Annotated in this window: 105 protein-coding genes and 1 tRNA gene (2 of these 106 running past the window's edge); 54 read left to right on the forward strand and 52 right to left on the reverse strand. The window is 64.6% G+C overall.

Translation table 11 applies throughout. From position 1 onward, the window contains the following. Window positions 1-681 carry the 5' portion of a glucokinase gene (locus C0606_06995; GenBank protein ID PLX37987.1) on the reverse strand. It extends 354 nt beyond the left edge of the window, so 681 of the gene's 1,035 nt are visible here — the first part of the coding sequence; it begins with the start codon at window positions 679-681; the stop codon falls past the left edge of the window. A 257-nt stretch (window positions 682-938) separates the two neighbouring features. On the opposite strand from C0606_06995, the gene C0606_07000 reads away from it, so the two are divergent. The 7 genes from C0606_07000 to deoC all read left to right on the forward strand — a co-directional run bounded on the left by C0606_07000 (window position 939) and on the right by deoC (window position 7,708). Then, window positions 939-1,934 (forward strand): BMP family ABC transporter substrate-binding protein, encoded by a 996-nt coding sequence (locus C0606_07000; protein ID PLX37988.1) that lies wholly within the window; start codon window positions 939-941, stop codon window positions 1,932-1,934. Between the two features lie 158 nt (window positions 1,935-2,092). Next, window positions 2,093-3,655 carry a heme ABC transporter ATP-binding protein gene (locus C0606_07005; GenBank protein ID PLX37989.1) on the forward strand — a complete coding sequence of 521 codons (1,563 nt, stop codon included), beginning with the start codon at window positions 2,093-2,095 and terminating at the stop codon, window positions 3,653-3,655. After that, complete coding sequence (locus tag C0606_07010; GenBank protein PLX37990.1) at window positions 3,652-4,764, forward strand: sugar ABC transporter permease; 1,113 nt, start codon at window positions 3,652-3,654, stop codon at window positions 4,762-4,764. The genes C0606_07005 and C0606_07010 overlap by 4 nt, the downstream gene beginning before the upstream one ends. Before the next feature lie 14 nt (window positions 4,765-4,778). Beyond that, window positions 4,779-5,750 carry a sugar ABC transporter permease gene (locus C0606_07015; protein PLX37991.1) on the forward strand — a complete coding sequence of 324 codons (972 nt, stop codon included), beginning with the start codon at window positions 4,779-4,781 and terminating at the stop codon, window positions 5,748-5,750. 2 nt (window positions 5,751-5,752) lie between these two features. Continuing rightward, entirely contained in the window at window positions 5,753-6,148 is a 396-nt protein-coding gene (gene cdd, locus C0606_07020) for a cytidine deaminase (protein PLX37992.1), read from the forward strand. Continuing rightward, window positions 6,145-6,981 carry a purine-nucleoside phosphorylase gene (locus tag C0606_07025; GenBank protein ID PLX37993.1) on the forward strand — a complete coding sequence of 279 codons (837 nt, stop codon included), beginning with the start codon at window positions 6,145-6,147 and terminating at the stop codon, window positions 6,979-6,981. The genes cdd and C0606_07025 overlap by 4 nt, the downstream gene beginning before the upstream one ends. Then, window positions 6,971-7,708, forward strand: a complete 738-nt coding sequence (gene deoC / locus C0606_07030) for a deoxyribose-phosphate aldolase (GenBank protein PLX37994.1) — start codon at window positions 6,971-6,973, stop codon at window positions 7,706-7,708. Before C0606_07025 ends, deoC begins: the two co-directional genes overlap by 11 nt. Before the next feature lie 311 nt (window positions 7,709-8,019). Here deoC and C0606_07035 read toward each other — a convergent pair whose 3' ends face one another. The 5 genes from C0606_07035 to C0606_07055 all read right to left on the reverse strand — a co-directional run bounded on the left by C0606_07035 (window position 8,020) and on the right by C0606_07055 (window position 13,160). Beyond that, on the reverse strand, window positions 8,020-8,781 hold the full coding sequence (locus tag C0606_07035; protein PLX37995.1) for an enoyl-CoA hydratase/isomerase family protein: 762 nt from the start codon (window positions 8,779-8,781) through the stop codon (window positions 8,020-8,022). Then, window positions 8,778-10,091 (reverse strand): CoF synthetase, encoded by a 1,314-nt coding sequence (locus C0606_07040; protein ID PLX37996.1) that lies wholly within the window; start codon window positions 10,089-10,091, stop codon window positions 8,778-8,780. The genes C0606_07035 and C0606_07040 overlap by 4 nt, the downstream gene beginning before the upstream one ends. 122 nt (window positions 10,092-10,213) lie before the next feature. After that, window positions 10,214-10,777, reverse strand: a complete 564-nt coding sequence (locus C0606_07045; protein ID PLX38727.1) for a hypothetical protein — start codon at window positions 10,775-10,777, stop codon at window positions 10,214-10,216. 146 nt (window positions 10,778-10,923) lie between these two features. Next, window positions 10,924-12,357, reverse strand: a complete 1,434-nt coding sequence (locus C0606_07050) for a deoxyribodipyrimidine photolyase (GenBank protein PLX37997.1) — start codon at window positions 12,355-12,357, stop codon at window positions 10,924-10,926. A gap of 95 nt (window positions 12,358-12,452) precedes the next feature. Next, a complete protein-coding gene (locus C0606_07055) occupies window positions 12,453-13,160 on the reverse strand; it encodes an orotidine-5'-phosphate decarboxylase (GenBank protein ID PLX37998.1) in 708 nt (235 codons plus the stop codon). A gap of 437 nt (window positions 13,161-13,597) precedes the next feature. Between C0606_07055 and C0606_07060 the strand changes: the two genes are divergently transcribed. Beyond that, window positions 13,598-14,746, forward strand: a complete 1,149-nt coding sequence (locus tag C0606_07060) for an MFS transporter (GenBank protein ID PLX37999.1) — start codon at window positions 13,598-13,600, stop codon at window positions 14,744-14,746. A gap of 25 nt (window positions 14,747-14,771) precedes the next feature. Here the strand turns inward: C0606_07060 and C0606_07065 are convergent, their stop codons facing one another. Further along, entirely contained in the window at window positions 14,772-17,090 is a 2,319-nt protein-coding gene (locus C0606_07065) for a hypothetical protein (protein PLX38000.1), read from the reverse strand. A 248-nt stretch (window positions 17,091-17,338) separates the two neighbouring features. Between C0606_07065 and C0606_07070 the strand changes: the two genes are divergently transcribed. Genes C0606_07070 through C0606_07080 form a run of 3 tightly spaced genes read left to right on the forward strand, consistent with a single transcriptional unit; the run spans window position 17,339 to window position 19,065 of the window. After that, complete coding sequence (locus tag C0606_07070; GenBank protein ID PLX38001.1) at window positions 17,339-17,932, forward strand: imidazoleglycerol-phosphate dehydratase HisB; 594 nt, start codon at window positions 17,339-17,341, stop codon at window positions 17,930-17,932. Window positions 17,933-17,938: 6 nt separating this feature from the next. Beyond that, the gene (locus tag C0606_07075; GenBank protein PLX38002.1) at window positions 17,939-18,418 is read left to right on the forward strand and encodes a hypothetical protein; all 480 of its coding nucleotides are present in this window, start codon (window positions 17,939-17,941) and stop codon (window positions 18,416-18,418) included. After that, window positions 18,415-19,065 carry an imidazole glycerol phosphate synthase subunit HisH gene (locus tag C0606_07080; protein PLX38003.1) on the forward strand — a complete coding sequence of 217 codons (651 nt, stop codon included), beginning with the start codon at window positions 18,415-18,417 and terminating at the stop codon, window positions 19,063-19,065. The genes C0606_07075 and C0606_07080 overlap by 4 nt, the downstream gene beginning before the upstream one ends. A 20-nt stretch (window positions 19,066-19,085) precedes the next feature. On the opposite strand, the gene C0606_07085 is transcribed toward C0606_07080, so the two are convergent. The 4 genes from C0606_07085 to C0606_07100 are packed head-to-tail and all read right to left on the reverse strand — an operon-like array spanning window position 19,086 to window position 21,451. Then, the gene (locus C0606_07085; GenBank protein PLX38004.1) at window positions 19,086-19,340 is read right to left on the reverse strand and encodes a hypothetical protein; all 255 of its coding nucleotides are present in this window, start codon (window positions 19,338-19,340) and stop codon (window positions 19,086-19,088) included. Beyond that, window positions 19,325-19,723 carry a transcriptional repressor gene (locus C0606_07090; GenBank protein ID PLX38005.1) on the reverse strand — a complete coding sequence of 133 codons (399 nt, stop codon included), beginning with the start codon at window positions 19,721-19,723 and terminating at the stop codon, window positions 19,325-19,327. Before C0606_07090 ends, C0606_07085 begins: the two co-directional genes overlap by 16 nt. Continuing rightward, window positions 19,720-20,547, reverse strand: coding sequence for a zinc ABC transporter permease (locus C0606_07095; GenBank protein PLX38728.1), 828 nt, complete (start codon window positions 20,545-20,547; stop codon window positions 19,720-19,722). Before C0606_07095 ends, C0606_07090 begins: the two co-directional genes overlap by 4 nt. Next, window positions 20,540-21,451 carry a zinc ABC transporter ATP-binding protein gene (locus C0606_07100; GenBank protein ID PLX38006.1) on the reverse strand — a complete coding sequence of 304 codons (912 nt, stop codon included), beginning with the start codon at window positions 21,449-21,451 and terminating at the stop codon, window positions 20,540-20,542. Before C0606_07100 ends, C0606_07095 begins: the two co-directional genes overlap by 8 nt. Window positions 21,452-21,784: 333 nt before the next feature. On the opposite strand from C0606_07100, the gene C0606_07105 reads away from it, so the two are divergent. After that, complete coding sequence (locus C0606_07105; protein PLX38007.1) at window positions 21,785-22,897, forward strand: zinc ABC transporter substrate-binding protein; 1,113 nt, start codon at window positions 21,785-21,787, stop codon at window positions 22,895-22,897. A gap of 171 nt (window positions 22,898-23,068) precedes the next feature. Here C0606_07105 and C0606_07110 read toward each other — a convergent pair whose 3' ends face one another. Continuing rightward, complete coding sequence (locus tag C0606_07110; protein ID PLX38729.1) at window positions 23,069-25,963, reverse strand: DNA polymerase I; 2,895 nt, start codon at window positions 25,961-25,963, stop codon at window positions 23,069-23,071. Window positions 25,964-26,036: 73 nt separating this feature from the next. Further along, window positions 26,037-27,074 (reverse strand): acyltransferase, encoded by a 1,038-nt coding sequence (locus C0606_07115; GenBank protein ID PLX38008.1) that lies wholly within the window; start codon window positions 27,072-27,074, stop codon window positions 26,037-26,039. Window positions 27,075-27,296: 222 nt separating this feature from the next. Here C0606_07115 and C0606_07120 point away from each other — a divergent pair, with 222 nt between their 5' ends. Then, window positions 27,297-29,480, forward strand: coding sequence for a penicillin-binding protein (locus tag C0606_07120; GenBank protein ID PLX38009.1), 2,184 nt, complete (start codon window positions 27,297-27,299; stop codon window positions 29,478-29,480). A 33-nt stretch (window positions 29,481-29,513) separates the two neighbouring features. Here C0606_07120 and C0606_07125 read toward each other — a convergent pair whose 3' ends face one another. The 4 genes from C0606_07125 to C0606_07140 all read right to left on the reverse strand — a co-directional run bounded on the left by C0606_07125 (window position 29,514) and on the right by C0606_07140 (window position 34,107). Next, window positions 29,514-30,731 (reverse strand): multidrug transporter, encoded by a 1,218-nt coding sequence (locus tag C0606_07125; GenBank protein ID PLX38730.1) that lies wholly within the window; start codon window positions 30,729-30,731, stop codon window positions 29,514-29,516. A 136-nt stretch (window positions 30,732-30,867) separates the two neighbouring features. After that, window positions 30,868-31,716: a hypothetical protein gene (locus C0606_07130; GenBank protein PLX38010.1), complete on the reverse strand. Its 849-nt coding sequence runs from the start codon at window positions 31,714-31,716 to the stop codon at window positions 30,868-30,870. A 250-nt stretch (window positions 31,717-31,966) separates the two neighbouring features. Continuing rightward, complete coding sequence (locus tag C0606_07135; GenBank protein ID PLX38011.1) at window positions 31,967-32,368, reverse strand: hypothetical protein; 402 nt, start codon at window positions 32,366-32,368, stop codon at window positions 31,967-31,969. A gap of 116 nt (window positions 32,369-32,484) precedes the next feature. Continuing rightward, window positions 32,485-34,107 (reverse strand): polyhydroxyalkanoate depolymerase, encoded by a 1,623-nt coding sequence (locus C0606_07140; protein PLX38012.1) that lies wholly within the window; start codon window positions 34,105-34,107, stop codon window positions 32,485-32,487. Window positions 34,108-34,350: 243 nt separating this feature from the next. Here C0606_07140 and C0606_07145 point away from each other — a divergent pair, with 243 nt between their 5' ends. Together C0606_07145 and C0606_07150 are read left to right on the forward strand one after the other, a co-directional pair. Continuing rightward, window positions 34,351-35,685: a two-component sensor histidine kinase gene (locus tag C0606_07145; protein ID PLX38013.1), complete on the forward strand. Its 1,335-nt coding sequence runs from the start codon at window positions 34,351-34,353 to the stop codon at window positions 35,683-35,685. A gap of 245 nt (window positions 35,686-35,930) precedes the next feature. Continuing rightward, window positions 35,931-36,488: a two-component system response regulator gene (locus C0606_07150; GenBank protein PLX38014.1), complete on the forward strand. Its 558-nt coding sequence runs from the start codon at window positions 35,931-35,933 to the stop codon at window positions 36,486-36,488. Between the two features lie 41 nt (window positions 36,489-36,529). Here C0606_07150 and C0606_07155 read toward each other — a convergent pair whose 3' ends face one another. Continuing rightward, window positions 36,530-37,018 (reverse strand): DNA repair protein MmcB-related protein, encoded by a 489-nt coding sequence (locus C0606_07155; GenBank protein ID PLX38015.1) that lies wholly within the window; start codon window positions 37,016-37,018, stop codon window positions 36,530-36,532. A 119-nt stretch (window positions 37,019-37,137) separates the two neighbouring features. On the opposite strand from C0606_07155, the gene C0606_07160 reads away from it, so the two are divergent. Together C0606_07160 and C0606_07165 are read left to right on the forward strand one after the other, a co-directional pair. After that, window positions 37,138-38,316, forward strand: a complete 1,179-nt coding sequence (locus tag C0606_07160) for an aminoacetone oxidase family FAD-binding enzyme (protein PLX38731.1) — start codon at window positions 37,138-37,140, stop codon at window positions 38,314-38,316. A 13-nt stretch (window positions 38,317-38,329) separates the two neighbouring features. Next, window positions 38,330-39,187, forward strand: coding sequence for an S-adenosylmethionine-dependent methyltransferase (locus C0606_07165; protein ID PLX38016.1), 858 nt, complete (start codon window positions 38,330-38,332; stop codon window positions 39,185-39,187). Window positions 39,188-39,235: 48 nt separating this feature from the next. Here C0606_07165 and C0606_07170 read toward each other — a convergent pair whose 3' ends face one another. Next, entirely contained in the window at window positions 39,236-39,799 is a 564-nt protein-coding gene (locus C0606_07170) for a class I SAM-dependent methyltransferase (GenBank protein PLX38017.1), read from the reverse strand. 134 nt (window positions 39,800-39,933) lie between these two features. Further along, the gene (locus C0606_07175) at window positions 39,934-41,067 is read right to left on the reverse strand and encodes an ammonia monooxygenase (GenBank protein ID PLX38018.1); all 1,134 of its coding nucleotides are present in this window, start codon (window positions 41,065-41,067) and stop codon (window positions 39,934-39,936) included. A gap of 77 nt (window positions 41,068-41,144) precedes the next feature. Here C0606_07175 and C0606_07180 point away from each other — a divergent pair, with 77 nt between their 5' ends. Continuing rightward, entirely contained in the window at window positions 41,145-41,843 is a 699-nt protein-coding gene (locus tag C0606_07180) for an NnrU family protein (GenBank protein ID PLX38019.1), read from the forward strand. Window positions 41,844-42,011: 168 nt separating this feature from the next. Here the strand turns inward: C0606_07180 and C0606_07185 are convergent, their stop codons facing one another. The 5 genes from C0606_07185 to sppA form a co-directional block, all read right to left on the reverse strand. Beyond that, complete coding sequence (locus C0606_07185; GenBank protein ID PLX38020.1) at window positions 42,012-43,811, reverse strand: hypothetical protein; 1,800 nt, start codon at window positions 43,809-43,811, stop codon at window positions 42,012-42,014. Window positions 43,812-43,987: 176 nt separating this feature from the next. Further along, the gene (locus tag C0606_07190) at window positions 43,988-44,791 is read right to left on the reverse strand and encodes a pentapeptide repeat-containing protein (GenBank protein PLX38021.1); all 804 of its coding nucleotides are present in this window, start codon (window positions 44,789-44,791) and stop codon (window positions 43,988-43,990) included. A gap of 81 nt (window positions 44,792-44,872) precedes the next feature. Then, entirely contained in the window at window positions 44,873-45,217 is a 345-nt protein-coding gene (locus tag C0606_07195) for a DUF1049 domain-containing protein (GenBank protein ID PLX38022.1), read from the reverse strand. A 147-nt stretch (window positions 45,218-45,364) separates the two neighbouring features. Then, window positions 45,365-45,670 carry an integration host factor subunit beta gene (locus C0606_07200; GenBank protein PLX38023.1) on the reverse strand — a complete coding sequence of 102 codons (306 nt, stop codon included), beginning with the start codon at window positions 45,668-45,670 and terminating at the stop codon, window positions 45,365-45,367. Window positions 45,671-45,682: 12 nt separating this feature from the next. After that, entirely contained in the window at window positions 45,683-46,675 is a 993-nt protein-coding gene (gene sppA / locus C0606_07205) for a signal peptide peptidase SppA (GenBank protein ID PLX38024.1), read from the reverse strand. Window positions 46,676-47,046: 371 nt separating this feature from the next. Between sppA and C0606_07210 the strand changes: the two genes are divergently transcribed. Both C0606_07210 and C0606_07215 read left to right on the forward strand, forming a co-directional pair. Continuing rightward, window positions 47,047-48,537, forward strand: coding sequence for a sodium-independent anion transporter (locus C0606_07210; protein PLX38025.1), 1,491 nt, complete (start codon window positions 47,047-47,049; stop codon window positions 48,535-48,537). Window positions 48,538-48,609: 72 nt separating this feature from the next. Then, window positions 48,610-49,464: a universal stress protein UspA gene (locus C0606_07215; GenBank protein PLX38026.1), complete on the forward strand. Its 855-nt coding sequence runs from the start codon at window positions 48,610-48,612 to the stop codon at window positions 49,462-49,464. Between the two features lie 63 nt (window positions 49,465-49,527). On the opposite strand, the gene C0606_07220 is transcribed toward C0606_07215, so the two are convergent. The 5 genes from C0606_07220 to aroA all read right to left on the reverse strand — a co-directional run bounded on the left by C0606_07220 (window position 49,528) and on the right by aroA (window position 54,559). Beyond that, window positions 49,528-49,896 carry a hypothetical protein gene (locus tag C0606_07220; protein ID PLX38027.1) on the reverse strand — a complete coding sequence of 123 codons (369 nt, stop codon included), beginning with the start codon at window positions 49,894-49,896 and terminating at the stop codon, window positions 49,528-49,530. A 91-nt stretch (window positions 49,897-49,987) separates the two neighbouring features. Then, entirely contained in the window at window positions 49,988-50,368 is a 381-nt protein-coding gene (locus C0606_07225; GenBank protein ID PLX38028.1) for a hypothetical protein, read from the reverse strand. A gap of 202 nt (window positions 50,369-50,570) precedes the next feature. After that, window positions 50,571-52,268, reverse strand: coding sequence for a 30S ribosomal protein S1 (locus C0606_07230; GenBank protein ID PLX38029.1), 1,698 nt, complete (start codon window positions 52,266-52,268; stop codon window positions 50,571-50,573). A 300-nt stretch (window positions 52,269-52,568) separates the two neighbouring features. Next, window positions 52,569-53,198, reverse strand: coding sequence for a (d)CMP kinase (locus tag C0606_07235; GenBank protein ID PLX38030.1), 630 nt, complete (start codon window positions 53,196-53,198; stop codon window positions 52,569-52,571). Next, the gene (gene aroA, locus C0606_07240) at window positions 53,195-54,559 is read right to left on the reverse strand and encodes a 3-phosphoshikimate 1-carboxyvinyltransferase (GenBank protein PLX38031.1); all 1,365 of its coding nucleotides are present in this window, start codon (window positions 54,557-54,559) and stop codon (window positions 53,195-53,197) included. Before aroA ends, C0606_07235 begins: the two co-directional genes overlap by 4 nt. Window positions 54,560-54,765: 206 nt before the next feature. Between aroA and C0606_07245 the strand changes: the two genes are divergently transcribed. From C0606_07245 to C0606_07255, 3 genes are all read left to right on the forward strand, one after another. Further along, on the forward strand, window positions 54,766-55,185 hold the full coding sequence (locus C0606_07245) for a TIGR02300 family protein (protein PLX38032.1): 420 nt from the start codon (window positions 54,766-54,768) through the stop codon (window positions 55,183-55,185). A gap of 106 nt (window positions 55,186-55,291) precedes the next feature. After that, window positions 55,292-55,367: transfer RNA gene (locus tag C0606_07250), tRNA-Ala, on the forward strand. A 327-nt stretch (window positions 55,368-55,694) separates the two neighbouring features. Further along, window positions 55,695-56,870: a hypothetical protein gene (locus tag C0606_07255; protein ID PLX38033.1), complete on the forward strand. Its 1,176-nt coding sequence runs from the start codon at window positions 55,695-55,697 to the stop codon at window positions 56,868-56,870. Window positions 56,871-56,948: 78 nt separating this feature from the next. Here the strand turns inward: C0606_07255 and C0606_07260 are convergent, their stop codons facing one another. The 4 genes from C0606_07260 to gyrB all read right to left on the reverse strand — a co-directional run bounded on the left by C0606_07260 (window position 56,949) and on the right by gyrB (window position 61,769). Further along, the gene (locus C0606_07260) at window positions 56,949-57,350 is read right to left on the reverse strand and encodes an alkylhydroperoxidase (GenBank protein ID PLX38034.1); all 402 of its coding nucleotides are present in this window, start codon (window positions 57,348-57,350) and stop codon (window positions 56,949-56,951) included. Between the two features lie 125 nt (window positions 57,351-57,475). Continuing rightward, window positions 57,476-58,231 carry a hypothetical protein gene (locus C0606_07265; protein PLX38035.1) on the reverse strand — a complete coding sequence of 252 codons (756 nt, stop codon included), beginning with the start codon at window positions 58,229-58,231 and terminating at the stop codon, window positions 57,476-57,478. A 329-nt stretch (window positions 58,232-58,560) separates the two neighbouring features. Next, window positions 58,561-59,115, reverse strand: a complete 555-nt coding sequence (locus C0606_07270) for a hypothetical protein (protein ID PLX38036.1) — start codon at window positions 59,113-59,115, stop codon at window positions 58,561-58,563. A 215-nt stretch (window positions 59,116-59,330) separates the two neighbouring features. Next, on the reverse strand, window positions 59,331-61,769 hold the full coding sequence (gyrB, locus tag C0606_07275; GenBank protein ID PLX38037.1) for a DNA topoisomerase (ATP-hydrolyzing) subunit B: 2,439 nt from the start codon (window positions 61,767-61,769) through the stop codon (window positions 59,331-59,333). Between the two features lie 256 nt (window positions 61,770-62,025). On the opposite strand from gyrB, the gene C0606_07280 reads away from it, so the two are divergent. Further along, entirely contained in the window at window positions 62,026-63,006 is a 981-nt protein-coding gene (locus tag C0606_07280; GenBank protein PLX38038.1) for a D-cysteine desulfhydrase family protein, read from the forward strand. After that, a complete protein-coding gene (locus tag C0606_07285) occupies window positions 62,987-63,577 on the forward strand; it encodes an NAD(P)H-dependent oxidoreductase (GenBank protein PLX38039.1) in 591 nt (196 codons plus the stop codon). Before C0606_07280 ends, C0606_07285 begins: the two co-directional genes overlap by 20 nt. Window position 63,578: 1 nt before the next feature. Here C0606_07285 and C0606_07290 read toward each other — a convergent pair whose 3' ends face one another. From C0606_07290 to C0606_07300, 3 genes are all read right to left on the reverse strand, one after another. Next, window positions 63,579-64,472, reverse strand: a complete 894-nt coding sequence (locus C0606_07290; GenBank protein ID PLX38732.1) for an EamA family transporter — start codon at window positions 64,470-64,472, stop codon at window positions 63,579-63,581. Window positions 64,473-64,601: 129 nt separating this feature from the next. After that, window positions 64,602-65,768 carry a DNA replication/repair protein RecF gene (locus C0606_07295; protein PLX38040.1) on the reverse strand — a complete coding sequence of 389 codons (1,167 nt, stop codon included), beginning with the start codon at window positions 65,766-65,768 and terminating at the stop codon, window positions 64,602-64,604. A 22-nt stretch (window positions 65,769-65,790) separates the two neighbouring features. Continuing rightward, the gene (locus C0606_07300) at window positions 65,791-66,903 is read right to left on the reverse strand and encodes a DNA polymerase III subunit beta (GenBank protein PLX38041.1); all 1,113 of its coding nucleotides are present in this window, start codon (window positions 66,901-66,903) and stop codon (window positions 65,791-65,793) included. A 644-nt stretch (window positions 66,904-67,547) separates the two neighbouring features. On the opposite strand from C0606_07300, the gene C0606_07305 reads away from it, so the two are divergent. After that, entirely contained in the window at window positions 67,548-69,158 is a 1,611-nt protein-coding gene (locus C0606_07305; protein PLX38042.1) for an RNA helicase, read from the forward strand. A 100-nt stretch (window positions 69,159-69,258) separates the two neighbouring features. On the opposite strand, the gene C0606_07310 is transcribed toward C0606_07305, so the two are convergent. The 4 genes from C0606_07310 to C0606_07325 all read right to left on the reverse strand — a co-directional run bounded on the left by C0606_07310 (window position 69,259) and on the right by C0606_07325 (window position 74,115). After that, the gene (locus C0606_07310) at window positions 69,259-70,713 is read right to left on the reverse strand and encodes a chromosomal replication initiator protein DnaA (GenBank protein PLX38043.1); all 1,455 of its coding nucleotides are present in this window, start codon (window positions 70,711-70,713) and stop codon (window positions 69,259-69,261) included. Window positions 70,714-71,687: 974 nt separating this feature from the next. Continuing rightward, window positions 71,688-71,954, reverse strand: coding sequence for a 30S ribosomal protein S20 (locus tag C0606_07315; GenBank protein ID PLX38044.1), 267 nt, complete (start codon window positions 71,952-71,954; stop codon window positions 71,688-71,690). Between the two features lie 294 nt (window positions 71,955-72,248). Continuing rightward, a complete protein-coding gene (locus C0606_07320; protein PLX38045.1) occupies window positions 72,249-73,022 on the reverse strand; it encodes an enoyl-CoA hydratase in 774 nt (257 codons plus the stop codon). Window positions 73,023-73,131: 109 nt separating this feature from the next. Next, window positions 73,132-74,115: a bifunctional DNA-formamidopyrimidine glycosylase/DNA-(apurinic or apyrimidinic site) lyase gene (locus C0606_07325; protein ID PLX38733.1), complete on the reverse strand. Its 984-nt coding sequence runs from the start codon at window positions 74,113-74,115 to the stop codon at window positions 73,132-73,134. Between the two features lie 172 nt (window positions 74,116-74,287). Here C0606_07325 and C0606_07330 point away from each other — a divergent pair, with 172 nt between their 5' ends. From C0606_07330 to C0606_07345, 4 genes are all read left to right on the forward strand, one after another. Then, the gene (locus C0606_07330) at window positions 74,288-75,100 is read left to right on the forward strand and encodes a bifunctional demethylmenaquinone methyltransferase/2-methoxy-6-polyprenyl-1,4-benzoquinol methylase UbiE (GenBank protein PLX38046.1); all 813 of its coding nucleotides are present in this window, start codon (window positions 74,288-74,290) and stop codon (window positions 75,098-75,100) included. Between the two features lie 125 nt (window positions 75,101-75,225). Next, window positions 75,226-76,803: a 2-polyprenylphenol 6-hydroxylase gene (gene ubiB / locus C0606_07335; protein ID PLX38047.1), complete on the forward strand. Its 1,578-nt coding sequence runs from the start codon at window positions 75,226-75,228 to the stop codon at window positions 76,801-76,803. A 55-nt stretch (window positions 76,804-76,858) separates the two neighbouring features. Beyond that, a complete protein-coding gene (locus C0606_07340) occupies window positions 76,859-77,443 on the forward strand; it encodes an orotate phosphoribosyltransferase (GenBank protein ID PLX38048.1) in 585 nt (194 codons plus the stop codon). Between the two features lie 117 nt (window positions 77,444-77,560). Then, the gene (locus C0606_07345) at window positions 77,561-80,002 is read left to right on the forward strand and encodes a hypothetical protein (GenBank protein ID PLX38049.1); all 2,442 of its coding nucleotides are present in this window, start codon (window positions 77,561-77,563) and stop codon (window positions 80,000-80,002) included. 737 nt (window positions 80,003-80,739) lie between these two features. Here C0606_07345 and C0606_07350 read toward each other — a convergent pair. After that, entirely contained in the window at window positions 80,740-81,003 is a 264-nt protein-coding gene (locus C0606_07350) for a hypothetical protein (protein ID PLX38050.1), read from the reverse strand. A gap of 168 nt (window positions 81,004-81,171) precedes the next feature. On the opposite strand from C0606_07350, the gene C0606_07355 reads away from it, so the two are divergent. Further along, window positions 81,172-81,480: a hypothetical protein gene (locus C0606_07355; GenBank protein ID PLX38051.1), complete on the forward strand. Its 309-nt coding sequence runs from the start codon at window positions 81,172-81,174 to the stop codon at window positions 81,478-81,480. Window positions 81,481-81,510: 30 nt separating this feature from the next. Here C0606_07355 and C0606_07360 read toward each other — a convergent pair whose 3' ends face one another. Then, window positions 81,511-82,158, reverse strand: a complete 648-nt coding sequence (locus tag C0606_07360; GenBank protein ID PLX38052.1) for an alkylated DNA repair dioxygenase — start codon at window positions 82,156-82,158, stop codon at window positions 81,511-81,513. A 227-nt stretch (window positions 82,159-82,385) separates the two neighbouring features. Between C0606_07360 and C0606_07365 the strand changes: the two genes are divergently transcribed. The 4 genes from C0606_07365 (at window position 82,386) to C0606_07380 (ending at window position 86,878) form a co-directional block, all read left to right on the forward strand. Further along, window positions 82,386-84,296, forward strand: a complete 1,911-nt coding sequence (locus C0606_07365) for a molecular chaperone DnaK (GenBank protein ID PLX38053.1) — start codon at window positions 82,386-82,388, stop codon at window positions 84,294-84,296. Between the two features lie 117 nt (window positions 84,297-84,413). After that, a complete protein-coding gene (locus C0606_07370) occupies window positions 84,414-85,007 on the forward strand; it encodes a hypothetical protein (protein PLX38054.1) in 594 nt (197 codons plus the stop codon). A gap of 11 nt (window positions 85,008-85,018) precedes the next feature. Beyond that, entirely contained in the window at window positions 85,019-86,140 is a 1,122-nt protein-coding gene (gene dnaJ, locus C0606_07375; protein ID PLX38734.1) for a molecular chaperone DnaJ, read from the forward strand. Between the two features lie 171 nt (window positions 86,141-86,311). Then, on the forward strand, window positions 86,312-86,878 hold the full coding sequence (locus tag C0606_07380) for a phospholipid methyltransferase (GenBank protein PLX38735.1): 567 nt from the start codon (window positions 86,312-86,314) through the stop codon (window positions 86,876-86,878). Here C0606_07380 and C0606_07385 read toward each other — a convergent pair. Next, window positions 86,817-87,509 carry a hypothetical protein gene (locus tag C0606_07385; GenBank protein ID PLX38055.1) on the reverse strand — a complete coding sequence of 231 codons (693 nt, stop codon included), beginning with the start codon at window positions 87,507-87,509 and terminating at the stop codon, window positions 86,817-86,819. The two genes, C0606_07380 and C0606_07385, sit on opposite strands and share 62 nt — an antisense overlap. 39 nt (window positions 87,510-87,548) lie before the next feature. On the opposite strand from C0606_07385, the gene C0606_07390 reads away from it, so the two are divergent. The 17 genes from C0606_07390 (at window position 87,549) to C0606_07470 (ending at window position 101,823) form a co-directional block, all read left to right on the forward strand. Further along, a complete protein-coding gene (locus C0606_07390) occupies window positions 87,549-88,133 on the forward strand; it encodes an NADPH-dependent FMN reductase (protein PLX38056.1) in 585 nt (194 codons plus the stop codon). Between the two features lie 99 nt (window positions 88,134-88,232). Then, window positions 88,233-88,412: a hypothetical protein gene (locus C0606_07395; GenBank protein PLX38057.1), complete on the forward strand. Its 180-nt coding sequence runs from the start codon at window positions 88,233-88,235 to the stop codon at window positions 88,410-88,412. Then, window positions 88,409-88,975 carry an HslU--HslV peptidase proteolytic subunit gene (locus tag C0606_07400; protein PLX38058.1) on the forward strand — a complete coding sequence of 189 codons (567 nt, stop codon included), beginning with the start codon at window positions 88,409-88,411 and terminating at the stop codon, window positions 88,973-88,975. Before C0606_07395 ends, C0606_07400 begins: the two co-directional genes overlap by 4 nt. A 106-nt stretch (window positions 88,976-89,081) precedes the next feature. Further along, the gene (locus C0606_07405) at window positions 89,082-90,068 is read left to right on the forward strand and encodes a hypothetical protein (GenBank protein PLX38059.1); all 987 of its coding nucleotides are present in this window, start codon (window positions 89,082-89,084) and stop codon (window positions 90,066-90,068) included. Window positions 90,069-90,085: 17 nt separating this feature from the next. Further along, the gene (locus tag C0606_07410) at window positions 90,086-91,390 is read left to right on the forward strand and encodes an HslU--HslV peptidase ATPase subunit (GenBank protein ID PLX38060.1); all 1,305 of its coding nucleotides are present in this window, start codon (window positions 90,086-90,088) and stop codon (window positions 91,388-91,390) included. Between the two features lie 423 nt (window positions 91,391-91,813). Continuing rightward, entirely contained in the window at window positions 91,814-92,839 is a 1,026-nt protein-coding gene (locus tag C0606_07415; protein ID PLX38061.1) for a hypothetical protein, read from the forward strand. A gap of 78 nt (window positions 92,840-92,917) precedes the next feature. After that, complete coding sequence (locus tag C0606_07420) at window positions 92,918-93,412, forward strand: universal stress protein UspA (GenBank protein PLX38062.1); 495 nt, start codon at window positions 92,918-92,920, stop codon at window positions 93,410-93,412. Window positions 93,413-93,540: 128 nt separating this feature from the next. Further along, window positions 93,541-94,095 (forward strand): NifU family protein, encoded by a 555-nt coding sequence (locus C0606_07425; protein PLX38063.1) that lies wholly within the window; start codon window positions 93,541-93,543, stop codon window positions 94,093-94,095. Between the two features lie 120 nt (window positions 94,096-94,215). Beyond that, window positions 94,216-94,824: a malonic semialdehyde reductase gene (locus C0606_07430; protein ID PLX38064.1), complete on the forward strand. Its 609-nt coding sequence runs from the start codon at window positions 94,216-94,218 to the stop codon at window positions 94,822-94,824. 96 nt (window positions 94,825-94,920) lie between these two features. Next, the gene (gene tsaB / locus C0606_07435) at window positions 94,921-95,601 is read left to right on the forward strand and encodes a tRNA (adenosine(37)-N6)-threonylcarbamoyltransferase complex dimerization subunit type 1 TsaB (GenBank protein PLX38065.1); all 681 of its coding nucleotides are present in this window, start codon (window positions 94,921-94,923) and stop codon (window positions 95,599-95,601) included. 4 nt (window positions 95,602-95,605) lie between these two features. Further along, a complete protein-coding gene (locus C0606_07440) occupies window positions 95,606-96,088 on the forward strand; it encodes a ribosomal-protein-alanine N-acetyltransferase (GenBank protein ID PLX38066.1) in 483 nt (160 codons plus the stop codon). Between the two features lie 96 nt (window positions 96,089-96,184). Continuing rightward, entirely contained in the window at window positions 96,185-96,568 is a 384-nt protein-coding gene (locus C0606_07445; GenBank protein PLX38736.1) for a transcriptional repressor, read from the forward strand. A gap of 13 nt (window positions 96,569-96,581) precedes the next feature. Then, complete coding sequence (locus C0606_07450) at window positions 96,582-97,397, forward strand: 1-acyl-sn-glycerol-3-phosphate acyltransferase (GenBank protein ID PLX38737.1); 816 nt, start codon at window positions 96,582-96,584, stop codon at window positions 97,395-97,397. Between the two features lie 249 nt (window positions 97,398-97,646). Further along, window positions 97,647-99,011, forward strand: a complete 1,365-nt coding sequence (locus C0606_07455; protein PLX38738.1) for a tRNA (N6-isopentenyl adenosine(37)-C2)-methylthiotransferase MiaB — start codon at window positions 97,647-97,649, stop codon at window positions 99,009-99,011. A 53-nt stretch (window positions 99,012-99,064) separates the two neighbouring features. Beyond that, window positions 99,065-100,048, forward strand: coding sequence for a phosphate starvation-inducible protein PhoH (locus C0606_07460; protein PLX38739.1), 984 nt, complete (start codon window positions 99,065-99,067; stop codon window positions 100,046-100,048). Continuing rightward, window positions 100,045-100,560, forward strand: coding sequence for an rRNA maturation RNase YbeY (ybeY, locus tag C0606_07465; protein ID PLX38067.1), 516 nt, complete (start codon window positions 100,045-100,047; stop codon window positions 100,558-100,560). Before C0606_07460 ends, ybeY begins: the two co-directional genes overlap by 4 nt. A gap of 105 nt (window positions 100,561-100,665) precedes the next feature. Next, on the forward strand, window positions 100,666-101,823 hold the full coding sequence (locus C0606_07470) for a hypothetical protein (GenBank protein PLX38068.1): 1,158 nt from the start codon (window positions 100,666-100,668) through the stop codon (window positions 101,821-101,823). Between the two features lie 42 nt (window positions 101,824-101,865). Here C0606_07470 and C0606_07475 read toward each other — a convergent pair whose 3' ends face one another. From C0606_07475 to C0606_07505, 7 genes are all read right to left on the reverse strand, one after another. Continuing rightward, the gene (locus tag C0606_07475) at window positions 101,866-102,474 is read right to left on the reverse strand and encodes a cysteine hydrolase (GenBank protein PLX38069.1); all 609 of its coding nucleotides are present in this window, start codon (window positions 102,472-102,474) and stop codon (window positions 101,866-101,868) included. A gap of 62 nt (window positions 102,475-102,536) precedes the next feature. Next, a complete protein-coding gene (locus C0606_07480; protein PLX38070.1) occupies window positions 102,537-104,183 on the reverse strand; it encodes a microcin ABC transporter ATP-binding protein in 1,647 nt (548 codons plus the stop codon). A gap of 11 nt (window positions 104,184-104,194) precedes the next feature. Further along, on the reverse strand, window positions 104,195-105,352 hold the full coding sequence (locus C0606_07485) for a peptide ABC transporter permease (GenBank protein PLX38071.1): 1,158 nt from the start codon (window positions 105,350-105,352) through the stop codon (window positions 104,195-104,197). A 1-nt stretch (window position 105,353) separates the two neighbouring features. Next, window positions 105,354-106,469 carry a microcin ABC transporter permease gene (locus C0606_07490; GenBank protein PLX38072.1) on the reverse strand — a complete coding sequence of 372 codons (1,116 nt, stop codon included), beginning with the start codon at window positions 106,467-106,469 and terminating at the stop codon, window positions 105,354-105,356. A 51-nt stretch (window positions 106,470-106,520) separates the two neighbouring features. Further along, window positions 106,521-108,386, reverse strand: coding sequence for a hypothetical protein (locus tag C0606_07495; protein PLX38740.1), 1,866 nt, complete (start codon window positions 108,384-108,386; stop codon window positions 106,521-106,523). A 29-nt stretch (window positions 108,387-108,415) separates the two neighbouring features. Further along, complete coding sequence (locus C0606_07500; GenBank protein PLX38741.1) at window positions 108,416-110,257, reverse strand: hypothetical protein; 1,842 nt, start codon at window positions 110,255-110,257, stop codon at window positions 108,416-108,418. Window positions 110,258-110,480: 223 nt separating this feature from the next. Further along, a complete protein-coding gene (locus C0606_07505) occupies window positions 110,481-111,212 on the reverse strand; it encodes a cytochrome c family protein (GenBank protein ID PLX38073.1) in 732 nt (243 codons plus the stop codon). 196 nt (window positions 111,213-111,408) lie between these two features. Here C0606_07505 and C0606_07510 point away from each other — a divergent pair, with 196 nt between their 5' ends. Next, complete coding sequence (locus tag C0606_07510; GenBank protein ID PLX38074.1) at window positions 111,409-112,146, forward strand: 3-deoxy-manno-octulosonate cytidylyltransferase; 738 nt, start codon at window positions 111,409-111,411, stop codon at window positions 112,144-112,146. Window positions 112,147-112,287: 141 nt separating this feature from the next. Continuing rightward, complete coding sequence (locus tag C0606_07515; protein ID PLX38742.1) at window positions 112,288-113,142, forward strand: prephenate dehydratase; 855 nt, start codon at window positions 112,288-112,290, stop codon at window positions 113,140-113,142. Between the two features lie 174 nt (window positions 113,143-113,316). On the opposite strand, the gene pnp is transcribed toward C0606_07515, so the two are convergent. Beyond that, window positions 113,317-115,343: the 3' portion of a polyribonucleotide nucleotidyltransferase gene (gene pnp / locus C0606_07520; protein ID PLX38075.1), read on the reverse strand. 97 nt of this gene lie beyond the right edge of the window; 2,027 of the gene's 2,124 nt are visible here — the last part of the coding sequence; its start codon lies beyond the right edge, outside the window; its stop codon occupies window positions 113,317-113,319.

Raw genomic sequence — 115,343 nt, forward strand, 5'->3', positions numbered from 1 at the left:
GAGAACCGGATCGACGCCGTTGAGCGATGCGAACGCGCGGTAGAGCCGCATCACGCCGGAGCCGCTCAGCACGTTCTCGACGCTGAGCCGCCCGTCCGGGACCTCGATATGCGGCCAGAGCGCGAGTTCTTCCTCACCGATCGGGCCGAGGCTCATATGGCCGGCCTCGCCGGCAACCGGACACCAGCCGCAGCAGGTGCGCACGAGTCCGGCGGCGCCGAGGCCCGTGCCGGGGCCGAGGATGAGCCGCGCCGTGTCAGGCACCGGCTGGCCGTCGCCGATCACCTGCAGGTCTTCGGGCGCGAGACCCGGCAGCGCCAGCGCGTCGGCCTCGAAGTCGTTCACCACCATCACTTCGCGCAGGTCGAACGCGCGTCGCAAAGCCGCAGGATCAATGGTCCAGCTGCTGTTGGTGATGCGGAAAGTGACGCCGTCAACAGGGCCAGCGAGCGCCAGCATCGCGCTTTGCACCTTCGGCCGGGACGAATCAGTCAGGATGTCGCTGACCGCCGATTCGAGCCCGTCATAATCGGCGCAACGCCGCACCGGCAGGAATTCCGGCTGGGCCTGCGGCCCTTCGAGCACCGCCAGCCGCAGATTCGTGCCGCCGATATCCGCCAAAAGCATGGGAAAACAGAACGGTTCGGAGAATTCGGGCGCTGGCGTCATGGATCCACTCATTGGTCAGGTGGCAACGGCCTGCCGATCCACCGTTCGGTCGGCGCGTGAGCCGGCTGGGTGTCCGGCCCGTTCCGTTGCCGGCACTGTGGGCGAAATCCACAGTGCCGGTCAAGGACACCGATCGTGACGAGAATTTACGCCTTTCGTCGCATGAAAGAGCATGCAAATCACGCCAGCCCGTGCCAATCTGCCTTCCGCGCGCCGCCCGACGCCGTTTTGCGGCGGCGCCACGTTCTTTCATTCCAAGGGGAACTCCGATGATTGGAAAGATTTTCGCGGCCGCTGCCGCCCTCGCTCTGACCGTGGCGCCGGTCATGGCAGAGGATATCAAGCCGGCCGTCGTCTACGATCTCGGCGGCAAATTCGACAAGTCGTTCAATGAGGCTGCCTATATCGGCGCAGAAGAATTCAAGAGCGCGACCGGTATCGATTTCCGTGACTTCGAAATCCAGAACGATTCCCAGCGCGAGCAGGCGCTGCGCAACTTCGCGCGCAAGGGGTATTCGCCGATCGTGGCGATCGGCTTCAGCCACGGCGCTGCGGTGGAAAAGGTTGCCGACGAGTTCCCGGACATCAAGTTCGCCATCATCGACATGGTCGTAGACAAGCCGAATGTGCGCTCGGTCGTGTTCAAGGAGCATGAAGGCTCGTATCTGGTCGGCATGCTGGCCGCGATGGCCTCGAAAACCGGCAAGGTCGGTTTTGTCGGCGGCATGGACATCCCGCTGATCCGCAAGTTCGCCTGCGGCTACGTGCAGGGCGCCAAGGCGGCCAATGCGGACGTCACGGTATTCCAGAACATGACCGGCACCACGGGTGCCGCCTGGTCCGATCCGGTCAAGGGCGGCGAGCTTGCCAAGTCGCAGTTCGACCAGGGCGCGGACGTGGTCTATCAGGCCGCCGGCGGCACCGGCATCGGCGTGCTGCAGGCTGCAGCCGACGCCGGCAAGCTCGGCATCGGCGTCGACTCCAATCAGAACCACCTGCACCCGGGCGCGGTTCTCACCTCGATGCTGAAGCGCGTCGACGTTGCCGTCTTCAACGCGTTCAACGACGCCAAGGAAGGCAAGTGGTCGACCGGCGTGCAGGCGCTTGGTCTGGCCGAGGACGGTGTCGGCTGGGCGCTCGATGAAAACAACCAGGCGCTGATCACCGACGACATGAAGGCGGCGGTCGAAAAAGCCAGCGCCGGCATCATCGACGGCTCGATCAAGGTGCACGACTACATGTCGGACAACACCTGCCCGTTCTAAGACCGAGACGACAGAGCGGCCCCGCGTAATCTTCCCGCGGGGCCGAAATTTTTCGTACCCGGAGCGCCCACGATTGCGGCCCCGCGAGAAGCGCCTGGCATGGCGGCGTTTCGCGCGCTGACATCATCAGGCCGGGTGAAGTTGCCGAAAGGTCCGCAATGACCGACGCCGAAACCAGAACGCTGCCGCCGGCAATCGAACTTGTCGGCATCGACAAGCGCTTCGGCGCGGTGCACGCCAACCGCGACATCAACCTGACCGTGGAGAAGGGCTCGATCCACGGCATCGTCGGCGAAAACGGCGCCGGCAAATCGACGCTGATGTCGATCCTCTACGGCTTCTACCACGCGGATGCAGGCGAAATCCGTATCGACGGCGTCGCGTGGACAATCGCCGACAGCCAGCAGGCGATCGCCCTCGGCATCGGCATGGTGCATCAGCACTTCATGCTGGTGGACACCTTCACGGTGCTGGAAAACGTCATGCTCGGCGTCGAAGGCGGCGCCCGGCTCGCCGGGGGGCGTGCAGCGGCACGCGCCGAACTGAAACGGCTTGCCGCCGACTACGGTCTGGAAGTCGACCCGGATGCAGTCGTCGAGACGCTGCCGGTCGGACTTCAGCAGCGCGTGGAAATCCTGAAAGCCCTGTTCCGCGGCGCCGAAACGCTGATCCTCGACGAGCCGACCGGCGTGCTGACCCCGTCCGAAGCCGATCACCTGTTCCGCATCCTGAAAGTGCTGAAGGAACAGGGCAAGACGATCATCCTGATCACCCACAAGCTGCGTGAGATCATGGCGGTGACCGACAATGTCTCGGTGATGCGGCGCGGCGAGATGGTGGCGACCTTCAAGACCGCCGAGACCACGGTCGAAGACCTCGCCGAGACGATGGTCGGGCGGCGGGTTCTCCTGCGCGTCGAAAAAGGTCCGGCGAAGCCGGGCGCGACGGTGCTGTCGGTCGAGAATCTTTCGCTGACCGACAAGCGCGGTGTGCGGCTGTTGCAGGACATCTCGTTCGAGGTGCGCGCCGGCGAGATCGTCGGCATCGCCGGCGTCGCCGGCAACGGTCAGTCGATGCTTCTCGAAGTGCTCGGCGGTATCCGCCGGCCGACTTCCGGCGGCATCGTGATCAACGGCCATGACGTGACCGCCGGCGGCCGCTTCGACGCGGCGAAGATGCGCCAATACGGCCTCGGCCATGTGCCGGAAGACCGCCATCGACTTGGCCTCATCACGCCGTTCGAGGAATGGGAAAACGCCCATCTCGGCTATCACCGCGATCCCCAGTTCGGTAGCGGGCCATTGCTCGATGTCGATGCGATGCGCGCCGAGGCCGCCCGCCATATCGAGGATTTCGACATCCGCCCGCCGGACTGCCGGCTGAAGACGGCCAATTTCTCCGGCGGCAACCAGCAGAAGATCGTGCTGGCGCGCGAGATCGAGCGCGACCCGGAGGTTCTGATCGTCGGTCAGCCGACCCGCGGCGTCGATATCGGCGCCATCGAGGCGATCCACCGCCGGCTGGTGGCGCTGCGCGATTCCGGCAAGGCGGTCCTGCTGGTGTCGGTCGAACTCGACGAAATCCGCTCGCTGTCGGACCGGGTGCTCGTCATGTTCGCCGGACGCGTCGTCGGCGAACGCCCGCCCGAAACCAGCGAAGGCGAACTCGGCCTGTTAATGGCCGGCGTCACTGGAGCCGACACTGGGGAGGCAGCAGCATGAGCGCGCCGATACGCCGCCTTCCCGGCTGGGTCGATTACGGGCTGTTGCCGCTGATCAATGTGGCGATGGCGTTCGCGGTTGCCGGCCTCGTCGTCCTGATGGTCGGCGAGAACCCGTTCGAAGTGGTGCGGATCATGATCGCCGGCGCCTTCGGCTATGGCGAGGGCATCGGCTACACGCTGTTCTACACCACCAATTTCATCTTCACCGGCCTTGCCTTCGCGGTTGCCATGCATGCGGGCCTGTTCAATATCGGCGCCGAGGGCCAGGCCTATATGGCCGGCATCGGGCTCGCCTTCGTCTGCCTCGCGCTCGATCAGCTCCTGCCGTGGTGGCTGGTGGCACCGCTGGCGCTGATCGGCGCGGCGGCCTTCGGCGCGGGCTGGGCGTTCATTCCCGCCTATCTGCAGGCCAAGCGCGGCAGCCACGTGGTCATCACCACGATCATGTTCAACTTCATCGCCGCGACGCTGGTGCAGTACCTGCTCGTCAACGTGCTGCGGAAGCAGGGCTCGATGCAGCCGGAAACCCGCACCTTCGAAGCAGGCGGCCATCTGCCGAAGATGCAGGAGGCGCTGTCCTGGGTCGGCATCGAGATCGCGCGCTCGCCGCTCAACCTTGCCTTCGTCGTAGCGGTGCTCGCCTGCATCTTCGTCTGGGTGCTGATTTGGCGCTCGAAACTCGGCTACGAGATGCGCACGGTCGGCTACAGCCCGGCGGCGGCGACCTACGCCGGCATCTCGACGACCCGCATCACCATCATCGCGCTGATGATTTCCGGCGGGCTCGCCGGGCTGATGGCGATGAACGAGATCATGGGCGAACAGCACCGCATGCTGCTCGATTACACCAGCGGCTACGGCTTCGTCGGCATCGCGGTCGCCCTGATGGGCCGCAACCATCCGGTCGGCATCGCGCTCGCCGCGCTGTTGTTTGGCGTCCTTTATCAGGGCGGCGCCGAGCTCGCCTTCGAAATCCCGGCGATCACCCGCGACATGATCATCGCCATCCAGGCGCTGGTGATCCTGTTCGCCGGCGCGCTCGAACATATGTTCCGGCCGGCGCTTGCCCGCATATTCGCGCGCCCCGAGCGCGTGGCAACGGCGTGAGAGGAGACGCAGCCATGGACCTCCTCACCACCATCGTCCTGATCCTCGACTCGACCGTGCGGCTTTCGGTGCCGCTGATCTTTGCAGCCCTTGCCGGCATGTATTCGGAGCGCTCCGGCGTGTTCGACATCGGGCTCGAAGGCAAGATGCTCGGTGGCGCGTTTGCCGCCGGCGCAATCGCGGCCGTCACCGGCTCGGCCTGGCTCGGCCTGCTGGCGGCGATCGCCGTTGCGGTGCTGCTGGCGCTGGTGCACGGCTTTGCCACCATCACCCATCGCGGCAACCAGATCGTTTCCGGCGTGGCGATCAACTTCCTCGCCGCCGGCCTGACCGCCTTCCTTGGCCAGCACTGGTTCCATCAGGGCGGCAAGACGCCGCCCGTCTCGGGCGCCGCCCGCTTCGGCGACATCACCCTGCCCTATGCCGAAGAGCTGCGCGACGTGCCGGTCGTCGGGCAAATCTACTCCGAGCTGTTGTCCGGCCACAATCTGCTCGTCTATGTCGCGTTTGCCGCCGTGCCGTTTTCCTGGTGGGCGCTCTATCGCACCCGCTTCGGACTGCGGCTCAGGGCGGTCGGCGAGAACCCCGCCGCCGTCGACACCGCGGGTATTTCGGTGATCTGGCTGCGCTATCGCGCCGTCATGGTCTGCGGCGTGCTGACCGGGATGGCCGGCAGCTATCTGGCGATTGCCCAGTCGGCCTCGTTCATCCGCGACATGACGGCGGGCAAGGGCTTCATCGCGCTCGCCGCGCTCATTTTCGCCAAGTGGAAGCCGGTCCCCGTGCTGTTCGCCTGCCTCTTGTTCGGCGTGCTCGACGCGGTCGCGATCCGCCTGCAGGGCAAGAGCCTGCCGCTGATCGGCGAAGTGCCGGTGCAGGCGATCCAGGTGCTGCCCTATGTGCTGACCGTGGTGCTTCTGGCCGGCTTCATCGGCAAGGCGATCCCGCCGAAGGCCGGTGGCGTTGCCTATGTGAAGGAACGCTGAGGATGAGCAATGACCTTTTCGAAGCGGCAAAGGCGGTGCGCAAGCGCGCCTATGCGCCTTACTCGAAGTTTGCCGTCGGCGCGGCGCTGCGCACCCCGTCCGGCGCGATCCATGCCGGTGCCAATGTCGAGAACGCCAGCTACCCGGAGGGCTGCTGCGCGGAGACCTCGGCGATCAGCCAGATGATCGCGGCAGGCGAAACGAAAATCGCGGAAGTCCTGGTCATCGCCGACCGCGATCCGCCGATCACGCCGTGCGGCGGTTGCCGCCAGCGACTGGCCGAATTCGGTAGCGCCGACACGCCGGTCCATGCCGCCGATCTTTCCGGGGTGCGCAGGACCTTCACGCTTAGTGAGTTGTTGCCAGCCGCCTTCGACCTGTCGGAAGAGAAACGATGATCCCGCCGATTGCCGAAGCCCGCGACGCCGGGCGTGTTGCTGCAGACGCCGTACGTGCCCGCGCCGGCGACAGGTACGCCATCGGTATCGTGCTCGGATCGGGCCTCGGCGCACTCGCCGATGCGGTCGAGGATGCGGTGCGCATCCCCTATGGCGATATTCCCGGCTATCCGCGCTCCGGTGTCACCTCGCACGCCGGTATGCTGGTCGCCGGCCGTCTCGGCGGCAAACGCGTGATCGTGCTTGCCGGGCGTTCGCACACCTACGAGCACGGCAATCCGGCGGCGATGGCGGTGCCGATGGCGATGCTGGCCGCGCTCGGCTGCTCGGCTGTGTTCCTGACCAATGCCGCAGGCTCGCTGAAGGACGACATGCCGCCCGGTTCGCTGATGGCGATTGCCGACCACATCAATCTGACCGGGCTGAACCCGCTGGTCGGAGCCGAGGGCGACAGCCGCTTCGTCGACATGTCGAGCGCCTACGACCCCGGCTTGCGGAAAACACTTTCTGCGGCGGCTCAGCATTTGGACACAGGTTTGTCACATGGGACTTATATGTGGTTCCCGGGGCCATCCTTCGAAACGCCGGCGGAGATTCGCGCGGCACGGGTTCTCGGCGCCGATGCTGTCGGCATGTCGACCGTTCCCGAAGCGGTGCTTGCGCGCTATTTCGGCCTTAGGGTCGTCGGCCTGTCGACGATCACCAATTTTGCGGCGGGAATGACCGGAACGGCGCTGTCGCACGAGGAAACCAAAACGGTCGGCGGCGCCAACGCCGACAAGGTCTGCCGGCTGATCCCGGCCTTTCTGGAGGAGTTCGACCATGACGGCTAGCGAGACCCGAGCAATTGCCTGGCGCGCGCTGCCCCTGGTCGACCTGACCGACCTCACCGATACCTGTACACCCGAAGCGATCGACCGGCTGTGCGACGACGCCCAGACCCGGCATGGACCGGTTGCGGCCGTGTGCGTTTGGCCGCGCTTCGTGGCGCAATCGCGCGAGCGCCTCGCCGGCACCGGCATCCGCATCGCGACCGTGGTCAATTTCCCGCAAGGCGGCGAGGATACCAACCCGGTTCTCGCAGAGACCCGTCAGGCGCTTGCCGATGGCGCCGACGAAATCGACCTCGTAATGCCATATCGCGCGTTTGCCGCCGGCAACACCGAGCTTGCCGCCACGCAGATTTCCGCGGTGAAGGACGAACTCTCGCCGCGTGCTCATCTGAAGGTCATTCTGGAAACCGGCGAACTGAAAGACCCGGCGCTGATCCGCGCGGCATCCGACATGGCGATTGCGGCCGACGCCGACTTCATCAAGACCTCGACCGGCAAGGTCGGCGTCAACGCGACGCCGGAAGCCGCCGAAATCATGCTGTCCGCCATTCGCGAGAGCGGCCGCCCGGTCGGGTTCAAGGCGGCCGGCGGCATCCGCACCGTCGAGGAAGCCGGCGTCTATCTCGAAATCGCCGACCGACTGATGGGGCCGACCTGGGTCAACCCGGAGACCTTCCGCTTCGGCGCCTCCAGCCTGCTTTCCGCACTCGCCAAGGCGATCGATTAGAAATCCAGCGCGGCGCCACTCCCCTCGCCGTCGTCTGTCCCGTTGGTCGGAAATCCTCCGCACCCTTTTGTGCTCGGGTCATCCTTCGCCCTCTTTCCGTCATCCTCTGCGCCTTTCCCTCTCCCGTCGTCCTCCGGCTTGACCGGAGGATGACGTGGTGCGGGTGGCCAGGACAGGGCGACCCGCGACCGGCATACCGTTCCGAAAGAGGCAATAGGCCCCGGCTCAAGGCCGGGGTGACGGGGAGTTCGTGTAGTTAGGTAGTGGCCCCTGACAAGGGTTGCAGGGTTTTGAGCGCTAGCCCCTCAGACTCAAAAGTCCTTCAGCAGCCGCGTCGTTTCGGGATCGAGGAAGCCGGCGATGGTGGCTTCGGTCTCGAGACGTAGCGCGCGGGAAAGATCGGTCGAGGCGGTCTCGTTCAGCACCCGCTTCATGGCGCGCACGGCCAAGGGCGGCAGCGCCGCGAGCTTGGCCGCCACCTTTTCCGCTTCCGCCATCAGCTCGTCAGCCGGCACGACCCGCCAGGCGACGCCCATCTCCTTCAACTGCGCGGCCGAATAACGCTCGCCGAGCAACAGCATCTCGCGCGCGGTATTGAGGCCAACGAGCGCCGGCAGCAGCGAGGTGACCGCGCCGGTGACGAAGAGATTGAGCGAGACTTCCGGGAAAAAGCCTTTCGCCGCGTCCGACCAGATCGGGAAATCGCAGTTGATCGCCCATTCGAAACCGCCGCCGACGGCCCAGCCATTGATTGCGCCGACCACCGGGCAATGGCCGAAGACGATCGCATCGGTGGCGCGCTGGATGGCGTCGACCAGATCGCGGGCCTCGGCTTCCGATTCCGGGTGGACGTGTTCGTGGCGGTCGTCGCCAGCGCAAAAGGCGCGGCCCGAACCGGTGAAGATGATGGCCCGGGTCTCCGGGTCGGCATTGGCGTCGTTGAAGGCGGCGGCAACATCGTCGATGAGCTGCCGGTTCATGGCGTTGAGGCTGTCGGGCCGGTTCAGTGCGATGGTGCGCACACCGTTGTCGCCGCGCGTGCTCAGCACGGTCTTGTAGGTCTTGTCGCTCATGTGTGGCTCCTGATGACCCGTTTGGTCTTGCCTTCCGTCCGCGGCAGGCTGTGCGACGGCAACAGCGTCACCTTGGCGGTGGCGCCCAGCGTCTTCTTCAAACGATGCTCGATCGCTTCGGCCAGCCCGTCGGAGGCGGTGACGCCGTCGGCCAGCTCCGCCTCGACCGGCAGCACGTCATAGGGCGGCGGCGTGTCGAGCACGATGCGGTATTCGCCGGAAAGCTCCGCAAATGTATGCAGCACTCCGGCGACCATCGCCGGGAACATGTTGAGCCCGCGCACCACGACCATGTCGTCATTGCGGCCGATGACGCGGAAGCGCGGCGCGGTGCGGCCGCAGCGGGCACGGCCCGTGCCGGTGACGCGGATGATGTCGCCGGAACGGAAGCGCACCAGCGGCTGACATTCCTTGGCGAGATGGGTCAACACCAGCTCGCCACTCTCGCCGTCGGCAAAGGGCTTCACGGCGCCCGTGTCGGGATCGATCAGCTCGGGATAGAGCACGTCGAGCGCGACGAAATGCAGATCGTTGTCGACCTCGCTCTGGCCGGCGAAATTGCACAGCACGTCGGAGACGCCGTAATTGGCGTTGCGCGGCTTCATGCCCCAGGTCGTCTCGATGCGCTCGCGATAGGCCGGCTCGTCGAGCCCCGCCTCGCCGCCGAACAGGCCGAGCTTGAGGCCGAGATCCTTCGGCGCCACGCCCGGATAGTGTTCGGCCAACACCTTTTCGAGCACCGCCGGGTAGGACGGCGTGCAGGAGATCGCCGTGATGCCGAGTTCGCGGATGGTGTGGATCAGGCCGACCGTGCCGCCAACGCCATAGGGGATGACGGTGGCGCCGGTCGCCTCCAGCGTCGCGTGGTCGGTGTAGCCACCCATCCAGAGCTGATAGTTGAGGCAATGAACGACGCGGTGTCCGGGACCGAGGCCGGAGGCTCCTTGCGCGCGGCCACCGACTTCCGCCGTCATCAGCGCATCCATCGCGGAAAGCGCGAGGTTCATGGCGACGCCCGTCGTGCCCGACGTGCGGTGGACGCGGGAGACGCGCTCCGGCGGGCAGGCGAGATAGGTGCCGAAGGGCTCGTGATCGCGCTGGTCGTCGCGCAGCATTTCCTTGGTGGTGAACGGCAGATCGGGCAGTTCCTCGAGCCGGCCGGTCAGCGCGTGACCGGCGAAATGCGTCCGGTAGAGCGGCGAAGCCTCGGCGACATAGGCCGCCTGTCTTTGCCACAGCGCGCGCTGATGCTTTTCGATGTCGGCGAGGTCGCAGAAATCGGCCTTCGGCAGGGTTGGACGCTCGGTCATGAGGACACCGTTCAGATGCAGGAAAATCCGCGAAAGGACAACGCCGTCACGTTACGGCGACAGGAACCGTAGCGACGCTTTCCAACGCACGCAACGGGAGATCGCGGCGGCGTCACGCAATGTCAGACGGTGAGATGATCGAACAGGATCGCGACGCCGAGACCGATGAGACCGAGCCCTCCGAGCACTTCGGCCCAGCGGCCGAACCGGACGCTAATGAGGCGGCCGACCATGACGCCGATCGTCGAAAAGGTGAAGGTACTGAGGCCGATGGCGAGCGCGACCACGACGATGTTCACCTGCAGGAAAGCGAGTGACACACCGACGATCATGGAGTCGATGCTGGTGCCGACGGCCGTCACGACGAGGATGAGAAAAGACCGGCCTTCGGCCACCGCCGCTTCGTCGACCTCGCGGCGCAGCGCGTTGACGATCATGCGGCTGCCGACGATGGTCAGCAGGATGAGAGCGATCCAGTGATCGACGGCGGCGATGTAGTGGCTTGCGGCGATGCCGGCGAGCCAGCCGAGCAATGGCGCCGTCATCTCGACGCAGCCGAACACGAGCCCGGTGCGCAGCGCATCGACGAGGCGCGGCCGGTGCAGACCGGCGCCGCGGCTGATCGAGGCGACCAGCGAATCCATCGACATGGACATGGCGACAACGGCGATGGCGAGGGGCGACATGGCATATCCCGGCGACAGACGCAGGCCGGCCGTGAAATGATTGTCGCACCGCAACATTCGCCGACTGCGTCCGATTAGGGAGTTCCGGCTTTCAAGTCAAATTCCTACGGACCCGGTGTGTGGGCGCAGGGTGCCGATCCGCGTCGCTAACCGCGTGAGGCCGCACCGGCTTCCTTGACCGCCTCGTAGCCAGCGAGCGCGGCAGCGCGCGCCTTTGCATGATCGACGATCGGGGCGGGATAGGTTTCGCCGAGCCGCACGCCGGCGCGCATCAGGTCCATTGGCGCGGCCTCGCACGGCGCGTGGATGTCCTTCACGTCGAGCTTCGTCAGTTCCGGACACCAGCGGCGCACATAGGCGCCGTCGGGATCGAATTTCCAGCCCTGCGAGGTGGGATTGAAGATGCGGAAATAGGGTGCGGCATCGGCGCCGCTGCCGGCGACCCACTGCCAGCTTGCCGCATTGTTGGCGAGGTCGGCGTCGACCAGCGTGTCGCGGAACCAGGCTTCGCCGTGCTTCCAGTGCAGCCTCAAATGCTTGACGAGGAAACTCGCGGCGACCATGCGCACGCGATTGTGCATGTAGCCGGTCTGCCAGAGCTCGCGCATGCCGGCGTCGACCAGTGGGTAGCCGGTGCTGCCCTGTTGCCAGGCGGCGAGGTCTTCGGCGCTTTCCCGCCAGGGATAGGCGTCGAAGGCGGGTTTCCAGTTTTCGTCGGGCAGGGTCGGGAAGTGCCACAGGAGATGGTGCGAGAAATCGCGCCAACCGAGTTCGGCGAGGAATTTCTCACCGTCGCGGGCAAGGGCCGGATCCGCGCCGCTTGCGAAGCGGATACGCGCATAAAGCTGGCGCGGCGAGATTTCTCCGAAATGGAGATGCGGCGACAGGCGCGAGACGTTTTCGCGATCCGGCCGGTCACGCAGCGTCGCGTAGCCCTGCAGCCCGTCAACGATGAAGTCCTCGAAGCGCGCAATCGCGCCGGCCTCGCCCGGCTGCCAGATATCGGTCCAGCCCGCCGCCCAGTCCGGCTTCGTCGGCAAGAGCGCCCAGTCGGCAAGCGTGTCGCCGCTTTTTGCCAGAACGACATCGAGCTTTTCCGGCGCCGGCATGGGCCGCGCGATATCGTGCGCCGACAGCGCTTTCCAGAACGGGGTGTAGACCTTGAACGGCCCGCCGGTCTTGGTCTCGACCTCCCAGGGTTCGGCAAGCAGCGAAGCGTTGAAGCTCTCGACCGTCAACCCACTCTCGCGGAGCGCAGATTTCAGATCGGTGTCGCGCGCAACCGCACGGGGTTCGTAGAGCCGGTTCCAGACTATCGCACCGGCGCCGGTCTCAGCCGCGACGCGTGGCAGGATCTCGGCCGGATCGCCGCGTATCAGCGTCAGGCCGCCGAGGCTTTTTGCAAGCACGGCGAGGCTGTGATGCAGCCACCAGCGGCTCGCGCCGCCGAGCCGATGCGGGTCGTCCTCATCGTCCTCGAGGATGAACAGCGGCACGACCGGCCCGCGCCGGGCGGCTTCGAAGAGCGCGGGATTGTCGGCAAGCCGGAGATCCCGGCGAAACCAGACGATGGTGGTCATGGGCGCGGCCCCGTCAGTGAAACATTTTCAAAGACTATGGGGCAGACAACGGAGACGGCAACGGCTGATGCTTGCAGCATCTTCGCCCGATGGTTTTACAAAGCCGCGGCGATTTCCTCGACGATGGCTTCCGCCGCCGCTCGGCGGTTCTCGGCGCCAACGACCGGGCGGCCGACGACGAGATAATCGGATCCGTCGCGGATGGCGTCGCCGGGTGTTGCGATGCGCTTCTGGTCGCCCGCTGCCGACCCCGCCGGGCGGATGCCGGGGGTGACGAGCACCATGTCGGGACCGACGACCGCGCGCATGGCGCCGACTTCCTGCGGCGAGCAGACGATGCCGCTCATGCCGGCGGCGCGGGCATCCGCCGCGCGGCGCGCGACGAGGTCCGACACCGTGCCGGCATAGCCCGCATCGGCGATGTCGCCATCGTCCATCGAGGTCAGCACGGTGACGCCGAGGAGGCCGAGCGGCGCGTCGCCGCGGGCCGCCACCGCCGCCCGCATGGTCTTTGGATAGGCGTGCAGCGTCATGAAGGTCATGCCCATGTCGACGATGTTCTCGATCGCCTTGGCAATCGTGTTGTCGATGTCGAGCAGCTTGACGTCGAGAAAGATGCGGTGCCCCTCGCTCGCCAGTTCGCGGGCGAATTCGAGCCCGCCGGCGAATTGCAGCTGCATGCCGATCTTGTAGATGCCGACGGCGCCGGCGGTCTCGGCGACGATGGCGCGGGCCTCGTCCACGGTCGGCACGTCGAGCGCGACGATCAGGCGGTCGGTCGGGGTTTTCGGGGCAAGGTTCATCGGCGGCGCTCCTTACAACGGGCACGGCGGCGGGATGGGCGAACGGTCTGGAGACCGGACAGGCTTTAGCAGAGTCGGCGAAAATGGGGAATGGGCGGCGTGATCACCGCCGATTGCATTGCCGGCGCCGGGATGCCACCCTGTCACCGTGCGATGGCTTCACCAACGAGCGACGCGATGAACACGCTGCCCCGACCGATCTATTCGGTCTCGCCACCACCACCACTCGGTTCGTGAGGAGCGTCCCGCTTTTGCGGGACGTCCTTTCCGAGACGCCGATCAGGCTGACCCGGTCCACAAGGGCCGGGCGCTTTCCTGCGTGACCTGATCCGTCTCGTCCTTCCCGGAATTTCTTTTCGTATCGACCCGCGGCGTCGCGACGCCGTTCGCGTGTGTGAGCATTCGCGGGCGACGCGAGAACCGAGTGGATTTGTCCCATGCAGAGGTTTTCACCCCTTCTCGTTCTTTGCATTGCCGCGTTCTTCCTGATGATCGGCGTCGGCATGATCGTCTCCCTGCTGCCGCAAAAAGTGTTCGCGGCAACCGGCTCGCTCGAAAGCGTCGGCCTCATCGCCTCCGTCTTTGCGCTGGCCTATTTCGTCGCCCAGTTGCCGGTCGGTATGCTGGCAGACCGCTTCGGCGCCAAACGCCTGCTCGTCGCGGGATACACGCTGTGCGGACTGGCTGGCCTCGTCTTCCTTGCCGCACAAGATGCCGGTGCGGTCTTTGCCGGCCGGCTGATACAGGGCATTGGCGAAGCGCCGATCTGGGCGCTTGGGCCCGCCGCCCTGTCCGTCGCCTATTCGCATCAGAAAGGCCGGGTCATCGGCATCTACAATGCGACGATCCACGCAGGGCTGACCGTTGGGCCGCTGGCGACGCTGGTGATTGCGGCGGACGCCCGCGCCACCGTGCCGTTCGCGCTGTTTGCCGGCCTGTGCCTGGCGGCTGCCGTTTTTCTGGCCGTCTTCTTGCGGCGCGCTCAACCGGTTCCGTCCAGCACCACGGCGAGCAATCCGCTCGCCTCGTTGAAGACGGCGCTGGCGACCCGAAGCGCGGGAACGGTGCTTGCCGGCGTCTTTCTCTACGGCGCAGGCTATGGCGTTTTCATCAGCGTGCTTCCGGTCACGATGACGCTGAACAACGGCTTTAACCCGTCGACGGTGGCGATCCTGTTCACATTGTTCTACGCCGGGATCAGCCTGTCGCAGATCGTTGCCGGCCCGCTGTCCGACCGGATCGGACGATGGCGCGTGATGATTGCGGGCATGGCGGCAGCCGCGCTCGGCTTTGCGCTGTTGCCGTTCGTCCCGGGGCTCATCGCCTTCGGGCCGCTGGCCTTCGCCAGCCTCGGCCTTGGGGTCTATTGCGTCGCCTCCATAGCCGCGCTTGCCGACGCCGTCCCGGATCACGCGAGAGGAACCGTCTCGGGCGCCTACTACCTGTTCTGGGGGTTCGGCTATTTCGCCGGGCCGATGGCGGTCGGCGCGCTTGCCGCGGACTGGTCCGTCTACGCCTATCTGGCACTCTCGGCAGCCATGGCGGCGCAGGTTGCGGTTTCCGCAGTCGTTCGCAGCCAGCGGTAACCGTGCGGCCGGGCGACCCGGCCGCTCACTTCGAAAGCGATATCGGCTGCAGGCCATCCTTGCCGAGGGTCTGCAGCAGATCGCTTCCGGCACTCTCCTCGCAGCGTTGCTCTGTCCAATCGCAGGAGGCCCAGCCGCCGTCGCGGCCGACGATGAAGATCTTCCGTGGCTCGCCGAATTTCGACCAGGTTTCGATCAGCCCGCCACGGTCGCTGGTGACGATGACTTCGCCGTCGCGGTGCCAGTCGAAGGACGAGAACACACGACCGGGCGCATTGAAGGCGAACAGGCGGAAGCCCCAGCGGGTCTCGAACTGCATGATCGGAGCGAATTTCGACCCGGAAACCACCAGCTTTCCGTCCGGCGACCAGGCGGCAAAATCCGGGTAATGACTGTGCGCCTCGTGCGCCTTCAGGATCTCCCCGCTGGCGCGTGTCCAGACGACCGGCACGGCGTTCATCGACGACAAAAGGCGCGAGCCGACCGGCGACCAGACGAGGAGACCCGTATTGTCGCCCGAGCAGCAGATCGCCTTGGCGGTCTTGCCGGCGGCAACATCGAACATGCGAACCGAGCCGTCATAGGAGGCGCTTGCAAGCAACGTCCCGTCCGGCGACCAGGCGACCGACAGGACACTGTCCTCATGGCCCGTGTGGCGCGTGGTTTCCGTGCCGTTTTCGGGATCGAAGATGCGCACGATGCCATCGTAGCCGGCGGTTGCGACCCGGCTGCCATCGGGCGACCAGGCGACGCCCATGACGCTGTCCTTGTGACCGGAAAGAACGGCGAGCTCCTTGCCGGTCGCGCCGTCCCAGATGCGCGCCGTGTCGTCATAGGAGCCGGTGGCGAGCCGTTTGCCGTCCGGCGACCAGTCGATCGAAAGGACGTCATTGGTATGGCCGGTCAGGCGTGCGATTTGCGCGCCGGTTTCGACGTTCCAGAGGAAGTTCGCCTCTCGCTCGTCGGCGCTGGCGAGCGTCTTTCCGTCGGGCGACCAGGAAAGCACCCGGGTTTTTGCCCTGTGGCCCTTCAGAATGTGGACCGGGCGTCCGGTTTCCTCGTTCCACAACACGATCCGGCCATCCTCGAAGGCGATGGCGGCGAGCCGTGCAGTTGGCGACCAGGCGACGCGAATGGCTGGGCGGCTGCGGCCCTGCAGGACGATTTCGGCCTGCCCTGTCTTCACCATCCAGATCCGCGCCGTCTCATCGTTCGAGCCGGAGACGAGCCGCGTTCCGTCCGGTGACCAGGCGAGCGTATTGATGGCGCCGGAGTGGCCGCTCAAGGGCGGCTGGAGCTTGCCTGCGGCGGGCACCCAAAGCTGGAGGCGGCCATCATCATCGCCTATGGCCAGGGTTTCGCCCTTCGGCGACCAGCGCAGGCTGGTGATCTGCGTTTTGGTGCTCGTGCCTTCAAAAAGAGCCAACTCTTTGCCGCTCGCCGCCTCTACGATACGTACCTTGTTGCCGCTTGCGGCGACGGTGAGCGCCGCGCCATCCGGCGACCAGTCGAACGGTTCCGGGGCGTCCTCGTCGACATCGGCGATCGCGAACCGCTGCTTGCCGTCGCTGGCGGCCCACACGCTCACCGCCCCCTTGTAGTGACGACTCGCGAGAGCATCGCCCCCGGGCGACCAGTCAAGGCTTACGACGGAGCCAAGCTCATGGCTGACTGTCGAGACTAGCTCGTTGTTCCTGCTGCTCCAGACGGAAATCGCCATCCGGTTCGGGCTTTGCGAATAGTCCGTCGTTGCCGCCGCGATCCGATTGCCGTCCGGAGACCAGGCGAGGCCGTCGGCCACGGAAAAGCGGCCACGTATCAACGACACTGCGGTGCCGTCGGCTGCCCATATGCCGATCGCGTTCGGCGCCGCGACGGCCAAAAATGCCCCATCGGGCGACCAGGCCAGCGCCTTTGCAGCAAACCGCTCGGCGGGAAGCGCGGCAATCTGGCGGCCAGTGCGGGCGTCCCAGATGCGCGCGGCGTCGTCGCTCGCGCCCGTTGCGATCCGGCTTCCGTCCGGCGACCAGACAAGGGCCTCGATGGGACGGGTATGCCCGTGGAGTACCGCATCGAGCTTGCCGGTCATCGCGTTCCAGACCTGCGCGGTCGGATGATAGCCGGCGGTCGCGACGCGGGTGCCGTCCGGCGACCAGGCGACGTGATTGACCTGATCGATGAAGTGGCCGGAAAGCCCGGCGACGAGTTCGGCCGATACAGCGACCTTGCCGGCGACCGGCTCCGGCGTTGATGTCCCTTCGGCGGAGGTCGGCGAAATCGCCATGGCGATCAGTCCCGCTGCGAGGAGGAGCGACGCCCTGCTGTTCCGTTTGCCTGTCGTCATCGCCGATCTGTTCCGTTTGGGTTGTGCCGAATCTTGCTCTGTCGGGGGCCGGCAAATCCCGCCGCGGCAGGATGCCCCGGCAGTATCGTCTCGTTTGTGTCGAAGCGCACAGATCGTCGCATTACGACGCGCCGGCACAAAAACACGATATCGCGCGCGCTGCAGCCGTTAGCGATATCGTCGGCAATGGTTTCCCTCCGCCGCTCCGCCTGATAAAAGGGCGCGTTCGAATTCGTGAGGAAAATCCCATGCGCACAGCCAGCGTCACCCGCACGACCAAGGAAACCGACATCTCGGTCGAGATCAATCTCGACGGAACCGGCGCGAGCGACATCGCGACCGGCATCGGCTTCTTCGATCACATGCTCGACCAGCTGGCGCGCCACGGCATGATCGATCTGACGATCCGCGCCAAGGGCGACCTCCACATCGACATGCACCACACGGTGGAAGACACCGGCATCGCGCTCGGTCAGGCGCTCAAAAAAGCGCTCGGCGACATGGCCGGCATCACCCGCTATGCGGATGCGCATCTGCCGATGGACGAGACGCTGACGCGGGCGGCCATCGACGTGTCCGGCCGTCCGTTCCTCGTCTTCGACGTGACCTTCCCGAAGGCAAAGATCGGCGACTTCGACACCGAGCTGTTCGAGGAATTCTTCCGCGCCTTTGCCTTCAATGCCGGCATCACGCTGCATGTCAGCAATCTCTACGGCGTCAACGCGCACCACATCGCGGAGAGCTCGTTCAAGGCGCTTGCTCGCGCGCTTCGCGCGGCGGTCGAGATCGATCCGCGCCGCGCCGGCGCCGTGCCCTCGACCAAGGGTCAGCTCGGAGGCTGAGGCATCATGGCCGTCTATACCGTCATGCTGCCGCCTGCCGCCGGCGATCCGGCGGGCGAGGCCGAGGACGCCGTTTTCCTGAAAGACGGATTTTCCTGGTGGGCCTTCCTCGTGCCGGTCGTCTGGCCGCTGTTTTACGGGCTGTGGCTGGTGTTTGCCGCGGTGCTGGTGCTTTCCGTGACGCTTGAACTCGTCGCCTACAAATTCGGCGGGCCGCTGCCCGGCGTCATCGGCTTTCTATTGTCGGCGCTGTTCGCGCTCGAGGCCAATACGCTGCGCGGCTGGACGCTTGCGCGGCGCGGCTGGCGTTTTGCCGGCGTGGTCGCGGGCAAGGGCGACGATGAGATGGAGCGTCGCTTCTTCGCCAGCCTCGCCGCCGGCGAGGTGACCCCGCAAATCGTTTCGCGGCCGCAGCGCCGTTATCAGCCGGCCGCAGACAGCGAAACTGTGCTCGGCCTCTTCCCGACCCCGGAGGGCAAATCATGACCGTCGCCATCATCGATTACGGGTCGGGCAATCTGCATTCGGCGGAAAAAGCGTTCGAGCGCGCGGCCCGCGATCATGGCCTGCCGTCGCCGATCCGCGTCACCGCCGATCCGGACGTGGTCGCCTCGGCCGACCGCGTCGTGCTGCCCGGCGTCGGTGCGTTTGCCGACTGCCGTGCGGGTCTGCTTGCCGTCGACGGCATGATGGACGCGCTCACCGAAGCGGTCACCAACCGCGGCCGGCCGTTTCTCGGCATCTGCGTCGGCATGCAGCTTATGGCCTCGCGCGGGCTGGAGCACGGCGTCACCGAGGGATTCGGCTGGATCGCCGGTGACGTCGATCGCATCACGCCGTCGGACCCGAGCCTGAAGATCCCGCATATGGTTTGGAACACGATCACGCTGAAGCGCGATCACCCCGTCTTTGAGGGCATCGAGACGGGGCCGGACGGGCTGCACGCCTATTTCGTGCACTCCTACCATTTGAAGACGGCCAATCCGGACGAGCTGATCGCCGAAGCCGAATATGCCGGGCCGATCACCGCGACGGTCGGGCGCGACAACATGGTCGGCACGCAGTTCCACCCGGAAAAGAGCCAGGCGCTCGGCCTGCAGCTCATCGCCAATTTCCTGCGCTGGGTGCCTTGATAAGCAACGGTCCGAAATGCTTACGCATCGGACCGTTGAACACACGGCGATTGCCCGCTTGCACAATGCGCGGGCATTCGCCGTAAGGAATACCGAGGCTCATCTGCGATGACCTCGGTATGCTGCTGCCTGTGGGGCTCATCAGCGATGACCTCGGTATGCTGCTGCCTGTGGGGCTCATCAGCGATGAGCTCGGTATGCTGCTGCCCGTGGGGCTCATCTTCGATGACCTCGGTATGGGGCGCTCCAGGACTTCTGATCAGGCTGCCGCGCACTGGCGGCAAAGGCCGCGGATTTCAATCGTCGTTTTTTGCGGCGTGAAACCATTCGCTTGCGCCCAGCCGCCGAGACGGGCCTCGATCTCATCGTCGGAAAACTCCGAGACCTGACCGCAGCCCTCACAGATCGCAAACGCGATGGTCCCGTGGGCGTGGCATTGCGGATGAGCGCAGGCGACGAAGGCGTTGAGGCTTTCGAGCCGGTGCACGAGGCCGAGAGCCAGCAACTTGTCGAGCGCGCGGTAGACCTGCAGCGGGGCGCGGAAGCCCTGATCTCGCAGTTGATCAAGGATTGTGTAGGCGCTGAGCGGCCCTTCGGCACGGGTCAACGCCTTGAACACCAGCGACTGATTGTGGGTGAGGTTCGCACTGGCGGTCATCTGTTCGCCCCTCCCGGAGCGTGGCTGGACGGGCGGGCGCCGAACGGCAGCGGCAGCAGGCTGACGAGGAAGAGACAAAGCGCGGCGACGACGATCGACGGGCCGGACGGCGTGTCGAAGGAGAGCGACCCGTAAAGCCCGCCAACGACGGCACCGACGCCGATCAGCGAGGCGAACACCGCCATCGTCTCCGGCGTCGTGGCAAAGCGGCGGGCGGTCGCGGCGGGGATGATCAGCAGCGATGTGATCAGCAGAATGCCGACGATCTTCATCGCTATCGCGATGACCAACGCCATCACCAGCATGAAAGCGACGCGGGCGCGCTCTGGCCGCAAACCCTCGGCCTCGGCCAGTTCGGCGCTGACGGTGGAGGCGAGCAGCGGCCGCCACATCAGCGCGATGACGGCGAGCACGAGGGCGCCGCCGCCATAGATGAAGGCGATGTCGGTGCGCGTGACGGCAAGAATATCGCCGAACAGGAAGCCCATCAGATCGACGCGAATCCAGGTCATGAAGGCGACCATGACGAGGCCGAGCGCCAGTGTCGAATGCGACAGGATGCCGAGCAGTGCGTCGGTCGACAGCGCGCCGCGCCGCTGCAGCAGCAAAAGGGCAATCGAGACGAGCGCGGCCACGACGAAGACGCCGGCCATCAGATTGATGTCGAACAGGAAGGCGATGGCGATGCCGAGCAGCGCCGAATGGGCCATGGTGTCGCCGAAATAGGCCATCCGCCGCCAGACGATGAAGCAACCGAGCGGGCCGACGGTGAGCGCCAGTCCGATGCCGGCGACAAGCGCGCGGACGAAGAAATCGTCAAGCATCGGCATCTCCTTTCGCCGGCGCAGGCGCGCCATGGTCATGACTGTGTTGAGCGCGGTCGTGGTGATGGTGGTGGTGGCCGTCGTCCATGTGGCCCTCATGGGCGTGGTGGCCGTCACCGAGCCCGCAATGGTCGGTGATGGTGCCGTCGGCGTGACGCACCCGGCCGTCGGGCAAGTGGACGTGATCGTGGTGGTGGCTGTAGACGGCGAGCGTTTGTGCCGCGCGGGCGCCGAACAGGTCGCGGTATTCCGGGCTCGAGGCCACCGATTGCGGCGTGCCGCGACAGCAGACATGGCCGTTCAGACAGATCACCGTATCGGTCGCGGCCATCACCACATGCAGGTCGTGCGAGATCAGCAGGATACCGCAGCCGGTGCGCTCGCGGATCTTGGTGATCAACTCGTAGAGCGCGACCTCGCCGGCGAAGTCGACGCCCTGCACCGGCTCGTCGAGGACGAGGAAATCGGGTTTACGGATCATCGCGCGAGCGAGAAGCGCGCGTTGGAACTCGCCGCCCGACAGATGCTGCACCTCGGCGCCGGCCAGATGGGAAATGCCGGTCCCGGCGAGCGCGTCGTCGATCTCGGCTTTGGTGTGCGGGCTGGTCAGCGTCATCAGCCGGGTCACGGTCAGCGGCAGGGTCCAGTCGATACTGAGCTTTTGCGGCACGTAGCCGACGGTGAGGCCGGGCGCGCGTTCGACGCGGCCTTCATCGGCCTTCAGGACTCCGATGGCGGTCTTTGCCGTTGTCGACTTGCCCGATCCGTTCGGCCCGATCAGCGTGACGATCTCGCCGCGACGCACGGCCAGGTCGATTCCGCGCACCAGCCAGCGGCCGTTGCGGAATACCCCGACATCGGAGAGTTTGATCAAAGGCTGTTCGCCCGGCGACGGCCCATTCATTTCCCTGTCTGCTCCTTGCACCGCGAATGCGTGGCACCCGGCCAGCAACGGTACAGCCTCGCCACTGCCGCATCCGTTAAGCGGCCGTATGATGCTCCGCGCCAGTCCCGGCAAACGCGGCAAATCCTCGGCGCCGTGCCGTCGTTCGTTCAGCCCACCCACCGGACCGGTGCATCCCGCGCAACCCGATAACGAGAAGGAATCGGCCGACTTGGTCGACTCACACGGCGTGAAAATCGTGCCTTGCAGACCTCTATTGCATACGTTATAGCATTACGCAATCTGATGTAATGAAATAACATTGCACCACCCCAAGCGAACCAAGGACACGTTATGTCGCTCCGAACTGCTCTCCTCGCCGCCGCAGCGGTGGCGTCGCTCGCATCGGCAACCCTCCTGCCGGCGCAGGCCGCGGACAGGGTGGTCGCCTCGATCCGCCCGGTCCATTCGCTCGTCGCCGCCGTCATGGCCGGGGTTGGCGAACCGGAGCTGATCGTCGGCGCCGGCGCTTCCCCGCACACCTACAGTCTGAAGCCGTCGAACGCGCGGGCTCTGCAGGACGCACGGCTGATCATCTGGGTGTCGCCGGGACTGGAAACCTTCCTCGAAAAGCCGATCGAGGCGCTTGGCACGAACGCCGCCGTCCTGACGCTTGCCGAGGTTCCCGGCGTGACGCTGCTCGACCAGCGCTCCGGCGGCGCCTTCGAAAAACACGACCACGACGGCGAAGATCATGACGGGGATCGCGAGGCCGAGCACAAGGACGATCATGATCATGACGCTGATCACAAGGCGGAATATGAATCCCAAGACCACGATCATGAAGCTGTAAATAATCATGACGATGGTCAAAAAGAAGTTTATGATGTCCATAATGCCGATCACGACAACGAAAAATATGCGGGTGACGAGCAAGAACATGGCCGCGACGGGAACGACTGGCATATGTGGCTCGATCCCGCAAACGCCAGGGCTTTCGTTGCCGCGATCGCGATGAAACTCGCCGAGGTCGACCCCGACAACGCCGACCGTTACGCCGCGAACGCCAAAGCGACGACGGCCCGGATCGATGCGCTGATCGGCAAGATCGAGGCCGACATCGCGCCGCTGCGGGACAAGCCCTTCATCGTCTTCCACGATGCCTACCAGTATTTCGAGCATCGCTTCGGGCTAGAAGCCGTCGGTTCGATCACCGTCAGCCCGGAGGCGATCCCCGGCGCGGCGCGGATCGCGGAAATGCGTGAGACGGTCGAGCACAGCGGTGCAGTCTGCGTCTTCGCCGAACCGCAGTTCCCGCCGAAGCTGGTCAATGTGGTGATCGAGGGAACAGGTGCGAAGGCCGGCGAACTCGATCCGCTCGGCACAGACATCGCCGACGGGCCGGATCTCTATTTCGAACTGATCGAGCGGATGGCCGAGTCGTTCAAGGACTGCCTCACCAACTGAACCGGCTCATGCCGGCGGGGCATAGTTCCCTGCCGGTTTTTGTGCCCTAGAGCGTTTCCTGTGAGCGTTGAATCACTGAAAACGCTCTATCGAGTTGTTTTGACGCGTATTCTTATCCGAAAACCGGTTCCCACTTTCCGCTTACGCGGACCTTCGGTTCGGGAATACGCTCTAATGCGCAGCTTCCCAGTTGTCGGCGGCCTTGGCGTCGACCTGTAGCGGGACGGAGAGTTCGAGCAGCGGCAACGTCGCCTGCTCCATCACTCCGGTGACGACCGGCAGGGTCTTGTCGACCTCATCCTCGGGAACCTCGAAGATCAGTTCGTCGTGCACCTGCAGCAGCATCTGCGCCTTCAGGCCGGCATCGGCGAGCGCATCCTCCATGCGGATCATGGCGCGGCGGATGATATCCGCGGCGGACCCTTGAATCGGCGCGTTGATCGCGGCGCGCTCGAAGAAGGACCGCATGTTCGGGTTCTTGGTGTTGATCTCGGGATAGTAGGCACGGCGGCCGAACAGCGTTTCCACATAGCCGTGCGCGTGGGCGAAGGTCTTGGTGCTCTCCATATAGGCGCGGATGCCGGGGAAGCGCTCGAAATACTTGTCGATATATTCCTTCGCCTCGCCGCGACCGATGCCGAGCTGCGCCGCGAGCCCGAAGGCGGAAATGCCATAGATGATGCCGAAATTGATCGCCTTGGCGCGGCGACGGACCATCGGGTCCATGCCTTCAACCGGCACGCCGAACATTTCCGACGCCGTCATGGCATGAATGTCGAGCCCGTCGGCGAAGGCCTGTTTCAACTGCGGCACGTCACCGATATGGGCGAGCACGCGCAACTCGATCTGGCTGTAGTCGGCGGAGATCAGCTTCATGCCCTTGTCGGCAACGAAGGCGCGGCGGATCTTGCGGCCGGACTCGGTGCGCACCGGGATGTTCTGCAGGTTCGGCTCCGACGATGCCAACCGCCCCGTGGTCGTTGCAGCCAGTGAATACGATGTATGCACCCGCCCCGTCTCGGGGTTGATAAAGCCAGGCAAAGCATCGCTGTAGGTCGATTTCAGCTTCGACAACTGGCGCCAGTCGAGCACGCGCGCCGGCAGGTCGTGACCCTGCGCGGCGAGATCTTCGAGCACGCCCGCGCCGGTGCCCCAGGCGCCGGTCTTGGTCTTCTTGCCGCCCTCGAGACCCATCTTGTCGAACAGGATTTCGCCGAGCTGTTTCGGCGAGGCGATGTTGAAATTCTCGCCCGCCAGTTCGTGGATTTCGGCTTCGAGCGCAGCCATGGCTTGCGCGAAATCGCCCGACAGGCGCGACAGCATCTGCCGGTCGACGACGATTCCGCGCCGCTCCATGCGCGCCAGCACCGGCACCAGCGGCCGTTCCAGCGTCTCGTAGAGCGCCGTCATACCTTCGGCGACGAGACGCGGTTTCAGCACCTGCCACAGCCGCAGCGTGACGTCGGCGTCTTCCGCGGCATAGGCAGTCGCTTTGTCGATCGGCACGTGATCGAATGTGATTGCCGACTTGCCCGACCCCGCGACTTCCTTGAACGGGATCGGCTTGTGGCCGAGCCAGCGCTCGGACAGTTCGTCCATGCCGTGGCCGCCCTTGCCGGCGTCGAGCGCATAGGAGATCAGCATGGTGTCGTCGAACGGCGCGACGTCGATGCCATAGCGCTTCAGCACCAGCCAGTCGTATTTCAGGTTCTGTGCGACCTTCAGCACCGAGGCGTCTTCGAGCAGCGGCTTCAACCGCGCAACCGCGTCGTCGAGCGGGATCTGGTCGGCGCTGAGGCCGCCGCCGAGCAGGTCGCCGACGCCGTCCTTGTGGCTAAGCGGAATGTAGCAGGCGCGGCCGGGGGCAAGCGCCAGCGAGACGCCGACGAGCTCCGCCTGCATGGCATCGAGCGAGGTGGTCTCGGTGTCGACCGCAACATGGCCGAGTTCGAAGGCCTCGGCGATCCAGCTGTCCAGCGTTGCGAGATCGCGCACGGTCTCGTAGCCGTCGGGCTCGACCTTGGCGTCGAGCGCGGCCGCGGCGCGCGCCTCGGCCAGCGCCGCCGGCGTCATGCCGAGCCCGTCGCCGGTCGTCGCCGCAGCGCTCTCTTCGGGAGCCTCCGGCGCTTCCCAGCCTTTGACGCTCACCGATGCGCTCTCGACCTCGCCGGCCTCGACGTCGGCGGCTTCGGCGACGCGGCGTGTGAGCGTGGTGAATTCCATCGCCTTCAGAAACGCGACAAGCTGCGCGCCGTCGAGATGGTTGGCGGTCAGCGCCTCGACCGGCGTGTCCACCGGCACGTTCTTGTCGAGCTCGACGAGGCGGCGGGAGATGCGCGCCTGATCGGCGTATTCGATCAGGTTCTCGCGGCGCTTCTTCTGCTTGATGGTCTCGGCATTGGCGAGCAGGTTTTCCAGATCGCCGAACTCGCCGATGAGCTGGGCCGCCGTTTTCACGCCGATGCCCGGCACGCCCGGTACGTTGTCGACGGAGTCGCCGGCAAGCGCCTGCACCTCGACGACCTTGTCGGGCGACACGCCGAACTTTTCGACCACCTCGTCGGGGCCGATGCGGCGGTTCTTCATGGTGTCGACCATGATGACGCCGGGCTCGATCAACTGCATCAGATCCTTGTCGGAACCGATGATGACGACCTCGGCGCCGGCCTCGCGGGCGAGCCGGGCATAGGTCGCGATCAGATCGTCGGCCTCGTAGCCTACCTGCTCGATGCAGGCGACGTTGAAGGCGCGGGTCGCCTCGCGGATCAGGCCGAATTGCGGTCTGAGATCCTCCGGCGGATCCGGCCGGTGCGCCTTGTACTGATCGTAGATCTCGTTTCGAAAGGTGTGTCCGGAAGCGTCGAAAATGACGGCGAAGTGGGTCGGCTCGTCGCCCTCGGCCTCGGTCAGCCCCTCCTGCAGCAGCTTCCACAGCATGTTGCAGAAACCGGCGACGGCGCCGACCGGCAGACCATCGGATTTGCGGGTCAGCGGCGGCAGCGCGTGATAGGCACGGAAGATGTAGGAAGAGCCGTCGACCAGAAAAATCCGGTCGCCGGCTTTCAGCGCGGGGAAGGCGTGAGAATCGGTCGTCATGGGCGGATCATGCCCGCCCATGCGACCCGAGGAAAGCCCTTTCCTATTCCGCCGGCACGGCGACTTCGCGGCGGCGCGGCGGGCCGAGACGGGCCCAGGCCGGACGTTCGAAGAGCCAGCGGAACCAGGTGTTGCGGACCATCCAGAACAGCACCAGCGGACCGATGACACCGGCGGCGGTGACGATCAGCGAAATCGTGCCGAGATCGAGGAACGGCGCGAATTTCAGCAAGATCACGCGGGCGACCGCCATCGGCAGGAAGAAGCCGAGATAAATGACGATCGAGTTCTGGCCGCAATAGCGCAACACGCTCATCCAGCGCAGGTTCGACAACAGAGCCGAGACGGTGACGACGGCCACCGCGCCGAACATGCCGAGCATCAGATTGATGCCGGGAAGATCGGCCATCGAATGTTCGCCGAGGTGGCTGAAGACGAGCCAGCCGTTGATGTTCGCCCACACCAGGATCAAGGCGGTTGCCTCGAGCCAGGACTCCTTCGCCCAGGCGGCGATGCGGAAGATCAGCGGCGCGAAGGCGTAGCCGGTGTAGAAGAAGACGAAGCGCTCGGCGAACTGATCGCCGATATACCAGCCGGTTTCGAGCGGCAGGACGTGCAGCACGGCCGCGACGCCGCCGACGGTCCACCACGGCAGGCTCCGCGTCAGCTTGGTGACGACGAAGAAGATCGGCAGCATGTAGATGAACCACATCGTCCCGAACGGGCTCAGATAGGCCATCAGATAGCTGGATACGGCCGCATCGACGCCACCCTGGGCAACGATCCCCGGCGCCTTGAAGGCGAACTGGATGGTCAGCCAGAGCACATAGAAATAGGCGAAGTGCACGACCTTGCGGTCGAGATAGTCGCGCCAGTTGCGATCAATCACGCGGGCGAGAAACAGGCCGGCGATGAGGAAGAAGTCGGGCATGCGGAAAGGCCGCGCGAAGTCGACTACGGCATGCAGCCAACCTTCCGCACCAGCGGCCTTCTCGACGCCGAGCGTCGAATGCATCATCACGACGGCGATGATGCAAAAACCCTTCGCATAATCGACCCAGTCGATCCGCGTATTAACCATTTCGGAGCGCCTCCGTTCAGGGACACGCCCCGCCCTTACCCGCTAACACCTTGGCATAACTGAGCCCGGCGAGTCGTTAAGGGCGCCATTTATCGATTGGTAACCTTAATGGCGGAGGGCCGCAGGAACCGCGTACTTAACCGCCTCTTAAATCGCCACATTTAGCCTGCATTGGCAGGGCCGACTCGAATTGGGATCCACGGTCGGAAGGGGATTTACGGCATGGCGAGACGTTCCAGACGACAGGAACGGGTCGAACCGCGGCTTGATGACGACAGCGCGCGCGACGGCAGCCTCGATCTGCGCCTTAGCGAAGCGGACCGGGCAAGCAGCCACGGCACGCGGCGCAAGCGCGGCCGCAAGAGCACATCTTCCGCACCCGCGGCCGACACGACGGCACGGTCCGCACCGAAGAAGCGGGCCAAGCGGCGCGGCTCGTCGTCTTCCGGCGGTGGCGGATTTTTCGGCCGCCTGTTCAAGCGTACGGTCTATTGGGGCCTCGTTGCCGGGCTGTGGGGCGGCATCGCTTTCGTCGGCATGCTCGCCTATTACGCGGCCCATCTTCCGCCGACCTCGGAATGGGCGGTGCCGAAACGGCCCCCGAACGTCAAGATCGTCGACGCCAACGGCAAGCTGGTCGCCAATCGCGGCGATACCGGCGGCGAGTCGGTGCGTCTCGAACAATTGCCGCCGCACATGATGCAGGCGGTTATGGCGATCGAGGACCGGCGCTTCTACTACCATTTCGGCATCGACCCGATTGGCCTCGGCCGCGCCATGGCGGTCAATCTCGCCAAGGGACGGCTAACCCAGGGCGGCTCGACACTGACCCAGCAGCTCGCCAAGAACCTGTTCCTCGAGCCCGAGCGCACCTTCCGCCGCAAGATGCAGGAAGTCGTTCTGTCGCTGTGGCTCGAAGCGAAATTCTCCAAGGAAGAAATCCTGGAGATGTATCTGAACCGGGTCTATTTCGGCGCCGGCGCCTATGGCGTCGATGCCGCCGCACGGCGCTATTTCGGCAAGTCGGCGCGCCAGGTGACCGTCGCCGAGGCCGCCGTTCTCGCCGGTCTTCTGAAGGCGCCGTCGCGCTACTCGCCGACACGCAATCCCGATCTGGCGGACGCCCGCGCGCAGACCGTGCTGGCGGCCATGCAGGACGCCGGCTATCTGTCCGCCAAGCAGGTGAAGCAGGCCAGGGCGGCGCCGGCGACAGTGACCAGCCGGCACAATTCGGCGAGCGAGAACTATGTCGCCGACTGGGTGATGGATCAGTTGCCGAGCTACGTCGGTTCGCTTGATGAAGACATCATCGTCGACACCTCGGTCGACAGCACGCTCCAGAATTCGGCCGAGAAGGTGTTGCGCAACGCGCTTTCGGAAAAGGGCGGCAAGCTCAATGTCGGTCAAGGCGCGATTGTGGTGCTCGATGCGGGCGGCGCGGTGAAGGCGCTGGTCGGCGGGCGCGACTACGGCCAGAGCCAGTTCAACCGTGCTGTCTCGGCGCATCGCCAGCCGGGATCCGCCTTCAAGCCGTTCGTCTATCTCGCCGCGCTCGAACGCGGCATGACGCCGGAAACCGTGCGCCAGGACGCGCCGATCACGATCAAGGGCTGGAGCCCGAAGAACTACACCAAGAAGCACTATGGCAACGTCACGCTGGCAAAGGCGCTGTCGATGTCGCTCAACACGGTCGCGGCGCGGCTTGCCTATGAGGTCGGGCCGAAGCGCGTGGTCAGTACCGCCCACCGGCTCGGCGTCGCCTCGAAGCTGAACGCAACGCCGTCGATCGCGCTCGGCACATCGGAAGTGACGCCGCTCGAGATCACCGCAGCCTATGTGCCGTTTTCCAACGGCGGCTACGGCGTGATGCCCTATGTCATCCGTCGCATCCATACCGCCGGCGGCAAGGTGCTCTACGAGCGTGCCGGCTCGGGCATCGGAAAGATCGTGGCGGCCGAGCACATCGGCATGATGAACGCGATGATGCGACGGACGCTGGAGAGCGGCACCGGCAAGAAGGCCTCGCTCGGCGAAATGCCGGCTGGCGGCAAGACCGGCACCAGCCAGGATTTCCGCGATGCCTGGTTCATCGGTTACACGGCCTATTACACGGCCGGCGTCTGGCTCGGGAACGACGACAACAGCCCGACCAAGCGGGCGACCGGCGGGTCTCTGCCGGCGGAGATCTGGGCCGAGGTGATGAAGGAAGCCAATCGCGACCTCGCCATCGCCGACCTGCCGGGCAACTACCGGCTCGACGACAGCGATGCGATGACGGCGGAGGTGGGCGATGTCCCGACCGGGACCGTACCGACGCCGCAGCGCTCACCGCAGAATGCGCGCAGCGAGCACGTTATGCCGCGGCCGAACGAACGCGGTCTGTTGCAAAGGCTGTTCGGCGGGTAAGTCACGCTCTACGACGTTGCGCCGGCGACGATATCAGTCGCCATGCGGGGTCGGCAGCGGCCCGTGGCTCTGCCGCGTCGTGCGGGTGACCAGAAATGTCCCGTAGGTGATGAGCCCCATGATCAGCACGGTCGCGGTGAGCGGCCAGGCGGATTCGCCGATGAAGTGGCCGACGGCGACGCCGAGCACGCCCGCCGAGATCATCTGCAGGAACCCCATCAGCGACGACGCGGCCCCCGCGCGATCCGGGAACGGCATCAGCGCGCCGGCGATCGCCTGCGGCATGGAGATCCCGAGGCCGACCATATAGACCATCATCGGCACGACGATTTCAGCGGCGTGGCCCGGTCCGAAGGCGACGGCAAGCGCCATGGCGACACCACCGATCGCATTCAGCATCGTGCCCCATCCGACGAGGCGGGCAATGCCGTAACGGCCGACCACGCGCTGCGCGAAATAGGCGCCACTTGCGTATGACAGTGCCACCAGGCCGAAGCAGATGCCGTAGACCACCTCGGAGAGACCGTAGACGTTCTGCAACACGAAGGACGAGGCGGAGATGAAGGCGAACAACCCGCCGAAGGTGCCGCAGACGATGATCACATAGGCACGGTAGGCGGCGTGGCCGAGCAGGCCGTTGAAGGAGCGCAGGATCGCGCCGACGCTGAGCGGATCGGTGCGCCGCGTCGTCAGGGTCTCACCGAGGCGGAACTGGACGGCGGCAAGCGCTGCGGCGCCGAAGATCGCCGTGCCGACGAAGCTTGCATGCCAGTCGAACATCGCCTGCAGGAAGCCGCCGATGGTCGGCGCCACCGCCGGCACCAGCCCCATCAGCGAGCCGATGCGGGCGAGTTCGCGTCCCGCGCGATTGCCCTCATAGACATCGCGGACCATCGAGCGGGCGAGCACGATCGGACCCGAGGCGCCGAGCGCCTGCAGGAAACGGGCGAGGATGAGGATTTCGATGGTCGGCGCGAGCGCACAGGCAAGACTCGCCAGCGCATAGATGACGAGACCGACGGCGAGCAGCGGCTTGCGGCCATAGCGATCCGACAGCGGGCCATAGAAGATCTGGCCGGCGGCGAAGCCGAACAGGAACAGCGACAGGGTGAGCTGGACCGAGGACGGATCCGCGTCGAGCGCCGCACCGATATTTGGCAGCGACGGCAGATACATGTCGGTCGACAGCGGGCCGAGCGAGGTCAGGATGGCCAACAACAGGGTGAAGGCAAGCGTGTCGGGCTTCAACAAGATGGAAAGTTCCAAACGTAACTAATTCACCCAAAGACCCTGCCGTGGGTGCGACATAAATGCAATCGCCAATTCGGAATAGCTTGCAAAATGAAATGCATGGCGGGCCGAAAACGGGCGCGGGCGGCGGCGGTGGTCAGCCTTCGGCGTGGCCGTAGGCATGTAGCGCGTGGCCATGACGGCGCAGCCATTTACGCGCTTTCTCCGTGCCGGGATGGAGATCCGCGACGATCGCCCAGAAGCGCTTTGAATGGTTCATCTCGGCAAGGTGGGCGACTTCGTGGGCGGCGACATAGTCGAGGATTTCAGGCGGGGCGAGCACCAGCCGCCAGGAAAAGGATAAGTGACCACGCGCCGAGCACGAGCCCCAGCGGCTCGTCGTGTCGCGCAGGGTGATGCGGGCGGGCTGCTTGCCGAGGCGTTCGGCGTGGGCGGCGACGGCGTCTTCGAGATCGCGGCGGGCTTCCTTCTTCAGCCAGTCGGTCAGACGGCGCGGCAGATGGTCGATGCCGCCGGCGACGCACAGAAGCGGCCCGCCCTCCCCGGCCTCCGTCCACACGGTACCGCGACGTCCGGCGCGATGTTCGATCCGGTGCTCGACACCGCGCAGCGGCAGGGCCGCCCCATCGGCAAAGGGCACGAGGCCCGGACGGGCGGCGAGTTTTTCGGCCAGCCAGTCGCGATGACGCTCGATGAAGCCAAGAGCTGCGGCGCTCGATGTCTTCGGCGGCACGGTGACGACCGGCTCGTTGCCCTTGGTCGGCAGACGCAGGCTGATACGGCGGGCGCGGCCGTCGCGGTTAAGCCGCACGGTGACCGGGCCGGTGTCGAGCTCGACGACGAGACGCTCGACCGTCGCCGTCTTGCCCGCGGTCGTCTTGCCTCCGGTCGCCTTGCCCCCAGTCGCCTTGCCCCCAGTCGCCTTGCCAGGGGCTTTGACCGTGCGCTTTGCCGCGCCGCGTCCAAGGGCATCGAACAGTCGCATCGGGCCGTTGTCTCTCCGTTTGCCGAATCGTCGGCGTCCATGATGGCGGTGCGCTTGGCGCGCGTCGAGGCATCTGCGCCCCATGCTTTATCTGAATGATTTCACGCGTTTTCTTATCCGAAAAGTCCGTCAATTTTTCGCAGTCGCGGACCTTCGGTTCGGGAAAGCGCTTGGACGAAAAAGGGCGATGCCGAGGCACCGCCCTTTTTTCATTGCCGGCCCGTTACGGACCGGCCGTTCGGTGGTCCGTTCAGGCGTCGCCCATGCTGCCCGCCGGACGGCGTTCAGACATGAAGCGGTCGAACTCTTCCTTGTCGCGGGCGCGACGCAGATCCGCCATGTAGGCGTCGAATTCGGCACGCATCTCATCGAGACGGCGACGTTCTTCCTCGAGCCGCTTCAGTTCGGCGTCGCGATACTCATCGAAAGCGACGTTGCCGGTACGGCGGCTGTGACTGCAACCGGAACGGCGATGCGCGCGCGGCGCATTGAACTGACCGCGGGCATCGCGGACCATTTCGTGAATGCGATCGCCCCACAGGATATAGGCAAGCATGGCGAGGCCGAGCGGCCAGAAGACCACAAAGCCCAGAACCATCAGGCCAACCGTAACAGGCGTCCACTCAGGACGGATCGCGGTAGTGTGTGTCATGTTCGTCCCCACATTGATCACGATGACCAAGACGTGGGAACGCGGTTAACGGTTTTCAAGGAAAAACCGGACAGCAGATCGTCGCCGCCAGATCGGCAGGAAGGTCAGCCGCCAGTTCAGCCAGCGGCGAGATCGCGCGCCTGGGCGCTCCAGTTCTCACGGCCGGCGCGGCCCTTGAAGCCTAGCTTTTCCTCGATCGGCGCCCAGTCGTCGGCGCTCATTTCAGCCATCCGCGCGAAGCTTGAAATACCGGCCTCGGCGAGTTGGTCGGCGATCTTCGGCCCGACGCCCTTGATGCGGGTGAGATCGTCGGCTTTCGCACCCTTGACCGGCTTGGCGGCCGGTTTCGCGGGTTTCGCCGCCTTCTCAACCTTCGCCGGCGAGGTCATGGCGCCATTGCCATTGACCGGCTTTGCGGCCAGCGGAGCCGGCTTGGTGCCCGACGACGGGCGGTTGTTGTTGTGGGTCAGCACGAAATCGGCGATGCGCGGGGCGATCTCGGAGCGGAAGCGCGAGCCGTTGAAAACGCCGTAATGGCCGACACCGGGCTGCACGTAATGGGCGCGCAGGGCATCGGGGATGTTCGGGCAGATATGCTGGGCCGCCTCGGTCTGGCCGACGCCGGAGATATCGTCCTTCTCGCCTTCGACGGTGAACAGCGCCACGTTGCGGATCTTGGTCGTGTCGACCCGCTCGCCGCGATGCATCATCTCGCCCTTCGGCAGCCAGTGCTCGATGAACACCGTCTCGACGGTCTGCAGATAGAACTCGGCGGTCAGGTCCATCACGGCAAGATACTCGTCGTAGAACTCGCGGTGCTTCTCGGCGGAGTCGCCGTCACCCTCGATGAGGTGATTGTAGAATTCGTGGTGGGCGTTCATGTGGCGGTCGAGGTTCATGCCCATGAAGCCGGAGAGCTGCAGGAAGCCCGGATAGACGTCGCGCCAGAAGCCCGGATGCGGGAACGGCACCTTCATGATGACGTTGCGGCGGAACCAGTCCATGCCCTTTGCCTGGGCGAGATCGTTGACCGCCGTCGGGCTGACGCGGGTGTCGATCGGACCGCCCATCAGCGTCATCGAATGGGGCACATACGGGTCGCCGGCAGCTTCCATCACCGCCATCGCGGCCAGCACCGGCACCGAGGGCTGACAGACGGCAAGCACATGCACGTCGCCCTTCATCAGGTGCATCATCGAAACGATGTAGTCGACATAATCGTCGAGATCGAAGCCACCGTCGGTCATCGGCACCATGCGCGCGTCGACCCAGTCGGTGATGTAGACATCGTGATCGGGCAACAGCGCCTCGACCGTGCCACGCAGCAGCGTCGCGTAGTGACCCGACATCGGCGCGACGACGAGGATGCTCGGCTGCGGCTTGGGCTGGCTGACCATGCGCTCGAAATGCACCATCCGGCAGAACGGGCGTTCCCAAACGACCTGCTCGCGCACCGGAACCCGAACGCCGTTGACCACCGTCTCGTTGAGCCCGAATTCCGGCTTGCCGTAGCGCCGCGTGGTGCGTTCGAACACCTCGCAGGCGGCCGCCATGCTGCGACCGAACGGCGTGTTGGAGACCGGATTGAACGGGTTCTTGAAGTAGAGCTTGGTCACGTCGGCGGCGGCCCGCATCGGCGCCAGCACAGCGTGGTTGATCTCGTAGAGGTGATAATACGGCACGTGGTCAACCCTCGCCTGTCGCGTGATTCCGTCGCTATTGCAGAGCAGTAAAGACATGCCGCACTGCAACACGTTTGTTGCACGATAGTCTCGAAAGGGCGAGCCGGCAACATAAACGGAGGTTTAACCCGGGTTTTCCCGCCGGTTTGGGCAAATGGCGGGGCAAGAGGCCGTCCGCCGGCCAACCTGACGCGGTGCGACTTGTGTTCGGCTTTTGCGTCAAAACCGATATAACGGCGACAGAAGCGAAGGGCCGTGCCGGTTCGGCGCGCCCCATCCGGCAGGCGGATAGCGAAAAGAATGAGCCTACTTCTCGATCCTCACGACCATACATCCCGCCTGCAGGTCAGGCTCGACACGCTGGTGCGGCTGCGCTGGCTGGCCGTGGTCGGTCAGGCGGCCGCCGTCCTGATTGTCGCGCAGGGGCTGCAATTCCCGCTGCCAACGCTGTGGTGTTTCGGGCTGATCGCGCTGTCGGTCTGGCTCAACCTGTTCCTGAAGATCCGCTATCCGTCGAGCCTGAGGCTCACCGAGGGCTGGACCTCGGCACTGCTCGCCTACGACATCGCCCAGCTCGGCGGCCTTTTGTTCCTGACCGGCGGTCTGACCAACCCGTTCGCGCTGTTGCTGATCGCGCCGGTCACGGTTTCTGCGGCCGCGCTGCCGCCGCGCAGCACGGTGTTTCTCGCGGTCCTGTCGTTCATCACGATCTGCCTGCTCGCCTTCTTCCATTTTCCGCTGCCGTGGCCAGAGGGCATTCCGTTCGAGTTCCCCCGCCTGCTGATCGTCGGCAACTGGCTGGCGCTGGCGCTCGGCTTCGCCTTCACCGCGATCTACACCTTCCGCATCGCCGACGAAGGCCGGCAGCTCGCCGAAGCGCTGGCGGCGACCGAACTGGTACTCGAACGCGAACAGCACCTTTCGGCGCTGGACGGTCTGGCGGCAGCAACCGCGCACGAGCTCGGCACCCCGCTCGCGACCATCGTGTTGACAGCAAAGGAAGTACGGCGGGAACTGCCCGACGATCACGAACTGGCCGAGGACATCGCCCTGATCGCCTCGCAGGCAAGCCGCTGCCGGGAAATCCTGTCGCGGCTGTCGTCGCTGTCGGCGGATCCGAGCGACCACATCGGCCGCATGCCGCTGTCGCAACTGCTTGAGGAAGTGGTTGCCCCGCACCGCGATTTCGACACCGAGATCACGATCGAAATCGTCGACGAAGAGGGCGCGGAGCCCATCGGGCAGCGCAATCCGGGCATTCTCTACGGCCTCGGCAATATCGTCGAAAACGCCGTCGACTTCGCCCGTCGCAAGGTCATGATCAAGGCCTACTGGAACGAGAGCGAGGTGAAGATCTCTGTCAGCGACGACGGGCCAGGCTTTGCGCCGGGCGTGCTCGACCGGCTCGGCGACCCCTATGTCACCACGCGTTCGCGGCAGAGCGAGGCCGAGCAAAGCACCGGCGGCGGGCTCGGTCTCGGGCTGTTCATCGCCAAGACCCTGCTCGAGCGATCCGGCGCCCGGGTCACCTGGCGCAACCGACCGGGCCAGCAAACCGGCGCGGTCGCCGAGATTGTCTGGCCCCGGGCCGCGATGGAGCGCACCAAGACCAGCTGGGACACCCGCACGCGCTAGGCGAAGGCACCAGAAGACGCCAAAAAAACCTTGCCCGCGCCGGAAACCAAAGGTGCCGTTGTCTTTCCTTTGGCCGACAAAATGCTTAGAACGGGGCTGAAGCCAAGGTAATTCGCGCTGCCCGAATGGGGCAACGCTTGCTCCGGACTTGCAACTGAGTATAAGTATAAATTATGCGCATATGCTAAAATAGCGTGACAAGAAACGGAGACCGGTTGGTGGAGGAAGCACGGGAGCGCGGCACCATGAATGACGAGTCAGAAATGACCGTGGTCGGCGACGACACTTCTTTGCTGATTGTCGACGACGACAAGCCGTTTCTTACCCGAATTGCCCGGGCGATGGAGAAGCGCGGTTTCGTGACTGCGACGGCGGAATCCGTTCAGGACGCCATCTCTCAGGTCGACGGCAACCCGCCGGCCTATGCGCTGGTGGACATGCGGCTGGGCGACGGCAACGGCCTCGATGTGGTCGAGACGCTGCGCAGCAAGCGGCCCGACGCGCGCGTCGTGGTGCTGACCGGTTACGGCAATATCGCGACCGCGGTGACCGCCGTGAAACTCGGTGCCATCGATTATCTGGCAAAGCCCGCCGATGCCGACGAGGTGTTCGCCGCGCTGACCCGCGACCCCGAGAACAAGGCCCCGCCGCCGGAAAACCCGATGTCGGCCGACCGCGTTCGCTGGGAACACATCCAGCGGGTCTACGAGCTGTGCGACCGCAACGTCTCGGAAACGGCGCGGCGGCTCAACATGCACCGTCGCACCCTGCAGCGCATCCTCGCCAAGCGCGCCCCGCGCTGAGCAGGCTTCCGGTTTTCCCTGATTTTTCCTGAAGCAGGCGCCTAGATGCTCGGATCCGCGAGATCGTGGATCCGGCTTGCGGCGACGCGCGTCAGCTTCAGCATCAGGCTTTTGCGGGTCGCGCCGGCGAGCTTGTGCTCCGGTGCCTCGCGCAAAAAATCGGCGCTGTAGCCATCGGACAGGATGAGACCGGCATCCTCGGGAAAGATCTCCAGCGGCACGCCGGGCAAGGTGGCGAAGAACAGCCGGTCGCAATGGGCGCGGTATTCCGGCCACTTGTTGTCGGCGCGGAAATCCTCCAGCGACGACTTGATCTCGACGATCCAGATCTCGCCCTTGCGGCCAACCGCGATCAGGTCGGCGCGGCGGCCCGAGGCGAGCGTGAATTCCGGCACGCAGGCGAAATCATGCCGGCGCAGCAGGCGACCGACGCCGCGCTGCACGGTCAGCGCATTGTCCGACTGACGGCCGTCGGCGGGCATGGTGAGCGGGTTTGTGGTCCACATGGCGATCTCGTTGTCGGGCGACATTGTTCGGCATTTGTTCTGCAAAAGCAAGGTACGCGCCGGCGTCGGCGCGGGTTTTGTTTGACCTCGCGGCCAAGGGCGATTACCCCGCCTTCAGTCTTCTCCAACCGGATCGTCTCGTCGTGGACACCGTCGATGTCGTCATTCTTGGCGCCGGAGCCGCCGGCATGTTCGCGGCGATCGAAGCCGGACGGCGCGGCCGCTCGGTGCTCGTCCTCGACCATGCGCGCGCGCCGGGCGAGAAGATCCGTATCTCCGGCGGCGGCCGCTGCAACTTCACCAATCTCTTCGCCGCGCCCGACCGCTATCTGTCGCAGAACCGGCGCTTCTGCATCTCCGCGCTGAAACGCTACACGGCGGGGGACTTCATCGCGCGAGTGAAGAAACGCGGCATCGCCTTTCACGAAAAGACGCTGGGGCAATTGTTCTGCGACGGCTCGGCGACCGAGATCGTCGCCATGCTGACCGACGAGATGGCGGAGGCAAACGTGCGCCTGTCGCTCGCGACTTCGGTCGAAAAGGTCGAACGGGAGGGTGACGGGTTCGTCGTCACGCATTCGGGCGGACGGGTGCGAGCCTCGTCGCTCATCGTCGCGACCGGCGGCAAGTCGATCCCGAAGATGGGCGCGACCGGCCTCGCCTACCGGCTGGCGGAGCAGTTCGGCCTTCGCGTCACCGAACTCCGGCCCGGCCTCGTGCCGCTGACTTTCGGCGACGCCCTGAAGGAGGCAATGACGCCGCTGTCCGGCGTCTCGGTCGACGGCGTCGTCGCCCACGGCAAGACGCGTTTCGCCGAGGCCGTGCTGTTCACCCATCGGGGCCTCAGCGGCCCGGCGATCCTGCAGATCTCGTCCTACTGGCGCGAGGGCGACGAGATCGTGCTCACGCTCGCGCCGGGCACGGATATCTTCGAATTGCTGAAGGCCGCGCGGAGCGAAAACGGGCGGCAGGCAGTGCGTACGGTTCTATCCAGCACGCTGCCGAAGCGGCTCGCCGTCATGGTCGAGGAAACGACGGGCACCGGCGGCAACATCGCCGATCTCGGCGACAAGCGGCTCAGGGCCATCGACGCGGCGGTCAACGCCTGGCGCATCAAGCCGACCGGCAGCGAGGGCTATCGCACGGCGGAAGTCACCGTCGGCGGCATCGACACGCGCGACCTCAATTCCGCGACGATGGAAGCGAAGGCGGTGCCGGGGCTCTATTTCATCGGCGAGGCGGTCGACGTCACCGGCTGGCTTGGTGGCTACAATTTCCAATGGGCCTGGTCGTCCGGCTGGGCGGCGGGACAGGTTGCCTGAAGGGCAAAACGGCATGACGGAAGACAACGCGGAAGAGTACGAATTCGACGAAGAAGCGCTCGCCGAAGCCTACGAGAAGGCGCTGGCGCTGGAAAAGGCCGGCGACATCGAGGGCGCGGCGGAGGGCTGGCGCGAGGTGCTGCGGCTCGACCCGGCGGACCACGGCGGCGCGGCGGTGCGGCTTGCAGCCCTCGGGCGCGGCGACACGCCGCCGAAGGCGCCCGACGCCTATGTCGCCACTCTGTTCGACCAGCATGCGGAGATGTTCGACGCCATTCTCGTCGACCAGCTGGGTTATCACGTGCCGGAAATGGTGCGGGACATTCTCGGCGAATGCGCGCCCAAACACTCACTGCCGGGCACGTTTTCTCGCCTGCTCGATCTCGGCTGCGGCACCGGGCTTGCCGGCGAATATCTGCACGACCGGTGCGATCATCTGACCGGCGTCGATCTCGCCGAGACCATGATCGAGATGACCGACGAGCGCGAGGTCTATGACGACCTCTATGTCGGCGAGGCGGTCGCCTTTCTCGAAGCCTCACTGGAAGAAGGCGACGAACCGTGGGATCTCGTCGTCGCGACCGACGTGCTTCCGTATCTCGGCGGTATCGAGGCGTTCATTGCTGGCGCGGCCGCGGTCACGGCGCCGGGCGGGCTGTTCGCCTTTTCCAGCGAGACGTTGTCCGACGAGACGCTTGCCGGACGGCCCTACATGGTCGGTCCGAAGCAGCGCTTTGCCCATTCCGGGGCTTACGTGCGCGAGGTCCTTGCCGCCAACGGCTTCGACTGCCTCGAACAGCGGCCGATCGTGGTGCGCTATGAGGATGGCGAAGCGGTGCCCGGACATCTGGTGCTTGCCAGAGCCGGGTGACGGTAACAGGCTGTCTGGAGCCGAGGCGCCCAAGGCGCAATTGGCAGGCTACACGAGTTTCTTGAGCGCGATCTGGTTGCCGATCTTGAACTCGATGTTGAATTCCTTGGTGGCAAGCGCCTCGTGGAAGGCGTCGATGACGCCACGCTTCCACCAGCCGTTCATGGCGTAATCATCGCCGAGCAGAAGCCCGTTTTTCTTCAGCTTGGGGGCATAGGCCGCGATATCGGCGGTGACGCCTTCGTAGGAATGATCGCCGTCGATGTAGACCCAGTCGAAATAGCCGTCGTCGAATTTCGCCGCGGCGGCAGCACCGAAATCGCGTACCACGTCAACCTCAGGCGCCGCCGCAAATCTTTTGACGACCGACTGGTGCCGCTGGTCCATTTCAGACTGCGTGACTGTCTTGGTCCCGTACCAGGAGTTTTCGTGCCCCTCGTCCTCGAAGACCGTCCACGGATCGATGAGATGCAGCTTGGCAGGCTGCACCACCTTCAGTATCCGCGCGGAAAAGTTCCCGAGATGAACTCCAATCTCCGCACCGACGGAGCCCGGCGCAAGGAGATCCAGAATTGCTTCACGAGGCATAACGCGGATTTTCATATTCGACATTCCCCAAGAATCGCTATCTCTTCGAAGAAGAATTAATGACTCTAGGGATCAATGTCTATTGAAACGTATTTTGACAGGATTTTCTCGCAAAACGTGTTCGCGGCAGGCGACGCATTGTGCATTGCACAATAAATCTATGCCGCAGCTCGCTTCTGCAACCGCATGGCGGCAATGATCATCGGCATCGCGAGGCTGATGACGACGAAGCGCAGCACGTGGTGGGCGGCGACATAGGTCGGATCGAGATCGAGCGATAGCGCGATGGCTACCATCGCCTCGACGCCGCCGGGCGCAAAGGCAACCCAGACCTGGCCGAAGGGCATCGCCAGCAGGACCGCGACGGCGAGCGCAAACGCCGCCGAGATCAGACTCGCGACCACCATCACCATGACGCCGGCACCGACGGCGGCGCGCAGTTCCGCCCCGGTGATGCCGGCGAAGCGGCTACCGGTGAGGCAGCCGGTGATGATGAAGCCCGGCGCGACCAGCCAGAGCGGCAGGCCGCCGACTACGGTGTCGGTGAGATGGGCGCCAACACTGACCAGCATACCGCCGATCAGATAGGGCGCGGGGATGCGCAGTTTCGCGCACAGCGCGCCCGCGGCAAAGCCGGCGACGATCACACCAACGATGGCAAGTGGCGCCATGATGGGCCGGTCAGGCTGCGGTCCGACGGTAGACACGAGATCGACGAACAGCGGCACGGTCGTGATCAGCACGATGAGGCGGATGCTTTGCACCAGCGCGACGGTGCGCGCTTCGCCGTAGCCTTCGAGCGCCAGCGCCACATTGTAGCTGAGCACGCCCGGCACGGCGGAGAGCAGCGCGGTACCGCGGTCGTAGCGGTTGACGACGCGCAGATAGGCGTAGACGGCGGCGATGATGACCGCGACGCAGACAACCACCATGACGAGGCTCAGCGGCCAGCGGGCGCTCTCGGTAATCGTCTCATGCGAAACGCCGGACCCCATCGACAGGCCAATGGAGACGAAGGCAAGGTCGCGCAGGCGCGGCGGGATCGAGGTATCGACGCCCGACACCGCGGCGATGGTGACGGCAACGGCGGCGCCGATCAGCCAGCCGGCTGGCACGTCGAACGACGCGGCCGCGGCCCCGCCGGCGGCGCCGATCGCCAGCGTCAGCAGGATCGCGCCAAGGCGCCGAGGATCGAGGGCCGGGAGCCGCATGAACTTCGTTCCGGGGATGGCCCTTCTAGCGGGCGCTGAGGGTCTCGGGACCGCCGCAAGCAAGCGACGGGCGGCAATCATCGGAGATTTGGTGAGTGCGGGCAAGGGAATGCGCGAAAGGCAAGACGGTCAGCGGTGCGCGCTGCTAGTTTCCCGCCATGACCGAGTTCTTCCTCGCCCTTTTCGTCTTTCTGCTCGCCCACGTCATCCCGACGCGGCCCGGCGTGCGCCGCGCAGCGACCGAGGCAATCGGCGAGCGTAGCTACATCGTCGGCTATTCGGTGATGTCGACGGGGCTACTCGCGTGGCTGATCTTCGCTGCCTGGCGGGCGCCGTCGGAACAGGTCTGGGACCCGGCGCCGTGGCAGGCGGGGCTGGCGCTCGTGCTGGTGCCGCTCGGCTTCGTGCTTTTCATCGCCGGTTCGCTGACCCGCAACATTCTCTCCGTCACCTTCCGTGCCGGCGCCGACAGCAGCGCGGGCGCGGTGCTGGCGCTGACCCGCCATCCGGTTCTGTGGGGCCTCGCTCTCTGGGCACTTGCCCACACCGTTGCCAATGGCGACCTGGTCGGCATCGTGCTGTTCGGGACGCTCGCGGCGTTCGCAATGCTCGGCACGCTGATCGTCGACAAGCGCAAGAAGAGGCTTCTCGGAGCGGAACGCTGGGCGGAGCTTGCCGAGGGCACCGCCAATCTGCCTTTCATCGGCATGGTGAGCGGCGGACGGCGGCCGCGGTTCGATGCGCCGCTCGCGATCGCGATTGCCGCCACAGCGATCGTGGTGCTGCTGCTTCTCGTCGTGCCGGGCCACCAATGGCTGTTCGGCATGGACCCCGTGTTCTGGTGGGTCGAGCGGTAAACCGCTTCGCCAAACCGAAGGTCCGTGTCAGCGAAAAGTCGGCAGACTTTTTGGATAAGAAAACGCGAGCAAACAGAAGGCTGACGCGCCTTCACAACGCAAAAGAAACGGGCGGGAACCGTCGTCCCCGCCCGCGCATTGCGAAATGCCATTTGGCCGTCAGCCGATCTACTTCTGCTGCATCGCGGGGATTTCCCGCGCCGCCTGGCCGAAATTGGAGCCGAAGATCGCGGCCGCACCGGCGAGGCCGCCCTCGCTGCCGCCGACCACCGTGTTCGGCACCAGCTTGCCGACGATCTGCACAAGCTCAGGCCGGCGTTCGAGGCTCGCCAGCGTCTTTTCCAGCGCCTGCAGGAGCGCGACGCGATCCTGTCCGAGCACGGTCGCCTGCGCCATCTGGCCCTTGGCAAGCTCTTCCAGGTATTTGCGTTCGGCGCGGCCGAGCGCTTCGCGTTCCTTTTCGCGCTGATTGGCGACCTGCACGGCGATCTGCGCCTGCACCAGACGCGGCTGCTCGTTAGCGGTCGAGCGGGCCTGCTCGGTCTCGATGCGCTTTTGCTGCGCGTCGGTTTCGCGCTCATATGCCTTGGAGAGCTGATCGGCGAGCTGCACACGCAGCCGCGAGACCAGCAGTTCCGGCGGGATCGCAGGTTCGCCGAGGCGGATTTCGCGAATGTCGACACCGGCCTTGGCGCCTTCGATCTTGATCTTGGTCTCGATCGTTTCTTCCAACGCCTCGCGGTTTTCGATCAGGTCGAGCACGCGGGTGAGGCGAACCTCATATTCGATCGGCTCCTTGATCGTGCCGTCCGGGTTCTTGATCGGCACCCGCACGGTCGAACCGGCAACGTTGCGCACGATAGAGCGAATGGCCGGCGTCAGGATCCGGTCCTCGATCTCGTCGAGACCGCCAACGGAGCCGACGACGATCGGCGCGTGATCCGGCGAGACCTGCACGAGGGCGCGCAGCTCGAGCGGGATATCCCAGCCCTCGACCTTGACGAAGACCGCACGGTCGGCGGCGCTTTCAGGCGTCTGTTCGGTGACCTGACGCTCGACCTGCTTGATGTTGCCTTCCTGATCGACCGACAGATCGATGATACGTTTGACGTAGCCGCCCTTGTACTCCCAGGTCTGCACGCGCACGTCGACTAGGGTCACCTCGTAGGCGCGCCGGTTGAGATAGTAGGCGCCGGGCAGCAGCGGGTCCTTCCAGATGCCGGCACAGCCGGGCGGCACCAGCGGCACCGTCAGCGCGCCACGCGTGGCATCGGTCGAGACTTCCTCTTCCTTGCAGACCGCATTCGGCTGGGCGACGTTCGACTTGACGACGCCGACGAAGCCTTTCGGGATCACCGTCGCCTCGGTCTGCTCATCGATCTTGATACCCCAGAGATAACGATTGAGACGATACTGACCGGGCTTCATGACGGTTTCCTGCGGCCCCTTGATGCCACCGTTCTTCAGGAAGAACGGGGCGTTCAGCATCTCGCCGAGCTTGTCGTCGGCGATGGTCGGCGCGATGTACATGCCGGCCGGCATCGGCGCGCCGTCGAGCGCGCGCAACTGCCCGTAATAGCCTTCCGGCACGGTGATGACGCCATATTCCTCATAGTCGTAGAGCACGCGGACCAGCGGGATGAAATGAAAACCGGGACCGAGGATCTGTGCCTGCGGGCCTTTTTCGCCGGCTAGCGCGACGATGCGGCCCTGCGGCAATTCGTTGAAGGCGTAGATGCGCTTCAGATGCCCGACACCGTTCGCGTTGACGTAGATGAACGACGTCGAGGCGAGCAGGAAAAAGCCGAACAGCGTGAGGATGATACCGATGCCGCGCCGGCCGAGCTTGGCGACCAGTGCGGTGAAGCGATTGCCGCCTGTTGGCGCTTCCTCCGAGCTGCTGCTCCCCCGCAGGAGAAGAAAGACGCCGATCAGCAACGCGACGACGCCAAGGATAACCCGTTCCATACCGTTTCCCTCGATAGAATCGCCCTTTCCGCTACCCTAGCGGAAGTCAGCCGCACTTGCACAGTGCCGGGCGAACCGACGCAGGTCTGTTCACGCGGTGGTGATCACCATCGCGGCGAGAGACAACAGATCGATGACAGGAAGACACCCGTCGTCGGGCGGCGCCGGCACCGGGGTTAGTTGGCCCGCCAGCGCTCGCCGAGGCGCTTTTCGACCTCTTCGGGCAGATGGACCGCACCGCGGAAATCAGTGTCCTTGAAGATCGCGTTGCGCACGTCGACGCCATCGAGGCGGGCGCCGACGAAGCGGGTCGAGATCAGCCGGGTGCCGGTCAACTTGCTGCCGGAGAGATCGGCGCCGGAGAAATTGGATTCCTCGGCACTGGCGCCGGTAAGGTCGGCGTTGCGCAATGTGGCCCAGCGAAAGTCCGAGCCGATGATGACACCGCGCAGCATGTAGACGCCCGAAAGGTTCGCCCGGCGGAAGCGGGTTTCCTCCATCAGCACGTCCTTCATGTTGGCGCCGCTCAGATCGGCGTTGTCGAGACGGGCATAGTTGAGGTCGGTGCCGAACATGAAGGCCTTGTGCAAATTGGCATCCGACATGTCGGCATAGTCGAGGCGGGTATGGAACAGATCGGCGCCCGACAGGTCCGCCCGGCGCATGCGGCAACCGCTCAGATTGGCCCATTTGAGATTGGCGCCGCGCAGATCCGCGCCGGTCAGGTCGCAGTCGGTGAGGGTCGCGTTCGACAGGTCGACGCCGGCGAGGACAGCGCCGTGCAGATCAATTTTGGCGAGCTTGCGGCCCTGGAAGGAACATTTCCGCAAATCGGCACCGGCGACGGGGGCTTCACAGGCCTTGGCCGGGTCTTCAGCTGCCGGCGCGGCGGTCAGCCCCGCCAGCGACAGGATCGCTGCCAGGATGACTCGTCGAACCGAGCTGCCGAAATGGCCGATGGCCTTGTGCTGGTATCGCATTGAACACGCCTCCCAAGCTCGCCGGAGCCCATCGGGGTCTCCCGGATCGGCGGTTAAATCGACTTGCGCGGCGCGGCCGGACTACGCCGCCTTGCGTGAACCCGGCGCGGGCAGCGCGGTCTTCGGTGCCACCTGTTCCTTCAACGCCTCGGCCTCACGTTCGGCGCGGGACGCTGCGAACCGGTTGCGGCGCGCCGCGCGGCGCCATTTGCCCTGACGCAGCCAGACAGCGACGCCGCCGAGGATGATGCCGAGCGCGAGCGTGGCGAAAAACAGCCAGAAAACCGGCACCGTGACTGCCAGCGCCGGCGTATCGGTCGCAAACGGATCGAGAGACAAGGTCACGGGGTGGCGGTTGGCCACGGCAAGGACAACGACGATCAGGCTAATCGGTGCGATGATGATCGCCAGACCCAAATTCTTCACCGGACATTCCCTGTATGATCACGCGGGACGGGCCCGCAAACAAAAGACCCCGCCACCATTTCGTAGCGGGCGAACGGCATCATACAACGATGAACGTGTCGAGAAAACGTCTGTAACGCGACGGATCCGCGGTCCGGAGCGGAGAACCTACTCGTCGTCGTCGTCGCCGGCATCGCCGCCGTTGAGGCGTTCGCGCATTTCCTTGCCGGTCTTGAAGAACGGAACGTATTTTTCCGAAACCGAGACCTTGTCACCGGTCCGCGGATTGCGGCCGACGCGTGCCGGTCGGTTCTTGACGGAAAACGCCCCGAAGCCCCGCAATTCGACCCGATCGCCCCGCATCAGCGCGGCCATGACCTCATCGAGAATCGCGTTGACGATATTCTCGACATCTCGCTGGTAGAGATGCGGATTCTGGTTCGCGATCCGCTGCACCAGCTCTGATTTGATCATCGAGCTCCCCCCTCACTCTGCCGCATTTTTCCCTGCGGTTTCAGCCTGCCAAAGTGACACAAGACCGTCAAGCACAACCTTGTCGCGCATTGATGCGGCGATACCGCCACCAAGTTCAGCGATTTCCCCGCCGACTGCACGCACTATCATCGCTGCGACGGTCTCGGACAACGACAAATCTTCAAATCGCCCGTCAACCTTCCAATCCCGGATCGGCAGGTCCTCGGCGACATCCTTTTCTTTCTCAAGCCAGGCGACGGCTTCCTTCTCGCCACCGATTGCGTCTATCAGCCGCGCATCGAGCGCCTGGGCGCCGGAGAACACGCGACCATCGGCGAGCTTTCCGGCTGCATCCTGCGCGAAGCCCCGGCGTTCGGCAACCAGACCAACGAACCAGTCATAAGAATCGGTTACCAGCCCCTGCAGCATAGCGCGGGCTTCCGGACTGGTCGGCTTGAAGAAGGTCGGCTCCGCCTTCAGCGGGCTGCTCTTGACCTCCTCGAACTTGATGCCGAGGGTCTTGAGGAGGTCGCTGAACTCGCCATACTGCATGATCACGCCGATCGAGCCGGTCAGCGAGGTGCGATGGGCGACGATATGGTCGGCCGCAAGCGCCGTCATGTAACCGGCCGAGGCCCCGACGGTGCCGATCTGGGCGACCACGGGTTTCTTCTCGGCGAGATCGCGCAGGGCGTTGTAGAGCTGTTCGCCGCCGGTGGTGCTGCCACCCGGGCTGTTGATCGACACGATGACACCGCTGACCGAATCCGACTTGCCGATCTTCTCGATCAACTTGAGGCGCTTGCGATCCTCGATGATGACGCCGGTCACGCTGATGCGGGCGATATGGGCGCGATGCTTGGTGACCAGATCGGAGTCCGCGGCGAAGGCGTAAAAGAGCGCGATGACGAACCCGATCAGCGCGACAATGCCGACGATGCGCCAGACCGTGAGCTTGCGGCGCAGGCGGCGTCTGTCGACAAGCATGTCGGCGTCGAGGGTCATATCGACCGGGGCCCCTTGGTAAAATAAACGGTAAGCCAATGGGTTAGCAGGAAGTCAGGCGCTCCGCAAGGGATCATCGGCGCTGCGGACCAATTTGCCGGCCGCACCGGCGCGATTTGCTGCAGCGCACTTCGATATTTCGCGAGGAATGGCGTCTTCTGCTCCCTTGATCGCTTCCGCAAGGTCAACTTCCGCAGCGCTCGTCGGCGATTTGTTTTCTGCAGCGCAACATTGTATGAGAGCGCAACGAATGGATCCGGGAACCGCCCGGATGGCTCTTCCGGCTGCCGAACCGTCGGATCAACCACACAATCCCTCCTGATTGGCCGGGGCGCCCGCGCTGCCTCGGGCAATCATATTTTGGACCGCTCATGATCTCTCTCTCGCACTATCGGAACCAGTGGACGGGCAACATCCGGGCCGACCTGTTGTCGGGCCTGGTGGTCGCGCTGGCGCTGATCCCCGAAGCGATCGCGTTTTCGATCATTGCCGGCGTCGACCCGAAGATCGGCCTTTACGCCTCGTTCTCGATCGCCGTCATCACCGCGATCACCGGCGGGCGGCCGGGCATGATCTCTGCGGCAACCGCGGCGACGGCCGTACTGATGGTCACGCTCGTGCGCGATCACGGGCTGCAGTATCTGCTCGCCGCGACGGTGCTTGCCGGCGTGCTGCAGATCGGCGCGGGCGTGCTGAGGCTCGGCTCAGTGATGCGCTTCGTGTCGCGCTCGGTGATCACCGGCTTCGTCAACGCGCTCGCCATCCTGATCTTCGTCGCGCAGTTGCCCGAACTCGACCCGACCCGCGTGCCGCCGCTGACCTTTGCGTTGGTCGCGGCGGGGCTGGCGATCATCTATCTGTTTCCGCGCCTGACGAAGGCGATCCCCTCGCCGCTCGTCACCATCGTCGTGCTGACAGCGCTGACCGTCTCTTTCGGCTGGGACGTGCGCACGGTCGGCGACATGGGCGAGCTGCCGGACACGCTGCCGGTGCTCCTCATCCCCGACATCCCGTTCACCTTCGAGACGCTGCAGATCATCTTCCCCTACTCGCTCGCGGTCGCCGTCGTCGGCCTCCTGGAGAGCCTGATGACGCAGCAGATCGTCGACGATCTCACCGACACGGCGTCGGACCGCAATCAGGAATGCATCGGCCAGGGGCTCGCCAACACCATGACCGGCTTTATCGGCGGCATGGCGGGCTGCGCCATGATCGGCCAGTCGATCATCAACGTGAAATCGGGTGGGCGCGGTCGGCTGTCGACGTTTGCCGCCGGCACCTTCCTGCTGTTCTTCGTCGTCGTGCTCGGCGATGTGGTCGGCCGCATTCCGATGGCCGCCCTCGTCTCGATCATGATCATGGTGTCGATCGGCACCTTCTCGTGGAGCTCGATCAAGAATTTGCGCGAGCATCCGCGCTCGTCGTCCATCGTCATGCTGTCGACGGTGTTCTTCGTCGTCTACACGCACAATCTGGCGATCGGCGTTCTGGTCGGCGTGCTGCTTTCCGGGCTGTTCTTTGCCTGGAAGATCGCGCAGCTTTTCCGCATCACCACGACGATCAGCCCGGACGGGCGCCACCGCACCTATCGCGTCGAGGGGCAGCTGTTCTTCGCCTCGACCGAGGACTTCATGAAGGGTCTCGACTTCCGCGAGGTGCCGGAGAAGGTCACCATCGATGTCAGCCACGCGCATATCTGGGACATCTCTTCGGTGTCCGCGCTCGACATGGCGGTGGTGAAATTCCGCCGCGAAGGCGCCGAGGTCGATATCATCGGCATGAACGAAGCGTCGGAAACCATCGTCGACAGGCTTGCGATCCACGACAAGCCGGGCGCGCTCGAGAAACTGCTCGGGCACTGATCTTTTCTGCTATCGCGGCGCCGGGGCGCTTCGTGCGACCGGCCCACGCGGACCCTGCCTTGGGAGGCACCTATGACAACCGGCACCCTGATCGCCTTTGTGGACGGCTCGAAATATTCCGAGAGCGTGTGCCACTACGCGGCGTGGATCGCGAAACGGGCCGAGGCCACGGTCAAGATCTATCACGTGCTCGGGCGCGCTGAAGGCAGCGACCGACAGGATCTGAGCGGCGCGATCGAGCTCGGCGCCCGTTCGCATCTGCTGGAGGAGCTGAGCGAGCTCGATGCCAGACGCGCGAAACTGGCGCAGGCGCAGGGCCGCGCCATCCTCGAGGACGCCAGGGCGATCGTCGAGGCCGAAGGGGTGCGGGTCGAAACCCGGCTGCGCCAGGGCGATCTGATCGACAGCCTGCAGGCAAAGGAAGACACCGGCGACCTGATCGTCGTCGGCAAGCGCGGCGAGACGATGGGCGAGGCGAAGCCCGATCTCGGCTCGCATCTGGAGCGGGTCATCCGCTCAAGCCACAAGCCGGTCTTCGTCGCCAACCGCGAGTTCAAGCCGGCCGAGCGGGTTCTGCTCGCCTTCGACGGCGGGCAATCCTCGATGAAGGCGGTCGACTATGTGGCGCGCAGCGGGGTGCTGGCCGGCCTGCCGATCACGCTCGGCTTTGCCGGCTCGGAGACCGCAGGCGTCCGCAAGGCGCTAGAAAACGCCAAGGCGACGCTTGGCGGCGGCGGCTTCGAGGTCGACATCGTCGTCGCGGCCGGCAAGCCGGAAACCGCCTTTACCGGCATTATCGAGGAGCGCTCGATCGACATGGTGGTGATGGGCGCCTACGGGCACTCGCGCATCCGCAACCTGATCATCGGCTCGACCACGTCGGACATGATCCGCTCGTGCAAGCTGCCGATCCTTCTGGTGCGCTGAGGGATTTCCGTTTCTTTTCGAGGGTTTTTGCAGCGCCAACCGCTCCGGCTGGTTGCGCGATGCTTATTGCGTCGACGGCACACCAACCATGGACATGAAAGCCACCGTGGCACCAAACGACAGAGCTGTCGCTGCCCAGCAGAAAGCCAAGACCTTGAGTATCGGCCGCAATTCCCTGGACATCAGCGCGCGCTCCCATTTGAGAACCCCGCGGACGTATCTCTGCGTCCACGAGTAGCGCTCCCTTTCCTCAGCAGTTGGGAAGGGGCCAACGCGAAAAATCACGATCGCCTGAACGATGATCGTGACAACGATGCACGCACAAGTGAAGAAAAACAGCACGGGCATAACGATGTTGAACAGGTCGGACTGATCCTCCCACCTGTACGCCGTCGCGTAGACCAGATGCTCGTGGAATTCCTCACGCGTCATTGCCGATCCGCCTGCACTCCAAGCGCGGACGCCCTCAGGAAAACCAAACGCAATTTCAAACGGGTGTTCCAAGGCCTCGTACCGGATCGTTTCAGGGTGTCGACGGCACGCCGAACAGCGCGATGAACACAAATTGCGAGCCGAACAACAGGAACGACGCAGCCCAACAGGCATACGTAATCCTGCGCAACACCGTCATTTTTTCGGAAGAGAAAGTGTCGAAGAAACGGCGGCGCGCGCGTAGCTGTAACTCGCGTCGTGAAAACCGTTCTCTTTCTTCCACCGTCGGAGGGGAATAGCAGCGAGTGAACACGATAAACTGGACGACGACGGTGACGACGAAAGTGACGACGAAGCTCACAGGAGCGAGGAAGTCGAGCACGGGTACTATCTGGTGGAACAGGTCGGTCTGATCCTCCCACCTGTACGTTACGCCTAAGACCATATGCTCTTGTAGTTGTTCGCGCGCCATTGCCGATCCGCCTGCCTTGGGACACGCTGATCCTTGTCGGCGAAACCGAGCACAATTTCAAGTTGATTGGACAGACATCTTCGGGTGCAGGCGCGGCCGCTGGTAGCCTCCCCGTCGGCACAAACAAAAAGGGCCCGCGTGAGCGGGCCCTTTCCGTGTCTCGTTGCGGTGCCGGAGCGCCGCGTGAAGAAGCAAGCGAGGCTTACTCGTCGTCTTCGCGCGCCTTGAGGGCGGCACCAAGGATGTCGCCGAGCGAGGCACCGGAGTCGGTCGAGCCGTACTGCGCGATCGCTTCCTTTTCCTCAGCCATTTCCAGCGCCTTGATCGACACCGACAGCTTGCGGTTCTTCTTGTCGAACTGGGTGACGCGGGCGTCGAACTTCTCGCCGACGGCGAAACGCTCGGGGCGCTGTTCGGCACGGTCGCGGGCCAGATCGGAGCGGCGGATGAAGGCCGACAGATCGGAACCGGCGACCTTGACCTCAAGGCCGTTCTCCTTGACCTCGGTGACTTCGCAGGTCACCACCGCGCCGCGGCGGACTTCACCGCTGGCGTCGGCGAACGGATCGCCGCCAAGCTGCTTGATGCCGAGCGAGATGCGTTCCTTGGAGACGTCGACGTCGAGGACCTGAGCCTTGACCATGTCGCCCTTGCGGTACTCGTCGATGACCTGTTCGCCGGGACGGTTCCAGTCGAGATCCGACAGGTGAACCATGCCGTCGACATCGCCGTCGAGGCCGATGAACAGACCGAACTCGGTCTTGTTCTTGACCTCGCCCTCGACCACGGTACCCACCGGGTACTTGTCGGCGAAGACATCCCACGGATTGTCGAGGCACTGCTTGAGGCCGAGCGAGATGCGGCGCTTGACCGGATCGACCTCGAGGATCATGACCTCGACTTCCTGGCTGGTCGAAACGATCTTGCCCGGATGGACGTTCTTCTTCGTCCAGGACATCTCGGAGATGTGGATCAGGCCTTCGATGCCCGGCTCCAGCTCAACGAACGCACCGTAATCGGTGATGTTGGTCACGCGACCGGTGAAGCGGGCGTCGACCGGGTACTTGGCTTCGATGCCATCCCACGGATCCGCCTCGAGCTGCTTCATGCCGAGCGAGATACGGTGGGTTTCCTGGTTGACGCGGATGATCTGCACCTTGACCGTCTGGCCGATGGCGAGAACCTCGCTCGGATGGTTGATGCGGCGCCACGCGATGTCGGTGACGTGCAGCAGACCGTCGATGCCGCCGAGGTCGACGAACGCACCGTAATCGGTGATGTTCTTGACCACGCCTTCGATGACCTGACCCTCTTCGAGGCTCTGGACCAGTTCCTGGCGCTGCTCGGCACGGCTCTCCTCGAGAACCACACGGCGCGAAACGACGATGTTGCCGCGGCGCTTGTCCATCTTGAGGATCTGGAACGGCTGCGGGGTGTGCATCAGCGGGCCGACGTCGCGAACCGGACGGATATCGACCTGGGAGCGCGGCAGGAAGGCCACGGCGCCGTCGAGGTCGACGGTGAAACCACCCTTGACCTGGTTGAAGATATGGCCGGTGACCTTCTCGTTGGCCTCGAAGGCCTTCTCGAGACGGATCCAGCTTTCCTCGCGGCGCGCCTTGTCGCGCGACAGCACGGCTTCACCGAGCGCGTTTTCGATGCGCTCGAGGTAAACCTCGACTTCGTCGCCGATCTTGAGGCCGCTTTCGCGACCCGGTGCGCCGAATTCCTTCAGCTGCACGCGGCCTTCGACCTTGAGGCCGACGTCGATGACGGCCAGGTCCTTTTCAATGCCGACAACCGTGCCCTTGACCACGGAGCCTTCATACATCTCGGTATCGGCGAGGGACTCTTCGAGAAGAGCGGCAAAATCCTCGCGGGTGGGGTTCAGTTCAGTCATTTAAACTCCTGGAGCATCTCGCTCCTACTGCGCCGACGCTTGTGTCTCGTTGGCCGATCCATCGTTTCGGTTCCAGTGCGGAACGACCGTCTTAGATAGACGGGCCGGCGCGTGCGAACCGATGGGCCGACACTCCTGTGTCTGGTCTGACCCGGCCCCGATCCGCGCCTGAAACAGGAGCGAATGCGTGGTGGACCGAAATCCTTCCTGAATGCTGTCCGTACCTTCCTCGCGGCCAAAACCGGCTTTCGAGGACCAGGCAAAGTGAACGCCAAACGGGGCGTGTCGGAAGACCGCCCCTTATTCGCCGTTTCGAGCCCCGTCGATCAGATCGACTGCGGCACGGAACGCGGTTTCTATATCGAACTCGCTGGTATCGAGCAAGAGGGCATCTTCCGCGGGTTTCAGCGGCGCGACGGCCCGCCCGGTGTCGCGCTCGTCGCGACGCTTCAGATCTTCGAGGATCGTGTCGTAGTCCGCCGCCTTGCCGCGACCGATCATTTCGTCGGTACGGCGGCGCGCGCGCACCTCGGCCGAGGCGACCACGAAGAGCTTCACATCGGCATCGGGACAGACCACGGTGCCGATGTCGCGGCCGTCGAGAACGGCGCCCGGCGGCTCGGCGGCGAAGTCGCGCTGACGCTGCAGTAGCATGGCGCGCACCTTCGGCATTGCAGCCACTTTCGAGGCCGCTTCGCCGACCTCGTGGTCGGCAAGGGCGACGCGGTCGAAGCCGGTAACGTCCAGCTCGCGGGCAGCCTGTTCGGCGGCATTTTCATCATCGACCGGCCTGCCGGCCTTGATGAGCGCTGCCGCCGTGCCGCGATAGAGCAGCCCGGTGTCGAGATGGCGCAGGCCGTAATGTTCGGCGATACGGCGGGCGAGCGTGCCCTTGCCCGACGCCGCAGGGCCGTCGATCGCAATAATCATGCGCTCTCCCCTTCCGCCAAGTCGGCCCCTTCCCGCAGGTCCGCGCCAAGACCGCGCATCAGATCGATGAAGCCGGGGAAGCTCGTCGCGATGATCGCCACATCGTCGACGGTCACCGGCTTGTCGGCAACGAGACCCAGCACGAGGAAGCTCATGGCGATGCGGTGGTCGAGATGGGTCTCGACGGTGCCGCCGCCGATCGGGCTCTTGCGGCCATGAACGACGAGACTATCGGCGCCGGCTTCGTGCTCGATGCCGTTGGCGGCGAGGCCGGCGGAGACGGCGGCAAGGCGGTCGGATTCCTTGACCCGCAATTCGGCGAGCCCTTCCATCACCGTCGAGCCTTCCGCGCAGGCGGCTGCAACGGCGAGCACCGGATACTCGTCGATCATCGAGGGCGCGCGCGATGGCGGCACGGTGACGCCCTTCAGCCTGGCTGAGCGCACGCGAATGTCGGCGACTTCCTCGCCACCCTCCTCGCGGGTGTTTTCGAAGGTGAGGTCGGCACCCATTTCTGCGAGCGTCTGGAACAGGCCGGTCCGGGTCGGGTTCAGCATGACGTTTTCGACGACGACCTCGGAGCCCGGCACGATGGTGGCGGCGACGATGGCAAACGCCGCCGAGCTCGGATCGGCCGGCACGACCATCGCCTGCGGTTTCAGTTCCGGGCGGCCATGCAGGCGGATGACGCGGGCGCCCTCGTTGTCGATCGACATATCGAGCGACGCGCCGAAGCCGGTCAGCATGCGCTCGGTGTGATCGCGGGTCGGCACCGGCTCGATCACGGTGGTGATGCCGGGGGTGTTCAGGCCGGCGAGCAGCACGGCGGATTTCACCTGGGCGGACGGCACCGGAACGCGGTAGCTGATCGGCGCCGGCGTCGCGGGGCCGCGCAGCGCCAGCGGCAGGCGGTCGCCGGAGCGGGCGATCACCTCGGCACCGAACTGGCGCAGCGGATCGAGCACACGGCCCATCGGCCGGCGCGACAGCGAGGCGTCGCCGATCATCATGGCGGCGATCGGGTGCGAGGCGACCATGCCCATGACGAGGCGCACGCCGGTGCCGGCATTGCCGAAGTCGAGCGGCGCCTCGGGTTCGAGCAGCGAACCGACGCCGACGCCGCCGACATGCCAGATACCCTCGTCGTCGCGGCGCACGGCGGCGCCCATCGCCTGCATGGCGGCGGCGGTGTTCAGCACGTCCTCGGATTCGAGCAGGCCGGAGACGGTGCTTTCGCCGACGGCCAGCGTCGCCAGGATCAGGCTGCGGTGTGAGATGGACTTGTCACCGGGGACGGCGATACGGCCCGAAAGGGCCGCGCTTTGGTGAGCGCTGAGGGGCCGCAGGGTCAACTCGGTCATGTTCGATATCCGCAGGCGGAGGGGTTCGCGAAAGCGCTCTCCCTATCATGACGAAGGGGTCCCGTCACGCCGCAACGGCGGCCAAATCGGGGCGGAAAGCGAGGATATGGGGAAAAACTCCGTTCATATGTGCGGATTTGCTTTTGACATGCGCCGACTCAAGGTCTAATCACGGGCGCCAATTTCAGATCGATGAGGCTAGACCCGTGACGAAACCGGAACTCGGCACCAAGCGGCATTGCCCCAGTTGCGGCGCCAAATATTACGACTTGAACCGCACTCCCATCACGTGCCCGAAATGCGGCACGATCTTCGAGCTTACCGTCGCACCGACGCGGACGGAGGCCAAGGCGAGCCCGGCCAAGGCCGCGCCTGCGAAGGCCGCCGAGCCCGAAGAGGACGATGAGGACGAGGCCGACGAAAACCTGATCTCGCTGGAAGAAGCGGATGAGGAAGCGTCGGGCGGTGACGACGACACTGTCGATGACGAGGAGTTTTCCGATATCGACGGCGGCGACGACATCGAAGACGACGATGACGACGACACGTTCCTCGAGGACGACGACGAGGACGGAGACGACGTTTCCGACCTGATCGTCTACGTCAAGGACGACGACGAAAGCTGACTGCGAAGCCGGTCGGGAATTTTTTTGTCGGCGCCTCTTGATTATCTCGCGCGCGCCGCATAATTTCCGCCCGCGCTGCCGGATGAACCCGGCGGCGGAAACCGATGGGGCCATAGCTCAGTTGGGAGAGCGCTTGAATGGCATTCAAGAGGTCAGGGGTTCGACTCCCCTTGGCTCCACCAGGTTTCTTCAGCATCCGCTGAAACGAACAAGCCGCCGCAAGGCGGCTTTTTTGTTGCCCGGTCGAAACCGTCGCGGGGCATGTCCGGCGCGAACCGTGGCGTCACCCGCCGCCGCCGACGCCCATGGCGTCGCTCGAATCGTACTGTCGACAGCCTCCTTCGCCGTTTCGGCGGCTGGTCCGTTCGCAGCCCCCGACGCGGAGGGCCGGAAGCGCCCAACAGGCGGCCTTGCCGCGAAATGGCATGGCGCATTTCCTTAGCCGGATTTCATTCTGATGCCGCAATTTGGAGGTAACATTCAGAAATAATCCGGAAAGGGAGGTCATCATGACGACGTTCCCATCCACAACGGTCAGCTACTACGAAGACCGTGCCGACGGCGGGTATGCGTGGAATGTTAGATACGATCTGCAATTCGGCGGACAGGCCTTCAACATCAAGCTGAAGGTTGATCTTGTCGGCGACGATCCCGGCACTCTCGCCTCGGTCTGGCTGAACGGCGCGAATTCCATCTGGAACAACAATGTCTGCTTCGCCGACGGCAAGCGGATGTACGAGGTCAAGTTCGACATGGATTGGGTCAACAGCGGCGCCCATCAGGTGGTGACCGTGGTTGACGGCTATGGCCGCACCAACATGACGACCTGGTATACCTCGACCAGTTGGGACGCGTCCTACCAGGACCAGATCGCGGCCCACGAAGTCGGCCACATGCTCGGCAATTTCGACGAATATTCGGGCGGCGCGACCTATAACGGCTACACGACGACCGGTTCGCTGATGTCCGACCTCGTGGTCGACGACATGGAACGCTATTACTGGGGCGTGGAGTATTTCGCCGAACAGTACAGCGGCCTGACGCTGAGCACCGTCGAGATCTATCACGCGAGCAACGCCTCGACCTGGGTTACCGGTACCGCCGGGCAAGACGCCCTCTTCGCCCATGGCGGCGATGATCATGTCGCCGGCCGCGCCGGCGGCGATCTGATCAGGGGCGGTTCCGGATCCGACAAGATTTTCGGTGAATACGGCAATGACGTTCTGTTCGGCGAGGTCGGTCGCGACACGCTGAACGGCGGCTACGGCGCCGACACTCTGAACGGCGGCGTCTACAATGATGTGCTGTATGGCCGTATTGGCCGCGATGTGCTCCTGGGCGGCGGCCAGGCCGACAAGCTGTTCGGCAATCAGGGCTACGACACGCTCAAGGGCGGTGGCGGCAACGATGTCCTGACTGGCGGCCCCGGCAATGACCGGTTGCTCGGCAATTTCGGCGCCGACCGCTTCGTCTTCGACGACGGCTTCGACAGGGACCGCATCGTCGACTTCACGCCGAATGTCGATACGATCGACCTGCGGCCCTATTCAGGCCTTGCGAACTTCTCCGATGTCACCATCCGTGCGAACCCGGCAGGCTACGCGGTCGTCGATCTGGGCAGCGACGAGATCGTCCTGGTCGGCGTGACACCGAGCCAGCTCGACGCCGGCGACTTTCTGGTCTGATACGGCCGCAACGACACGGCGCGGCGGACATTTGCCCGCCGCGTTTTCCGTGCCTCGATCCGCGGAATGCAGTGAGCGCTATTCGCCGACCTTGAAGCGATCGTCGACGGGAACCTGCATGCCGGTGACCAGCTTATTGGTCTCGTTGGCCAGACCGACGACGGCGAGCAGTTCCATCAGCTGGGCTTCGCTCATGCCCTTGGCGCGGGCGGCGGCCGTGTGCGAGTGAATGCAATATTCGCAGCCGGTCGTCGCCGACACCGCGACATAGATCATCTCCTTGACCAGCGGATCGAGCGCGCCCGGCGCCATCACTTCCTTGATGCTTTCCCAGGTGCGTTTCAGCAGCTTCGGGTCATGGGCGATCGCGCGCCAGAAATTGTTGACGTAATCGGTGTTGCGTGTGGCGCGGATGTCGTCAAAGACGGCCTTGACCTCCGGCCCGGCCTCGGCGTCGCTGATCAAAGTGACTGTCGCCATGGAAATCTCCCTTGAACGCCGTGCCGGGAAAGGAAACCGATCGCGCGGGGCGATCGCCGGTGGCATCGGCAAAGAATTGCGGTCCGCCGACTGTAGCAGATCGACGCTCGCTGTCGCTTGGCGGATCAGGCGATCTCGGCCTTCAATCGCGTCACCGCGATGCCGGCATTGCGCGCGACCATGGCCACGGAGCGTTCAACCATTGCCCGCTCTATCGCATTGTCGAGGCTGGCCCTGGAACCGCGCCCGTCGACGACGATCCAGGCCTGACCGGGCAGCACCGCATCGATGGCGACGTAGCGCGCCGCACCGAGGCGCTCGCACACGGCGGCAACCCCCGGCGCGACCTTGCCCGCCCGACATTCGGCGAACACGGTGGCGAGAAATTCCGGCAGATCGCGCACCACGGCGATGGTCGCGGTGTGTTTTTCATCGCACACGGTATGGATGCGGCAGAGCGCCGGCCCTTCCGGTGCCTGCGGCAGCGCCCAGCCGTGCTCGGTGCGCCGGGCGACGCCGACATCGGTCCAGTCGACGCGAATCGAAACCGAGGCCGGCTGGCGGCTCTGTTCCACCGCCTTGCGCAATTCCACCGACAGGCCGTCATTGGGACGATGATCGTTGGCGCCGTTGCCCGGCACGCTCCAGCCGCCGACATGGCGACCAAGCCGCATGCGGCGGAACACGACCTGTCGGCGCGACAGATCGACATTCTCGACCCGCCAGCCGGCGTCGAGCCAGGCCTGCTGATGCACCATCTGGCCACCGTGATTGGCCCACCACGTTCGGTGTTCGGAGGCACTCGGCGGCAGCGCCTTGCCGAGAATTTCGCCGATCTCATCGAAACCGGCGGTCCATTCCAGATCGGAGAGCTCGCTCATATGGCGGCGTAGGGGATCGTATTTGCCCATTCTTTTTGTCGGTTCTGCGACCGTCTCCCGGCGTTTCCTTCGCATGAATGCTAACCGCAATAGTGCGAAAAGCCGTCGGGACAACTTGTCGCTTTAGACAGGCGGAATGGCGCAGTCGAGAAAAGTCGGAAAAATGCCACGCACAACCGCACCGCGCAGACGCGGTGACGGGCGGAATCGTTCGTTTCGGGCGGGGAAACAGCCGACGGTGACGCTTGCTTTCAGGCGGGCAAACGTGTGCCGCTCACGACCTATATGTCGCGACGGCTAAAGCCCCGCGCGCCTTTGGCGAGTTCGTTTTAGCGGAAAATGGAGATCGGCTGGCCGACAGTGGTCTGGCCGTTGAACTTCTCCGACGCCGTGCCGTAGAGCAGCGCGACATTGGCACCGCCGCCATCCTTCAGGATGACCTGCTTGCCGTTCAGATCCCAGGCCGCGACGTTCTTCAACGTGTCCGACCCACAACCGCGCGTGGTGGCGCGATAGCCGCCGGTCCAGGTGGTCAGCGTCATGAAGAGCTGGCAGCTGTCCGAGCCCGACGCGACGGTCCAGCCGCCGAGCAGGTCGGTACGGCCGACTTCGACGCTCGAGGCGGGCTCGGCCATCGGCTGGGCGGCGGCAACCTGGGCCTCGCCGTCGACCGGCGGCTGTTCGCCATCGGCCAGCGGATCGGTCATCGGCTGCTCGGCATCCTGGCCATTGGTCAGGTCAACGGGCGCAAGCTGCGAGGACTGCACGGGCGTCGTCGGCGCGGCGGGCAGCGGGCTCACATAGGAGCGCGAGTCGAAACCCAGGCGCGAACAGGCGCCAAGCGCCAGGCCACAAGACAGAATGATCAGAATAGAACGCCGCATATCCCCAAAGTCCTCATTGGTGGGAACAGATGTTCCCTCCAGCCTTCCCGCCCCTGTCTAGCATACTTGCATCATGGCTGTTGTAAGGCAGGCATGGTTAACAGCGCTTTACGGCCCCGTATTGGCGGCAATCGTGATGGATATGCAACAAATTCGACGCGCGACCGCGGCCGATCGTCCAACGGATAGGATTGGAACAGCCGCGTCGACGAGGGTCAGATGTCCAGATTGGCGACCGAGAGCGCGTTCGACTGGATGAAATCGCGGCGCGGTTCGACGTCGTCGCCCATCAGCTTGGCGAAGATGTCGTCGGCATCGTCGGCCTCGCGGATCTTCACCTGCAGAAGCGAGCGGACCTTCGGGTCGAGGGTCGTTTCCCACAGCTGGTCGGGGTTCATTTCGCCAAGACCCTTGTAGCGCTGCATGGAAATGCCCTTGGAGCCGACCAGGAACACCGCTTCCATCAGCGCGCGCGGGCCGCGGATGACGGTCTCGACGTCGCGCCGGCGCAGGGTCGCGGCCTTTCCGTAGACCTCGCGCAGGTGCTCGGAATGGCTGCTGAGCTTGCGGGCATCCGCAGACGACAGCAGGGCCGGATCGATCATCGCGGCTTCCTTGACGCCGCGCACGATGCGCTCGAACACGAGGGTGCCATCCTCGAGCGCGTGGCCTTCCCAGCCGCGCTCGGTTTCGTCCGCCAGAATGTCGAGCCGCCGGGCGATATAGGCAGCCGCCTCGGTCGCCTTTTCGCCGTTGGTCAGGACCACTTCGGTCAGGGCGCCGGCGATCGCGGCCTGCTCGACCACATCGCGGTTGTAGCGCGGGTGCAGGCCTTCCAGCACGGACTGGATCTGGCGGGCTTCCTCAACCGTTGTGCGCAGATCCGGGCCGGCGCGCGACTCGCCGCTCGCCAGCGTCAGCACCGCTTCATCGACACCGCCGTCGATGAGGTAATCCTCCAGCGCGCGCTGGTCCTTCAGATACTGCTCGGACGAGCCGCGCTTGACCTTATAGAGCGGCGGCTGGGCGATATAGAGATAGCCGCGCTCGATCAGTTCCGGCATCTGGCGGAAGAAGAAGGTCAAAAGGAGGGTGCGGATATGGGCGCCGTCGACGTCAGCGTCCGTCATGATGATGATCTTGTGGTAGCGCGTCTTGTCGACGGCGAACTCTTCCTTGCCGATACCGGTGCCGAGCGCGGTGATCAGCGTGCCGATTTCCTGGCTCGACAGCATCTTGTCGAAGCGGGCGCGTTCCACGTTGAGGATCTTGCCGCGTAGCGGTAACACCGCCTGGAAACCGCGGTCGCGGCCCTGCTTGGCGGAACCGCCGGCCGAGTCGCCCTCGACGATGAACAATTCGGCCTTGGAGGGGTCGCGCTCCTGGCAGTCGGCGAGCTTGCCGGGCAGCGAGGCGACGTCGAGCGCGCTCTTTCGGCGCGTCAGTTCGCGCGCCTTGCGGGCCGCTTCGCGGGCAGCGGCTGCCTCAACCACCTTGCCGACAATCGACTTCGCCGGAACGGGGTTTTCCTCGAACCAGGTGGCGAGCGTTTCGTTGACGACGCTTTCGACAACCGGGCGGACCTCGGAGGAGACCAGCTTGTCCTTGGTTTGCGAGGAGAATTTCGGGTCGGGCACCTTGACGGACAGAACGCAGGTCAGGCCCTCGCGGCAGTCCTCACCCGACAGCGAGACTTTCTCGCGCTTGGCGATGCCGGCGCGTTCCGCGTAGGACGTGACCTGACGGGTCAGCGCGCCGCGGAACCCGGCCAGATGGGTACCGCCGTCACGCTGCGGGATGTTGTTGGTAAAGCAGAGCACGTTCTCGTGGTAGGATTCGTTCCACCACAACGCGGCCTCGACGGTGATGCCGTCGCGCTCGACCTTGACCGGGACCGGCGCCTCAATGAGCGGCTTCTTGGCGCGATCGAGGAAGCGCACGAAGGCTTCCAGACCGCCCTCATAGACCATTTCCTCGCGCTTTTCCTCGACGCCGCGACGGTCGATCAACACGATGCGGACACCGGAATTGAGGAAGGCGAGCTCGCGCAGCCGGTGCTCCAGCGTCGAGTAGTCGAACTCGATCATGGTGAAGGTTTCCGGGCTCGGCACGAAGGTCACCTGGGTGCCCGAACGCCCCTGCGCCTCGCCAACGACGGCGAGCGGCGCCTCGGCAACACCATGGCGGAAGCGCATGGAATGTTCCTTGCCGCTTCGCCAGATGGTCAGGTCGAGCGTCGTCGACAGCGCGTTCACCACCGACACGCCGACGCCGTGCAGACCGCCGGAGACCTTGTAGGAATTCTGGTCGAACTTACCGCCGGCATGGAGCTGGGTCATGATGACCTCGGCGGCCGAGATGCCCTCACCCTCGTGGATGTCGGTCGGAATGCCGCGGCCATTATCGGACACGGTCACCGAGCCGTCCGGATTCAGCCTCACCATCACCTCGTCGGCATAACCGGCGAGCGCCTCGTCGATGGCGTTGTCGACCACCTCGTAGACCATGTGATGCAGGCCGGATCCGTCATCGGTGTCGCCGATATACATGCCGGGGCGCTTGCGTACCGCGTCGAGGCCCTTCAGGACCTTGATCGATTGCGCGCCGTAATCCTCGGCACCGTTTCCGTTGCCCGTGTTTTCGGTTTCGTCCATGCGAATCAGTCACCGCGTTGGAATGGGTCGTCTACCCGTTATACGGGGTTTGCGAGCCGGTTCAATGATTGCCGCCGAAAGCTTAGGAAATCCGTGGAAAACGGCCATTCGAAGGCTCTCCGAAAAGGGCCTCTAAAACGCGGCACGGCGGCATCGTAAACCGGACGGAGCGGAACGGCACGGCTTTGCCGCTTCGCCGTCATCTGGCACACTTGCGCCGGTCGCCCTCTTCGCCACCTTCACGAGCGAGCTTGCCATGTCCTTTCCACGCACCGCACTTGGTTTCTTCCCGACACCGGTCACCGATCTGACGCGCCTGTCGCGGGTGCTCGGCGGGCCGAAACTGTTCATCAAGCGCGACGACCAGACCGGCCTTGCGCTTGGCGGCAACAAGACCCGCAAGCTCGAATTCCTTGTCGGCGAGGCGATCGATCAGGGCTGCGATACGGTGATCACCGGCGGAGCGATGCAGTCGAACCATTGCCGGCAGACGGCGGCGGCGGCTGCCGCGACGGGCCTGCACTGCCATCTGGTGCTCGGCGGCGAGGCGCCGGACAGGTCAGAAGGCAATCTGCTGCTCGACGAGGTGCTCGGCGCGACGCTGCATTGGGCCGGACCGATGCGCAAGGGCGAGACGATCCCGGCACTGGCCGAAATGCTGCGCAACGAGGGCCGCAATCCCTACATCATCCCCTATGGCGGATCGAACGCGGTCGGCGCGCGCGGCTTCGTCGCCGCGATGGGCGAATTGCGCGGCCAGATCGAGGCCGGTCTGCCGGCACCGACCCATGTCGTCTTTGCCTCGTCCTCGGGCGGAACGCATGCGGGCATGATCGTCGGCGCACGGGCGTTCGGCATCGAGGCGGAAATCATCGGCATCGGCATCGACAAGGATGCGCCGCGCGACGAGGAGAGCCTTGCCGGCTTCATCCATCATTTGAGCGTCGACGTCGCCGCCGACTACGGCTTTTCCGAAACGATCGCGCCGGGCGATGTGATCCTCGACGACAGCTTCATCGGCGAGGGCTATGGCGTCGTCGGCGATCTGGAAAAGGAAGCGATCAACCTGCTGGCCCGCAGCGAGGGCATCCTCGTCGATCCGGTCTACACGGGCCGTGCCTTCGGCGGTCTCGTCGCGCTGGTGCGCAACGGCCGGTTCGGCCCCAACGACCGGGTTCTGTTCTGGCATACAGGTGGCGCTCCGGCGCTGTTCGCCTATGGCGACAAGCTTGTCTGAACAGCGCCCGGCGGGGCGCTCCTTGCGACTGCTGGCGCTGTCGGGCAGCGTGCGGCAATTGTCGACCAACACCGCCTTGTTGCGCCGGCTTGCCGAGCTTGCGCCTGAGGCCGTGACCGTTGATGTCTTCGAGGGTATCGGCGCCTTGCCAATCTTCAGTCCGGACCGCGAAGGCGACCTGACGCCGACATCCGTGCTTGCGTTCGCTGCGCTGGTCGAAAAGGCGGACGGCCTGATTTTTTCCAGTCCCGAATATGCCCACGGCATTCCCGGCGGCCTGAAAAACGCCCTCGACTGGCTCGTCTCACGCAGCGAAATACCAGAGAAGCCCGGCATGTTGCTGCACGCCTCACACCGCGGCGATGTGGCACTTGCGGCACTCCGCGAGGTGCTGACCACGATCAAGGTGGCCCTCGTGGACGAGGCCTTCGCAACCGTTCCCCTCATAGGAAAAACGCCGGACGAGGTCGCCGCGCTGCTGCATCATCCCGAGATCGAGGGCATGCTGCGGGACAAGCTTTCCGTCTTCGTCAGCGCGCTTCCGGGCGAGCAATCCGCCTGCGATGAGTGACTCACTCGAGGAAGATCAGCGCGGTGCCGATGACGACGAGCGCTGCGCCGAACCAGGCGCCGAGCGCGGGACGCTCGCCGGTGCGCCACCACAAAAGCGGCAGGATGATCGCCGGTGTCGTCGCCGACAGCGTCGCGATGATGCCGACCTCGCCGCCCGACAGCGCAAACAGCAGCAGCGTCATGCCGACGCCCATGCCGATGAAGCCCGATATCGCCACCGTGCGCGCGACCGACCAGGTGAGCGGATTGCGCTGGTGGAAGCGTTTGACGGGCAACTGCATCAGCAATGAGAGGCCGATGACGGCGACGCCGACGCGAAGCGCCGAGACGGCAATCGGGTCGGCGCCGGCCGCCATCACGGGCCGGGCGATCAGCGAGCCGACGGACTGGGAGAGCGCCGCGGCAAGGCCGAGCAGAACGCCGACCCAGAGCGGACCCTGGATGTTCTCCCACTGGTGAAGCTGCGAGCGGCGCTTGCCAAAGACGATGGCGAGCACGACGCCGGCGATCGCTGTGACGATGCCGGTCACGGTCTGCAACGGCAGCGCCTCGCCGAGGAAGATCCAGCCAAGCACGGTCGACATCGGCGCGTTCATGGCAAAGAGGATGCCGGTGCGGCGCGGGCCGAGCCGGTTCAATGTCAGGAACAGCGCGGTATCGCCGAGGAAGATGCCGACGAAGCCGGAGGCCAGGATCGGCAACATTTCGTTTCCGGTGATCGTTGCCCAACTGCCTGAGACGATCGTCACGCCGGCGAGCAGCACGAAGACCATCGCCATGCGCAGGCGGTTGAAGGCAATGGCACCGAGGTGGCCGGCAGGACCGGTCGAGATCATGCCGGTGAGGGCCCAGCAGGTGGCGGCCGCCAGCGCGGCGAGTTGGTATTCCATGATCCTGCCCAGCGAAAAGGAGCCGCCCGCGCCGCGTTCCGGCAGCGTCGGCGAAGGGCTTCTCATACTGCAAACGGGAAGTGCGAGCACGCGCCTTTTTCGTCGCGGCGGTTGGAGTCGCGAAGTCGGGCGTCAGGCGGCCGGTTCGACCGAGCCTTCATGCACCTTGAGGAACTGCGCGCGGCCGTCGAGCGCGGCGAACAGGGCCGCGTCGGTGCCGGTCATCCAGGCCTGCACCTGCAGCCGGTCGAGCACTTCGAAGAGCCCTGCCCGGCGGTGTTCGTCGAGATGGGCGGCGACCTCGTCGAGCAGCAGCAACGGCGTGCGGCCGGTCAGTTCGTCGACGAGGCGGGCATGGGCAAGCACGAGGCCGAGCAGCAGCGCCTTCTGCTCGCCGGTCGAACAGCGGCCCGCCGCCATGCCCTTCCGCCCGTGCACGACGGCAAGGTCGCTGCGGTGCGGACCTTCGAGCGCGCGGCGCGCGGCGCGGTCGCGATAGCGGTGTTCGGCGAGCCGGCTTCGATAGGCATCCTCGACATCGACGGCAGGAGCCGCGGCGATTTCCTCCTCGAGCGTGCCCTGAAGCGCGAGATCGGCATGGGGGAAAGCGGAGGACGGATCGGCATGACCGGCGATCAGCCGGTTGAAGCTCGCCACCAGCTCGGCGCGGGCGGCGGCGATGGCGACGCCGAGCTCGGCCATCTGCGCTTCGAGCCCGTCGAACCAGGCGACCTCGTTGCGGCCCTCCTCGAACAGGCGGTTGCGTTCGCGCATGGCCTTTTCGAAGGCGACGACGCGACTGCCGTGTTCGCGGTCAATGGCCAGCACCAGCCGGTCGAGGAAGCGGCGGCGGTCGCCCGACGAGCCGGTGAAAAGACCGTCCATCGCCGGGGTCAGCCACAGCACGCGGACATGATCGAGAAGGTCGTCGGAGGTGCGCGCCGGGGTGCCGTCGATGCGGATACGGCGGGAACGCTCGGCGATGCCGTTTTCGGCAACAAGCCCGGTGCCGAGGGTCACCTCGTCGCCGTCGGCATCGAGGGTTGCGGCGACCGCCCAGCCGCCGCCACCGCCCTCGCGGACAGCGTCTTCGAGGCGCGCGCGGCGCAGGCCTCGGCCGGGCGACAGGAAGGAGATCGCTTCGAGGATGTTGGTCTTGCCCGCACCGTTCTCGCCGGCGAGCACGACGTGGCGCCCGTCGAGCGTCAGCGACAGGCGCGCATAATTGCGGAAGTCGGTCAGCTTGAGCGCTTGAAGGCGAACCCTGACGACGTCGCGGTCCGGTCCGGTGTCATCCATGGTTCCGATCCCGTTGCCGGGATCAGACCCGCATCGGCATCAGCACGAACAGCGCGTTCGGATCGCCGATATCCTGCACCAGCGTCGGCGAACCCGGATCGGCGAGGCGGAACACCGCGGTGCCGGAATCGAGCTGGGCCATGATGTCGAGCAGGTAGCGCGAGTTGAAGCCGATATCGAGCGGATCGGCCTCGTATTCGACCGCGACCTCTTCCGTTGCGCTGCCCGAATCCGGATTGTTGACGGTCAGCACCAGCGTGTTCTCGGCCAGCTGCAGCTTGACCGCACGGCCGCGTTCGCTGGAGATCGTCGACACGCGGTCGACGGCGTCCTTGAACACGTCGCAATCAACGGTGAGCATCTTGTCGTTGCCCTGCGGGATGACGCGCGTGTAGTCCGGGAAGGTGCCGTCAATCAGCTTGGAGGTCAGCACCACGCCGTCCATGGTGAGGCGGATCTTGGTGTCCGACAGCTCGATGCCGACGGTGCCGTCAATATTCTCGACCAGCTTCTGGATCTCGCCGACCGCCTTTCGCGGCACGATGATGCCGGGCATGCCGTTGGCGCCGGACGGTGCCGGGATCTCGGCCTGGGCGAGACGGTGGCCGTCGGTCGCGACCGCACGCAGCATCGGCCGCTCGCCGCCGTCGACGGCGTGGAAATAGATGCCGTTCAGGTAATAACGAGTCTCTTCCGTCGAAATCGCGAACTGGGTGCGGTCGATGAGACGCTTGATGTCGTCCGCCGGTACTTCGAAGCTGTGGGTGAAATCGCCGACGGTGAGATCGGGGAAATCGGATTCCGGCAGCATCTGCAGCGAAAAGCGCGAGCGCCCGGCGCGGATGGTCAGAACGTTGTCGCTGGCTTCCAGCGCCACTTCCGACCCCTCGGGCAGCTTGCGGACGATGTCATAGAGCGTGTGCGCGGGCACCGTGGTCGCGCCGGCCTGCTCGATCAGCGCCGGCACGCTTTCGGAGATCTCGAGATCGAGGTCGGTCGCCTTCAGGCGCAGATCGTTGCCTTCGGCGCGCATCAGCACATTCGACAGGATCGGAATGGTGTTGCGCCGCTCGACGACACGATGAACGTGGGCAAGGGACTTCAGAAGCTGGGCCCGCTCGAGTGTCGCTTTCATGGGATTGGTATCCGTCGGGTTGGTCTATTTCACAAACAAACAGTCTCCCGACCTCAGGGAGCCGACCCGACTGCCGATACGGGAAATGGCCGCCGAGGGCGGAAGACGAAACCTGCCTCCAAAGCCGCCAATATGCAAGAGGCACGCGGCAAAACCCACAACTGGCAAACAGCTTTGCATAGCGCCCATGCCGACTTTGCCGCTTGACTTCGCAGCCGCGAACGTCGATATGCAGCGCATACGTTTCTCGGCTGCCGCGTGAGCAGTCGCGCATCCTTGCTTCGCAAATGCGGGCCCCTCCCGGCCCATCACCATTTCGAACGACCCGGTGCAGGACGCGTTGTCGCCCGGATCGAAGCTCGGCATTATCCCCGAACAAGGCCGGCTGACCGCTGACCTACTCATAGTCGCCCGCGCGCCAATGGCGCCTTGTGGGCGAACCGGCGCTGGCGGCGCCCGAACTCATCCCAGTTCCCATTTCACGCGGGGTTCTGACGATCGAAGCCAACATGCGGAATAGCCGCGCGTTGCCTCACGATCGACACCACCGTTGCGATGCCGGCCGGCCAATTGCCAGCCGCATTGCCTTTTTGTTGCGTCTTTGGCCCAAAGACCGGCGGCGCACGACCACAAAGGACACTCTTTTGAACGAATTTCAGGCCCTTGGCCTCTCCAATACCCTTCTCCGCTCGCTCAGCGCGCTCGGCTACGAAACCCCGACGCCGATCCAGAAGGCCTCCATTCCGATCGTTCTCGACGGTCACGACCTGATGGGCCTTGCCCAGACGGGCACCGGCAAGACGGCGGCGTTCGGCCTGCCGCTGATCCAGCAGCTGGTTGAAGAAAACACCCGGCCGGGACCGCGCGGCGTGCGCGCGCTGATCCTGTCGCCGACACGCGAACTGACCAACCAGATCGCCGACAGCCTGCGCGACTTCTCCAAGGGGATGCGGCTGCGCGTGCGCAAGGTGGTCGGCGGCGCCTCGATCCACAATCAGATCCGCGACCTGCAGCACGGCACCGACATTCTGGTCGCCACGCCGGGCCGGCTGATCGACCTGATCGAACGCCGCGCGCTGCATATCGACAACACCCGCCATCTGGTGCTCGACGAGGCCGACCAGATGCTCGATCTCGGCTTCATTCATTCGCTGCGCAAGATTGCGCGCGCCGTCGGTACGCCGCGCCAGACGCTGTTGTTCTCGGCGACCATGCCGAAGGCGATCGAACAGCTCGCGCAGGATTTCCTGAGCGACCCGCAACGCGTCGAATGTGCCACTCCCGGCAAGACTGCCGATCGCGTCGAACAGTCGGTGCATTTCGTCCACCGTCGCGGCAAGGCGACGCTGTTGAAGGAACTGCTTGGCAAGGATCCGGACCACCTGTCGCTGGTCTTTGCCCGCACCAAGCACGGCGCGGAAAAGCTGATGACGCACCTGGTCGCCTCGGGCTTCGACGCGGTCTCGGTGCACGGCAACAAGAGCCAGGGCCAGCGCGAGCGGGCGATCCGCGCATTCCGCAACGGCGAGGCGCGGGTGCTGGTGGCGACCGACGTCGCCGCGCGCGGCATCGACATTCCCGGCGTCAGCCACGTCTACAATTTCGATCTGCCGGAAGTCTCGGAAAGCTACGTCCACCGCATCGGCCGCACAGCGCGCGCCGGCGCCGAGGGTGAGGCGATCAGCTTTTGCAGCGACGACGAAGTGCACCTGCTGCGCGGTATCGAACGGCTGATCGGCATCAAGGTCAGGCATGCCGGCGGCGAGATGCCCGAGGGCATCGAAGAGGTCGCCAACAACCGCCGCGGACGGGGCAATCGCTCGAACGGCAAATCGGGCAAATTCGGCAAACCGAACCAGGGCCAGCGGAGCCGCTCCTCCTCCGAGCGCTCGTCGCGTCCCGACCGCAAGGCCGAGGGCGAAGCGGGCGGCCGCTCGGAGCGCCGTCGCGACGATCAGGCCGGCAATGGCGGCGATCGTGGCCGGCCGTGGAGCAAGGGCAAGAAGGTCGAGGGTGAGGCCCGCGCCCGCACGGATTACCGGCAGGAGGCCCGCCGCGACGATCAGAGCGGCAATGGCGGCAATGGCGGCGATCGCGGCGATCGCGGCCGATCGTGGAGCAAGGGCAAGAAGGCCGAGGGCGGCCAGTGGCGCGGCAAGAAGACTGGCGGCGACAAGTCTCGCCGCTCGTTCGAGGGCCAGGCCCAGGCGAAATCCGGTCAGCGCCGTCCGCGCCGGGAACAGCTCGGCGCATAACTGCGCACCAGCCCAATGGAAACAAAAAACGCCGGATCCCAGATGGGGTCCGGCGTTTTCATTTGTCGAATTGCCTGCCGGCGACTGGCTGCCGCGACCTCTACAGGTCGAGCAGACGGCGGATCAGGTCGATCTCCTGCGCCAGCCCGGTGTCGTTGCGGCACAGTTCCTCGATCTTGCGCACGGCATGCAGCACCGTGGTGTGATCGCGACCGCCGAAATGGCGCCCGATCTCGGGCAGCGAGCGCGGCGTCATGGTCTTGGCGAGATACATCGCCACCTGCCGGGGGCGGACGATGGTCCGCGTGCGGCGCTCCGAGACCAGATCGGAACGGCTGACATTGTAGTGCTTGGAGACGACGCGCTGGATGTCCTCGATGCGCACCCGGCGGCTTTCGCGCGCCCGGGTCAGATCGCGCAGCGCGGCCTCGGCCATTTCCATGCTGACGGCGGCACCGGTAAGCTGGTTATGGGCGATCATGCGATTGACCGCGCCGTCGAGATCGCGGGCGTTCGCGGTGACGTGGCGGGCGACATAGTCGAGCACCTCGTCGGGAACGGTGAAGTCCGGCGCCGAGCGGCGGGCCAGCGCGATACGCTGGTCGAGGATGGCGCGGCGGGTCTGGAAGTCCGGCGCGTTGATCTGGATGAGCAGGCCGCCGCCGAGGCGCGAGCGCACCCGCTCGTCGACCGCCTCGAGTTCGAACGGCGCGCGGTCGGCGGCGACAACCACCTGACGGGCGCCGTCGATGAGCGCATTGAGGGTGTGGCAGAACTCCTGCTGCACGTGGCGACCCTGCAGGAACTGCATGTCGTCGATCAGCAGAAGGTCGATGCCGCGCAGCATTTCCTTGAAGTCGATCGCCGACTGGTCGCGCAGCGAGGCGACGAAGCGATAGACGAACTGCTCGGCGGTCAGATAGAGCACCCGACGCTCCGGCGCGCCCTGCAGGGCCGACCAGGCGATGGCCTGCAGGAGGTGAGTCTTGCCGAGGCCGACGGAGGCATGAAGGAACAGCGGATTGAAGGCAAGCGGGCCGTTATTGTGGGAAGCGGCGACCTGTTTGGCGGCGGCGAGCGCCAGATTGTTCGACATGCCCTCGACGAAATTGTCGAAAGTAAGGCGCGGATCGAGCGGCGAGCCGTTCAGACCGCTCTCGCGGCCGGTCGCGGACGGCTGTGCGGCCGGGGCCGCGGGACTGGCACGACCGGCCGGCGCAGCGGCCGGAGCCGCCTTGTCGGCGTTCGCATTCTGCGTCGGCGAATTGACGTTGGCCGGGCGCGGACGCAATGCGCCACGCACCGAGAGTTCGACGCGGCGGACTTCCGGGTGCTCCTGCTGCCACAGGTCGATCAGCCGGTCGCGATAGTGCGATTGAATCCACTGCTTGAGAAACCGGGTCGGGACCGAGAGGTGAACGCTGCCCTTGTCGCACGCCTCGACATCGACACGAGCGAACCAGCTCGAGAAGACTTCTTCACCGAGTTCGGCACGCAAACGACGACGGACCTTGTCCCACGAATTCTTGCCGTCCGAACCCGATTTGTCCGTCATCACCGATGCCCCTTTGTCCTGTGCCGTCATTTCTCGTCCAATTTGAGCCGCCGCGCTCATCGTCGATCCGTCCTCCGTTTTCGCTCGCCCCAAGGCCCAACATGCATCTGGCCAATTCATCCAAGCCGCCAGCGCCCGTATGGCCCTTAAATTCCTCATCGGAGATCACCCCGATGCCTCCGGATTGCGTCACGGTGGCCCCACCATGACATGCCCCCGGGAGGCGGGCACAACTCTCCTCGCGGCGGCGGAATCCACCACCCGCGAAGTCAGCTCCGCTTTGGAGCCGTATGTTTCCGTTTTGGTGTCTGAGACGACGCAATCGTCTCGCCGCGAATGCTATTCGCGGTGACAAATGCCCGCTCGGAGTTCAAGCCGGCACTAGATTTTGACAGGTGCCCATGAAGAACGCTCTCGACATGGGTAAGGGAAAGGAAATTCTACTCGATGAATGTGCTCGTATACTTTTCAAAATTCCAACTATACGAAACTACACCCCATTCAGCAGCCCCAAAACCTTGACCTTTTCAGTCGCCTCAAGTCAGCGCCCCCTGACGAGATGGACGATAGACGGAGCCTTGGAGCACCGCAACCGGTCTTCTTTGGCAAAGTGGTCGCAGTCCGTACGGCATCGGGGGATGCCCGGCACGCCGGTTCCAATAAGCGCTTCGGACTCAACATTTTCGACGCCCGAGGGGACGCGGAAACGAGCCCGAAAAAAACGCCAAAAAAATTTTTCGCGCAGGGACTTGACTATGGGTCACCTTCATCGATTCCAGGACCCGCACTTCCGACATGCCATTAACGGTTTGTTAACAAAGCGATTTTTCTGACATGGAGCTGTCACCCTGCAGGCGGCCCTGACATTGTGTCCGTTAGCCAGCAGAACATCACATTATTTTGCCGGGAAACAAATAAAGCCCGGCCAAATGGCCAGGCTTTTGCTCGATTCAGCGATGTCGCGAAGGAGGGTGTCAGGCGCCGAGGCGACCGACACGACCGGCGAGGCGCGAGATCTTCCGCGAGGCGGTGTTCTTGTGCAGGACGCCCTTGTTGGCGGCGCGCATGATTTCCGGCTCGGCAGCGCGGAGCGCGGCGTTCGCCGCTTCCTTGTCGCCGGCGGCCAGCGCCTCCTCGACCTTGCGGACGAAACCGCGCATGCGGCTGCGGCGGGTCTTGTTGATCTGGGTGCGGCGCTCGATCTTGCGCGTCATCTTCTTGGCCGAAGAGGTGTTGGCCATTGTTCTTTATCCCGTGCGATGCGTTCGAAACCAAATTCGGCGCCAGCAGGCGCCGAGCACACAAAAGAGGCGGCGTCTGCCAACGCCACCGTTGGGCGGCTTATAATCCGCCGAACCGCGAGCGTCAACGGCAATGGGCGAAAAGCTTGGCACTTTCCGCGCAAAAGTGCCGGAGCGCCCCGAAATAGCGCCGCCTAACCGGCCTTTCCAACCGGTCAGCCCTGCCGGTTTTCGGAGCCATTGGCTGCGGGTTCGAGCCCCGCAGCCGGCCTTTGTACCGCGATCCGTCCCGGTTCAGCGATTGTTGAACTGCGGCGAGCGCTTTTCAACGAAGGCAGCCATGCCTTCTTTCTGGTCCTCGGTCGAGAACATGGCGTGGAACAGGCGGCGCTCGAAGCGCACCCCTTCGGCCAGCGTCATTTCGTAGGCGCGATTGACCGATTCCTTGGTCATCATGACGCTCGGCAGCGAGAACTCGGCGATCTTGGTGGCGACCTTGATGGCCTCGTCGACGAGATCGTCGAGCGGGATGATACGGCTGACGAGCCCGGCGCGCTCGGCTTCCTCGGCGTCCATCAGGCGGCCGGTGAGATTCATCTCCATCGCCTTCGACTTGCCGACGAGGCGGGTCAGGCGCTGGGTGCCGCCGGCACCGGGCATGACACCGAGCGTGATCTCGGGTTGGCCGAACTTGGCGTTATCGGCAGCCAGGATGAAGTCGCACATCATGGCGAGCTCGCAGCCGCCGCCGAGCGCATAGCCGGCGACCGCGGCGATGATCGGCTTCCTGTTGCGCGCGACACGGTCCCAGGTGGTGATGAAGTCATTCTTGTAGGCGTCGATATAGGTCAGCGTCGACATTTCCTTGATGTCGGCACCGGCGGCGAACGCCTTCTGCGACCCGGTCAGCACGATGCAGCCGATCTTGTCGTCTTCCTCGAAATGATCGAGCGCGCGGTTGAGTTCCGCGATCAGCTCCGAATTCAGCGCATTGAGCGCCTTCGGGCGATTGAGCGTGACGACGCCCACCTTGCCGCGGGTTTCAACCAAAATGTTTTCGTAGGCCATGTTCACTCCTGATCGCGTCGTTCTTCCGCCCTGCGTATCCACCCCGTTGGTCCGGGCGGTTGGCCTAACCGCTATCCGACTGGCGCGCCGCTGGCAACGGGGAGAGTCCTTACCTCTGGCATTTCGGGCAGAAAAAGGTCGAGCGGCCGGACTGCACGGTGCGCGTGACCGTGCCGCCGCAGCCGTCCTTGCGGCACGGCTCGCCCTCTCGGTCGTAAACGGAAAAGCTGTGCTGGAAATAGCCGAGCGAACCGTCGGTGTGGACGTAGTCGCGCAGCGACGAGCCGCCGGCGGCGACCGCGTCGGTGAGCACGTCGCGGATGGCGGTTGCGAGCCGTTCGCTCCTCGCCGTCGGCCCGCCGGCTTTGGTCGCCAGCGTCGCCGCGACACGTCGGGGGCTAAGGCCCGACCGCCACAGCGCCTCGCAGACATAGATATTGCCGAGACCGGCGAGCGTCTTCTGGTCAAGAAGGGCTGCCTTCAGCGGCGTGCGCTTGGCCGCAAGGCGGGCGGCAAGAAAGGCGCCGTCGAGCTCGTTGCCGAGCGGCTCGATGCCGAGGTCGCGGAAAAAGGGATGAGCAGGAAGGTCGGCGCGGGCGCACAGGATCATGAAACCGAAGCGGCGCGGATCATTATAGATGACGCGATCGCCGTTCTCGAAGGTGAAGACGACATGGTCATGCGCCTCGGCCTTGGAGCGCGCATAGTAGAAGTCGCCTTCGGGCATCATGTCGCTCGCGCCAGTCTCACGTCGTTCGACGGCTCCGCGGGGGCGGCCTTCCGGCCGGTCGCGCAGTCGCGCTCCTGGCTCCGGGTCCGAAAAACCTTTCGGATCCTGCGCCGGCAGAATGCGGAACGAGCCGGACATACCGAGATGCATGATCAGCACCTCGCCGGTATCGAGATCGGCAAGCAGATATTTCGCCCGCCTTGTCAGCGCCTCGACGCGTGCGCCGGTGAGCCGCTCGGCAAAGCGTTCGGGGAAGGGAAAGCGCAGATCGGCGCGGCGCTGTTCGACATGTGCAAAGCGCGCGCCTTCCATCACCGGCTGCAGGCCGCGGCGCACGGTTTCGACTTCGGGCAATTCGGGCACGACAGCATCCTTCGTGAACATTGAGCGTGAGCGGAGGCGTCAATACGCCGCCCGACAGCCCTGTATATGATGTTGCCGGCAACGATAGCGCTGCCGGCCCGCATCGGCTATGGTCGCCGCGCTCGCGCCGGACCCGGTGCGGGAGATAACGCCTTTATCTTGGATAGCCACCATGGACGACACACTCGCACCCGAGAAATCCGCTGCCGACACCGCGCCGAAGCGGCCGGGCGGCAACGAAACCGTTTTCGGCTTCCGGTCGGTGGCGCCGGGCGAAAAGCAGCCGCTGGTCGACGATGTGTTCCACACCGTCGCGCGACGCTACGATCTGATGAACGACGTTATGTCGGGCGGCATGCACCGGGTTTGGAAGGACGCCTTCGTGTCCTGGCTGGCGCCGCCGAAGACCGGCCGGCGGCCGTTCGAGGTGCTCGACGTGGCCGGCGGCACCGGCGACATCGCATTCCGCATCGTCGAGCGCTCCGAGCATCATGCCAAGGTGACGGTCGCCGACATCAACAACGCGATGCTCACCGTGGGGCGCGAACGCGCCGAACAGCGCGGCCTTGGCGACGAGGTCGATTTCGTGCAGGGCAATGCCGAAAGCCTGCCGTTTTCGAGCAACCGCTACGACGCCTATACGATCGCGTTCGGCATCCGCAACGTGCCGAAGATCGAGTCGGCGCTGTCGGAAGCCTTCCGGATCCTGAAGCCGGGCGGGCGTTTCATGTGCCTCGAATTTTCGTCCGTCGACCTGCCCATGCTCGACAAGGTCTATGACGTCTATTCGTTCAACCTGATCCCGGCGATGGGGCGGGTGTTTGCCGGCGACGCCGAACCCTACCGCTATCTGGTCGAGTCGATCCGCACCTTCCCGAAGCAGGAACGTTTCGCCAAGATGATCCGCGACGCGGGTTTCTCGCGCGTCAGCTACCGCAATCTTGCCGGCGGCGCGGTCGCCATGCATTCGGGCTGGAAGCTGTAGCGCATGATCCGAAAAAGTGGGCACCGGTTTTTCGAACAGATCATGCGAAAACCAGAAACAGCGACCGTCCTGCGAGTGACGCCATGTGCACCCCGCCGCGAGGCGGATAACGGGGGCACATAGCAATGGGCCTTGGAATTACCCCCTTCTTCCGCCTGATGCGCGCGGGCTTCGTGTTCCTGCGCGAAGGGCTGCCGGGACTGCTGGCGCCGCCGGAGCTGCCGCCGAACCAGCAGTTCCTGTTGAAAATCCTGAAGCTGTTCGAGCGGCGCGGCGTTGCCGCCGACAAGGGCCAGCGGCTGTCGGAAGCCTTCGCGCGGCTCGGGCCCTCCTACATCAAGCTCGGCCAGTTTCTCGCAACCCGCGCCGACGTGGTCGGCAAGGATGTGGCGCGCACCCTGTCGCGGCTGCAGGACAGCCTGCCGGCGTTTCCCAATGACGAGGCGAAGGGCGTCGTGCGCGATGCCTTCGGCAAGCCGGTCGCCGAGCTGTTCACGAGTTTCGGTCCGGCGATTGCGGCCGCCTCCATCGCGCAGGTGCACAAGGCGACGATCATTGACGAGAACGGCGAGGAACGCGCCTTCGCGGTGAAGGTGCTACGTCCCGGCGTACGCCGCCGCTTCGCGCAGGATCTCGAAAGCTACTATCTCGCCGCGCGTCTCATCGAGCGGTTCCACGAACCATCGCGCCGGCTGCGCCCGGTCGCCGTCGTCGATACGCTGGCGCGCTCGGTGGCGCTCGAAATGGATCTCAGGCTCGAGGCCGCCGCGCTGTCGGAAATGGCCGAGAACACCGCGAACGATCCGGGTTTCCGCGTTCCCGGCGTCGATTGGACGCGGATCGGGCGCAACGTGCTGACGCTCGAATGGATCGACGGCATCAAGCTGAACGATTTCGAGGCGCTGGAAAAAGCCGGCTTCGATCTGCCGAAGCTCGGCGCCAATGTCATCCAGTCGTTCCTGCGCCACGCCATGCGCGACGGCTTCTTCCATGCCGACATGCATCCGGGCAACCTGTTCGTCGAGGAAGACGGCACGCTGGTCGCGGTCGATCTCGGCATCATGGGCCGACTGAAGCCCGACGAGCGGCGGTTCCTGGCGGAAATCCTGTTCGGCTTCATCCGCCGCGACTACCGGCGCGTGTCGGAGGTGCATTTCGAGGCCGGCTACGTGCCGCCGCATCAAGATATCGACACTTTCGCGCAGTCGCTTCGCGCCATCGGCGAGCCGATCCACGGCCACACGGCCTCGGAAATCTCCATGGCGCGGCTTTTGACGCAGCTGTTCGAGAACACCGAGCTGTTCGACATGGAAACGCGGCCGGAGCTGATCCTGCTGCAGAAGACCATGGTCGTGGTCGAGGGCGTCGGGCGCACGCTCGATCCCGAACTCGACATGTGGCACACCTCCGAGCCGGTGGTGCGCGAGTGGATCGAAGGCCATCTCGGCCCAGCCGCCATGCTGCGCGACACCGCCGGCGGCGTCGGCGCGGTCGGGCGGATCGTGCGCGACCTGCCGATGCTGGCGGAACGGGCGGAGCGGATCTCCGCCGATCTCGCCCGCATGGGCCGCGACGGGTTCCGCTTCGACGCGGCAACTGCGGAAGCGATCGGCAAGGCGGAAGCCCGCCACACGCGTTCGGGCCGCATTGCGCTGTGGATTATCGCAATCTCCATGGCCGCGATGGCGTTCGCCATGTATTGAGGGGCCGTGGCTCCCGTCACAGGAAAAATCGAGAACGATTGGGGGATTTGAGGGCATGACCGACACCAACGCGAAAATTCTTCCCGCACTCGACCGCGCGGCGCTGAAAGCGATCATCAAGGCGCGCTCGTTCTCGCAAGGCACCAATGTGACGCTCGCCTCGGGCCGGGCCAGCACCTTCTATTTCGACATGAAGCCGACCATGCTCGACCCGAACGGCGCAGTCCAGGTCGCGCTCGCCATGGCCGACATCATCGCGCCGCTCGACGCCGACTATGTCGGCGGGCTCGCCATGGGCGCGGTGCCGATCGTGTCGTCGATCGCCCCGGTCAGCGCCATTGCCGGCGCGCCGATCGAGGTGTTCTTCGTGCGCAAGGAAGCCAAGGGCCACGGCGCCCAGCGCCAGATCGAGGGCCTTGCCGCCGGCGAGACGCTCGAAGGCAAGAAGGTCGTCATCGTCGAGGACGTGACGACGACGGGCGGCTCGGCGCTGCAGGCCGTCGAGGTGGTGCGCGCGGCCGGCGGAACGGTCGCCGACATCGTCACCATCGTCGACCGCGAGGAAGGTGCCGAGGCCAACCTGACTCCTGAAGGCATCACCCTGCACGCGGTCTTCAAGGCGAGCGAATTCAAGGACTGACCCTCCCCTCGGAAACTTAAGCGATACCCCTGCCGCCAGACCCTCTGCCGCAGGCTCGTCGCTTGACGACGCGGGGGCGAAGCGGCCACCATCGGCTCCAAGCCATGGAGGTCTGCCGTGACCGTCTCGCCGCTCTCTCCCCAACCCCTTCCCCCTGAACGCCTGCGCCGGCGCTGCGATCCCGCGTCGCTCGGGTTCGCGACCACTGCCGATGTCGAGCGCATCGACGGGTTGGTCGGGCAGGACCGCGCGCTCGATGCGCTGACCTTCGGCCTCGGGCTGACCGCCAAGGGCTACAACATCTTCGTGCTCGGCGAGCCGGGGTCGGGCCGGCACAACGCGGTTCGCCAATTCCTCGAACAGGCGGCGGAGAAGGAACAGGCGCCCGACGACTGGGTCTACGTCCACAATTTCCGCGAACCGCACAAACCGCGCGCGCTGAAGCTGCCGGCCGGGCGCGGGCCGGAGCTGGCGGAAGCCATGCGGGCGCTGGTCGACGGGCTGAAATCCGGCATGCCGGCTGTGTTCGAGAGCGAGGACTACCAGAACCGGCGCAAGGCCATCGACGTCCAGTTCAAGGAATCGCATGACGCGGCCTTCCAGGCGATTGCGCAGAAGGCGGAGAAGGAAGGGCTCGGCCTGTTACGCACCGAAACCGGCTTCGGCATCGTGCCGATGAAGAACGGCAATCCGATCGAGCCGCAGGTGTTCGACAAGCTGCCGCTCGAGGAACGCCAGGACTATCAGCGGCGCATCAAGGCGCTCGGCGAGGAACTGGCCGAGGCGGTCGAGAATGTGCCGCGGCTCGACAAGGAGCGGCGCGAGAAGATCCGCGACCTCAATCGCCAGCTCGCCGAGATCGCGGTGAAGCGGGCGATGAACGACCTCATCGCGGCGTTCGGCGATCTGGAAAGCGCCAAGGCCTATATCGAGGCGGTGCGTGAGGATCTGATCGACAATGCCGGGCTGTTCGTGCAGTCGGCGGAGGAAAGCGATCTCGACGGGACCGACGAAAACGGCCTGCCGGTGCTGATCGACCCCGCCGTCAACCGCTACAAGGTCAATGTCATCGTCAGCCACGATCCGAAAATCGGCGGCGATCCGGTGATCTACGAGGATTTCCCCGATCTCGGCCACCTGATCGGGCGCATCGAGCACGTGCCGCATATGGGCGCGATGCTGACCGACTTCACGCTGATCAAGGCGGGCTCGCTGCACCGGGCAAACGGCGGCATCCTGATGGTCGACGCCGAACGGCTGCTCGGCGAACCCTTCGTGTGGCAGACGCTGAAGCGCTGCCTGCGCTCTGAAGCGATCGCCATCGAATCGCCGCTGCAGACCGCCTATACGGTGACGGCGGTAACGCTCGAACCCGACCCGATCCCGCTCGAGGTCAAGGTCGTCGTCTTCGGCGAGCGGCGGACCTATTACCTGCTCGCCGAGCTCGATCCGGACTTCTCCGAGCTGTTCAAGGTCGCCGCCGATTTCGAGGACAGGTTCAGCTGGGAAGACGGCCCGCCGGAAACCTACGGGCGGCTGATCGCCTCGATTGCCCATGATGAAGAGCTGCTGCCGCTTACCGCGGAAGCCGTCGCCGCCGTGATCGAGCGCGCGGCGCGCATGGTAGCCGATCAGGAACGGCTGTCGCTGCGGATCGGGCCGATTGCAGATCTGTTGCGCGAGGCGGATTACTGGGCGCGGCAGGCGGGCGACGACACGATCAAAGACGATCATGTGCGCCGCGCGATTGCCGAACAGATCCGCCGTCTCGACCGGGTGCGCGAACGGCTGCACGAGGAGATCCTGCGCGACACAATCAGGGTCGCGACCGAGGGCGCGGAGACCGGCCAGGTCAACGGCCTGTCGGTCATCGGCATCGGCAATTTCTCGTTCGGCCAGCCGTCGCGGATTTCGGCGCGGGTGCGCATGGGCGCCGGCAAGGTGATCGACATCGAGCGCGAGGTGGAGCTCGGCGGGCCGCTGCATTCGAAGGGCGTGCTGATCCTGTCCGGGTTCCTCGCGGCGCGCTACGCGCCGGACGTGCCGATGTCGCTCGCCGCGACGCTGGTGTTCGAGCAGTCCTATGGCGGCGTCGAGGGCGATTCGGCGTCGGCCGCCGAGCTGTTCAGCCTGTTGTCGGCGCTCGCCGACGCGCCGCTGCGTCAGGACATCGCCGTCACCGGATCGATCGACCAGAACGGCCGCATTCAGGCGATCGGCGGGGTCAACGAAAAGATCGAGGGCTTCTTCGACATCTGTTCGGCACGCGGGCTGACCGGCAGCCAGGGCGTGATGATTCCGGCGGCGAACGCCAAACATCTGATGCTGCGCGAGGATGTGGTCGAGGCCTGCCGCGCGGGCAAATTCGCGGTCTACCCCATCGCCACCGCGGATCAAGGCATCGCGCTCCTGACCGGGCTTAATGCCGGCGAACGCGGTGACGACGGGGCGTTTCCCGCCGACAGCGTCAACGGCCGGGTCGAAGCCCGCCTTCTCGCCTTCGCCGAAGCCCGCCGCGCCTATGCCAAGGGCGGTTCGGACGACAAGCCGGTTGCCTGATCCGGTTTCGTTACGCGCCGCAGGGTCAGGTTGATGCGCCCACCGTCGGGGAAGATGTCGGGATAGCGCTTGCTGCACGCCACATCCCTACAAGGCATAATTGTTTGCATGCTCGCTCACGTCTCAGGCATTGTTATTCTCACCCTTGATATCCTTGCATCCGTCAAGCGCTGGACGACTTCGATATGTATCACATACCAAATCCAATTGATCCCTCCGATAATACTTGGAACGCCGTCAATGATATTCTAGATAGAATTACGACGGTAACAAGTGAAGATGAATTGATCGTAATAAGATCGCGATACACTGAAAATTACAACAATCTATTGTTTGAGCTTGATTCAAAAAATCTAGGCAAATCTGATATTTTTTTGACCCACTTACGAAATAAAATCAAAAATATATTTTCAAATATAAGTCATAACAATAGTCGCAACACCGTTATATCCGCCTACCTTGAGAAAAATGATGATGTAGCTACATTACTGAAACACGATTGCAGCGAACTCCTTGGCGCGCTTATTCATCTCTTTTTTGGCTATCAAATCGAAATAGATATAGATAAATTTACATCGCCTGTTCTGAAGGGTTTTATCAAGAGAGAGATACATGTTTCTTTGAAGCGTCGGATAGATAGTATATCAAAAAATGAATCTGAAAGACTCGCAATTTACAATCAGAAACTTGAAGAACTTTTCAATAAAGGCACGATTAAACTTACCGAAAATGAAGCCTTACTTAAAGAAATAATGTCTTCTACAAATAATGAGCAAAATAAACTCGAAGAGCGAGTCGCCAAGACGGAGGCTCTTGTCAGTCAATTCCCCAGTAGAATTGATGTTCTTTTTGAAAAGAATGAAACTTACCTTAAAGAAACGCTTGGCGAAATCGATCAGTTTAAAGAGGAAAGCAAATCTTCGATCGATAACTACAGAAATGAAATCAAAGAATCCATCAATCTTGAAAAGACACGCACTCTTTGGAGAGACCGCGCGCATTGGGCTCGTGCTGGATTCTGGGTGTTCGGCTTTCTTGCTGTCGCAATTCTCACATCGATTGTTGGCATTCTAGCGCTCTATCCAAGCAGCATACTCAGTTACATAAGCCAGTTCAGTGCCGCTCTCAATGTGGGGGCAACGCCGGTCTCTTCAGCAGGAGAAAACAGCGTGACCTCATTCCTGCTGGAAGCGGGACGGCTCGCTTTCGTTTCGGTTCCGCTGATCGCGATATTCTGGCTTGTTCGTGTCCTTTTCCGTCTTTGCCTGCGGTCATTGGCCATGATGGATGATGCTGAGCATCGCCGGGTGATGCTCGATACGTACCTGTTCCTCACGAGCGAGGGGAAGGTTACCGAGGAAGAGCGGCCTTTCGTCCTTCAGGCCTTGTTCCGACCGGTCCCAGGGACGGATGGCCAAGACATTGCACCACCCAGCATTACGGACGTGATCCAAGCAACAAAGGGAAAGCCGAGCTAGGCAAGAGGGACTTGTTTCCGAGACACCCCCTCAGCGCACCTTGGCCACCCGCCGCAGGGTCAGATTAATCCGGCCGCCGTCGGGGAAGAGGTCGGCATGGCGCGCCAGCAGCGTCGAGGTGCCGGGATAGAGTCGGTCGATGCCGTGATAGGCGTGGCGCATCTCGCCCGACAGCATCAGCACGTCGCCGCTCGCCAGCCGGAACGAGCGGGTCTTGCCCTTGCGTTCCCGCCCGCCGATGCGAAACAGCGCCGTGTCGCCCAGCGAGACCGAGAGGATCGGCGCGTCGAGCGCGTCCTCGTCCTCGTCACGGTGCAGGCTCATGCGCGCGTCGGGGCGGTAGTAGTTGACGAGGCAGGCCTCCGGCGGGGCGGCATAGCCGGTCAGGTCTTCCCACAAGGCAAGAAGCGCGGCCGGGATCGGCGGCCAGAGATTGCCGGTGTCGGGGTGCTGTTTCTGATAACGATAGCCGTTGATGTCGGCGACCCAGCCGAGCGGGCCGCAATTGGTCATGACGACGGAAAAGGGCTTGGCGGTGCGCGGCATGCGGGGGATGAAGAACGGCGCGGTGCGAACGGCGTCAGCAATCGCCTCGAGCAGCGCCTCTTGTGCACACCGGTCGAGCCGGCCCGGCCAGATGACGAGACCGTCGCCGCCGTCGAGCCTTGTGTCCGTCATCGCTCCGATTTCCTTCTGCGACCGACAATTGCCGGATTTTGCATACGTCTCGCGGCATCCCTGCCTTGCGGGCCGCGATTTGCCTCCTTATATAGCCCTCGAACCCAAGCCGGATACGCTGTCCGGCAAAGATCTCATGGTGAACGGGGACCGGCAGGCGGCATCGCTGCTTGCTCTGATCGGATGCCTTCAGGGGTCCGAGCGGTCTGCTGATAAGGAGAAGAGTAATGGGCAAGGTCATCGGTATCGACCTCGGCACGACCAATTCCTGCGTCGCCGTCATGGACGGCAAGGACGCTAAAGTTATCGAAAACGCGGAAGGCGCGCGCACGACGCCTTCCATGGTGGCCTTCACCGAAGACGGCGAGCGCCTCGTCGGTCAGCCGGCCAAGCGCCAGGCGGTCACCAACCCGGAAAACACCCTTTTTGCGATCAAGCGCCTGATCGGCCGGCGGTTCGACGATCCGCTGACCAAGAAGGACATGGGCCTCGTCCCGTACCAGATCGTCAAGGCCGACAATGGCGACGCCTGGGTCCAGGCGCATAGCGAGAAATACTCGCCGTCGCAGGTCTCGGCCTTCATCCTGCAGAAGATGAAGGAAACGGCGGAAGCCTTCGTCGGCGAGACCGTCACGCAGGCGGTCATCACCGTTCCGGCCTACTTCAACGACGCCCAGCGCCAGGCGACCAAGGACGCCGGCAAGATCGCGGGCCTTGAAGTGCTGCGCATCATCAACGAGCCGACGGCGGCCGCGCTCGCCTACGGTCTCGACAAGAAGGACGGCAAGACGATTGCGGTCTACGACCTCGGCGGCGGTACCTTCGATATCTCCGTGCTGGAAATCGGCGACGGCGTGTTCGAGGTGAAGTCGACCAACGGCGACACCTTCCTCGGTGGTGAAGACTTCGACATGGTTCTCGTCGACTACCTCGCCAGCGAATTCAAGAAGGAGCAGGGCATAGACCTGCGTGGCGACAAGCTCGCCCTGCAGCGCCTGAAGGAAGCCGCCGAAAAAGCCAAGATCGAGCTGTCCTCGGCGACCCAGACGGAAATCAACCTGCCGTTCATCACCGCCGACCAGTCGGGTCCGAAGCACCTGACCATGAAGCTGACGCGCTCGAAGTTCGAAGCGCTGGTCGACGAGCTGGTGCAGCGCACGGTGCAGCCGTGCCGCAACGCACTGAAGGATGCCGGCCTGTCGGCGGGCGAGATCGACGAAGTCGTCCTTGTCGGCGGCATGACCCGCATGCCGAAGGTGCAGGAGACCGTGAAGCAGTTCTTCGGCAAGGAGCCGCACAAGGGCGTCAACCCGGATGAGGTGGTCGCCATCGGTGCCGCCATCCAGGCCGGCGTTCTGCAGGGCGACGTCAAGGACGTTCTGCTGCTCGACGTGACCCCTCTGTCGCTCGGCATCGAGACGCTCGGCGGCGTGTTCACCCGCCTGATCGACCGCAACACGACCATCCCGACCAAGAAGAGCCAGGTGTTCTCGACGGCCGAAGACGGTCAGACGGCGGTGACCATCCGCGTGTTCCAGGGCGAGCGCGAAATGGCGGCGGACAACAAGATCCTCGGCCAGTTCGATCTGGTCGGCATCCCGCCGGCACCGCGCGGCGTGCCGCAGGTCGAGGTGACCTTCGACATCGACGCCAACGGCATCGTCAACGTGTCGGCGAAGGACAAGGGCACCGGCAAGGAACAGCAGATCCGCATCCAGGCCTCGGGCGGCCTTTCGGACGACGACATCGAGAAGATGGTCCGCGACGCCGAAAGCCACGCCGACGAGGACAAGAAGCGGCGCGCCGTGGTCGAGGCCAAGAACCAGGCCGAAGGCCTCGTTCACTCGACCGAAAAGATGCTCGGCGAGCATGGTGACAAGGTCTCGGAAGCCGACAAGTCGGCCATCGAGACGGCGATTGCCGATCTCAAGACCGCGCTCGAGGGCGATGACGCCGACGCCATCAACGCCAAGGTCCAGACGCTGGCCGAAGCTTCCATGAAGCTCGGCGAGGCGGTCTACCAGGCCAGTGCCGCGGAAGGCGGCGAGGCCGGTGAAGACGAGGCCGGCGCCGAGGGCGACGACGTTGTCGATGCCGATTTCGAAGAAGTCAGCGACGACGACGCCAAGAAGTCGTAACGTGCGCTTCTAGAAACACGCGACGCCCCCGATCGTCCGGCCCTGAGTGGCCGCGGTCGGGGGCATCGTTGTCTGCGGCGTGGGGCACGCGGCAGCGCAAGCGAACAGACGGGAGACATGCCGATGGCGGGCCGGCGCGAGGCACGGGAACGTTCCGAGAAATTGTGGACGAGTCTTCGCGGTGCCGTCGCCGATCTGCCCATGCCGGTAGAAACCGTCACCTTCCTGTGTGCCGTCCGCGACTGGTATTTCGACAACGGCGCCGATCTGAAGGCGAAGGTGATCGAGATCGAGGGCGAGTCGGACAGCGTTTACACGCCGTTGTCGCTCAGCTGGCTGTGCGCGCTCGACTACGCGACCCTGCCGCTCGAAGCCAACGGCATGACGGCGCGCGACTATCACGGCGCAATCGTGAGCCGCATCGCGCCGCGCAACGAAACCGAGATCCTGCGCTTCGTGCACGAGATGCTGCGCGAGCTGACGATTGCCCGCAGCAACGCCTATTTCGACAGATTTCATGAAGACGTGGTGCTGTTCAGCCACTTCGACAGCGGCAAGCTGGTCCTGTATCGCGAATCCACCGGTGACACCTATCACGCCAACGGCCTGCCCTGGCGCGGTGACGTAAGCCGGCTGGTCCCGCTCGATCGCGAGGCCCTTGCCGAAACGCTGTCGACTCTGAGCTGCGACGACGCCACGCGCTCCACCTGATGACGGACACCATGGCCAAGCGTGATTATTACGAGATCCTGGAAGTCGAACGCACGGTTACGGACAAGGACCTGAAGAGTTCCTTCCGCAAGCTGGCGATGCGCTACCATCCCGACCGCAATCCGGACAACCCGGAGGCCGAGGACAAGTTCAAGGAAATCAACGAGGCCTACGAGGCGCTGAAGGATCCGGAAAAGCGGGCGGCCTATGACCGCTTCGGCCATGCAGCCTTCGAGGGCCCGGGTGGTGGTGGCGCCGGTTTCGGCAATGATTTCACCTCGACCATGTCGGACATCTTCGACGAGTTCTTCGGCATGGGTGGGCGACGCGGCCGCTCGAGCCGCGAGCGCGGCGCGGACCTGCGCTACAATATGGAAGTCACGCTCGAGGAGGCGTTCGCCGGCAAGACCGTCGAAATCAGCGTGCCGACCTCGATTACCTGCGATTCCTGCAACGGCTCCGGCGCCAAGCCCGGCACCACGCCGTCGCAATGCCCGACCTGCGGCGGCGCCGGCCGGGTGCGCGCCAGCCAGGGCTTCTTCACGCTCGAGCGCACCTGCCCCAATTGTCAGGGCCGTGGCGAGGTGATCACCGATCCGTGCGGCTCATGCGGCGGCTCGGGGCGGACCACGCAGGAGCGCACCCTGTCGGTCAACATTCCGGCCGGTATCGAGGACGGCACCCGCATCCGCCTTGCCGGTGAGGGCGAGGCCGGCGTGCGCGGCGGCCCGTCGGGCGATCTCTATATCTTCCTGTCGATCAAGCCGCATTCGCTGTTCCAGCGCGACGGCGCCGATCTGTTCTGCCGGGTGCCGATTTCACTCGTCACGGCCGCGCTTGGCGGTCAGATCGAGGTGCCGGTGATCGACGGCTCCAAAACCATGGTCAAGGTGCCGGACGGCACGCAGACGGGCAAACAATTCCGTCTCAAGGCCAAGGGAATGCCACTATTGCGGTCTACCCAGCGCGGCGACCTGTACATTCAGGTGGTGACGGAGACGCCGCGCAATCTGACCAAACGCCAGCGCGAGCTGCTTGAGGAGTTCGACCGCGAATGCTCGAACGAGACGCATCCCGACTCGTCCGGTTTCTTCGCCAAGTTCAAGGACTTACTCGAACGGTTCGGCAACTAGGCGATGCGCGCGGCCGAGCGATCAGATGAATTTCGGGCGGCATGGTTCAGACCTGCCGCCTGCAAAAAGAATTCTTGATAAAGTGATTTCGGATCAACGATAGCGGAGACCTTCATGCATCGGCACGTGCATCGCCACGCCAAGGCGTTTTCCCGCAAGATTTCCAGCAAGATGCTCGACGAGATGCGGTTCTTCCGCTCGTGGATGGGCAATCCGCTGAAGACCGGTGCGGTCAGCCCGTCCGGTCCGGCGCTGACGAAACGCATGGCGGCTCTGGTCGAGCCGGAGCGCGAGGGTCCGATCGTCGAACTCGGCCCCGGTACCGGCGTGGTTACCAAGGCGATCCTCGACCGCGGCATCGACCCCGGCCGGCTGATCCTGATCGAATACAATCGCGACTTCTGCACGTTGCTGAAGCGCCGCTTTCCCGGCGTCACCGTTTTGCAGGGCGACGCCTATGCCCTCGTTTCGACGCTCGGCGACCTCGACCAGCCGATCGCCAGCATCGTCTCCAGTCTGCCGCTGTTCACCCGGCCGCTGCCGCAGCGCCAGAGCTTCATCCGCGATGCGATGAGCCGGCTGGAACCGGGCGCGCCGCTGATCCAGTTTTCCTACGCGCTGGTGCCGCCGGTGACGGCGGTGCATTGCGGCTGTCAGCTCGACAAGACCGACTGGATCATCTCCAACCTGCCGCCGGCGCGGGTCTGGACCTATCGCCGGCCGGAAAAGAATCACTGATTCCACAAGTTCCCTGCCGGCGGATCACTCCGCCGGCTGCCAGTCCTCGCGGGCGGATCACTCCGCCGGCTGCCAGCCCTCGCGGGCGAGGCGAAACAGCGGCAGCGTTTCGCCATAGGCCTCGATGGTTCCCGCGCAGCACGCCGATCTTTTCCAATACACGCTGCGACCCCGCATTGTCGGGATGGGTGACGGCGATGATCTCGTCGAGACCGCACGTCGCAAACCCGTGATCGCGCACGGCAGCAGCCGCCTCGGTGGCGATCCCCCTGCCCCAGACCTCGCTGCGCAGCCGGTAGCCGATCTCGATGCCCGGGCCTTCGCCGGCGAGCGGGATCAGCAGCACCCAGCCGAGGAAGGTCCCGGGCGCCGCTTTCTCCGCGATCTTCCAGAAGCCGAGGCCGTCGGCATAGGGGCCGGCGATGAACGAGCGCGTGCGCTCGCGATAGGCGTCCCAGTCGGTGATCGGGCCGAAATAGCGGCGAACCTGCGGATCGGCATCCATTGTCGCGCACAGCTCGATGTCGTCGAGGGTCAGCGGCTCGAGGATCAGCCGTGTCGTGGTCATCGTCGGGAGCATGGTGCCCGCTTTCGTCTCTTGCGTCTTTTCGGTTACAGTCGCCGGCAGCATGCCTCCCGGCAAGCCTCTCTAAAAGGGAAACGTGACACCATGATCACGCCCAGGATCCTCGTCCTGTCCGGTTCGACGCGCGGCGGGTCGTATAATTCGCGGCTGGCCGCGCTTGCGGTGAAGGAGCTGGCGCTGATCGACGCCGTGCCGACACGGATTTCGCTCGCCGACTATCCGCTGCCCCTGTTCGACGCGGATCTCGAAACCGATGCAGGCATCCCCGCCCACGCCCGCAGGCTGGTCGGTCTCCTGCAAGCCCATGACGGGGTCTTCATCGCAGCGCCCGAATACAATGCGGGCATCGCCCCGGTGCTGAAAAACGCCATCGACTGGATGAGCCGGGTTCATCCCGACAGCGAGGAAGGCCTGCCGGCGACGACCGCGTTTCACGGCCGGGCCTTCGCACTTGCCTCCGCGTCGAGCGAATCGCATGGCGGGCTACGCGGACTGATGGCGCTGCGCCAGGTGCTGGAACTCGGGCTCGGCGCCTCGGTGCTGCCGGATCAGGTGACCGTCGCCGACGCCGGGCACGCCTTCACCGAACGCGACGATCTTGCCGACAGGGCGCTTGCCGTCCGGTTTCGCGGACTGATCGGCCGTCTTGCCGGCGGCGGGTTGCACTGACCTCATCGGGTCTGCGGCGTTGCATCGCCCGCACAAGGTCTTACATAGGGAGGCGATCAAGGCGCCAGCGACCGATCCGGCGCCGAAGAGGAGTTCGTCATGGCGTTTGCCATTTTCCTTGCCGTCAGCCTCGGCGCCGCGTTTCTCGCGCACGCGCTCGCCCGGCGCGCGGGCCGCAACGCGGTCGTGTGGACCTGGGCAACAGCGCTGTTCCCGCCGAGCGTTCTTCTCCTCATCATCCTCACGTCCCAGCAGCGCATCAAAGAGGCCCGGCCATGACCGCATCGAACGAAACCGGACCCGCCGTGTGGCACGGCACGACCATCGTCACCGTGCGCAAGGGCGGCAAAGTCGTCGTTGCCGGCGACGGTCAGGTGACGCTCGGCCAGACCGTCATCAAGCATTCGGCGCGCAAGGTGCGACCGCTCGCCAAGGGCTCGGTAATCGCCGGCTTTGCCGGCGCGACGGCGGACGCCTTCACGCTGTTCGAACGGCTCGAAACCAAGCTCGAACAATATCCCGGCCAGCTCATGCGCGCGGCGGTGGAACTCGCCAAGGACTGGCGGACCGACCGCTATCTGCGTCGGCTCGAGGCGATGATGATCGTCGCCGACCCCTCGATCAGTCTGGTGCTGACCGGCACCGGCGATGTGCTCGAGCCCGAAGGCGGGGTGATGGGCATCGGCTCGGGCGGCACCTATGCGCTCGCCGCCGCCCGCGCTCTGATGGACACCGAACAGGACGCCGAGGCGATTGCCCGCAAGGCAATGGCGATTGCCGCCGAAATCTGCGTCTACACCAACAGCTCCGTCGTGGTGGAAAGTCTCGATGCCTCTGATTGACGATCTCAACGCCGCCGCCGATGAAGGCATCATCAGCGCCGAGCAGGTTGTCCGGCTCGGCGACTTCCTCGCCGCGCGCGGGTTGGAAAGCGGTTCCGCGGGGATCATGGCGGGCGAAGCCTTCGAACCCGACCCGGAAGCGCCGCGCTTCGTGCGCGGCTTCCACGACATCCTGATCACCATCGGCGTCGTGCTCGGGCTCGGCGGCCTTACCGCGCTGCTCGGCGCCACGCTCGGCGACTGGCTGATCACCATGGTGCTGACCGCGGTCGCCGCCTGGGGCCTGTCGGAGCATCTGGTGCGCCGCCTCCGGCTGGCGCTGCCCGCCGTCGCGCTGTCCATCGCCTTCGTGGTGACCAGCGGCATGGCGGTCGCTGCCGCCCTGTCGGCAACGGTCAAACACATCGCCTTCAGCGATTCCGAGCAGGTCTACGTATTTCTTGCCGGGGCGATAGCCGCCGCGTTGTTCTTCTTCCGCTTCCGTGTGCCGTTCTCGCTCGGACTTTTGTTCGCGGCGGCCGGCGGGGTCATCGTCGCGGGGTATCTGGAAATCACCGGCAAACCCTTTCTCGACCGCGGCGGCGAGTTCCTGTTGCTCGGCCTTTCGCTGATCGTGTTCGCCGTGGCGTTGCGGCTCGACTTCTCAGATCCGATGCGACAGACCCGACGGTCCGATTACGCCTTCTGGCTGCACCTTCTCGCCGCGCCGCTTCTGCTCGGCTCGGTGATGACGTTCCTGGTCGGCATCAGCTCGGTCTTCGAGCTCTCGGGCACGCTCAATTTCTTCGATGCCGTGATCGTTGTCGCGACCATGACGGCGCTTGCCATCCTCGCAATCCTGATCGACCGGCGCGCCTTCCTGGTCGCAGGGCTCGGCTATCTCGGCGCCGCCATCTTCTCGATCGCGGCAAATACGCCGCTGGCCGACAGCGTGACCGGCGCCGTTACCGTCATGGCGCTCGGCGCCATCATTCTCGTCCTCGCGCTCGGCTGGCAGCGGGTGCGCGCCACGCTGCTCGCCATCGTGCCGGACAGCCTGCGCGCGAAGCTGCCGCCCGTCCACCGGCCCGCCGTCGCCCGCCTTGCCGCATGACCCGTCAGGAATAGTCGATGACCAATTTTTCGCCCCGTGAAATCGTTTCCGAACTGGACCGCTACATCATCGGCCAGAAGGACGCCAAGCGCGCCGTCTCGATCGCGCTGCGCAACCGCTGGCGGCGGCAGCAGCTCGAAGGCGCGATCAAGGACGAGGTGCTGCCGAAGAACATCCTGATGATCGGCCCGACCGGCGTCGGCAAGACGGAAATCTCGCGCCGGCTGGCGCGGCTCGCGGGCGCGCCGTTCATCAAGATCGAGGCGACCAAGTTCACCGAGGTCGGCTATGTCGGCCGCGACGTCGAGTCGATCGTCCGCGATCTGGTCGAAACCGGCATCGGGCTGGTGCGCGAAAGCCGCCGCAAGGAAGTGCGCGCCAAGGCGCATCTGGAAGCCGAGGAGCGGGTACTCGACGCGCTGGTCGGCCAGAATGCGAGCCCGTCGACCCGCGACAGCTTCCGCAAAAAGCTGCGCGAGGGCCAGCTCGACGACAAGGAAATCGAGGTCGAGGTCGCCGCCCAGGCGCAGATGCCGAGCCTCGACATGCCGGGCATGCCGGGCGCCTCGATCGGCATGATCAACCTCAACGACATCTTCGGCAAGGCGTTCGGCGGCCAGCGCAAGACCGTTCGCACAACGGTGTCGAAATCCTACGAGCTCCTGATCAACGAGGAATCCGACAAGCTGCTCGACGACGACCAGATCGTGCAGGAAGCAATCCAGTCGGTCGAAAACGACGGCATCGTCTTCCTCGACGAGATCGACAAGATCTGCGCGCGCGAAAACCGCGGCGGCGCGGATGTCAGCCGCGAGGGCGTGCAGCGCGACCTGCTGCCGCTGATCGAAGGCACCACGGTGTCGACCAAGCACGGGCCGGTGAAGACGGACCACATCCTGTTCATCGCGTCGGGCGCCTTCCACGTCTCGAGCCCGGCCGACCTGTTGCCGGAACTGCAGGGCCGGCTGCCGATCCGCGTCGAACTGAAGGCGCTCGGCAAGGACGATTTCCGCCGCATCCTGACCGAGACCGAGGCGAGCCTGATCAAGCAGTATGTGGCGCTGATGGCCACCGAAGGCGTGACGCTCGAATTCACCGACGACGCCATCGACTCGATTGCTGGCATCGCGGTCGACATCAACTCCACGGTGGAAAATATCGGCGCGCGGCGGCTGCAGACGGTGATGGAACGCATTCTCGACGAGATTTCGTTCACCGCACCCGACCGCTCCGGCGAGACGATCGTCATCGATGGCGCGCATGTCGAGGACAATATCGGCGACCTGGCGAAGAACGCCGACCTGTCGCGCTTCATCCTGTAGGCGGGCGGCGAAACGGCCGCGCACGACCAATCACCGCGATTTTATCGCGGAAAAGCCGGGAAACCCGGATTTCCACTTCGTTTCCGATCCTGTATGAGGTAGGCAGACGCGGCGGAAACCGGGTGTGTCCGGTTTTGCGTTTCGAGGGCCACCGAACGCGCCGCAGCGGCCTGCCGCCGAATGCCTCGCGCGTTGGCAGGCGATGAGTTCAGTTTTAAGTACCAGACGCTACGCCGGCTCAGAAACGGCGACGCGCCAAGAGTTGGTCGCGCCCCGGGGAATTGTGTTCCCGGTCACAGCGGCGATATTTGGAATGTGGAATTAAGGGCTCGCGCCCTGCGGCTGAACCGGTTTTTCGATCCGGTGCGCCGCGTGCGCAGCCAGCGAGCAAAACGCAAGAGAAGCAACGCGGTCACCTTATCCATGCGCATTTCCCGTACGATCTGCCGATTGCCCCTTTCCGCCCTTGCGGTGCGATCCGCCCTGGTTGCCGCGGTTGCCGTGACGATCGGACTTGCCGATGGCGTCACCGCGCCGGTTCCCGCCGAAGCCAAGGTCATCACCGTGCCGGAGGGCAACCGGTCGAAAGAACAGCCGAAGGTGCCGGGCTTTTCGGTTCAGCGCACGCGCGCGACCAAATCGAGCTTCGAGGCCAAGTACAAGCGGGTCTATTCGGCGCTGGAGCGCGACAGCCGGCTGATCGGCAAGATCAAGCGCGTTGCCAAGATCTACGATATCGATCCGGTCCACATGATCGGCGCCATCGTCGGCGAGCACACCTACAACGTCGACTCGATGGACCACCTGCAGACCTATTACATCAAGGCGCTGGAATATGCCGGCTCGGCGCTGGTGTTCTCCTATGACGGCGTTCGGGTCACCGAATTCGTCGAGCAGGAAGCCTTCGACAAGTGCAAGAAGGCCAAGGGCAGCAACGCGCTGTGGACCTGCCGGGAAGCGGTCTGGGAAACGGTCTATCGCGGCCGCGTCGTCGACGGCGTGCGCTACGAGAACACCCGCTTCGGCCAGGCCTTCTTCCAGCCGATGTTCGCCGGACAGACCTTCGGCCTTGGCCAGCTCAACCCGCTGACCGCGCTGAAGATGAACGACATGGTGGCCGACAAGGGCGGGCTGGCGCGACTCGATCCGGCCAACGCGCCCTACGTCTATCGCGCGATCATGGATCCCGACACGTCGCTGCACTACATGGCGGCCGTGATCCGTTCGAGCATCGACGCCTATCGCGAGACCGCCGGGTTCGACATCGCCAACAATCCGGGCATCACCGCAACGCTCTACAATGTCGGCAACGCGGAAATCCGGGCGCGTCAGCTCAGGGCGATCAATCGCAAGCGCCAGCGCGCGCGGCGCAAGCTGCTGTGGCCGGTCGAGAACTATTACGGCTGGCTGGTCAACGACAAGATCGAAGAGCTGCGCAAACTGCTTTAGGAGGCGCGTTCCGCGTCCGCGTTCGGGCGGCGGCAACAGGTCCCTTGCCGAGCCGCGCTGCCGATGGCAGCATGCGGCATGGGCATCACGCGACGCAGTCTGGAAGCCGGCCACAAGCGCAAATTCCTCGTCATCATCGACGACACCCCGGAATGCGAGCGGGCGGTGGCGTTTGCCGCCAAGCGCGCGGAGCATACCGGCGGCGCGCTGATCATGCTCTATGTGATCATGCCCGGCGATTTCCAGCACTGGCTCGGCGTCGAGGACGTGATGCGCGCCGAGGCGATGGACGAGGCCGAGCAGACGGTGGCGCATTTCGTCGACCGCGCCCGCGCGATGGCGGCGGTCGACCCCGAAACGGTGATCCGCGAGGGCAAGCGGGCGGACGAAATCCGCTCGCTCATCCAGGAAGACGAGGACATCGCCATTCTGGTGCTCGGCGCATCGACCGAGAAGGAAGGCCCGGGACCGCTGGTGACCGCGCTTGCGGGCCGGCTCGCCGGATCCTTCCCGATTCCGATCACCCTGGTGCCGGGCAACCTCAGCGATGAACAAATAAGCGCCATTGCATGATCGCGCCGGGGACGGCATAAGCGTGGCAACAGCGCTTTTCCGCCAAAGCCCTTGAAGGCCGGCTAACTGCGCCCAATGTTACTGACAAGCAAATCAGGGAGGGCGGCACGGCCGCCGACAGCGTAGCGATGTTCATTCAGACTGAAACCACCCCCAATCCGGCAACCTTGAAGTTCCTTCCCGGCCAGGAGGTGCTCGGCAACGGCACGCTCGACATCCGTTCGGCCGAGGACGCGTCTCAGTCGCCGCTCGCCGCCCGCCTGTTCGAGATCGACGGCGTCGAGGCGGTGTTCCTCGGTAGCGACTTCATCACCGTGTCGAAGACGATCGGCGACTGGCAGCACATCAAGCCGGCCGTGCTCGGCGCCATCATGGAGCACTATCTGACCGGCGCGCCGATGCTGTCGGCCGGCAGCGCCAAGAAAGCCGGTGACGAGTTCTTCAGCGAGGACGACACGGCAATCGTCGAGACGATCAAGAACCTGCTCGACACCCGCGTCCGCCCGGCGGTCGCCCAGGACGGCGGCGATATCACCTTCAAGGGCTTCGAGAAAGGCATCGTCTACCTGACCATGCGCGGCGCCTGCTCGGGCTGCCCGTCAGCCACGGCGACGCTGAAGGGCGGCATCGAGAACCTGCTCAAGCACTTCATCCCGGAAGTGCAGGAAGTCCGCTCGGTCTGACCCCCTTTCGGGACGCGGACCGGCAACGAACACGCCAGCGGCCACCGATGCACCCGTCGTTTTCGGCGGGCGAGCGGTGGCCGCAGGTATTTTGACAAGCGATTTCAGGAGAGCCTCATCATGGTCGATACGCCGCTTTTTCACACTCCGCTGTCGGATGCCGCCCTCGACCAGCTGTTCCGGCAGGCGCGCACGCACAATGCCTGGCAGGACCGTCCCGTCGAGGACACCACGCTCAGGGCGCTGGCGGATCTGCTGAAATGGGGTCCGACGAGCGCCAACTGCTCGCCGATGCGAATCGTCTTCGTGAAGTCCGATGCGGCGAAGGAGAAGCTGCGCCCGCTCCTGATGGAGGGCAATCAGGCGAAAGTGATGGCCGCGCCGGTCACCGCGCTGCTCGGATACGACCTCGATTTCCCGGACACGTTGCCGCAGCTCTTTCCCCATACCGACGCCCGTTCGTGGTTCGCCGGCAATGATGCGCTGATCGAGGAAACCGCTTTCCGCAATTCCTCGCTGCAGGGCGCCTACCTCATTCTGGCGGCCCGCTCGCTCGGCCTCGACACCGGCCCGATGTCCGGTTTCGACAAGCAAGGCGTGGAAAAGACATTCTTCCCAACCGGCCGAATCAAGGCCAATTTCATCTGCAGTCTGGGCTATGGCGACCCCGCCGGCCTGTTCGAACGCTCGCCGCGGTTCGATTTCGACGAATTCTGCAGCATCGTCTGAGCCGGCCTTTCACCGGACTTTCGTACTCGCTTTCGTGCCGCCTTAGCCGAAAGCGCGACTCGACATCTATCGCCGGTCCGGCTAAGCGCGATCATTATGCGCCTTCTCGCGATCGACACAGCTCTGGCCAACTGCTCGGCCGCCGTCCTGGATGACTCCGGCGGCGTCGACCGCCTCGTCGTGGCCAGCGAGGAAATCGGCCGCGGCCATGCCGAGCGGCTGATGGACATGATCGGCGCGGTTCTTGCCGACGCCGAGCTCGGCTTTGCCGAACTCGACCGGGTCGTTGTCACTGTCGGCCCCGGCAGCTTCACCGGCGTACGCGTCGGCGTTGCCATGGCGCGCGGGCTCGGACTGGTGCTCGAAAAGCCGGTGATCGGCGTGACGACGCTGGCGGCCATCGCCCACGAGGTTCGCAACCAGTATCCCTCGACGCCGGTCGCGGCGGTGCTCGACGCAAAGCGCGGCGAACTCTACGGCCAGATCTTTTCGGGAAAACGGGCGCTGTGCCCGCCGGTTGCCGAATCAGCGGCGGCCTTTGCCGAGCGCCTGCCGAACGAAATCATGCTGATCGGGTCTGCCGCGCCAATGGTCGCAGAGGCCGCCGGGCAGATCGGGCATACGGCAACGGTGCTTTCCCATATCGGAGCGCCGACAGCGGCAGCGGTCGCTCGTCTCGGCCGCGAAATGCCCGCCACCGACGTACCGCCTTCGCCGCTCTATCTCAGGCCGCCTGACGCCAAGCCGCAGGAAGGCGCGCGGATCGCGCGGGCGTGACGCGATGTGGTGGCCGTCTTCCCCGTTGATCATCGATGACGCGACGCTCGACGACGCCGACGAGTTGAGCGCGGTTCATGCGACCGGCTTCGATCCGATGTGGAGCGGCGGAGAGATTGCCGGGCTTTTGCGCGATGAAACCGTGTTCGGCATCGTTGCCCGGCGCGGCAGCCCGTTCGGCAGCCGCCGGCCCGTCGGCTTTGTGCTGGTACGCATGGCCGCCGACGAAGCCGAGATTTTGACGATCGCCGTCAGGCCCAGCCACCGCAAGCGCGGTGTCGGCCGTTCCCTGCTCGAAGCCGCGCTGCGCCGGCTCTACCATGATCGGATTGCCGCGCTATTTCTCGAAGTCGACGCGGGCAACGCAGGTGCGGTGTCGCTCTATCGCAAACTCGGCTTCCGGCAGGTGGGCGAGCGAACTGGTTACTACCGGACGGGGAACGGCGAGCGCAGCACGGCGCTTGTCATGCGGCGCGATCTTCGCTAAGCCGCTAGAGTACCTGTCTGGCAAAAAAGGGCGGATTTTTAGGTGACACAGGCAGCGCCTTCCAAGCCGATCGAAGAATTGTGTGTCGACAAGGGCATGCGGATGACGGAACAGCGCCGCGTGATCGCGCGCGTTCTGCAGAGCTCCGAGGACCATCCCGACGTCGAAGAGCTCTATCGCAGAGCATCCAAGATCGATCCAAACATCTCGATTTCGACGGTCTACCGGACGGTGAAGCTGTTCGAGGATGCCGGCATCATCGAACGTCACGACTTCCGCGACGGGCGTTCGCGCTACGAACCGATTTCCGAGGAACACCACGACCATCTGATCGACCTGCGTACCGGCGACGTCATCGAATTTCGTGACGAGGAGATCGAGCGGCTGCAGGACGCCATCGCCCGCCGGCTCGGCTTCCGTCTCGTCGACCACCGGCTGGAACTGTACGGCGTACCCCTGGACGAGAAGAAATCCTCCTGACGCCATGGGCACGCTGCGCGCCGTTCTGGTGCTCATAGCGCTCGTCCCACCGACGCTGGTCGCCATTGTCCTGCAATGGTTGTTCGTCAAGCTGAACCTGCGCGCGGCCGCGCTGCTTCCCGTCTGGTGGCACCGTTACGTGCTCGCCCTGATCGGCATCCGCGTTATCGCCAAGGGCGCGCCGACGACCGCGCGGCCGATGCTGATCCTCGCCAATCACGCCTCCTGGCTCGATATCGAGATCCTCGGCTCGCTGATGCCGCTCTCCTTCATCGCCAAGGCGGAAGTCGCCGGCTGGCCGATCTTCGGGCTGTTCGCCAAATTGCAACGCACCGTCTTCGTAGACCGCACGCGGCGTTCGAAGACCGGCGAGGTGGCGAGTGCCATCGCCGAGCGGCTGAACGACGGCGATGCCATGGTGCTGTTCGCCGAGGGCACCTCGAACGACGGCAACGGCGTGCTGCCGTTCCGTTCCGCGCTCATCGGCGCTGCCCGCAACGCGGTGCTGCATGGTGGCCACGAGCGGGTCTGGATCCAGCCGCTGTCGATCGCCTACACCACGCTCGGCGGCATTCCGATGGGCCGCTACGAGCGGCCGCTGGTCGCCTGGTATGGCGATATGGAGATGTTCCCGCATCTGTGGGCGATCCTGAAGAAGGGCGCCATCGACGTCGAGATCCGTTGGGGCCATCCGATCCCCTATGACGAGGACAGCGACCGCAAGGCGATCGCGCTTGGCGCCGAACGCGTGGTGCGGGCGATGACGCTCGACGCTCTGCGCGGCAGCGGCACCTTCGAGACCGACAAGGTGCACGCCGAACTGTCATAGGCGGCCCGTAGAGTCGGTGGCGATTCCCCCGTTTTGCGCCCGGAAACATGCTCACGGGGCGGTATTTCAGGGAAGCTATTCTCAGGGCGGGGAAAACGCGATAAACGAACCGGCAGAAAACAACGGATAACGCTGCGCCCCGACGGTGGGCGGGCAAGAATTGGCAAGGGTATCCAGCGCGGATACCGATGGTGAGTGGCAGTGACGAAAAACACGGGCAAAGTCTTCATCAAGACCTACGGATGCCAGATGAACGTCTATGATTCCGAACGGATGACGGACGTGCTGGCGCCGGCCGGGTTCGAGACGACGGACGACATGGATGCCGCCGACCTGATCCTGCTCAATACCTGCCATATCCGCGAAAAGGCGGCCGAGAAGGTCTATTCCGAGCTCGGCCGGCTGCGTCAGCTGAAGGAAGCCCGCGCCGCCGACGGTCGCACGACGATGATCGGCGTTGCCGGTTGCGTCGCGCAGGCCGAGGGCAAGGAGATCGTGCGGCGGGCGCCGGTGGTCGATTTCGTCGTCGGGCCGCAGAGCTATCACCGCCTGCCCGGCCTCGTCGACAAGGCCCGCGCGGGGGCGCGCGCGGTGGAGACGGAGTTCCCGGCCGAGGACAAGTTCGACCATCTGCCGCCGGCCGGCGAAGCGGTTCAAAAGGCGCGTGGCTTCACCGCCTTCCTCACCGTGCAGGAAGGCTGCGACAAGTTCTGCACCTTCTGCGTCGTGCCCTATACGCGCGGCGAGGAAGTCTCGCGCCCGGTCGGGCGTATCCTGGAGGAAGCGCGGCGGCTGGCGGCGGCCGGCGTGCGCGAGGTGACGCTGCTCGGCCAGAACGTCAATGCCTTCCACGGCACCGGCCCCGACGGCCGGCCCTGGGGTCTCGGCGAACTCTTGTTCGCGCTTGCCGACATTCCCGGTCTCGACCGGCTGCGCTACACCACCAGCCACCCGCGCGACATGGATGACGCATTGATCGCCGCGCATCGCGATCTGCCGGCGCTGATGCCCTATCTGCATCTGCCGGTGCAGTCGGGTTCGGACCGGATCCTGAAGGCGATGAACCGCCGGCATGACCGCGACACCTATTTCCGCCTCGTCGAACGCATCCGCACCGCCCGTCCCGATATCGCGCTGTCGGGCGATTTCATCGTCGGCTTCCCCGGCGAGAGCGATGCCGATTTCGCCGACACGATGGCGCTCATTGAACAGGTCGGCTACGCGCAGGCCTATTCGTTCAAATACAGCCCGCGCCCGGGCACGCCGGCGGCAGAGCACGACGATCAGGTCGAGGAAGCGGTGAAGTCGGAACGGCTGACCGCGCTGCAGGAACTGCTGAATGCCCAGCAGCAGGCGTTCAACCGTGGCAAAGCGGGCACGCAGATGGATATTCTGCTCGAACGCCCCGGTCGCAAGCCCGGCCAGCTTGCGGGTCGCTCGCCGTGGCTGCAAGCTGTCCATGTCGAGGCGCCGGCGGACCTCATCGGCGAAATCGTAACAGTGCGGATCGACGATGTCGGTCCGAACAGCCTGTTCGGCACCTTGCGCGAACCGGTAGCCGCGGATAGCGGCAAGGAACTGGCCGACGCCACACAGGGAGACAGGGCTTCGTGAACGATCAAACCCCCGTCAGCGATCAGACGCCGCAAAAACCGACCGCCTCGGACCTGACGCATATCGTTCTCGGCTTCGACGACAACGCCCTCGCCTGTGACCTGTTCGGCCAGTTCGACCAGAATCTGGCGCTGATCGAACAGCGGCTCGGCATCGACCTCGTCGCGCACGGCAATCAGGTGACGATCAAGGGCACCGAGGACGCCTGCGGACAGGCGCGCCACGCGCTCGAGACGCTCTATGAGCGGCTGCGCAAGGGCCATGAAATCCATCCGAGTGACGTCGATGGCGCGCTGCGCGAGGCGGTCGCCGCCGGCACCCAGCTCAATCTGCCGACGATCGAGCCGAAGGCGCGGCGCAGCTTCGCGCAGGTCTCGACACGGCGGCGCACGATCATCGCCCGTACCGCCGCGCAGGACGCCTATCTGCGGGCCATGGACCGCGCCGACCTCGTCTTCGGCACCGGGCCGGCCGGCACCGGCAAGACGTTCCTCGCGGTCGCCTATGCGGCGACGCTGCTGGAACGCGGCGAGATCTCGCGCCTCATCCTGTCGCGCCCGGCGGTGGAAGCCGGCGAACGGCTCGGCTTCCTGCCCGGCGACATGCGCGAGAAGGTCGATCCCTATCTGCGGCCGCTCTATGACGCGCTTTACGAGATGATGCCGGCGGAAAAGGTCGAGCGCGGCCTGCAGTCGGGCATGATCGAAGTGGCGCCGCTCGCCTTCATGCGCGGGCGCACGCTGTCGAACGCGGTCGTGATCCTCGACGAGGCGCAGAACACCTCGACGATGCAGATGAAGATGTTCCTGACCCGGCTCGGCGAGAATTCGAAGATGATCGTCACCGGCGATCCGAGCCAGGTCGACCTGCCGCCGGGCATCGCGTCCGGCCTCGTCAACGCGCTCGATATCCTCAACGGGGTCGAGGGCGTGGTCGAAATCCGCTTCAGCGACGCCGACGTGGTGCGCCACGAGCTGGTCGCACGCATCGTCCGCGCCTACGACAAGGCGGGACGGGGAAAGGCCGCGAAAGAATGAGCGACGGCCGAATATCCGGCGATGCGCCCTTTGCCATCGCCGTCACCATCGAGGCGGCAGGCTGGCCCGACGAGGCCAGGCTGGAAGCGCTGATCGCGCAGGCCGCGAGCGTTGCCGTCGATCTCGCCGATCTCGAAGCCCATCCGGGTTCCGAACTCAGCGTGGTGTTTACCGACGACGCGGCGATCCGCGTTCTCAACCGCGACTACCGTGGCAAGGACAAGGCGACCAACGTGCTGTCCTTCCCGCTCGATGTGGACGAGGACGGCATCGCGGGGCCGCTGATTGGCGACATCATTCTGGCGCGCGAGACGCTGGAACGCGAGGCGGGCGAACAGGGGGTTACATTCGAGGCCCACCTGACCCATCTGATCGTTCACGGAGTTCTTCATCTTTTCGGATATGATCACGAAACCGATGATGACGCTGAAGAGATGGAAGGCCGCGAAATCGCCATTCTCGCAGCGCTTGGTATCGCCGACCCCTACGGGATGGACCCGGTTCGGGAATGAATCTGGCGGCAATGCCGCGAATAGTTGCAACAACGGATCGCATTTTCCGCGATCCCGTGATTTGATCGGACTTTAGTTTTGAATCGACCCATGCGTTCAGGAGCCATGAGCACCGCTGAATCCCAGAGCGGGACGTCCGCTGAACCGGAACCGTCCCCTAGTCCCTCTCCCCCCGCCGCCGTGGCCGAGCCGCAGCGCGAGGAGGAGACACCCACCACATCCAGTGGCGACGACGGCTGGTTCGACCGTATCAAGGGTCTGCTCGGCTTCGGAGGCAGCGAAACGCTGCGCGAGAGCATCGAGGACGCGCTGGCGCGCGACGAACAGGAACACCACCAGTTCACACCGGAAGAGCGGCTCTTGCTGCGCAACATCCTGCGGCTGCGGGAAGTGCGCATCGACGACGTGATGGTGCCGCGCGCCGACATCGACGCGGTCGAGGAGCAGACCGCGCTGGCCGACATCATCGTGATGTTCCGCGAGTCCGGTCACTCCCGCATGCCGGTCTACCGCGAGACGCTCGACGATCCGCGCGGCATGGTTCACATCAAGGATCTGATGGCGCTGATCACTGAACGGATGATCGAGACGCCGCAGCCGCTGGCCGATGACGAAGCCGCGCCGGGCCGCGACAAGGGCGAATCCGGGACGGCCCCGCAGGCGCCATTCGATCTGTGCGCCGTCGACCTCTCCCAGCCGCTTGCCGAAACGCGCCTGATCCGGCCGGTCCTGTTCGTGCCACCGTCGATGCCGGCGCCGGACCTGATGGCCAAGATGCAGGCGACGCGCATTCAGATGGCGCTGGTGATCGACGAATATGGCGGCACCGACGGTCTGGCTTCGCTGGAAGACCTGGTGGAAACGGTCGTCGGCGACATCGAAGACGAACACGATGAAGACGACGAGCCGGTGGTCTCGCTGACCGCGGACGGCGTGTGGACGGCGGATGCGCGCGTCGCGCTCGAGGACGCCCAGCCCGTGCTCGGTCCTGAATTCGATATCGGCGAGCTCGGCGAGGAAGTCGACACGCTTGGCGGACTGTTGTTCACCCTGATCGGGCGGATCCCGGTACGCGGCGAGCTGATCGCCTCCGACGAGCTGCCGGGCTTCGAGTTCGAAGTGCTCGACGCCGATCCGCGGCGGATCAAGAAGCTGCGCATCTTCCGCCGCCGCGACGCGCGTTCGGTGGAAAGCCGCCGCCGGCTGCGCACGGTCGGTGGCACGGACAGCGGGGATGCCGCTGAAGCCAGCGAAAAGGACTGACGCGGTCCCGGGCGCGAACACGCGCCCGAGCTTTCTACTGCCCTATTCGGCCTTGTCGGGAATATCGGCGATCGTCGGCACCACGGTGGCGAAGCGGTCGGCGAGCCCCGCGAGGCTTGCTTCCTTGACGATTTTCGCGGTCAGCACGTCGCCCGACACCGGCGAGGCGAGATCGCGCGTCGCCGTGCAGTCGGCGGGAATGGTGACCATAAAGCCCTGCTCGCTCGCGGCCCGCGTCGTCGCATCGACGCACATATGGTTCATAAAGCCAACGATGATCAGCTTCTTGCGGCCGTGTTCGGCGAGGATGTCGGCAAGGTTCGTGCCGGCAAAGCTGTTCGGCAGCGTCTTGCGGGTGACGGATTCGCCGATGCGCGGGCCGATATCGGCGATCGGCGCACCCTCCGGCGAAGCGGGATCAAACAGGCCGCCCGGGCGGCCTTCGTGCACGATGTGATGAACCGGCACACCCAGACCGCGCGCACGGGTCAGAAGATCGCCGATTGCCTCGACCGCCGCGTCGATCCCTTCAAGCGGCAACTTGCCGGAGCGGTACTCTTCCTGCGCGTCGACAACGAGGATCGCCGACTCGGATAGCGCCGACGGCTTCGGCGTCACTCCAGCCATTTCAAGAAGCGTTTGCGGCAGCATGGCACTCTCCAGACATGAAAGAGACAGGTCGCCGCGACGGTGCAACCGTCGCAGCGGTATTTCTAGTCCGCGACAGCCGGGCTGTCGACGGCCTCAAGGCGGAAGGCAGCGGCCATCAGCGCCTTGGTGTAGTCGGTCTGCGGATGATCGAAGATTGCTTCGGCCGGGCCCGATTCCACCACTTCGCCGGCACGCATGACGATGACCTCGTTGGCCAACGCGCGCACCACCTTCAGATCATGAGAAATGAACAGATAGGCGAGGTTGTGGCGCTTCTGCAAATCGCGCAGCAGGTCCACGACCTGCGCCTGCACGCTCATGTCGAGGGCCGAGGTCGGTTCGTCGAGCATGACGAACTTCGGCTCCAGCACCATGGCGCGGGCAATCGAGATACGCTGGCGCTGACCGCCGGAGAATTCGTGCGGATAGCGATGACGGGCTTCCGGGTCGAGACCGACCTCCTGAAGCGCCTTGACGACGCGGCGGTCGCGCTCTTCGGCCGACAGGTCGGGGGCATGCACCTGCAGCCCCTCAGCGACGATCGAGCCGATCGACATGCGCGGGCTGAGTGAGCCGTAGGGATCCTGGAAGACGACCTGCAGGTCGCGGCGCAGCGGCCGCATCGTTTTCCAGTTGGCGCCCTGGATATCGCGGCCGAGATAGGCGATGCGGCCTTTCGAGGAGATCAGCCGCAGCAATGCGAGACCGAGCGTCGTCTTGCCGGAACCGGACTCGCCGACGACGCCGAGCGTCTGACCCTCGCGCACCGTCACGTCGACGCCGTCGACGGCCTTGATGTGACCGACGGTGCGACGCAGGAAGCCACGCTTGATCGGGAACCAGACCTTCAGCTTGTCGGCCTCGACGACGACCGGGGCGGAGGTGTCGGTCGCCGGCGGGTCGCCCTTCGGCTCGGCGGCGAGCAGGTGCCTGGTATAGGGGTGCTGCGGCGCGTCGAAGAGCTGCTTCACCGGCCCTTCCTCGACGATCTCGCCCTTGGTCATGACGCAGACGCGGTCGGCGATCTTCCTGACGATGCCGAGATCATGGGTGATGAACAGCATTGCCATGTTGCGGCTTTGCTGCAGCTCCCTCAGCAGCGCAAGGATCTGCGCCTGCACCGTCACGTCGAGCGCGGTCGTCGGTTCGTCGGCGATCAAAAGGTCGGGCTCGTTGGCGAGCGCCATTGCGATCATGACGCGCTGGCGCTGACCGCCGGAGAGCTGATGCGGGTAGCTGGCAAGCCGCTTTTCCGGCTCGCGGATGTGCACCTGATCGAGCAGTTCGAGCACGCGGTCGCGCGCCGCCTGGCCGCTCAATCCCTTGTGGATCGACAGGTTCTCACCGATCTGCCGTTCGACCGTGTGCAGCGGATTGAGCGACGACATCGGCTCCTGGAAGATCATCGAAATGTCGTTGCCGCGCACCCGGCGCAGATCCCGCTCATCGGAATCGAGCAGGTCCTCGCCGTTGAACAGCACCTGGCCGTTCGGGTGGAAGGCGGCTGGATAGGGCAGCAGCTTCAGGGTCGACAGCGCGGTCACGGATTTTCCGGACCCGGATTCGCCGACCAGCGCGACGACCTCGCCCGGCGCGATATCGAAGGAGACGTGGCGCACGGCTTCGGTGACGTTGCCGCCCTGGCGGAAATGCACCGAGAGGTCGCGGACGGAGAGAAGCGGGGTCTTGGACGGTGTCGGCTTTGTCATCTCGCCCTCCCTCACTTGAACGTCTTGCGCGGATCGAAGGCGTCGCGCACCGCCTCGCCGATGAAGATCAGCAGCGAGAGCATGATGGAAATGACGAAGAAGCCGGCAAGGCCGAGCCACGGTGCTTCGATGTTGCGTTTGCCCTGCTGCAGCAGCTCGCCGAGCGAGGCCGAGCCGGGCGGCAGGCCGAAGCCGAGGAAGTCGAGCGAGGTCAGCGTGGTGATCGAGCCGTTGAGGATGAACGGCATGAAGGTCAGCGTCGCGACCATGGCGTTCGGCAACAGATGCCGCCACATGATGGTGCGGTTGGAGACGCCGAGCGCGCGCGCCGCGTTGATGTATTCGAAATTGCGGCCGCGCAGGAATTCCGCGCGCACGACACCGACGAGCGCGACCCACGAAAACAACAGCAGGATGCCGAGCAGAATCCAGAAGTTCGGCACCAGCACGCTGGAAATGATGAGTAGCAGGTAGAGCGCCGGGATCGATGTCCATATCTCGATGAAGCGCTGGAACAGAAGGTCGACCCAGCCGCCGAAATAGCCCTGCACGGCGCCGGCCGAGACGCCGACAACGGAGGAGATGACGGTCAGGATGAGGCCGAACAGCACGGAGATGCGGAAGCCGTAGATTAGCCGGGCAACGACGTCGCGACCCTGATCGTCGGTGCCGAGCCAGTTGAAATTGCCGGTGGTGCAGTTCGGGTCGCCGGTGCCGTCCTTGTATTTCTGGCACAGCGTGTCGCGCTCCAGCGCGAAGGCGGGCGCGGAGGGGGCCGGCGTCGGGATCTCGGTGTTGACCGTCTGGTAGGAGTAGCGGATCGGTGGCCAGACCATCCAGCCATTATCCTCGATCTCCTTTTGGATATACGGATCGCGGTAGTCGGTGACGGCGTAGAAGCCGCCGAATTTCTCTTCCGGATAGTCGACGAAGACCGGCGCCAGAAGCTCGCCCTTGTAGGAGACGATGAGCGGGCGGTCGTTGGCGATGAACTCGGCAAACAGCGACAGCACGAACAGGACGAGGAACAGCCACAGCGCCCAGAAGCCGCGCCTGTTGGCACGGAAGTTCTGCCAGCGGCGCTGGTTGAGCGGCGACAGGGTGAAGCGCGAGGGTTTGCTCACCGGTGCCTCGGCGGCTGAAACGGCGGGATCGGTCGTCGTGTCCATCTCAGACCTCCCGGCTCTCGAAGTCGATGCGCGGATCGATCTGGGTGTAGATCAGATCGGTGACGAGGTTCACCACCAGCCCCATCAGCGAGAAGATGTAGAGGGTGGCGAAGACGACCGGGTAGTCGCGGTTGATGACCGACTCGAACGACAACAGGCCAAGCCCGTCGAGCGAGAAGATCTGCTCGATCAGCAGTGAGCCGGTGAAGAACGCGCTGATGAAGGCGCCGGGGAAGCCGGCGATGACGATCAGCATGGCGTTGCGGAAGACGTGGCCGTAGAGCACCTGGCGCTCGGTCAGGCCCTTGGCGCGGGCCGTCACGACGTATTGCTTGCGGATCTCGTCGAGGAACGAGTTCTTGGTCAGAAGCGTCGTCGTGGCAAAGGCCGACAGCGCCATTGCCGTCAGTGGCAGTACCAGATGCCAGAAATAGTCGATGATGCGGGCCGGCCAGGAAAGCTGCTCCCAGTTTTCCGAGGTCAGGCCGCGCAAGGGGAACCAGTCGAGGAAGGACCCGCCGGCGAACAGCACGATCAACAGAACGGCGAAGAGGAAGCCGGGGATCGCGTAGCCGACGATCACCACCGCGCTCGTCCAGATATCGAAACGGGTGCCATCGCGCACCGCCTTGGCGATGCCGAGCGGGATCGATATCGCGTAGGACAGAAGCGTCATCCACAGCCCGAGCGAGACCGAGACCGGCATCTTCTCGACGATCAGATCGATGACCGAAATATCGCGGAAATAGCTCTCGCCGAAATCGAAGCGGATGTAGTTCCACAGCATCAGCCCGAACCGCTCATACGCCGGCTTGTCGAAGCCGAACTGCTTTTCGAGCTCGGCGATGAATTCGGGATCGAGGCCCTGGGCGCCACGGTATTTCGAGCTCGCGCCCTCGCCGCCCGGCGTCTGTGCGCCCTGCTGGCCGCCGGCGAAATCGCCGCCCGCGCCACCGCCGAAACGGGCCGTGGCCGATACGTCGGTGCCGGAAAGCTGGGCGATCACCCGCTCGACCGGACCGCCCGGCGCGAATTGCACGACGAGGAAACTGACGGCCATGATGCCGATGATGGTCGGGATCATCAAAAGGAGGCGTCGAAGAATATAGGCGCCCATGTGTCCTGCCCGTTCCTTTCCGTCGATCCCGCCCGCTTTTCTCTGGCCGGACTATGCGTCCGAATCGAGGCGCTCGGCCTTTTGTTTGTCGTACCACCAGGTGGTCTCGACCGGGAAGTCGTAGCGCGGCTTTTTGTCCGGCCAGCCGAAACGATCCCACAGCGCCACCGTGTGCACCGGCTTGTACCATTGCGGAACCCAGTAGCGGCCGGCGCGCAGCACCCGGTCGAGCGCGCGCGCAGCCGTGGTGAGTTCCTCGCGGGTCGGCGCGTTGACGATGATGTCGATGAGCGCGTCGACGACCGGGTCGGCGATGCCCGAGAGATTGTCGGAACCCGGCGCATCGGCGGCCGCCGAGCCCCAGAAGCGGCGAATGCCCTCGCCCGGCGTCGCGTTCATGGTGTAGCGCCGCGTGGTGACGTCGAAATCGTAGTCCTTCAGCCGAAGCTGGTACTGCGCGGGATCGACCAGACGGAAGCTCGCCTCGATGCCGAGCCGCTTCAGATTGCCGATATAGGGCAGCACGATGCGCTCAAAGAGCGGCGAATCCTCGAGGAACTCGATGGTGAGCGGGGTGCCATCGGAGCGCCGCATGACCCCGCCCTCAAGGCTGTAGCCAGCCTCGCGCAGCAGCCCGGCGGCGTGGCGCAGTATCGCCCGGTCGCGGCCGCTGCCGTCCGACGTCGGCGGCGAAAACGGTTCGCGGAACACCTCGTCGGGCACTTTCCCCTCGAAGCGTTCGAGCAGCGCCAGCTCGCCGGCGCCCGGCAGGTCGCTCGCCATCATGTCGGAGTTCTGGAAGAAGGAGTGAGTGCGGGTGTAGAGGCCATAGAACAAATTGGTGTTCGACCACTCGAAGTCGAAGGCGTAGATCAACGCCTCGCGCACACGCGGATCGGCGAGATGCGGGCGCCGCGTGTTGAGGAAAAAGCCCTGCGCGCCGGAGGGGCGGTCGTCGGGGAAGGTCTCGCGAATGATGCGCTTGTCGGCGACGGCGGGAAAATCGTAGCCGGTCGCCCATTTCTTCGACGAGAATTCCTCGCGGAAATCGAGCCGGCCCTTCTTGAAGCCCTCGAAGGCGACATCGCTGTCGCGATAGAAATCGATGCGGATGACATCGAAATTATGGTGGCCGACGATGGTCGGCAGATCCTTGCCCCAATAGTCGGGATCGCGGGCGTATTCGACGAAATCGCCGACATCGAAACGGCCGATGCGGTAGGGGCCCGAGCCGAGCGGGCGTTCAAGCGTCGAGGCGGAAAAATCGTTGGCCTCGTAGTAGGCCTTCGAGAACACCGGCAGTTGCGCGACGACGAGCGGCAGGTCGCGGCTGCGGCTCTCGGCGAAGGTCAGCGTGACATCGTGCGGCCCGTCGGCCTCGGCGTTTTCGAGCGCGAGGATCGTCTGGGCGATGTTCGGATGGCCCTTTTCCTTCAACAGCTTCAGCGAGAAGGCGACATCGTCGGCCGTCACCGGCGTGCCGTCATGAAAGCGGGCTTCCTCGCGCAGATGAAAGGTGTAGCGGCTACCGTCGTCAGAGGCCGTCACTGAATGAGCAAGCAGGCCGTAGATCGCGTCGGGCTCGTCGAGGGCGCGCACCATCAGGCTGTCGAACAACAGCTCGAGGCGCGGCGGGGCATCGCCCTTCAGCACGAAGCCGTTCAGCGTGTTGAAGGTGAGCGCGTTCTGATTATAGGCCCAGCTCGGCGCGGTCCAAACGAGCCTGCCGCCCTTCGGGGCCTCGGGGTTCACATAGGCGAAATGGGCGAAGTCGGGCGGATAGGCGAGATCGCCGAACACCGAAAGGCCGTGGCGCGCACCGCCTTCAGACGCTCGTGCCGCCGGCGCGCGCCAGGGCACGAGGGCTGCGGCAGCCGACGCCGCTGTCAGTTCGAGCACCTGACGCCTGTTCGGCATCCACGGCGTGTTCGCCGCATCCGCTCCGCTCATTTTGCGGCTTCCGTCCTGGCCGCCTTCTCCGCGTCCCACCACCATATGTCGGGGAAGGCATGGGAGAATTCGAGTGTCACATCGGGCCGGGAGAAGCGGTCCCAGCGGGCCGTGCGGTCGATGTTCAGATACCATTGCGGGATGACGAAATTGTTCCACAACAACACCCGGTCGAGCGCCTTGACGGCGGCGACGAGATCCTCACGACCGTTCGCAAAGATGATCTTCTCGATCAGCGCATCGACGGCAGGATCCTTGATGCCGGCGAAATTGCGCGAGGCGGAGTTGTCGGCGGCCTTGGACCCCCAGAAGCTGCGCTGCTCGTTGCCCGGCGACAGGGATTCGCCCCAGGAGAAGGTGATCATGTCGTAGTCGAAGCTGCGCAGCCGGTTGAGATATTGCGAGGTGTCGACGACACGGATCGACAATTCGATGCCGATCTTCTTCAGGTTCTGCGCATAGGGCAGCACGACGCGCTCGAAATTGGGGTCGACCGAGAGGTATTCGATAGTGAAGGGTTCGCCGGTCTTGGCATTGACCAGGTTGCGGCCATCGAGTTTCCAGCCGGCATCGCGCAACAGGCCGAGCGCCTCACGCAGATTGTTGCGCAGAGCGCCGGTGTCGCCGCCGACCGGGTTGGTGTAGGGCGTGGTGAAGACCTCGTCGGGCACCTTGCCACGCACCTCTTCGAGGATCTCAAGCTCGCGGCCCTCCGGCACGCCGGTGGCGGCAAGGTCGGTGCCGGCGAAGAAGGAATCGACGCGCTTGTACTGGCTGTAGAAGATCGTGCGGTTGATCGACTCGAAATCGAAGGCGAGGTTCAGGGCGCGGCGAACGCGGGGATCGGCGAATTTCTGCCGCCGCAGGTTGACGACGAAAGCCTGCATGATGCCGCGCGCCTTGTCGTCGAAGGTCTCGAGCACGACGCGGCCATCGCGCACGGCGGGGAAGTCGTAGCCGGTTGCCCAGGATTTCGCCGAGTTCTCGTCGCGCCAGTCGAACTGATCGCCCTTGAAAGCCTCGAGCAGCACGTTGGAATCGCGGAAGACCTCGTAGCGCATCTTGTCGAAATTGTCCTGCCCGAGCGCGACCGGCAGATCCTTCGCCCAGTAATCCTCGACCCGCTCGAAGGTCACCGTGCGGCCGGCGTCGAAACTGCCGACCCTGTAGGGGCCCGAACCGAGCGGCGGCTCCAGAATCGTCTTTTCGATCGAGCGCTGCTTGCCGTCCTTGTCGGCGCCTTCCCACCAATGCTGCGGCAGTACGGTCAGTTCGCCGACGATATGCGGCAGCTCGCGGTTGCCGGCCTGGTCGAAAGTGAAGGTAACTTCGCGCTCACCCGTCACTTCGGCCTTGGCGACGTGGCTGTAATAGAAGCGGATATTGGGGTTGAGCTCGACCTGCTTTTCGAAGCTCCAGACCACATCTTGCGGCGTGATCGGCGTGCCGTCGTGCCATTTCGCCTCGGCCCGCAGCCGGAACTTCGCCCAGGAGAAATCGTCCGGATACTGGATCGCCTCGGCGATGAGGCCGTACATGGCGGAGATGTCGGCTTCGTCATAGGCCCGCTTCATCAGCGTCTCGAAGACGTGACCGAGACCCGGCGCGCTGTCGCCCTTGGGCAGGATCGGATTGAAGCTGTCGAAGGCGCCGGTGGTCGACAGGCGAACCTCGCCACCCTTCGGCGCCTGCGGATTGACATAGCGGAAATGTGGGAAGTCCGCTGCGAGAGCCGGTTCGCCGACCAGCGAGGTGGCGTGCCGCCATTGCGGTTCGGCGGCAGCAGACGGCAGGGCGAGCAGGGCGAGAAAAATGGCCGACAGCAGGGACAGTCTCATGACACCTCGTTGGTACACCATGGTCACTTCCACCATTCTAGGCAGCGATTGCGGCGAGCAACACCGTTTCGGCGAAATCTGACGAAAATTTAATCTCGGTGGACAGCTGCGCATTTCAAGCCACCGACCACGAAAAAGGCCGGGCACAAAAAAGGCCGGGCTTTTGGGCCCGGCCAATTCGTCGCGCGATCGCAGAGGCTGCGTGCGCGGTTTGCTTCGCAGCCTATTGAGCCGGCGCGGTGACCGCTGCCGGCGGCTCGCTCGGCAGATCGGTTGCCGGTGCGGTCGTCTCGGCCGGAGCGGCTTCCGCGGGTGCTTCTGCCGGGGCTTCCGCGGCAGGTGCAGCCTCAGCCGGTGCAGCTTCTGCCGGGGCTTCAGCAGCAGGAGCAGCTTCAGCCGGGGCCTCGGCGCTCGGCAGCGGCGCCGGCGAGTCGGCCATGGTGCGCAGGAAGCCGATCACGTTGGCCCGGTCGGTGTCCTTCTTGAAGCCGGCGAAGGACATCTTGTTGCCCGGCACGGCTTCCTTCGGATTCGTCAGGTACGTGTTCAGCGTCTCGTAATCCCAAGTCGCGCTCTGGCCGAATTCAGCCATCGCCGCCGAATAGGAGAAATCTGCGTGGGTGCCCGGCGTACGGCCGACGATCTCGTACAGATTCGGGCCGACGCGGTTCGGACCGCCCTTTTCCCAGGTGTGACAGGCCTTGCACTTGCTCATCTGCTTCTCGCCGGCCGCAAGATCGGCGTTGGCGAGCAGAGTGGCAAACGGCACGGCTTCTTCGGCCGGCTTCTCTTCTTCGGCTGCGGCCGTCTCTTCACCGGCCACCTCGATCACGAAGCCCGGCTTTTCCGGCATCTCGTGATGGAAGATGAAATCGGCGACATAGCCGAGGCCGAGAACGCCAAGCACGGTGCCGAGGATCGCGCCGGCGAATTTGTTGATTTCGAAAAAGTCCATTCTTCTGGCTCCAGTCCGCCCTTGTGACCCGGGGACATGCTCCCCCCAAGGCGGCATATCCGGTCAAAACCGGGCCGAAACTACAGGGTTTGCCGGAGCCATGTCCATAGTGTAAACGGCGTCATGGGTCGTTTCGTCCCGGTTTTTCGCTGTCTCGTCGGGGCTCAACCCCGGCTTTCATCAAAAGGATCTTGCCATGACCGGCCACGCCCTGGTCCTCGTTCCCGCGCGCATGTCGTCGACGCGGCTGCCGGGCAAACCGCTTGCCGATATCGCCGGCGAGCCGATGATCGTTCATGTCTGGCGGCGCGCCAGCGAGGCGCAAATCGGTCCGGTGCTGGTGGCCTGTGATGATCAGCGCATCGTCGATGTGGTCGAGGCCGCCGGCGGCAAGGCGATCCTGACCCGCGACGATCACGAGTCCGGCTCCGACCGCATCTTCGAGGCCGTGGAACATTTCGACCCCGAGGGCCGCTACGACATGGTGGTCAATGTGCAGGGCGATCTGCCGACCATCGACCCGGACGAGATCCGCGCCTGCTTCGCGCCGCTGGAGGATCCGGCGGTCGATATCTCGACGCTCGCCGCGCTCATCACCGACGAGGAAGAGGTGACGGATCCGCATGTGGTTAAGGTGATCGGCACGCCGGTCGGACCGAACCATTTGCGCGCGCTGTATTTCACCCGCGCCACCGCGCCCTACGGCGAGGGGCCGCTCTATCATCATATCGGCCTCTATGCCTATCGCCGCGAGGCGCTGAAGCGCTTTGTCTCGCTGCCGCCGAGCACGCTCGAAAAACGCGAAAAGCTCGAACAGCTCCGGGCGCTCGAAGCCGGCATGCGGATCGATGCGGCCATTGTCGATATCATCCCGCTCGGGGTCGACACGCCGGCCGATCTGGAAAAGGCCCGCCGGAAGATGGCGCGCGGCTAACCGTCGTTTCGCCAATCGGTTCCATTTCGGCGGAAAACCTTTGTCCCGACAGCGGCAAAGGAGTATGAGTGCCGGGCCGCGCGGCAGCCAAGCCGCGCGTTGTGCTGTTAATAAGGAGGTGCGACCGCCGTGAACACGCAGATCGCCGAACACAATAACCGCATCGCTTTTCAGGGCGAGCTTGGCGCGTTTTCCCATCAGGCCTGTCAGGAAGTGTTTCCCGACATGGAGCCGATGCCGTGTTCGACGTTTGAAGACGCGTTTCAGGCGGTCAAGAGCGGTGCCGCGCACCTCGCCATGATCCCGGTCGAGAATTCGCTCTATGGCCGGGTGGCCGACGTCCACCATCTGATGCCGGAGTCCGGGCTCTACATCATCGGCGAACATTTCCTGCGCATCCGCCTGCAGCTGATGGCGCCGGCAGGCGCGACGCTCGAAGGGCTCGCTGCCGTCCACAGCCATACGGTGGCGCTGGGCCAGATCCGCAAATTCGTCGCCAAGCACGGGCTGAAGACCGCGGCCGAAGCCGATACCGCCGGCTCCGCCGCCCATGTCGCCGAGCTCTGCGATCCGAGCCATGCCGCGGTCGCCTCGACGCTTGCCGCGGAGACCTACGGGCTTGAGATTCTTGCCCAGGACATCGAGGACGCGGAACACAACACGACCCGCTTCCTCGTCCTGTCGCGCCAGAAGATCGAGGCCGACCGGCTCGCCGGCCAGTCGATCACCTCGTTCGTGTTCCGCGTGCGCAACGTGCCGGCCGCGCTCTACAAGGCGATGGGCGGTTTCGCCACCAACGGCGTCAACATGGTCAAGCTGGAAAGCTACATGATCAACGGCTCGTTCACCGCGACACAGTTCTTCGCCGATATCGAGGGCCACCCGGACGACCGCAGCGTGGCGCTGGCGCTCGAGGAACTGCAGTTCTTCTGCAGCCACATGAAGATCCTCGGCGTCTATCCGATGGCGCCTGCCCGGCGGATGGAACGGGATTAGAGCGTATTCCCGAAAAGTGGGAACCGGTTTTCGGACAAGAATACGCGTGAAAATACATGGATAGAGCATTTCCGCCTGCGGACCAGCGTTCGCCGCAAAGCGACAAAAACAAAAAGGCCGGAGCATCGCTGCTCCGGCCTTTGTTTTTGAAACCGGGTTTCCGGCGGGGCGCGATTACTCGTCGCCGCCGTCCTGAATCTCTTCGCCGCTTTCCTGATCGACGACCTTCATCGACAGGCGAACCTTGCCGCGATCGTCGAAGCCGAGCAGCTTGACCCAGACCTTGTCGCCTTCCTTGACGATGTCGGTGGTCTTGCCGACGCGCTGCGGGGCGAGCTGGGAGATGTGGACGAGGCCGTCGCGGGCGCCGAAGAAGTTGACGAAGGCGCCGAAATCGACGGTCTTCACAACGGTGCCCTGATAGACGTGGCCGACTTCCGGCTCATCGGTGATCGACTTGATCCAGTTCAGCGCGGCGGTGATCGCCTTGCCGTCGGAGGAAGCGATCTTGACGGTGCCGTCGTCCTCGACGTTGATCTTGGCGCCGGTCTTTTCGACGATCTCGCGGATCACCTTGCCGCCGGTGCCGATAACGTCGCGGATCTTGTCGACCGGGATCTTCAGCACTTCGATGCGCGGGGCATGCTCGCCGAGTTCCGGACGGGCATGGTCAAGGGCCTTGGCCATCTCGCCGAGGATGTGCATGCGGCCGCCCTTGGCCTGGTCGAGGGCGATCTTCATGATGTCTTCGGTGATGCCGTTGATCTTGATGTCCATCTGCAGCGAGGTGACGCCTTCGGCGGTACCGGCCACCTTGAAGTCCATATCGCCGAGGTGATCTTCGTCACCGAGAATGTCGGAGAGAACCGCGAAGCGGTCGCCTTCCTTGATCAGGCCCATGGCGATACCGGCAACCGGCGCCTTGAGCGGCACGCCGGCATCCATCAGCGCCAGCGAGGAACCGCAAACGGTCGCCATCGACGAGGAGCCGTTCGACTCGGTGATCTCGGAAACGAGACGGATCGTGTACGGGAACTCGTGCTTCTGCGGCAGGATCGGACGGACGGCGCGCCAGGCGAGCTTGCCATGGCCGACTTCGCGGCGGCCGGGCGAACCAATGCGGCCGGTCTCACCGACCGAGAACGGCGGGAAGTTGTAGTGCAGCAGGAAGTTTTCCTTGTAGGTGCCTTCCAGCGCATCGATGAACTGCTCGTCCTCGCCGGTGCCGAGCGTGGCAACGACCAGCGCCTGGGTTTCGCCGCGGGTGAACAGGGCCGAACCGTGGGTGCGCGGCAGAATGCCGACTTCGGAAACGATCGGGCGCACGGTCTTGAGATCGCGGCCGTCGATGCGGTCGCCGTTGTCGAGAATGAGACCGCGGACGATCTCCTTCTCGAGCTTCTTGAACATCTCGCCGACCAGTTCCTTGGGCGGGTTGTTCTCGCCGCCTTCCGGCATCATCGCTTCCATGACCTTGGCCTTGGCAGCGCTGACCTTGGTGTGGCGCTCGACCTTGTCGGCGATCAGGTAGGCAGCGGTCAGATCCTCACCGCCGACTTCCTTGACCTTGGCGAACAGGGCGCTGTTGTCGACGACAACCAGCTCACGCGGCTCCCGGGCGGCCTTCTCGGCCAGCTTGATGATGGCGTCGATGACCGGCTGGAAATGCGTGTGACCGAACATGACGGCCGAGAGCATGATGTCTTCGGCCAGCTCCTGGGCTTCCGATTCAACCATCAGCACGGCATCGCCGGTGCCCGCGACGATGAGGTCGAGGGTGGTTTCGGAATTCTCGTCGAGCTGCGGGTTGAGCACGAACTCGTCGTTGATGCGGCCAACGCGGGCGGCACCGACCGGACCCATGAACGGGACGCCGGAGATGGTCAGCGCGGCAGACGCGGCAACCATGGCGACGATATCCGGGTCGTTCTCCATGTCGTGGCTGAGCACGGTGGTGATGACCTGGGTCTCGCACTTGTAGCCGTCGGCGAAGAGCGGGCGGATCGGGCGGTCGATGAGACGGGAAACCAGGGTTTCCTTCTCGGTCGGACGTCCCTCACGCTTGAAGAAACCGCCGGGGATCTTGCCCGCGGCGTAGGTCTTTTCCTGGTAGTGGACAGTCAGCGGAAAGAAATCGATGCCGGAGCGCGGCTCCTTCTCGGAGACGACGGTGGCCAGCACCGTGGTCTCGCCGTAGGTGA

The sequence above is a fragment of the Hyphomicrobiales bacterium genome (genome assembly GCA_002869065.1).
Classification (GTDB): Bacteria; Pseudomonadota; Alphaproteobacteria; order Rhizobiales; family Rhodobiaceae; genus Rhodobium.

Coding starts and splice junctions, on each gene's coding strand:
- C0606_07000 (PLX37988.1), top strand. CDS start 939: ATGATTGGAAAGATTTTCGCGGCCGCTGCCGCCCTCGCTCTGACCGTG.
- C0606_07005 (PLX37989.1), top strand. CDS start 2,093: ATGACCGACGCCGAAACCAGAACGCTGCCGCCGGCAATCGAACTTGTC.
- C0606_07010 (PLX37990.1), top strand. CDS start 3,652: ATGAGCGCGCCGATACGCCGCCTTCCCGGCTGGGTCGATTACGGGCTG.
- C0606_07015 (PLX37991.1), top strand. CDS start 4,779: ATGGACCTCCTCACCACCATCGTCCTGATCCTCGACTCGACCGTGCGG.
- cdd (PLX37992.1), top strand. CDS start 5,753: ATGAGCAATGACCTTTTCGAAGCGGCAAAGGCGGTGCGCAAGCGCGCC.
- C0606_07025 (PLX37993.1), top strand. CDS start 6,145: ATGATCCCGCCGATTGCCGAAGCCCGCGACGCCGGGCGTGTTGCTGCA.
- deoC (PLX37994.1), top strand. CDS start 6,971: ATGACGGCTAGCGAGACCCGAGCAATTGCCTGGCGCGCGCTGCCCCTG.
- C0606_07035 (PLX37995.1), bottom strand. CDS start 8,781: ATGAGCGACAAGACCTACAAGACCGTGCTGAGCACGCGCGGCGACAAC.
- C0606_07040 (PLX37996.1), bottom strand. CDS start 10,091: ATGACCGAGCGTCCAACCCTGCCGAAGGCCGATTTCTGCGACCTCGCC.
- C0606_07045 (PLX38727.1), bottom strand. CDS start 10,777: ATGTCGCCCCTCGCCATCGCCGTTGTCGCCATGTCCATGTCGATGGAT.
- C0606_07050 (PLX37997.1), bottom strand. CDS start 12,357: ATGACCACCATCGTCTGGTTTCGCCGGGATCTCCGGCTTGCCGACAAT.
- C0606_07055 (PLX37998.1), bottom strand. CDS start 13,160: ATGAACCTTGCCCCGAAAACCCCGACCGACCGCCTGATCGTCGCGCTC.
- C0606_07060 (PLX37999.1), top strand. CDS start 13,598: ATGCAGAGGTTTTCACCCCTTCTCGTTCTTTGCATTGCCGCGTTCTTC.
- C0606_07065 (PLX38000.1), bottom strand. CDS start 17,090: ATGACGACAGGCAAACGGAACAGCAGGGCGTCGCTCCTCCTCGCAGCG.
- C0606_07070 (PLX38001.1), top strand. CDS start 17,339: ATGCGCACAGCCAGCGTCACCCGCACGACCAAGGAAACCGACATCTCG.
- C0606_07075 (PLX38002.1), top strand. CDS start 17,939: ATGGCCGTCTATACCGTCATGCTGCCGCCTGCCGCCGGCGATCCGGCG.
- C0606_07080 (PLX38003.1), top strand. CDS start 18,415: ATGACCGTCGCCATCATCGATTACGGGTCGGGCAATCTGCATTCGGCG.
- C0606_07090 (PLX38005.1), bottom strand. CDS start 19,723: ATGACCGCCAGTGCGAACCTCACCCACAATCAGTCGCTGGTGTTCAAG.
- C0606_07095 (PLX38728.1), bottom strand. CDS start 20,547: ATGCTTGACGATTTCTTCGTCCGCGCGCTTGTCGCCGGCATCGGACTG.
- C0606_07100 (PLX38006.1), bottom strand. CDS start 21,451: ATGAATGGGCCGTCGCCGGGCGAACAGCCTTTGATCAAACTCTCCGAT.
- C0606_07105 (PLX38007.1), top strand. CDS start 21,785: ATGTCGCTCCGAACTGCTCTCCTCGCCGCCGCAGCGGTGGCGTCGCTC.
- C0606_07115 (PLX38008.1), bottom strand. CDS start 27,074: ATGGTTAATACGCGGATCGACTGGGTCGATTATGCGAAGGGTTTTTGC.
- C0606_07120 (PLX38009.1), top strand. CDS start 27,297: ATGGCGAGACGTTCCAGACGACAGGAACGGGTCGAACCGCGGCTTGAT.
- C0606_07130 (PLX38010.1), bottom strand. CDS start 31,716: ATGCGACTGTTCGATGCCCTTGGACGCGGCGCGGCAAAGCGCACGGTC.
- C0606_07135 (PLX38011.1), bottom strand. CDS start 32,368: ATGACACACACTACCGCGATCCGTCCTGAGTGGACGCCTGTTACGGTT.
- C0606_07140 (PLX38012.1), bottom strand. CDS start 34,107: ATGTCTTTACTGCTCTGCAATAGCGACGGAATCACGCGACAGGCGAGG.
- C0606_07145 (PLX38013.1), top strand. CDS start 34,351: ATGAGCCTACTTCTCGATCCTCACGACCATACATCCCGCCTGCAGGTC.
- C0606_07150 (PLX38014.1), top strand. CDS start 35,931: ATGAATGACGAGTCAGAAATGACCGTGGTCGGCGACGACACTTCTTTG.
- C0606_07155 (PLX38015.1), bottom strand. CDS start 37,018: ATGTCGCCCGACAACGAGATCGCCATGTGGACCACAAACCCGCTCACC.
- C0606_07165 (PLX38016.1), top strand. CDS start 38,330: ATGACGGAAGACAACGCGGAAGAGTACGAATTCGACGAAGAAGCGCTC.
- C0606_07170 (PLX38017.1), bottom strand. CDS start 39,799: ATGTCGAATATGAAAATCCGCGTTATGCCTCGTGAAGCAATTCTGGAT.
- C0606_07175 (PLX38018.1), bottom strand. CDS start 41,067: ATGATTGCCGCCCGTCGCTTGCTTGCGGCGGTCCCGAGACCCTCAGCG.
- C0606_07180 (PLX38019.1), top strand. CDS start 41,145: ATGACCGAGTTCTTCCTCGCCCTTTTCGTCTTTCTGCTCGCCCACGTC.
- C0606_07185 (PLX38020.1), bottom strand. CDS start 43,811: ATGGAACGGGTTATCCTTGGCGTCGTCGCGTTGCTGATCGGCGTCTTT.
- C0606_07190 (PLX38021.1), bottom strand. CDS start 44,791: ATGCGATACCAGCACAAGGCCATCGGCCATTTCGGCAGCTCGGTTCGA.
- C0606_07200 (PLX38023.1), bottom strand. CDS start 45,670: ATGATCAAATCAGAGCTGGTGCAGCGGATCGCGAACCAGAATCCGCAT.
- sppA (PLX38024.1), bottom strand. CDS start 46,675: ATGACCCTCGACGCCGACATGCTTGTCGACAGACGCCGCCTGCGCCGC.
- C0606_07210 (PLX38025.1), top strand. CDS start 47,047: ATGATCTCTCTCTCGCACTATCGGAACCAGTGGACGGGCAACATCCGG.
- C0606_07215 (PLX38026.1), top strand. CDS start 48,610: ATGACAACCGGCACCCTGATCGCCTTTGTGGACGGCTCGAAATATTCC.
- C0606_07220 (PLX38027.1), bottom strand. CDS start 49,896: ATGACGCGTGAGGAATTCCACGAGCATCTGGTCTACGCGACGGCGTAC.
- C0606_07225 (PLX38028.1), bottom strand. CDS start 50,368: ATGGCGCGCGAACAACTACAAGAGCATATGGTCTTAGGCGTAACGTAC.
- C0606_07230 (PLX38029.1), bottom strand. CDS start 52,268: ATGACTGAACTGAACCCCACCCGCGAGGATTTTGCCGCTCTTCTCGAA.
- C0606_07235 (PLX38030.1), bottom strand. CDS start 53,198: ATGATTATTGCGATCGACGGCCCTGCGGCGTCGGGCAAGGGCACGCTC.
- aroA (PLX38031.1), bottom strand. CDS start 54,559: ATGACCGAGTTGACCCTGCGGCCCCTCAGCGCTCACCAAAGCGCGGCC.
- C0606_07255 (PLX38033.1), top strand. CDS start 55,695: ATGACGACGTTCCCATCCACAACGGTCAGCTACTACGAAGACCGTGCC.
- C0606_07260 (PLX38034.1), bottom strand. CDS start 57,350: ATGGCGACAGTCACTTTGATCAGCGACGCCGAGGCCGGGCCGGAGGTC.
- C0606_07265 (PLX38035.1), bottom strand. CDS start 58,231: ATGAGCGAGCTCTCCGATCTGGAATGGACCGCCGGTTTCGATGAGATC.
- C0606_07270 (PLX38036.1), bottom strand. CDS start 59,115: ATGCGGCGTTCTATTCTGATCATTCTGTCTTGTGGCCTGGCGCTTGGC.
- gyrB (PLX38037.1), bottom strand. CDS start 61,769: ATGGACGAAACCGAAAACACGGGCAACGGAAACGGTGCCGAGGATTAC.
- C0606_07280 (PLX38038.1), top strand. CDS start 62,026: ATGTCCTTTCCACGCACCGCACTTGGTTTCTTCCCGACACCGGTCACC.
- C0606_07285 (PLX38039.1), top strand. CDS start 62,987: ATGGCGACAAGCTTGTCTGAACAGCGCCCGGCGGGGCGCTCCTTGCGA.
- C0606_07295 (PLX38040.1), bottom strand. CDS start 65,768: ATGGATGACACCGGACCGGACCGCGACGTCGTCAGGGTTCGCCTTCAA.
- C0606_07300 (PLX38041.1), bottom strand. CDS start 66,903: ATGAAAGCGACACTCGAGCGGGCCCAGCTTCTGAAGTCCCTTGCCCAC.
- C0606_07310 (PLX38043.1), bottom strand. CDS start 70,713: ATGACGGACAAATCGGGTTCGGACGGCAAGAATTCGTGGGACAAGGTC.
- C0606_07315 (PLX38044.1), bottom strand. CDS start 71,954: ATGGCCAACACCTCTTCGGCCAAGAAGATGACGCGCAAGATCGAGCGC.
- C0606_07320 (PLX38045.1), bottom strand. CDS start 73,022: ATGGCCTACGAAAACATTTTGGTTGAAACCCGCGGCAAGGTGGGCGTC.
- C0606_07330 (PLX38046.1), top strand. CDS start 74,288: ATGGACGACACACTCGCACCCGAGAAATCCGCTGCCGACACCGCGCCG.
- ubiB (PLX38047.1), top strand. CDS start 75,226: ATGGGCCTTGGAATTACCCCCTTCTTCCGCCTGATGCGCGCGGGCTTC.
- C0606_07340 (PLX38048.1), top strand. CDS start 76,859: ATGACCGACACCAACGCGAAAATTCTTCCCGCACTCGACCGCGCGGCG.
- C0606_07350 (PLX38050.1), bottom strand. CDS start 81,003: ATGCGCGCGGTCTCTCCAAAGAGTGCGTGTCTTTTCAAGATTGATGGA.
- C0606_07360 (PLX38052.1), bottom strand. CDS start 82,158: ATGACGGACACAAGGCTCGACGGCGGCGACGGTCTCGTCATCTGGCCG.
- C0606_07365 (PLX38053.1), top strand. CDS start 82,386: ATGGGCAAGGTCATCGGTATCGACCTCGGCACGACCAATTCCTGCGTC.
- C0606_07370 (PLX38054.1), top strand. CDS start 84,414: ATGCCGATGGCGGGCCGGCGCGAGGCACGGGAACGTTCCGAGAAATTG.
- dnaJ (PLX38734.1), top strand. CDS start 85,019: ATGGCCAAGCGTGATTATTACGAGATCCTGGAAGTCGAACGCACGGTT.
- C0606_07380 (PLX38735.1), top strand. CDS start 86,312: ATGCTCGACGAGATGCGGTTCTTCCGCTCGTGGATGGGCAATCCGCTG.
- C0606_07385 (PLX38055.1), bottom strand. CDS start 87,509: ATGCTGCCGGCGACTGTAACCGAAAAGACGCAAGAGACGAAAGCGGGC.
- C0606_07390 (PLX38056.1), top strand. CDS start 87,549: ATGATCACGCCCAGGATCCTCGTCCTGTCCGGTTCGACGCGCGGCGGG.
- C0606_07395 (PLX38057.1), top strand. CDS start 88,233: ATGGCGTTTGCCATTTTCCTTGCCGTCAGCCTCGGCGCCGCGTTTCTC.
- C0606_07400 (PLX38058.1), top strand. CDS start 88,409: ATGACCGCATCGAACGAAACCGGACCCGCCGTGTGGCACGGCACGACC.
- C0606_07405 (PLX38059.1), top strand. CDS start 89,082: ATGGCGGGCGAAGCCTTCGAACCCGACCCGGAAGCGCCGCGCTTCGTG.
- C0606_07410 (PLX38060.1), top strand. CDS start 90,086: ATGACCAATTTTTCGCCCCGTGAAATCGTTTCCGAACTGGACCGCTAC.
- C0606_07415 (PLX38061.1), top strand. CDS start 91,814: ATGCGCATTTCCCGTACGATCTGCCGATTGCCCCTTTCCGCCCTTGCG.
- C0606_07420 (PLX38062.1), top strand. CDS start 92,918: ATGGGCATCACGCGACGCAGTCTGGAAGCCGGCCACAAGCGCAAATTC.
- C0606_07425 (PLX38063.1), top strand. CDS start 93,541: ATGTTCATTCAGACTGAAACCACCCCCAATCCGGCAACCTTGAAGTTC.
- C0606_07430 (PLX38064.1), top strand. CDS start 94,216: ATGGTCGATACGCCGCTTTTTCACACTCCGCTGTCGGATGCCGCCCTC.
- tsaB (PLX38065.1), top strand. CDS start 94,921: ATGCGCCTTCTCGCGATCGACACAGCTCTGGCCAACTGCTCGGCCGCC.
- C0606_07440 (PLX38066.1), top strand. CDS start 95,606: ATGTGGTGGCCGTCTTCCCCGTTGATCATCGATGACGCGACGCTCGAC.
- C0606_07445 (PLX38736.1), top strand. CDS start 96,185: ATGCGGATGACGGAACAGCGCCGCGTGATCGCGCGCGTTCTGCAGAGC.
- C0606_07455 (PLX38738.1), top strand. CDS start 97,647: ATGAACGTCTATGATTCCGAACGGATGACGGACGTGCTGGCGCCGGCC.
- ybeY (PLX38067.1), top strand. CDS start 100,045: ATGAGCGACGGCCGAATATCCGGCGATGCGCCCTTTGCCATCGCCGTC.
- C0606_07470 (PLX38068.1), top strand. CDS start 100,666: ATGAGCACCGCTGAATCCCAGAGCGGGACGTCCGCTGAACCGGAACCG.
- C0606_07475 (PLX38069.1), bottom strand. CDS start 102,474: ATGCTGCCGCAAACGCTTCTTGAAATGGCTGGAGTGACGCCGAAGCCG.
- C0606_07480 (PLX38070.1), bottom strand. CDS start 104,183: ATGACAAAGCCGACACCGTCCAAGACCCCGCTTCTCTCCGTCCGCGAC.
- C0606_07485 (PLX38071.1), bottom strand. CDS start 105,352: ATGGACACGACGACCGATCCCGCCGTTTCAGCCGCCGAGGCACCGGTG.
- C0606_07490 (PLX38072.1), bottom strand. CDS start 106,469: ATGGGCGCCTATATTCTTCGACGCCTCCTTTTGATGATCCCGACCATC.
- C0606_07495 (PLX38740.1), bottom strand. CDS start 108,386: ATGCCGAACAGGCGTCAGGTGCTCGAACTGACAGCGGCGTCGGCTGCC.
- C0606_07500 (PLX38741.1), bottom strand. CDS start 110,257: ATGAGACTGTCCCTGCTGTCGGCCATTTTTCTCGCCCTGCTCGCCCTG.
- C0606_07505 (PLX38073.1), bottom strand. CDS start 111,212: ATGGACTTTTTCGAAATCAACAAATTCGCCGGCGCGATCCTCGGCACC.
- C0606_07510 (PLX38074.1), top strand. CDS start 111,409: ATGACCGGCCACGCCCTGGTCCTCGTTCCCGCGCGCATGTCGTCGACG.